Consider the following 115,343-nt stretch of genomic DNA (forward strand, 5'->3'; position numbering starts at 1 on the left):
GGTTCTGGATGCGCACCCGCAGGCCGATGGGCTGCTCCTCCGCCACCACCAGCGCGGAAAGGTCGGCGCTGGCGATGCTTAGGTTCTCAGTCAGATCACTGGTTAGGCGGTAAAAGGTCACTTGCGGTTTCGGCTCCTGCTTCATCAGGGCATCCAGCGCGGGCAGGGCTGCCCCATCGGCGGCGCTTTTCCAGTCACTGGACTGAAAGTCGGAAACGATGGCCAGCTCTCGTGCTCCATTGGGCGCGCTGGAGAGGGAGGCCGCCGCCGTTTGCAGCGCCTCATTCACCTTCACAGGCCCGGCTTGGTTGGTCGTCTCAGCGAGTTGCTGCGGGATCACTTCCAGCGTGCTGGTGCTCTGGTCCAGCAGCCTCCGGGCATTGCCGCCTGCCAGCACCACTTGTGCATCGGATCCCTTTGGCTGTGCCTGTAGCACCTGGCCCACATCCTGCCGTGCCCGCTCCGCCGGGGATCCGCCGGGAGCTGGAGCCCGCATGGAAAAGGAATCGTCTAGAAGCATCACGAGCGAGGTCTTGCCCAGGCCAAAGGAACGCAGCGCCGTTAGCACGGGCCGCGCCAGGCATAGTGCCAGAACGATCGGGATCGCAATGCGCACCGCCAGCAGCAGCCACTGCTCGATGTTCAGCTTCCGCTTCTTTTGCCACATCACTTCCTGCAGCAAGTGCATGGCCCCCCAACGCACCGTCTGCACCCGTCGCTTATTCAGCAGGTGAATCAGCAACGGCACCAGAAAAGCAGCCGCACCGGCTAGGAGGAAGACATTGAGAAAGGTCATCGGATGGGCCTAACAATAAATGAGTAAAGTTGACTTATCATGGCATGACCGTCTAAAAAACGTTGCACACATGGATGAAATCTGGTTCGGCATTATCATCGCATTCTCAGCGCTAAATAGCTCCGCAGGGCCGCCGCGTGTGATTCATCCGTGGGCAGGCTCAGGTAGTCCACTTGATGTTTGCGAAAGCCTTCCTTGAGCTGTCCTTGGAAGGTCTTCAGCACTTCCAGGTAGCGTTGCCGGACGGCCGCAGGATCTAGCAGCAACGAGTCTTCAGCATTCTCTAGATTCTCAAAGCGCGACCACTGGCCAAACGGGAACTCCAGTTCATCTCGGTCCCAGAGCTGCATCGCGATCACTTCATGGCCCTTTTTCCGCAACACACCTATAGCCTTCAAAATGGAGGCGGCATCGTCGAAGAAATCGCTGATGAGGATCACCAGACCCCGGCGCTTCAGCCGCTGGGCCAGCGACTCCAAAACGGGGGCCAGCGTTGTGTCTTTGCCCGGCTCCGTTTTGATCATCGTCTCCAGCATGTGATGCAGGTGCGTGATGCGCGTCTGGTTCGGGATGAAGTCGCGGATCTTCGTGTCGAAGGTCACTAGCCCCACCGCATCCTGTTGTGACATCAGCAGGTAGGCCATCGCGGCAGCCAGCTTGCGGGCATAGTCAAATTTCAGCACGCCCTTCTGCCCGCGATAGTTCATGGAGCCACTGGCATCTAGCACCAGCGTGGCGCGCAGGTTCGTCTCTTCATCAAATTCACGGATGTAAAAGCGGTCCGCCCGGCCAAAGATCTTCCAGTCCAGACGCCGAATGTCATCGCCCTGCACATAGGGCCGATGTTGGCGGAACTCCACACTGAAGCCCTTGTGCGGCGAGGCATGCTGGCCGGTGGTAAAGCCCTCCACCACCGTCCGCGCAAAGAGCTGCAAGCTCTGCAGACTGGTGATGTCTTCCGCTTCGAGAATGGAGGAAAGGGTGGCCATGGGGTTGAGGGGTCAAACAGTCAAAGGTCAGGAAGTCAAAGGTCAAGGATGTATGAACGGCACGTCCTTGACGGTTGACTCATTGACCCACCTTCAGAGCACCTTCGCACCGGGCTTCTTGATCTTGTGGATCAGCTCCTTCACGATCATGTCCACCGTCACACCTTCAGCTTCAGCATGAAAGGTGGGCACGATGCGGTGACGCAGGGCAGGCAGGGCCAGCGCCTCGATGTCGTCAGTGGTCACATGGGTGCGACCTTGCAGCAGGGCGCGTACTTTGCCTGCCAGCACCAGCATCTGGCTGGCGCGCGGTCCAGCCCCCCAGCCGACCATCTCTTTCACATAGGGTAGAGCATCAGACTCGTTGGGGCGGGTAGCACGCACCAGATCCAGAACAAAGTCCGTCACATGGTCCGGCACCGGCACCTGCCGCGCCAAGGCCTGCGCAGCTTGCAATTCCTCAGAGGTGACGACCGCCTCGATCTCTTCCTGCACCCCGCCCGTAGTCCGGGCGATGACTTCGCGCTCCTCCTCACGGCTCGGGTAGTCCACTTTGATCAGGAACAGGAATCGGTCCTTTTGCGCCTCGGGCAGGGGATAGGTGCCTTCCTGCTCGATTGGGTTTTGCGTGGCCAGCACAAAGAAGGGCTTGGGCAAAATGTAGGTCTCCTGGCCTACTGTCACACTTTTTTCTTGCATCGCCTCCAGCAGGGCCGCCTGCGTCTTCGGCGGGGTTCGATTGATCTCATCCGCCAGGATGATCTGCGAGAAGATGGGGCCGCGCTGGAACACCAACTTCCGCCGCCCGGTCTCCGAATCTTCCTGAATGATCTCCGTGCCCGTAATATCCGCAGGCATCAGGTCTGGGGTAAACTGGATACGGCGGAAGCCCAGGTGCATGGCATCTGCCAGGGACTTCACCAGCAGCGTCTTAGCTAAGCCTGGGGCCCCTTCAAGAAGGCTGTGTCCGCCAGCAGCAATGGCAATAAATACCTGTTCAATCACCGCCTCCTGCCCAACGATGCGTCGGCTGAGCGCTTTTTTGAGTTTTTGGTAACCTGAGACAAAAGCGGCGGCGGCAGCGGTATCGGACATGGGAAAATGGACTGTGGGCAGAAAGTGGATCGTGGAGACACGAAGCCATAGCAGGGTTTCTTTCCGAGTCTTGCACGATGTCTTTCCTGAATCTTGTGCTAACCCTCAAAGTCGGTCAGACAGGCCACTTTTAAAAGTTCGATTCTGGGCTCGAAGAGAAGATTTTGAGTTTAAATCTGTAACAGGTGTCTGATTTCAGGGTGTTAATGACCAGGGTGCTTGTCATTAATGTTCCAGTTTTTTTGAAAAATATTCTCAACATCTGTCGGGCAATGTCATAGATTAGTTCATTGGATATTCTGGAAACGCCCTTCTCCCAACTCAGTCTCAGACCATGAAACGACTTTTTTGTATAGCCGCCTCCTGTTTGCTGGCCGTCGCCGCCACGGCTCAGACCTTGGTGACCACGCCGATCATGGGTTTCTTGACCCTGAACCTTCAGGCGGGGACAAATTTCATGGGTTTCGCCCTGCTGCCTTCCATGGAACTGCAAGCGGTGGTGAATATCTCGCCTGGAGATCGGACTCACGTTTTTGTCCAAGGTGCCCCTCAAGTGGCTTTGACGGACAATCAGTTCAACCCGGGTGCTCTGCCTTCACACACGATTGAAATCGTCAGTGCAGGGACTGGGTTGGGGTTCACCAGCGCCATCGTGGATACTCTGGCAACAGGCAATGAAATCGTCCTTGCCGATGCCATTCCCGCCGGCGTGCTGGATGGCGCGACCATCAAGATTTGGAAACTATGGACACTAGCGGATGCTTTTGGCGCAGACAATTCAGCTGGTTTAACAGGTGGCCAGACCCCCGAGACGGCGGACCTGATTCAGTTGCCGAATGGTTCCGGTTTCGACGAATTCTTCTACTCCACAGGCGGGGCTCAGGGCATTGGCTGGCGTCAAGTGGGGCAGGGAACGGCGAATCAGGCGTCGGTGCCTCTGGAATTTAGTGGTGGCATTGCCATCCGTGCTCGATCACCGAAGTCCATTGTCATTGTCGGGCAGATCAAACCCGGCAAGACCATGATCACTCTTCAGACAGGAAACAACTTCGTGGCTAACCTCTGCCCGGTGAATGCCTCTGGCGATACTCCTTCTACGGAAGGTCGCACTTTGGGTAACTCGGGTCTTCAGGCTGGCCTGACGGGAGGCATCGCCTCCACACAGGCGGACTTGGTTCTGATTTGGAATGGCCAAGGCTATTCGCAGTATTACTATTCCACGGGAGGCCTGCCCGGCCAAGGCTGGAGGCGTATCGGTGGCGGTGTGACAGATCAATCCGGTGTCGCCCTTCCAGATGGAGCCTACATCATTTTCCGTCGCGGTGCGCCCGTGCAGATTCAGGTGAACCAGGGCAACTTTTAGTCACGCCCCGATTTCTTTTTTGTTTTTCCTTTCCCTTATGAAGAAGTTTTTTTCACTCCTTGGAACCTGCCTGCTGCTGATCGGTAGCAGCCAAGGTGCGTCGCTGACGATCTCTAACTACAATCCGGCTGGTAACGGCAACCATGGGATTGCTGACTTGGCAGGTACCCGCTTGGCTGGAAATGCAGGCCGTGGCGTGATCGGGAGAATGAATGGACTTTCTGAGATTGAAGTCGCCAACAAAGCGACCGCTGGAGATATCGCAGGGCTCAATGCCGCATTCCAACCTTTTGGCGGAGATTTTGCTCTCGATAGCTTGGGAGTGGCTGGAGCTTTTGAAGCGGAGTTGAATTTCGATACCCGGAACTCTGTGCGCCCAGGTTATGGCGGCAGTCCGATCTATTTTTGGTCCTACAAAGGCACCTCCCGTATCAATGCCACCGAATATCTCCTGATTCGGTTAGGTTCGCTATTCCCGGTAGATTCAGAAACGCTACCGCCTACGGTTTTGGAAGTGGCGGTGAATCCCGTCGGCGTTTCCACCATTCTCGCGGGTACCGCAGGTCCTGGTTCTTATGATTATGGCCAGGGCAGCGGCCCTCTGGCGCTGTATCAGATGATTTCTACCTCCACGTCTTCCAACGTGGCCCCCATCGCCAACAATGGCGTGCTTGCTGCCTATTCCGGCGTGCCGAAAAACGGCCTCCTCACCGCCTCCGATGCCAATAATGACGTGCTGACCTTTACCAAGGTTACCGATCCGACCAAGGGCGTCGTCGAGGTCCTCGGTAACGGCAACTTCACCTACACTGCCAATGTCGGTCAGCTAGGTGCAGACAGCTTTACTTTCGTGGCCAATGACGGCACAGCGAACTCCGCCCCGGCTACCATCAACATCACGATTACCGAGCCACCGCCAAACGAGGCCCCTATTGCTATCCCGACGGAGATCTACGGCCGCGCAGGCGAGATCATCGCCGGAGTGCTTGAAGGGACCGATGGCGACGATGACACGCTCACTTTTTCTGTGGTGGATCAGCCCGCCTCCGGGGTCATCACTGCTTTCACAAGTGATGGCCGCTTCACCTATCGTCCAAATGTAGGCTTCATCGGCACTGATTCTTTCACCTTCAAGGTCAACGATGGGACCGTTGATTCAGCTACTGCCACCGTGCAGATCGTGATTGAGCAAGACATTCCGGCTTGGGTTTGGCTGGATGGTGACAACCTGCCTAAACAGCGCGGTATATACGGCTCCGTGGGTGTAGCTGCGGCTGCCAACAAACCCGGTGCCAGAACCGAAGCTGCCAGCGTCAGCAGTTCCGGCGGCATTTCCTATCACTTCGGTGGCCTGGGTTACGGTGAAGGCACCAAGACCGGCGTCCTCAATGATCTCTGGAAGTACGACTCTGCCTCGGGCGAGTGGACTTGGATAAGTGGTAGTAAAGACGTCAATGCCCTGGGCACCTACGGCAACAAAGGCGAAGCATCTGAAACCAATGCCCCCCCAGCCCGCAGCGGTGCCCTCATGTGGCAGGACAATGACGGCTTTCTCTGGGTCTTCGGTGGTACCAATGCCACCAAGGGCCTCCTCAATGATCTCTGGAAGTATGACCTGAATGAAAACGAGTGGACTTGGGTCGGCGGAGCCAATACTGCCAACGCCACCGGCACCTACGGCAGCCTCGGTCAGCCAGATGCTTTGAATACTCCCGGGGCACGTGTAAACGCTGTCTCCTGGAAGGATGCCTCTGGCCGCCTCTTCCTTTTCGGCGGTCGTGGACTTCCCGCCACTGGCACCAAAGCGGGGCTCCTTAATGACCTTTGGGTCTTTGACATTGCTCTCGGCCAGTGGACTTGGCTGAGCGGCAGCAATGGCCTCGATGCCATCGGCGTGTATGGTTCTTCAGGCATTGCATCTGTAGGCAATGTTCCCGGGGGCCGCTCCGGCGCAGTCGCCTGGGTAGGCAACAGTGGTAACCTTTGGCTCTTCGGGGGCAATGGCCGTGGCAATGCCGCCAAGCTGGGCAATCTGAACGACCTCTGGCAGTTCGACTTTATCTCCAATGAATGGACCTGGATCTCAGGTTCCCAGGCTGTCAATGCCATCGGTGTTTACGGCACCCTCGGTGATCACGCCTTTAATACTGTCCCAGGTGCCCGTGCGGGTGCCACCTCATGGCTTGCTTCCGATGGTTCCCTCGTCCTCTTTGGCGGCCAGGGCTCTGGTCACTTCAATGACGTTTGGGTCTTCGATACAGAAAAGTACCAGTGGACTTGGCTGAAGGGGGCCTCCGCGCTCAATGGCCTCGCTTCGTATGGTCAGCTCGGCGTGCCTTCACCCTCCTCCACACCCGGCGCACGCCGTGGCTCCTCCGCCTTCACCGATGCCGAAGGCAATCTCGTAATCTTTGCCGGCACCAACGGGGCCAACAGCAACAACGACGTCTGGGTGCTCGACATCCCCGAGTTCCCCATCGTCGAGCTTCAGTCCATCGCCAGCATCACGGAAGACTCCGCCACGGTCACCGTGAAGATCAATCCCAATGGCAACTCCACCACTGCGGTCCTCAAGCTTATCAAGCTCACCGGTGGCGAAGATGAAGCTGAGATTGACCTCGGTGTCATCGGCAGCGGCAGCACCCCCATCACCGTGGTGGAAGAGCTGACCGATCTAGACCTCGGCTCCCGCTACGCCGTCATCGTCGAGGCCCAAAATATCCTCGGTTCCGGCCAGAGCCCCGTTTGCATCTTCACCACCCTCGGCACGGCACCCGCCGTCATTGCCAGTTTTGACGAAACCGAAAGTTTCCATCCGGAAGCCTCCGGTACCGTGGCTGTTCAAGTCGCCCTCACCTCTCCAGCGACTGAGGCTTTCACCCTCCCATTCACCGTCAGCGGCACGGCTTCTGAAGGGGCCACCGGAGACTTTATCACCGCTCCGGCCTCCGGTTCAGTCAGCTTCTTCATCGGCCAGAGCCGTGCCACAATCAATGTCGCGATCCGCGACGATCTCACCCTGGATCCTGACGAAACTGTCATTCTCACCCTCGGAACTCCTTCCGCCGCCAGCGTCACCACGGGTGAGGACGACGTCCACACCTTGACCATCCAGGACAACGATGGTCCACCTGTTTTTGTTCAGGCCCCGGGTTCGCAGCTCGCCCGTCTTGGTAGCAAGGTGATCTTCGATGGCACCGCCACAGGCACCCCCGTCCTGGCTTACCAATGGCGCAAAGGCGCGACTAACATCGCCAAGGCCACTCTGCCGACTTACACCTTCGCCAGCGTAAAGCTCACAGATGCAGGCACCTACGGCGTCGATGTCCGCAACAGCATTGATACCCTCATTGCCAATTTCGACCTCGCCGTTGTGGATACCTCCGCTCGCAGCATCGTCCAGGCCGAGGGCACCACCGTCAGTGTCAAAGTGCTGAATGCAGGCACTGGCCTCACTTTTGCCTGGTTGAAAGAGGGCGACCCCATCGGCCAAACCACGGATACCCTCACCATCCCAGATGCCACCGCCCTTGATTCCGGGGATTATGTCTGTGTCATTTCGAAAGACGGCAGCGCCCCGCTCACCACTGGCATCATCCGTGTTAACATCTTTGCCGAAGTCGTCGCTCCGCCCGCCTTCCTTGCTGGCAACTACGTCGGTCTGGTCAGCCCAGATGAAAGCGCAGGCGCACCGCTCGGTGGCCGTTTTGACGTCGCCGTCACCACCAAAGGGGCCTATTCCGCCAAGCTCATCCTCGGCACCACTACCCTGACCGGTAAAGGCCAGCTCTACATCTCTGGCGATGCCACTGAGGCCGAAGGCCAGGCCACTGTCAGCTTTGTCCGCAAAGGCCTGCCCAATCTCACCGTCCAGTTCTTCCTCAGCGGCAATGCCGAAGAGCCCGTCGCCCAGGCTCTGGAAGGCCGTCTGGATGATCCTTTCAATGGTGGCAGCACCGGAATCGAAGGTTACCGCAACCCTTGGGTCGCCAAGCCCAAGGTCGGCAGCACCGATCTTCCTGCCACCAGCTACGCAGGCAGCTACACCTTCGGTCTGGACATTCCTGCCGATCTCGTCGGCATGCTCGACATCCCGCAGGGCAATGGCTTCGGTGCCGCCACCGTCACCACCGCAGGCACAGTGGCCTTCGTCGGTCGCACAGCTGATGGTGGCAAGTTCACCTTCTCCTCCATCGTGGGACCTGAGGGGGACGTTCCCTTCTACTCCGCCTTCAGCCTCACTCAGGGGTATCTCGCTGGCTTCACCGCCATCACTCCTGCTGGCACAGATTTCGACAGCAACAGCTACGATGGCAACCTTGCCTGGAAGAAAGTGGCCGCCGATGCCAAGTCCAAGGAACTCGCCTATCGCGCCGGGTTTGATGAAATTGAACTCACACTCTTCGGTGGCAAATGGCAGCCGCCTGCCAGCGGCGGTGTCATCGCAGACCTAAACGATGTTGACAACAATGCTGTCCTTTTCCTCAACGAGGGCGGCTCTGCGCAGGCCGGGATCGAGCCCTTCACCTTCAGCATCCGCAACCTGAAGGACACCGGTGTCGTCCAGACCGTCATTGTTGATAAGACCCTGGCCGTCAATCCGAACAGCGTCACCTTTAAGCTCATCGCGAATCCCGTGGGTCACTACTCGGGCACCTTCACCGTTCCAAATCCGGTGAAGACACTTGTCCGCACCGCCACCTATCAAGGCACGTTCATTCGCCTAACGACGGGCGAATTCGAAAGCGCTGGTTTCTTCCTCTTGGCCCAGCCACCGGAGCCTGGCCAGACGGTGAAAACCGCGCCTCAGCTCAGTGGCGAGGCCCAGGTCCGCCAGCCGCGCTGATCGCCATCTAAAATCCTCGTTTCAAAAAACATCCGGTCACCACGACCGGATGTTTTTTGGAAAGTGTTTGACCGTTGGTCAAAATATTGAATACTCCGCTCATGTCAGGGATCCAGTCCACCCCCACCCGCAAGGAACGCGAGTTCCAGGCGCGTGAGGAGTTGATCCTCACCCACGCCCGCCGCCTCCTCCTTGAGAAAGGCTTCCAGGCTTGGAACATGGAGCAGCTTGCCGAATCGGTTGAGTATTCCAAAGGCACTCTCTACCAGCATTTCATCTCCAAGGAGGATCTCGTCCTGGCTGTCGCCACTGCCTCTCTTCGCCAGCGGGCAGATCTATTTGAAAAGTCTTCTCACTTCAAAGGTCTCACCCGCGAGCGTTGCCGTGTTATCGGCTTTGCCTGCTGCGAGTTTGCCGTCAGTTGTCCAGAATACTTCCATGTCGAGATGATGCTGAAGTCCGCTTCCTTCTGGGAGAAGGCCAGTGAGGCCCGCCGCCAGGCTCATGCATTCCAAGGGGCCCGCTGCTGGCGCGTACTCAATCACATCATTGTCGAGGCCATGGCCCTCGGCGAAATGCCCCGCACCCACTTCACACCGGAGCAGGCCACCTTCGCCCTTGTCTCCGTCACTGTTGGCAGTCACCTCATGGGGCAGGAGCCCCAGCTCAAGGTCCAGGCCGGCATCACCAGCCCGATGCTTTCCGTACGGTTCAATCAAGACATCATCTGTGACGGCCTTGGCTGGAAGCCTCTCCTGCATGAGCACGACTACGCCGCTACCGACCGCCGCATCGTCGAGGAAGTTTTCCCCAATGCCGCATCCTGGCTCTACACGGAAAGTTGACTTTTTTTTGCCTGAAAAATGACCATTAGTCAATAAACGACCTTTATTCATGAGCGCTCCCTCCACTGTATCTCCAACCCCGACCGATTCCGGCCTTTGCTTCCAGCACCTGAATTGGGGCAGTCTCAATTCGATCTCCCAGCAAGAGGTTGGCGGTGTTTCCGGAAAGCTTTTCCTCAAGGACCTGCTTGGCCTCACCGGCATGGAGGTTTCGGCCAATGTCATGGCCCCAGGGCAGGGCATGCCGTTCTGCCACAGCCATCGGCTGAATGAGGAACTCTACATTTTCCTCTCTGGCAGCGGCCAGTTCATGGTGGGGGATTCCGTCTTCATCGTCGGCCCCGGTTCCTGCGTGCGTGTCGCCCCTCAGGGTATCCGTTGCTGGCGCAATACGGGGGATGAACCTCTGCACTTCCTCTGCATCCAGGCACCTGCCGGGGGCCTCTCTAGCAACACTACCCAAGATGGCATTGGCGCGGGCCGCCCGCATTGGAACTGCCGTCCTCAGGAGGTCGCACCATGAACTTCATCGCCCTGCGCATGCTCATGTCGGATCGGGCCAAATACTTCGGCCTCATTTTCGCTTTCGCCTTTTCCACCTTTCTCCTGCAAAACCAGGTCAGCATCTTTTGCGGCATCATGAAGCGCACCGGTAGCCAGATCCTCGATGTCACCGATGCCGACGTCTGGGTCATGGACCGCTACACGGAGTACTTCGAGCAGACCAAACCGCTGAAGGAAACCGACCTCACCCGCGTGCGCAGCGTCTCGGGGGTGGACTATGCGGTGCGTCTCTTCAAAGGCAACCCCACTGCCCGCACCCTGGCGGGAAAGTTCGCCTCCACCTTCACCCTCGGTGTGGATGATAGCACGCTCGTGGGCACTCCACGCCAGATGCTCCTGGGCCGCTGGGAAAGCCTGCGTGAGGCCAACAGCATCATCATGGACCGCGCCGGATACGCTCTCCTCTTTCCGGGGGAAGCCCTGGAACTCGGCCGCGTACTGGAGCTCAATGACCACAAGGTTACCCTCGTCGGTATCTCGGATTGCAGCGCCCCTTTCGTCAGCTTTCCCGTCATCCACGCCCGCTACAGTGAGGCCATCAACTTTCAGGGCCGCGAGCGAAACCAGCTCAGCTTTGTCCTCGCTCGTCCCAGGCCTGGAATGAGTCCTGAAGCCCTCGCTCGCCAGATTGAACGCGAGACCGGTCTCAAGGCCCGCACCACTGCCGAGTTCGCCTGGGATTGCGTCATCTACTACATGAAGAACACCGGTATCCCGGTCAATTTCGGCATCACCATCGCTGTTGCACTTATTGTTGGGCTGGCCGTCAGCGGGCAGACTTTCTACATGTTCACGGTGGAAAACCTTCGCCAATTCGGCGCGCTCAAGGCCATCGGCGTCACCAATAGCCGCCTTGTCGCCATGGTTCTTCTTCAGGCCCTCGTCGCTGGGGCCATCGGTTACGCCATCGGTACCGGCATGGCGGCAGCGTTCTTTGAGGCCACCGCCTCCAATCTCGCCACCCGGGGCATTGTTCTCATGTGGCAGGCCGTAGCCGGAGTGGGCGTCCTCATGGCCGTTGTCGTCGCTGCTGTCAGCTTCCTCAGCGTCCGCAAAGTGCTCGTGCTAGAGCCCGCCTCTGTCTTCCGTTAATTTTATGAATGCTCCTCTTTCTCTTCAGGCCGTTCAGTGTAAGGGCCTGCGAAAGCACTTTGGTGAGGGCGATGCCCGTGTCGAAGTCCTACGTGGCGTGGACTTCCAGGCCCGCCTTGGCGAGATGACCTTTCTGGTCGGCCCCAGCGGCTGCGGCAAGACCACCCTCATCTCCGTCATCGCCGGTCTGCTGGACCCCAGCGACGGAGACTTACAAGTGCTCGACTCCCGCCATGCCGAAATGAAGGCGCAGGAACGCATTCTTTTTCGTCGTAGGAACCTCGGCTTCGTCTTCCAGCAATACAATCTATTGCCCTCGCTGACAGCCGCAGAAAATGCTGCCGTCCCGCTCATTGCCGATGGAATGAAACGCAACCTTGCCGTCAAAAAGGCCACCGACTTGCTGGATCGTCTTGGGCTCGGTCACAAAGCCGCTGCCATGCCAAGAGTCCTCTCCGGCGGCCAGCAGCAGCGTGTGGCCCTCGCCCGCGCCCTCGTCCATGAACCCCGCCTCATCATCTGCGATGAGCCCACTGCCGCTCTCGACCATAAAACGGGTGAGTCCGTCATGGAACTCCTCGCCACCGCCGCTCTCGCCCCTCAGCGCGCCGTCATCGTCGTCACTCATGACAACCGCGTCTTCCACTACGCCCACACCATCGCCCATATGGATGATGGCGTCGTCGTCCGGTCCGAATCCCGCCATTGAGCCTCTTTTTAGCTACCCCGTTTTCAACCTCGCCTTCCATGAAAATTCCTGTTCTCCCCCTGGTCGCCCTCGGCTGCTTTGCCTGGGCCGTCTCCTCCGTCCTCAGCAGCCAGCCCCGGAGGGTGGTCACTGAGCCGCCCGTCATGCCTCCTCGCACCACCTTTGCCCAAACAATCGCCGCTACTGGCCTGGTGGAGCCTAGCAGCGAAACCATCTCCGTGGGCACTCATCGAAGTGGTGTGGTGGAGAAAGTCTTCGTCAAACTCGGCGATGAAGTCCGCCAGGGCCAGCCCCTGCTGAAGCTGGATACTCGCGACCTCGATGCTGAACTCGCCGTCACCCAGGCCCAACTCGCCGAAGCTCAAGCCCAGGTCGCGGTGGCCGAGGCCGAGCGCATCCAGGCCCGGCGCAATCTCGACTACGCTGAAAAGCTGGACGATGCCCGCGCCATCTCGGCGGAAGAGCGCACTCAGCGTGAAACCTCTCTCGCCACAGTCAGCGCCCGACTCGAGGCCTCGCAGGCTGCGGTGCGCCTGGCTCAGGCCCGGGTGGAGGTCACCCGCACGGCAATTCAGCGTAGCATCGTCAACGCGCCGCTGGATGCCACTGTCCTCCAGCTCAAGGTCAGGGCAGGGGAGTTCATCTCGGCCTCGCCTGCCAGTAGCCCCTGGATGACCCTCGGCCAGACCCACCCCCTCCATCTCCGTGCGGATGTGGATGAGCATGAAGCCTGGCGCATCCAGGCCCAGGCCTCAGCCGTCGCTCATGTGCGTGGAAACCCGGATTTGAAAGCTAATTTGGAGTTCGTCTGCTTCGAGCCTATGGTCATTCCCAAGAAATCTCTTACCGGGGATGCGACCGAAAGAGTGGACACACGCGTACTTCAGGTCATCTACCGTTTGCAGAAACCTGCGTCTGCCGCTCTGTTCGTCGGTCAGCAGATGGATGTCTTTATTGTGGATGCGAGCCGCAAAAAAATAAACGAATAAATTGCCCGCGACGATCTCTAACAACCTCCCCATGTTTTTCCGCTCCTCCCTCAAGATCGCCTCACTCCGTCCTCGCGGTACGTTCGTCTTTGCCCTGGGCACCGCATGCCTCGTCAGTTCTTGTGTCGTCGGCCCGGATTACCAATCTCCTGAGGCTAAGGTCTCCAAGCGCTGGAAGCAGCGGGCTGATGTCTCGGATCTTCCCGTCCCGGACCAGTGGTGGACCCTTTTCCGGGACAACTCGCTGAATGGCCTGGTGGACCGTGCTCTCGCTAATAACCAGGACCTTCGTGCCGGCCTCGCCCGTGTGGATGCCGCCCGTGCCCTCACCGGAGTGCAGCAGGCCAACTGGTTCCCCCAGCTCAATCTGCAGAACAATGCCACCTATGAGCATTCCTCCGCCAACAGCATCGGGGCCAATCTCCCTTCCGGCGCCGGATTGCCTAACCTTGAGCGTGACCGCCATCGTGCAGCTTTGGGCCTGAACTATGAAGTGGACCTCTGGGGGCGCGTGCGCCGCAGTGTCGAAGGGGCCAAGGCCCGCGAAGACGCCTCGGTGGATACCCTCGCGGCCCAGCGCCTCGTCATCGCCGCCGAAGTCGCCCGTAGTTACTTCCTTGCCGCCTCCTTGGACAATCAGGAGCAGATCCTGCGCGAAACCATCTCCCTCCGCGAAGAGGCCCGCAAGCTACAGCAATCCCGTTTTGAAGGCGGCCTCGCCAATGAGATGGACGTCGCCCGCGCCCGCACCGAACTCGAACTCGCCAAGAACGACTTCGCTGCGATCGAGCGCCAGCGCGGCGCTGTGGAAAACTCGCTCGCCGTCCTCTGTGGCGATGCACCCGCCGACTTTGGCTTGTCGAAAAACCGTCGCCTGCCTGCACCTCCCCGCGTCCCTGCTGGCATGCCCAGCACCCTGCTTCAGCGCCGCCCAGACATCCGCTCGGCCGAACAGACTCTGCGTGCTGCCAATGCCGACATAGGCGTGGCCAAGGCCAACTTCTATCCCGTCTTCAGCCTCACCGGTTCCGGTGGCCTGGAGTCCGTCGGGGCCGAAGACTTCTTCGAATGGAAAAGCCGCACCGCCAGCATCGGGCCACAGCTTACTGTTCCCATCTTTCAGGGAGGCCGTCTACGTGGCAACCTGCGTGCCGCTCAGGCTCGGTATGATGAAAGCCTAGCCACCTACCGCCAGACCATCCTCACTTCCCTTCGTGAAGTCGAAGACGCCATGCTGGACCTGAGAGCGTTTCAAAAACAACGCGCTGCCGTTGCCGCCGCCGTGGCTTCTGCTCAGGACACCAGCCGCCTCTCCCGCCTGCGGTATGACAAAGGTCTCGCCAGCTACTTCGAAGTCGTGGATGCCGACCGCGTCGTCCTCACCACCCGACTCACCCTCGCCCAGCTCGATGGCCAGCGCCTCACCTCCACCGTCCAGCTCCTCCGCGCCCTCGGCGGCGGCTGGAAAGGCAGCAGCAAATAACCTCCCGCAGCCGCGAAGCGTCCTGGATTGCGCAAGTCCTCTGGCGTTTTCGAAAGCTCACCAGTCTCCGAGCATTCTTACGCCCCCAAGGAGCGGGACTTGCCAAGTCCCGTCTCTTTGAACCAGCGACCATCTCCAGCCCTTCCCGAGAGGAGCGTGGAGATTCGCTTCGCAGCGTCCCACTTCCTCTCCTTTGGTCTAACAAAAAGTCTGTTAATCACACCTGCCTACCTTTTCCGGCTCAGCATGATCTCATTGCCTTCCGGGTCGGTGCACATCGCCAGATGCGGAGGTTCATCACCTTCTGGCTGTGGTTCCTTTGTCAGCGATCCCCCCGCCGCCACGATTTCTGCCGCCCCGGCCACTACGTCCGGCACCTGAAAGGTCAGTCCCGTCCACGTGCGTTCACCTTCGCCGCCGCCATGGATGGCCAGGATGCCTTGGCAGATTTCCACCTCGCTCACGTAGTCGTTTTGTTTGATGACCTTGGCCGCAAAGACGCCTGTGTAAAACTTCAGCGCACGCGCCATGTCAGCCGCCCAGATGGTGTATTTGAATCGTTCAACTAGCATGGCTGCCGATAGCCTCACCCTCTCACGGATGCCACCACATTCGTGCCACGAACTAAAGGTGACGAGTTACCACATCGTGCCAAGATCTGGACGACCCTGAACGGATCTTAAGTAGCGATAGCCTTCGACTCGCAGTTCTTCATGCGGCGGCAGCAGCGGGATCACCTCGCGCACATATTCTCCACCTTCGATGTCTTCCAGTTCATCCAGCCGCGCCAGCCCTTCGGCATCTACCTCCCAGATCTCGCCCGTGATGCTCAGTCCATCCTCGGCACTGACCATTCCCGGATAACCGCCCATATCATGGAGCCGGTAATGAGCGGCGGTGCTGGCTTCCGCCACAAACCGCTGCCCGCGCATGTAAGCATGGTTAGACCTGCCGCGCTTCAGCGTGCCATAGAGGAAGAGAAGCCTGGTTTTCATGATATCAATTCAGATTCTGGGCAGGTGGTCATCGCGATCGGCCAGCCATTCCGGCAGGGCGTAGCGTCTTCGTTCCAGTTCGGTCGCGCGGGCCAGGACGGGCTCGGGGGCTGTTTCCACGGTGAGCACTTCCTTGGCCAGCCGCGTGGCCCATTGAGTCCAAAACTCGGGCTTCAGGATCACCTGCTGCACGCTGCCCTGATGCAGCAGCCCCAGCTTGCCCCGCCGTTGTCCTGCTCCCGCCACCTTCACGGGTCCCCGGATCACATCATGCACCGCCGGGGCAACAAAGCAGAAAGGGGCCTCGATGACATCTTCTTGTAACGCCAGCCGACAACCTGGATGTCCATTTTGACTCAAGGCCTCTGCGAGGGAGCCATGGATGCGCCGGTAACTTTCCAGGGCCGTCGTTTCCGACCAAGGATCCGCCGATGGCACGATGACGGAGTAGGTGTAGTCCTCCTGGTGCAGCACCACACCGCCGCCCGTCCACCTGCGCACCACGGGCCAGCCGGGCAGGGCATCCTGCAGCTTGGGCAAACTCTGCGCATAACCCAGGGTCACCGTGGGCTGGTCCCAGGTGTAAATACGCAGCACCGGAATCGTGCTGTGCTCCAGCCAGGCCTGGTCCACCGCCATGTTCATCGGCCCTGCATGGGTGCCGTCGAGATGCAGGATGAGTCGGTCAAAAAAAGGTTCTCCAAAGGACACGGTGATCAGGGGATGAGATAAGTGAAGGACATCCGATTCAAGAATCGAGTCAGAGAGGCTTCTCCCACCAAGGAAAATTCATTGAGGGTGCCGATGGGAAGGGCTGCGAAGTGCAGCATCGGAAGTCCTCCTTTTTAAGGTTCAGCATCAGGCAGAGGAAATTGACGGTTCGTGGTTCTAATGTGCGCAGGGTGGTCACCACCTGCTTTAACTTTTCGTCACCGTAGTGGCTCCGCAATTTGTGCCACCCTTCCAAGCCTCCGCGTTCGACGACACGGCCAATGATCTGCCGGGCGTGCCTGTCCAGGTCCAGCGATTCGGGGCGTGCATCCCAGAACAGGGCACGCGGCAACCCCAGGGGAGTCTTTGGCTTTTCCGTGGGGCTGATCATCGGCAGAACCTACATCCCTCTGGGTAGGACCTCAACCACATCTGCCAGCACGCGGCCGCTGCCGTGGCGGAGTTCGTTACAGCGGCCAAAGAGGATCTGGCCGCTGGTGGCACCCAGGAGTTCGGCGAGGCGGGCATCCACGGCGATGCGGAAGAAACCTCGCGGGTGGCTGCTGTGGGGGACTTGGTAACGTTCTAGAATGGCACCGAAGGGGACGCGGCCTTCGATGACGAGGGTTTGGGCCTCTTCAGGCAGCAGGTCAAGGTGAATGCCGATGGCGCCAAACTCCACGGGCTTGCCATCGCTGCGGCGGTTGAGCACGCTGGCGCGTACGAGGTAGTTGCCGATGCGGGCCTTGGCATGCACGTCGAGGTCAATGTCGCAGCCATGGCCGTCCCGCAGGCGCGGGGTCATGTCAATGTCATGGACCAGCAGCCAGCGCTCATGCTCTGGAAGTTCGTCGGGTGGCACAAAGGTCACACGCGGACGGGCGCTGCCGATGCCATAAAAGAACACCAGCGGAGCCAGATCATCCTCACGGACGGCATCGGTGCGCGGGGCAGCATCAAGTGTAGCGGGCATACTGGCGGTGCTGGGGCAGGAAGAATTCGTGCAACAGACGGTCCACTTGCAGCAGGCCGTCGCGAGTCAGCGTGATGTCCTTGTCGGTGAGTTTGGCAAAGCCCTCGTTTTGCAGGTAGTTGAGCTGGGGGGCAAAGAAGGCCAGAGGGTCCTGGCCGAACTTGTTTTGGTAATAGGCAAATTCACTGTGGCCTAACTTCAACTTCAGAATGAATTCGCGTACGAAGCGCTCTTCGTGGGTGGTCTCATAGGCGCGGAAGATGGGGAGCTGCCCGGCATCCACGGCCTGCATGTAGGGGCCCACTTCAGCCTGGTTCTGGTAATGCACGCCGCCTAAGTGACCAAAGGAAGCCACGCCGCAGCTCAGGAGGTCTGCGCCTTCCCAAAGGGCATCGCGATAGACGAACTTGATGCGCTGCGGGTCTTTTACCACGGTGTAGGCACTGGTGACGGTATAACCATTTTTGACGAATTCATCAAAAGCGTAGCTCACCCAGTCGCGTTTGGTCTGCCAGTCGGCCACGGGGGCCGTCACTTTGCCCTCTTCCTTCATCTGTTTGTACATGGTGGTGTTGTAGGGCACCTCCATCTGGTAGATGGTGACGGCATCGGGCCCGAGGGCGATACCTTTGGCTACGGTGTCCTTCCAGTTTTCCCAGGTCTCGTTCATCATACCAGCGATGAGGTCAATGTTAATGTGTTCGAAGCCGAGGGTGCGGGCAAAGCGGTAGGCCTTTTCGATTTCGCCGCTGCGGTGGGCGCGGCCATTGGTTTCCAAAATGTGGTCGTCGAAGTTTTCCACGCCGAGGCTGAGGCGGGTAACGCCGACTTCACGGATGCCAGTGAGTTTTTTCTCGTTGAGGGTGCCAGGCTCAGCTTCAAAAGCGACTTCGGCTGCGCCATCCCAACTGACGAGGTCTTTCATTCGGTTGGTCAGATCCGTAAGCTGTGGGATGCTGAGGTAGCTGGGTGTGCCACCCCCGAAATAGACGAAGTGGGCTTTGCGGCCGTTGATGTAGGGTTGCTGTGCAAAGCGCTCCATCTCGCGCATGCCAGCATCAATGTAGGCCTTGATCTCTGAGGCATTCTTATCGGTATAGACCTTGAAATAGCAGAAGTGGCAGCGCTTCCGGCAAAAGGGAATGTGAAAATAAACGCCCAGCGGCGTGTTTGCAGGAGCGGGCTTAGCCAGCACATTTTCGATCACTGGCACCTGATCTGGCTTCCAGAATGAGAAGGGCGGGTAATTGCTAACAAAATAATTTCCCGCTTCAGTCTGTTCGACCTTTTTCTCGGCGGAGTGCGGGGGGGATTCCAGGGTGGTGGACATGATAGATGTGTGAACAGGGAACGCAGGATATCGTTCACTTCTAAGCGTTAAACGTGCCGGAGACCAGTCTCCACGCGAAGCTAGGACGCATCAGGGGCAAATTTATTGCGTCCTCAGTTCAGTAAATCAGGCGGCTGCCCGCAGTTCCTTACCTTGTCACGCCATGTGCAGTTCGGCTTTCCGAGATCCAGGCGGTGGTGGTGTGGGCACGTCTTGAGGCAGCCGTTGGGCTATTTCTTCGCTAAATCCCATTTCTTCGACAAGAAAAGCGGTGCGTTCCCCATGGGTGACGGGCCTACTTGTTACGCGACCGTCTTCGTGCAATGTCACGGCGTTACCAAAAGCAAAACTGATGACCTCATTACCACGATTGAGTCGGGCACTGAGTTGATAATTAAAGGGACTCCAGCCACGTGTTTGATCGTAACGGCGTTCAAAGTCCAGGTACTCATCACCGAACGGTTCATAGCGGCAGACAAAGCCTGCTGTCATGTGCAAGGGGCGCCAATGGATATGCCAGCGCTCTTGCTGACGGGTGGCCTGGATGCCCCAGGCAGGGTGGGCGATGGCTGTAATCCCCCCGGAGTGCAGTCGCAGCGGCAGATGATGGAGGATGGATGTATCCACCAAGTAATTTTCGTCAGGGTCAAAATGGACGACGACCGTCCCGTGATTGGGCGAAAGGTCGGGCGCTGCCAGCATGGTGCCGATCTGGCGCTGCGCGGAAAAGCCCAGGCTGGTGAGTAAGGCCGCCAGCGCATTGGAGCCTGACCAGCAAGTGCCGCCTGTGCCGTGATCCAGCCAGTTGTTGAAGAAATCCTGCGCCGTGCTGCCTGGTAGGGCGGTATTATGACCTCCTCTCACATGAATGAGTTTCTGGACATTATCGAAGGGTACTCGTTGGCACCAAGCCATGTAGATCTGGTTGAGGACTTCCAAGGATGGCGTGGTGGAAATGGATAAACCAAGCTTGCAGAGAATGCGTGTGAGAAGATCTGTGGGCAGGACGGCTGTAGGCATATAGAGACTGAGAAAGTTGATTCTCCTTTTTGTTGCACCTGTTACGCATAATTTAATGAAATTTGCCTCGCAGGGTGGGGATCCCTGCCTCTGGGAGATGATAAAATCAGTTGCCAGCGGCCCTGTCTCCATTACCCGATGAGACTGACTATGATCGTAGCACCCAAGATCCGAGGTTTTATTTGTACCACCGCTCACCCTGAGGGCTGCGCGAAACACGTGGCGGAGCAAATCGCTGTTGTGAAAAAAGGCGGTCTCATTGAAAACGGCCCTAAAAAGGTTCTGGTGATCGGCTCTTCGACTGGTTACGGCCTGTCCTCCCGCATCGCAGCAGCTTTTGGCGCTCAGGCCTCCACCATCGGCGTGTTTTTCGAGCGCCCCGGTGAAGATGACCGCACGGCCACGGCGGGATGGTATAACTCAGCAGCTTTTGAAAATGAGGCGAAGGCCGCAGGTCTGTATGCACGTTCTTTTAATGGCGATGCATACTCTGACACTATCAAAACGGAGGTTATTGACGCCATCAAGACCGATCTCGGTCAGGTGGATTGCGTGATTTATAGCTTGGCTTCTCCTCGCCGCACGCATCCTAAGACAGCGGAGGTTTTTAAGTCGGTCTTGAAACCCATCGGTGAAGTTTACACGAATAAAAACCTGAACACCACCACGGGTGTTGTGAATGAAATCTCCATTGAGCCTGCTCAGGGCGATGACGTAGCGCAGACGGTGGCTGTGATGGGCGGGGAAGACTGGGAAATGTGGATGGATGCCTTGATCGCGGCAGACGTCTTGGCTCCTGGCGTGCAGACCGTTTCCTATTCCTACATTGGGCCTGAAGTGACTTGGCCGATTTACAAAAATGGCACCATTGGCAAGGCTAAAGAAGATTTGGAAAAGGTGCAGCAGGCCCTGGATGCCAAGCTGGCACCTCTGAATGGTAAAGCCTGGGTTTCGGTGAACAAAGCCCTGGTCACACAGGCCAGTTCTGCCATCCCTGTGGTGCCTCTCTACATTTCCTTGCTCTATAAAGTGATGAAAGCAGAAGGCACTCATGAAGATACCATCGAGCAGATGGATCGTCTCTTCCGCGATCGTCTCTACAGTGGTAACCCACAGCCAGATGAAGCGGGGCGTATCCGTGTGGATGACTGGGAAATGAAGCCAGAAGTGCAGGCCCTGGTCGGCCAGCGCTGGACCGAAGTGAATACCGAAAATCTCAGCGAATACGGAGACTTTGCCGGTTATCAGGCGAGCTTCCTGCGTCTCTTTGGCTTCGGCCTGGAAGGTGTGGACTATACAGCTGAGACGAATCCAAACGTCCCGGTGCCATCCATCGCTTCATAAAAAGCAATTTAGCAAGAGGCGAGTTCTTTCACCTCGGCGCAGTCCTTCGGGGCTGCGCTTTTTTTGTATTACACCGGGGTCGCTTTCACGGGTCTCGTAACGCGCAGCCAGAATAGAGCCGCGAGAAGGCCGAGCAAGCCGCCCAGGTAACTGGCATTGTGAATGTAACCCACACGGATAAAGGCCAGCGGGTCCTGTATGTTGTAGGAAATCAGCATGTCTTCCCAGGCCGGGAGGCGGGGATCTGCTAAAGATTTTGGAGCCCACTGCGCAGCCATCAGGGCCAGCGTGGCTGCGGCAATCATCATGCCCCCCACGCCCGAGGCACAACGACGGGCCGCCTGCGGCACCGACTCATGCGGCAGTGTGAGCCGAGCCATAAACCAAGCGGCGAAAAACCCCACCCACCAAGTGGCCAGAAAACCGATCTTCATCGCAGTGATGTGGATCGGGGCAGAGGGATCGAGGTAATAAAACTGCAGGAGCTTGAACTTCGTGAAATATTCCACCCCCAGTCGCAGCGTGATCTGATCGTGCACGATTCCGTAAAGGCCTGCGATGATGGAGCCGATGAGGCCAAAGACCAGCATCCAGCCAAATTGGCGTAACGTGAAGCGTGGATACAAAAGGTTCATTTAGTGGGCAGGGGCATCGCTCAGCCTCGGGCATCCCCAGCACGGCTAGGAGGTGCGTAGATCGGGCGTGGAATCGGGCCCATGCCCGCATCACCGTCGCGCGATTGATCGCGGATGGCACGGGCGATGGCTTCGGCTAACTTTTCACGGTAGGCAGAGGAAGCTGCAAGCTTGGCCTCACCGCTGTGGGTGAGGTAGCCGCATTCCACCAAAATGCAGGGGATGGTGGGATTGCGTGTCAGGCGCAGACGACGGCGAACGAGGCCTGCATTGCCGGATTCATACGGTGCCACAGCCGAAAGATTCCTCTGCACGCGCTTTGCCAGCGCGTAGCTGTCGCTTCGCCAGTAATAGGTCTCAGGCCCAGCGCGGCGGCGGTTGCCATAATTAAAGTGAATGCTGACCAGAACTGCATTCGGGTAGCGATTGGCGATCGAGACACGATTATCCAATTCCACGAAGCGATCTGACTCACGCATGAGCACTACCTTGTAGCTGGGCCATAGTTCAGAGCGCACTCGTTTAGCCACGTCTAAAGCCAGTTGTTTTTCTACAAGCCCACGGGCCTTAGCCCCTGAGTCTTTCCCGCCATGCCCAGCATCTACAATCACCGTGTTGAAACCTTGGGGGCCAGGGCGGTCACCGTAGGTGCTAGATCTCCCTTTTCCAGGTTGGCTTTGGCAGGAAGCCAGTAGGAGCAATAAACCGAAGGCGAACCTGGAAACGAAACGAGGCATGAGTGTGATGACGCAAAGGGCGTGCCAAGGTTAAGCTCCGCCTTGTGCAGAGAAGACGGGCAGTGACTGTGGTGCAGTGACTTCTTCGATTTCGGGATATTCACCCTCGCTGGGAGGTCCGGGGAAATTTTCATCCACAAAGCGGCGCCAGGTATCGCGTGTCTTTACTGAAATGAGTTCCTGGATCCCATCTCCACACTGCCCACAGACCATGATGCTGTGCAGAAGACTTGCTCCCTCACAGATGCCTGTGATGACGAAGTCATCCACCCCCTCTTCATTACGTGGCACTCCGCAAACAGAGCAGTGGTAGAGCCCACGATGCAGATCCACGTGCTCGTGTTGGTAGTCCGACAGACGCTTTTTGGATTCCTGGGAAAACTCTTCCATCATGGAGACTCGGCAATGGTCGCACAGCGCATACTCCATCACGCACTCGCCTTTTTTATAGGCCTTGGAGATTTGAAATCCGCCCTGGTCATCTTCTAGTGTTTCACCACAACGTGTGCAGTGGCGAAAGGCACGCTCCTCGTATTCGCAATGCAGGTCCCGGGGAATAGGCGGGGGAATCTCGTCAGCCATGAACCCATCATGCGCTCAAAGTCAGCGTTTGCCAAGACCTATGACCGTTCAGTTGGTTTCCACAGGGACTTCATCATCCATGTCAGAGCGGCTGTTAAAGCGGTCGCTGTGAGTCAGGTACTCTGCCAAGATGTCGTCCAGTTCCATCATGCTAGCGATTTGGCCGAAGCGCCCTCGCAAAAATTTACCTCCTGGAATGCAGCGTGTGTAGCTCATCAATCGAGAGCGCATGGAGCGTACAATTTCAAACTCTCCTCCGCGTGTGCTGCGGGCCACGGCCAGTTCACAATGACGTCGCATGAGGGCAAAGCGCTGCTGCACCGTGGCTGGGGTGGCATGGGTGCCCGTAGAGAGATAATGCTTGGCCTCTTGGAAAACCCAGGGATTCGCCATCGCTGCACGGCCGATCATGATGCCCTTCACATTGGTCTGGGCTCGCCGCACTTCCACATCCATACCGCTGGTAATGTCTCCATTGCCAATGACGGGAATTTTGACTGCATCTGCCACTTGGCCGATGACGTCCCAGTCTGCCACACCTGTATAACCCTGGGCGCGGGTGCGACCATGGACGGTGATGGCCTGGATGCCGTTGTCCTCTAAAATGCGTGCGACTTCCACAGCGTTGATATTTTCCGCATCCCAGCCGATGCGCATCTTGGCAGTAACCGGGATAGGCACTGCCTTGGCCACTTCGCGCGCGACTTCGGCCAGCAGCGGACAGTTTTTCAGCAACGACGAACCGCCATTTTTAGACACCACTTTGTTCACGGGGCAACCAAAGTTGATGTCAATGAAGTCCGGCTGCTTCCAGTCAATGACCTTCCGGGCAGCCTCGCCCATTCTCACGCCATCGGCGCCGAAAAGCTGGACCCCTAACGGCCGCTGGCCATCATCAAAGTCCGTGTAATGACGGGTGCGATCATCCCGCTGTAAAATGCCCTCGGCACTCACAAATTCAGTGACCATGACATCGGCACCCATCTCCTTACACATGCCACGGAAGGTCACGTCTGTGACTCCTGCCATGGGGGCTAAGTAGAGGGGAAATTGATCGCTATGCAGCCAAGGGAGCATCGCGTAGAATAACCGAAGGAATGTCCGGGAGCAAGGTTCGTGCTTGATAACCCGCTGGCTCTGGCATGAAAGTGATCTTTGAAAATGGAATCCAACTCGAAATCTAGCCCTGAAAACGCATCCACAGCGCTGGGGGATTTGTCTCTAGAGCCAGGGGCTTTAGATTTCGCGGTCGAAAAACCGACGGGATCTCCGTTTTCTCCACCGCCGGGAAACACCTCACTGCCAGATCCCGAAGTGGTGAAAACAGGAGCTGAGTTTGGCATGACTCGTTTTTGTGAGCAGTCATTTATCAACCCTGACTCTGCCCGGCAAGGGAGCCAAGCGCTCCTGCGGGCTTTTGATGACAGTGGTCTTTGGCTGGCCAGTCTGGTGCAGCCTGCGCATTTGGTTGCGGAGTTGCGCCAGCAATGCTGTTTGCTCACCCGCGTAGTCGTCACTCAATGGACGCGCCAGGGAGAAACCCATAAATTGGTACGGCTAGCGGAGGCTTTGCTCGAAGCTCAGCCGCCTGTTCTTTCCCATGAAGCCGGGCAAATCATGGCACTGATGGCCAGTTTACTAGGCGTGTTGCGTCCTGGGCAGGCCCCTCGTTGGCTGGAGTCCAGCCGCCCACTCTTGCGGGATTCGGTGGATCCTCATTTACTGAAGGAAGCCGCTCAGTGGGTCAGTGTAGGTCAATTGTTAGCATCCGTTCCTCAAGAAGATCGGCATTTTTGGAACCGTCGTTTACGGGAGCCTGAAGATGATTGGGAATGGGACAGTCACGAAGCTTTGGAGGCGCTGCAGAGGTTGATTCCGCTGCTCCCTGCCCAACATGAAACATTGCCTCTTTTCCAGGCCGTGATTCCACGCTGCTGGTGGGCACTTTGGCGTTCTCAGCAGACTGTAACTGTGCCAGTCTCCGCCCCGCAAAAGGTTGTCGGGGCACGGTCTTTATCCACCTTTGGTCTGGGGTTGGTCTCTGGCGTCGGCTGCATGATGTTGGCTGGCTGGTGGATCCTCTACCGGTTACCGCTACCTGAATGGGTTTATTTTGCGGAGTCTCAGCAGGCAGTGGCCGAAATTTCCACCAAACCAGCTCTGCCACCGGCTGTATCTTCCCCACCTGTGTTTTCTTTTCATGCCGTGGAACCGCAGGTTAAACCCCTGATAACCTCAAGTGAGGAGGCTGTAGGGAAGGAGTCGAATCCCGTCAAAATCGCGAGTGTTAAAAGACCTGAAGCACCTGCCACTTCCACCATTGTCCATAAGGCGATGTCTTCTGCCATGCAGTCACGCCTCGCCGTAGCGGCAAAAATCGCCAGTGCCATGCCTGATCTTTCCCGTCTGCATAGCCTAGTGAAAAGTGGCAGTCTGCGGGAGGCGACCCCTCATGTCCAAGGCCGCACCATGGTGGCTTCTCAGGGGAGTCGCCAGCATCGGGCTTTGCTTCGCTGGTTGATGCTAGATCCACCACTAAATTCTGAAGTTCGTGAACTGGTCGGGAAAACCGCTGTCCGAACTTTGGATTCTAAGGAGATGTATGAGACTCTGCGGCTCTGCCTGCATGAAGACTCCCCTAACCTACTCGAGGCCCGCGAATGTGCCTCTTTGCTGCTGGCTTTACGGGCTGAAGGACTCAACGAAACGGAGCGTCAAATGCTCACGGCTGCTTCTTTGGAAAAGTAGTCAGGTGGAATAAGGTGACTTGTCCCCCCATAAAAAAGGTGCCTGCTCTCACAGGCACCTTGGGAAATTTCACGAAATGGATCTTAAAACTGGAAAGACCCACCCACGTAAAAATTACGGCCGTACCCGGGATCAATCCCGTCGTTGCGAACTCGTGAGTAGTAGCTTTCGTCGAAGACATTGTTCAGGCCTGCCATGGCGGTGAAGTTTTTGGTCACTTTCACTTCGGCGGTCAAATCCCATGTCATGTAGCCTGGGATGAAGCGATTGGCTGTCTGGGCATCATCGGCGAAATGGTCATCCACAAAGGTTCCCAGAAAGGAAATTTTAACCTTGTTCTTCAAGTTGTAGATCAAGCCAGTGCGAATGATGTATTCGGGGGCATATTGAGGGGTAGCCCCGTCATTTGGACCACCGTAAAGCTTGGCCTGTAGGAGGGTGGCATTGGCATACACATTCAGGGAACCGATACGCTCGACGTTATTCGTTCCGTTGAGTTGATCTGCCAGACCGATAACGTCCACCTGCATGGCTCCATCCCACCCGTAGTTGATGCTGCGTCCGACACTGCGCAGAACATTGCCATTGAGCCCAAATCGGTTATCCAAATCCACCAGGAAAAGGCTAGTGTCATAGGTGATCCAGGTGCGGGGAGTGCCGCGGTATCCTATTTCGTAGTTCCAGCCTACGCTCGGGCCTGCATCAGTGGTGGTCACGCCTGTTTCTGCCACGATCGCCTCACTGAAAACGGTGGTGCGGTAGCTCTGAGATACGTTGGCATACAATTCCGTGTCACTGCCTAGATCATAGGAAATTCCCAAGCCGAACAAAGGCTGGGCTTCGAAATCCGCACGGGCTGCTTCACTGGTCAGCGCACCTGTTGCCGGATTGTAGTTCTGCACATTGACGGACTGATTGATCATCTCCATGCGGAAGCCTGGAGTGATGGATAATTTGCCAAAGGTGAATTTGTTTTCGACAAACAGAGAGCCATAAACGGTCTCACGCAGGGAATCTTGAGTGGTGATGCCATTGTCAGCATCTGGCTCAAAGCCGCGCTGATCTTGGCGCGGAGACGTCAGGTAATAAAACTGCATGCCAGCCGCCAGGGTGTGGGTATTTCCCCAGGCTTCCCAGTCGTGGCGGACGCGAGGCTCAAAGCCGAAGGTGTAAAATTCCTGGTTTTCGATCGAGTTGGTCGAGGCATTGGCGCCAGTCGGCAAGGTGCCAAAACCGCCCCCGCGCTGGCGTTTGCTCCAGCGTTGATAATAGCCCGCCCAGGACTTCACACTCAGCTCCGTACCTGGTTGGAAGGTGTGCTGGAGCTCCAGAGTGCCTGCGTAACGCTTCAGACGGAATTGATCGTTAAATCGGGTCGTTTTGTCCGGGTTCTTGGCGAAATCAGAAGCTGTCAGCCCTCCTGGTTCGCCATGTTCTTCCTCATAACCATCGAAACCAAAAATGAGGCGCGTATCGGCATCAATGTCCCATGCTAGTTTAAAGTGCCCTCCGTCCAGTCGGTAGTCACTGTTGGCCTCCCGGAAGCCGTTCGATTCCCGGTGATTGAAGTAGCCGTAGTAGCCTAGGCTCCCCAAGGTGCCATCCACTGCCGTATAGCTGGAGAACAGATCATCCGAACCCACAATGTTTTGAGTCCGGAAAGAAAACGGGGACTCTCGATTGGGCATGTACGTGATGTAATTGAGGGCACCCCCAGGTTGCGGACCATACATGAGGGAACCTCCTCCACGGATGAATTCGATGCGGTCCACTGTATCCAAGGGCGGTGTGTAGTATGCTTCAGGATAACCAAAAGGATCCGCATGAATCGGGATGCCGTCTTTTAACACCTGCATGAACTGCATGCGGTGAGGCTCTCCGATCCCGCGATAGCCCAGGCTGACGAGAGGCGTGGTTTCCTCTGAGAAGAGCAGGCCCGGCGTCAAGGCCAGCGCTTGGCGGTAGTTATTGGCCTGCACTTTCGGCAGCGCATCCAGATCAATCACCGTCGCTCTTTTACCTGCAAAAACTTTGGTTCCCTCTACTGGGGCCAAGAAGGGATTTTGAATGACCGAATCACCCTCGGCCTCGCCATAAACCGTGATTTCTTCCAGCACGGGTGCATCTGAGGTAGATTGCCCTTGTGGGCTAACGGTCTGGGAAAAAGCGCTTGTGCTCCCGACGAGAAGTAAGGCGGATAGTCGATAAAGTCGTTTCATTTGGGGATGGTCGGCATCTCATGCGACTGAGAAGCGGTCGCATTTTGTTCGTGCGGATGGTGGCAATGGATTAAAAACGCGCAAGTGAATTGTGCGAATGCGTCGCAATAACTAAAACGGGGCACCTGATGCCAGGTGCCCCGTTGAGGTGTTAACGCGGTTACTTCAAAGCTTTCAACACGGCCGCCACGAGGCCTGGAATGGTATTCGTTTCAGCCTCCACATTCACCGTCAGCCCACGTTTGCGGGCAGCTTCAGAGGTGATCGGGCCGATGCTTGCCACCTGAATATCAGCGGGCAGGGGAATATTTAGGTCCAGGAAGCACTCCACGGTGCTCGCGCTCGTGAAGGTGATCATATCTGCGCCTTCGGCCACAAGCCGTGCGATGGCTTCCAGGTTGTCATCCTTCTCCGGAACGGTGCGGTAGGCGATGGCTTCATCCACGATCGCACCTAAGCCTGTCAGTTCATTGGCAATCACCTCACGTGTTTCTTCACCACGGACCCACAGAACATTGACATTTTCCATGTTCTGAAAGTCTTTGAAGGCAGCGACCAAGCCTTCTGCCACAAAATTCTTTTCTGGCATCAAGTCCACCGCCAGATGGTGCTCCTTCACTTTCTCTGCCGTGCCAGGGCCTACCACAGCAATGCGCACACCACCAATGCTGCGAGCATCATTGTAGATTTTGTAAAACATCTTAAAGAAAGCCTCCACAGCATTTGGACTGGTGAAAACCAGCCACTCATAAGTGTGGCAATCCTGGACGAGCTCCCCAAAGGCCATCAAATTATGCGGTTCTTCGATGCGAATGGTGGGTAGTTCGATCACATCGGCACCCAATATCCGCAGTTTTTTACTCAATGCGCCGATCTGTTGTCTTGTGCGGGTGACCACCACGCGCTTGCCAAACAAAGGCCGATTTTCAAACCAATTGATGTTCTTCCGCTCCTTCACCACATCGCCTACGACGGCCACCGCCGGAGCTTTGAATCCAGCCTCCTTTACCTTGGCTGCCATGGTGCCCAATGTGGCGATCAGCGTTTGCTGTCGGCCATGAGTGGCCCAGCGAACCAAAGCCATAGGCGTTTCTGGATTCGCTCCATTTTCGATGAATTTCCCCGTGATTTCTTCCATGCGCTCCACGCCCATGAGGAAAACTTTGGTGCCATCTGCCTTCGCCAGCTTCGCATAGTCCAGGCTCGTTTCTTCTTTGGTGGGGTCTTCGTGGCCTGTGAAAATCGTCAGTTGGCTGCAATGGTCTCGGTGCGTCACGGGAATGCCCGCGTAAGCAGGCCCTGCGATAGCGCTAGTAATCCCAGGCACGATCTCAAAAGCCACACCCGCTTCAGCCAGCTCAGCCGCTTCTTCCGCTCCACGTCCAAATAAAACTGGGTCTCCACCTTTCAATCGCGTCACCACTTTCCCCTCACGGGTGAGTTTGACGATCAATTCATTGATTTGGTCTTGAGTCAGCGTGTGATCTTTGGCCTTTTTGCCCACATAGATCCGCTCCGTTCCAGGGCGCGCATACCGCAGGAACTCTGGATTGCACAGGTAATCATAGACGAGAACGTCAGCGACCTCGATGCACTCTTTACCTTTGATCGTCAGCAGGCCGGGATCTCCCGGGCCAGCGCCAACGAGGTAACAGATGCCTGGGGAAGAAGGTGCAGATGATTTTGACATGATGAGAAAGGGGCTACGACTGTGGCGAGCCTGCCGCACATGGCAACTCCCGCTCAATCGTGGAGCAAAGGAGTGTCAGGGAACCGCAGCATGGACAGGCATGCTGCCGTTGCTTCCGTCAGGACCTGGCGGGATTCACAAGCTGGACATCCGCGGCCCCTGACACTTTTGGATTAGTGCAAAGAAAGCACTTCGACAAGCAGCAAAAGAGATCTTTCTCAGATAAAAATCACATGAAATGCCCAGATGTGAAAAATGGTGTTGTCGAAAAAGCACAGATTCGGTAGAAGACGGGACTTAATTCACATTTCCCAACAACAATATCATGGTCTGGAAGATTCTATCTGCACTCACAGCTGCCTGCCTCGCAGGTGCCGCCTACTTCGCATGGTCCAATCAAGCGGACTTGAAAAATGAGCGTACACGCCTCGCTGCCGCGAATGATAACCTCAAGGCTGCGCAAGAGCGCAAAACAGCCGGCGATACTGCCTTGAAAGAGAAACAGCAGATTCTCGCAGATGCTCAAAAAGAGCGCGATGCCGCCCGTGAAGAAGTGCTAAAACAAACGGCTGAGGCCCAGGAAAAAGAAGCCGCTCTTGCCGTCATCAAAGGCAACCTGGATCAAGTTTCTTCCCAGGTCACTTCAGTTGAAAAGCAAATCGAAGACGCTGGTGATATCGAAAAGCTGGTCGCTCAGATCGAAAAGCTCAAACAAGAGCAGCAAGATGCTGAAGGCGCTGTGGCTAATCAAAGCCAGCGTGTGGCTGCTGCCAAAGAGCAGTATGATTATGTGGTGAACCAAACCAATAAGCTCCGTGACACGGAGGCCCAAGGCCGTCGTGGTGTGGTTGCGGCTGATTTCACCGCTCGTGTGGCGCAATACTTCCCTGAGTGGGATTTCGCTATCCTGACCAAAGGCAATTCCCAAGGTGTTTTCGCCAACGCAGACCTGGAAGTGAAGCGCGGACGTCAGGTCATCGCAAAGCTGAAGGTTCGTAATGTTGAGCAGAATGGTTCCATCGCGGATTTGATCCCTGGAACGCTGGCAAAAGGAGATGCCATTCGCACGGGCGACGTCGTCGTGGCGGCTGCTAAGCAGAGCGCCGAAGATGAGAAGAAGACGACCCCAAATCAGACTGCTGCTCCTAATGCTGAGGCTCCTGCGCCTGTGACGCCTCCTGCCGGTGCTCCAGCGATGAGTGATCCCTTTGGTGCCCCTGCTGGAACTCCAGCGCCAGCCGCTCCGATGAACTCTGATCCCTTTGGTGCTCCAGCGGCTCCCGCTCCGGCTCCTGCTGCCCCAGCTAACTCCGATCCTTTCGGCGCAGCCCCCGCTCCAGCAGCTCCTGCTGGCGGCGCTCCTATGAATTCTGATCCCTTCGGTGCAGCCCCTGCTCCTGCCCCTGCCAACTAAGAGAACCCGGTTCTCTGTTGTTCTTCATTTCTCAGGCCACTTTATTTTCCCTCCCCAATGACCAAAGTCCTCTTCATCCTCAGCGCGGTCGTCATGCTCGTCGCCACTTTCTTCGCTTACCAAAATGGTCGAGCTTTTGTGGACGTGCGCCAGAGCGTCGCTACCACCAACGTTAAAGTTCAAAGTGAACTGACAGCTGCGACCGCCATCGTGAAACAGGTCACTGACGTCGCAAACAACGTGGATGCAGTTAAACAAGAACTGGATGTTGAATCTGAGAAGATCAAATCTCAGAAACTGAAAATCACCCAGGCAGACAACGACACCAAGCGCACTCAGGAAGACCTTGATGGTCGCAAAAAGAAGCTGGATGAACTGAAGCTCAAGCTCGCCAAACTTCCCCAGGGTGTGAAGCCTGAGACTCTTGAAGAAGACAAAAACACCATCAAGAAGGCTGTTGCTGAACTTCAAGTCGCCGCAGAATTGAAAAAGAAAGAAGTGGCTGCTGAAGAAATCAAAGTGGTCGAAGCTCGCAAGGGATTGGATGATCTCGTCCGCAAGATTGAAGATCGTAAAAAATCCTTCGAGCGCAACGGCCTTACCGCTCAGGTGGTGGCTGTAAATAACGACTGGGGATTTGTGGTCGTAAATGCTGGCCAGAGCAAAGGTATCACGGAAGCGACCAAGCTACTGGTGACTCGTGGCACCCAGACTGTCGGTAAACTCAGCATCGTTTCTATCCAGGGAAATCGCACCATTGCCAACATTTTGCCTGATACCTTGGGTGAAGGCATGACGATCGCCCCCGGAGATCGTGTCATTTTGGAAAATCTGTATCAGTAATTCCTAAACGTGCGTAGTTTGAGATCATGAATCCTCGCTTCATCCTTCAGACTCTTTTGGCCTTGGCCATGGTTCAGATGTTTTCCGCTTGTTCTTCATCGGACAATCGGAAGCGTCGCGAGCGTGTTCCTCCGCCAGCCGTCGGTGACAGCAGCCTGCCATGGAATCGTCCCCCTAAATGGGAAGGTAACGCTCGTTATGGCTCCATGATGCCACAGAGCCGATAAATCTTTTTCGAACTTCATCTTTTCAAAAGGCAGCCTTTTTTGGCTGCCTTTTGTTTTTTTGCGCTAGCTGGGATTAGATGTTCGTTTCAATATTTGTGAAGACGGCCCTAATTAGCCGCGCATTCGTGAGATGAGCGATTTCTTACCTTCGTTATTCATTCTCTTTATTTTTTGCCCGTCCTTTTGCTCAGATGATTTTTTCTCTCACCTCTCGCATGTTGCGCACCGTGGACCCAAAGTGTCTCACGAAAATCGCCTGGAACTTCGGTTACAAAGGCGCACGCTCTGTGTTGCTCTTTAAAAAACGAATGGAGCAGGGGACTTATTTTCCTCCCTTTCTCTACATTTCCATTCTGAATTCCTGCAACCTCCGTTGCCAGGGCTGCTGGGTAGATGTAGATAAACCGCGTGAGGCCATCAATTTGGATGAGCTGAATAAGATCGTGAACGATGCCAAAAAACACGGCAACGCATTCTTTGGATTGCTAGGGGGAGAGCCCTTCATGCATCCTGAATTGCTGGATCTGCTAGCCATGCATCCAGATTGTTACTTCCAGATTTTTACCAATGGCCAGTTGATCACAGCGAAGACGGCCGAGGCCCTTCGCAAGCTGGGCAATGCTACACCTCTCGTCAGTGTCGAGGGCAACAGCACCGTCAGTGACGAGCGTCGAGGTAAGAAAGATGTTCTGAACAAGACTCTTCGCGGCCTGCAAAACTGCCTGGATGCCAAGCTTTTGACGGGCGTAGCCACCAGTCTTTGCCAAACCAATATCCATGACCTGCTGACCCGTGAGTGGCTGCAAAAGCTCATTGATAAGGGCGTCCACTACACCTGGTACCACACTTACCGTCCGGTCGGGCCCAAGATTAACGATCAGCTAGCCCTCACGCCGGATCAGATCACTCAAGTGCGCCGCTTTGTCACCAGCATGCGTGCAGAGATGCCCATCGCCATCGTGGATGCCTATTACGATCACAATGGCAAGGCGCTCTGTCCCATGGCCACAGGGATCAGTCACCACATTGGCCCGACGGGTGGTCTTGAGCCCTGTCCCATCATCCAGTTTGCGACCGAAAACATTCGCACTGACCGTGATATCTTCGATGTTTTTAATGAGTCAGGTTTCCTCAAAGATTTCCGTGAAACAGCCGCTCAGCATACCCGTGGGTGCATTGTCCTAGAACGCCCAGATTTGGTGAAAAACTTGGCGCTCAAACATGGAGCGAAAGACACCACTATCCGGCAGACTGCCATGGCGGAATTAGAGGCGATGAAACCTCGCACGAGCCAGTGGCGGGAAGAGGAAGAGATTCCGGAAAAGCATTGGATGTACAAGATTGCCAAACGTTACTTTTACCACGACTTCGGCGTCTATAAGCAGCTAGATCCCAAGGCGCACTCACCCAGCATCTAAATCCAACTGGTCAGAGAGCCGGCCCACGGCAACTTCTCCTTTGACCTCACTTGGCTAGCAGGACAGACCTCCACACCTCATGAGCACTCCTTCCGATATCCTTTCTGCATTGAACTGGCGCTACGCCTGCAAAGTCTTCGACCCGACTAAAAAAATCCCAGTCGAAATCTGGACCGCTCTGGAAGAATCTATGGTTCTCACACCTTCCAGCTTTGGCCTGCAACCTTGGAAATTCATCGTCGTTCAAGACGTGGAACTTCGTGAAAAATTGGTCGCTCATGCCTGGAATCAAAGACAGGTGGCCGATGCCTCGCACTTGGTCATCATGGCTGTTCCCAAGGTGATGCCAGAATCTCACATTGATGCAAACTTAATGCGAATGGCTGAAGTTCGTGGGGGCACTCCAGATGCTCTCCTGGGTTTTCGCAAGATGCTCACAGGATTTCGCGACGGCATGGAGGTTAAAGGTGGGCTGGAGCAGTGGGCCAAACTGCAATCCTACATCGCTCTGGGACAGTTCATGATGACTGCGGCTTTGTTAGGCGTGGATACTTGTCCCATGGAGGGATTTGTTCCCGCGAAGTTCGATGAGATTTTGGGGCTTGATACCCAGGGCTGGACTACCGCCGTGCTGTGTCCTGCAGGTTATCGTCATCCAGATGATCGTTACGCTAGCCTGCCGAAGGTGCGTTTTGATCCAGCCTTTGTCATAGAGCATCGTTAAGGCCTACGTTGGCTTCTGAAAAGGTGAAACCAAGGTCACTTGCCAAACGCACTTTCCCCAGATGTTGCGTCTTACCCTGGCTTCATTTGGCCTGCTCCTTTCTCTACCACTGCTGGTCACCCTCCATACCTTATGGTTTTGGAAAGTGACGCTCCTGGTGGGTGAATATGGTCATCGTCTGGCCCTCTTGACTGCACTGCTGGCTTGGTGGTGCTGGCGCGGGAAGGAAGTGACCGCAAGTTTGATAGCCCTCACGGCAACCGGCATTCTACTCACTCCATTTTTATCTGCTGCGTGGCTAGCTCAAAAACTTCCCTCTCAGATGGAAGCTGCTTTTGGAGAATCCGCCTCCGGTGAATCGCTGTCCTGGAAAGATCTTTGGTTAGGCTGGACCACCGCTAAAGTCGCGCCGCGTGAATACCAAATGGAGGCGACTCCTTCATGCCTTGTCGTAAGGCGTCTTTTACTCTATCCCGCAGCATCATCCCAGCCTGCTCCTGTCATTTTGGTGATTCATGGCGGTGGCTGGCAAAACGGCTCGGCGGAGGAGTTTCCTGGCTGGAGCAGTCAGTGGGCTACCGAAGGATATGCGGTCGTGTCTTTAGACTATCGTTTGGCACCTAAGTGGACTTGGCCTGCTCCCTTGGATGATGTCCGCGATGCCTTGGCTTATTTGCGAATTCATGCTGCTGAAATGAACGTGGACGCCAGTCGTGTGGTTTTATTTGGTCGCAGTGCGGGTGGCCAGATTGCTACCGCAGCGGCTGTGCAGTTGCGAGATCCTTCCATTCGCGGCGTGGTCAGCCTTTACGCGCCGGCAGACATGGTGTTTGCCCATCGTTTTGCCGACCCTGAAGATGTGTTGGATTCATTCAAACTCATTGGGCAGTACATGGGGGGAGACCCTGATAAGCGGCCAGATCTCTTTCAATCAGCCTCAGCCACTCTCACAGCAGATTCTTCCTGCCCCCCCATGCTGTTGGTTCATGGGCAGCGCGATATTTTAGTCTGGCATCTGCAGAGTAGCCGGCTGGCTGAGCATTTGCGGAAACAAGGGGTTCCTCATCATTTTATGGATCTGCCTTGGGCCACGCATGCCTTTGACTACCCACAGCACGGCCCTGGTTCACAGTTGCTACGCTACGCTTTGCGTGGTTTTCTAACGGCTAGGTTAGGCCAACGAGAATAACGCGGCGTTGCTGGATCCGACACATATTTTGCCGTGGGTTTTCGTGAAAGATAACGTTTCAAATAACGCAACCACGCACATTCATTGTGCGCCTACCCACCATGAAATTGACTCTACTATTGACCCTCGTTTTAGGGGCTATGGGACTCTCTGCAGTCCAGGCCCAAGACGGATTTCGCCCGTTGTTCAACGGCAAAGACCTTACCGGCTGGGATGGTAACCCCGAGCTGTGGAGCGTGGAAGACGGCTGCATCACGGGTAAAACCACAGGGCCAGAGCAACTAAGCTACAATCAATTCCTCATTTGGCGTGGAGGAGAAGTTAAGAACTTCGAACTCCGCATCAAGGCCAAGGTCACAGGCAACAACACCGGCATTCAGTACCGCAGTAAAGAACTGCCGCATGTAGGCAAGTGGTCCATCGGTGGTTACCAGTGTGACATCCATCCCGCAGCGCCCAACAATGCCATGGTTTATGAGGAGCGTGGGCGCGGCATCATCTGCCAGAACGGCCAGAGCGTCGTTATTGATCCCCAGGCTAGCCAATGGATTGTCGCCGAGCGCGACCCTGTAGCCGCAGACGTGGCCCAGTGGAATGAATACACCGTCATCGCTCAGGGAAATCATCTCATTCATAAATTGAATGGCAAGGTGACCATTGACCTGGTGGATCATGAGGAAAAAGCCTTGTCGCTTTCAGGCCTGTTGGCCTTCCAGATCCATCGGGGACCTGCCATGCAGGTTCAGATTAAAGAGGTCATGTTCAAGGAATTGCCTGAAGGCGGTCGCATCTCTTTTGCCAAAACCGAAATCCCGAACGACGCACAAAAGGTCGAAAAACCGGCTCCAGGTGCGAAGAAGGCTCAGGCAGCTAAAGCTAAAGTTGCAGCTAAAGCGCCAGCACCCGCTCCAGCGAAAGCTCGCCGCCCAGACGCCGTTGGTCCTGCCATTGGCGAGAACAAAGCCACACCCGTGGCTCGTATCAAGGCAGCCAAAGATTTCAAAGTGGAACTGCTCTACTCCGTTCCTGGCGGCGAGCAGGGCTCATGGGTGGCTCTTTGCCTGGATGATAAAGGTCGCCTCTACGCCAGTGATCAGTATGGCGATCTCTACCGTTTTGCTCCACCTGCTGCCGGGCAGGTCTTGAAGGCTGAAGAAGTGCAAAAAGTTCCCGTCAACATCCGGGCCATCAACGGCATGGTGTTTGCCTTCGGCGCTCTGTATGCAGGCGTGAATGATTACGAGCAGAAGACCCAGAGTGGCCTATATCGCATCTCCGATAGCGATAGCGATGACCAGCTCGATAAAGTGGAACTGCTGCGTGGGTTTGATTCCAAAAGCGATCACGGTGTTCATGCCGTGATGCCCACCCCAGATGGTAAAGCACTTTACCTGATCACGGGAAACAATGCCGTCCTGAACGAGGGCCCCATCGCAGGCACTCCGGCGAGCTCTCCTGTCGCAAAGCTGTGGGGCGATGACCATCTGCTGCCACGCATGCCGGATGGCCGTGGTCATAACCGACACGTCCTTGCTCCTGGTGGCATCATTTATCGCGTGTCGCCCGATGGCAAACAGTTCGAAATCTTCGCTTCTGGTTTCCGCAATATCTATGACGCTGGCCTCAACAGCGATGGTGAACTCTTCACTTACGATGCTGACATGGAATATGACTTCAATACGCCCTGGTATCGCCCAACTCGCGTCAATCACGTCGTCAGTGGCGGCGAGTATGGCTGGCGGAATGGGGCAGGGAAGTACCCGGAATTTTACTCTGACAACTTGCCTGCTACGCTGAATATTGGCCCAGGCTCACCCACCGGTACCACTTTTGGTTATGGAGCTAAATTTCCAGCGAAATACCAAAAGGCTTACTACATCATGGATTGGAGTTGGGGAAAACTCTATGCCGTGCATCTGAAGGAGGAGGGATCCACCTACAGCGCAGTCAAAGAAGACTTCATCACCGGCTCCCCTCTGCCGCTGACAGACGCTGTTGTTAATCCGAAAGATGGAGCCATGTATTTTGCCATCGGCGGTCGTCGCGTGCAGTCCGGTCTCTATCGCGTCACCTACGTCGGCAGTGAAGACACTTCACCTGTAGATATGACGGCAAAAACCACACCTGACCGCGCACTGCGTCATCAGCTTGAGGCTTTTCATGGCAAACAAGATCCTAAAGCCATAGCTGCTGCCTGGCCACATCTGAACAACAAAGATCGCTTCATCCGCAGCGCAGCACGGGTGGTGCTGGAGCATCAGCCTGTGGCTGAGTGGCAAGCCAAGGCCCTCGCAGAGCCCGATGCTGGTCGTCAGCTTGAGGCCTTGTTAGCTCTTGCTCGCGTCACCGGTAGCAGTGTGGGTCATCGCCCTGCTGATGCCGTGGTGAATACGGCCAGCCGCGATCAAATGTTGGCCGCCTTGCTGAAGCTCGATTGGTCTGCCCTCTCGGCAGAGCAGCGCCTCGGCTATGTGCGTCTGACTCAGATCATCCTGCATCGTTTCGGCAACCCTGATCAAACCACCATCGAGGCCCTCATTGCCAAGCTGGATCCGGCTTTCCCAGCCGAGAGCTTTGAGCTGAATTGGCTGCTTTGCGAAACACTGGCTTACCTTCAGGCACCCAATACAGCCGCTAAGGGCATGGCCCTGATCGCCGCCGCAGACAGCCAGGAGCCGCAGATGGAGTTTGCTCGCAGTCTGCGCATGCTGAAAGCCGGGTGGACTCCGGAGCTTCGCACCGCCCAGCTTGAGTGGTTTCTGAAAGCCGCGAACTACAAGGGGGGCGCCAGCTTCGACAAGTTCATTGAGTTCATCCGCAATGACAGTCTCGCCACTTTCACCGAAGCCGAGAAAACACAGCTCGCAGCGCTCATCGCCAAAAAGCCAGAGCGCAAATCGGCCATCGAAAACGTCGGTGCCATGCTCGTCGGTCGCACACCCACGATGTGGACTTTGGAGGAGCTCAGCGCCGCTACCAAGACCGGCATGAAAGATCGAAACTTTGACAACGGTCGCAAAATGTTTGGCGCCGCAGCTTGTTACGCATGCCATCGTTTTGGCAACGCTGGCGGGATGAACGGTCCTGATCTCACGGGTGCTGGTGGCCGTTACAGCCCGCATGATCTGCTGGATCAAATCATCAATCCGAGCAAGGAGATCAATGAGCAATTCGCTCCGATCGTCGTCACCAAAAACAATGGTGAAGTACTCAGTGGTGTGGTGGTGAATCTCAGCGGTGACAGCGTTACTTTGAATACCGACCTCAGCGATCCTAACCAGCGTACCAATGTAGATCGCAAAGAGGTGAAAAGCATCGAGCCCAGCAAGGTCTCACCGATGCCTCCTATGCTTCTGGCCATGCTGAAGAAAGAAGAAATTCTCGATCTTCTGGCCTATGTCCTCAGTGGTGGGGATAAGACCAACGCCATGTTCAAGTAACGTCCTTGAGTGAAGAGGCTGCCCCTTCAGCTTAGCTGTCGGGGCAGCTTTTTTGTTTTGTGTCATTCGCCTTGCCGTTCAGCCCAGATGGGGTTTTCTCAGCTCTGATGAAAACCCTTTTGTTTCTCTTGCTGGGCCTAGCTTGGCCAACGGTAGCCGCAGAGACTCTGCACGTCTATACCTGGGCAGATTATGTTTCACCTGAGGTTGTGGAGAAGTTCGAAGAAAAGCATGGCTGCCAAGTGGTGGTGGATACCTTCGATTCGAACGAAGCGATGTTTGCTAAACTGAAGGCCGGTGCATCAGGATACGATGTGATTTTCCCCACCAGCTACATGATCCAGGTGATGGAGGCGGAGAACATGCTGCTAGACCTCGATCGTTCTCTGCTGCCTAACATCAAGCATGTAGATCCCTCCGTCTTAGAAAAGATCCACGACCACAGCATGAAACGCAGCGTGCCCTACACCGTGGGGTATGCCATTTTAGCGTGCCGAAAAGACAAGTTACCTGCTGATCCAGATACTTGGAAAGTTTTTGAACACCAGTCTTTAGCTGGCCGGATGACCTTGCTGGATGACATGCGTGAAACCATCGGTGCAGCCCTCAAGAGTCTCGGTTACAGCATCAATACTCGAGATGAAAAGCAATTGAACGAAGCCCAACAGGTGTTGCTGAAATGGAAGGCCAACATCGCGAAATTTGACAATGAAGGGTATAAGGCGGGACTGGATTCCGGTGAGTTTCTGCTCGTCCATGGTTACAGCGGAGACCTGTTCCAGGTGGCTCAGGAAAATAGCAAAGTTCAGCTTCTGATCCCGCAGCAAGGAGTGACCATGAGTTGCGATGAAATGGTCATTCCTAAAACGACCAAGCAAAGAGCATTGGCCCATGCCTTCATCAACTTCCTTCTCGATCCACCCATGGCCGCAGAGAACATGGAGTGGATGGGCTACCTTTGCCCTAACCTTGAGGCCCTGAAAAAAGTCAGCCCTGAATTTCTCCAAAACCCAGCCATAACGATCCCCGTGGAGATCAAGGCTAAGTGCGAAGTGATCCAAGATCTAGGAGCTGATTTGGCTAAATACACCCGGGTTTGGGACGCTGTGAAAAAATGAGCTCTGTGGCCAGGTCAGGGCTCACTAGCTTTTCATATTTCCATCCACTCCACTTCACTGTACCGCTCGCACAGAGCTTGAATCTCATCGGGCGTCATGATCATGAACGCGGTCGAAAGCGCGTCTGAGAGCGCGGCGGTGGGGGCGATGGCATAGCTGCGTTTTCCTTGCACGGGCACGGGCTTCAGAGTGCGAGGATTCATGATGTGAGCCCCCTTCACCATGAAGCCACTGCCACTGAGGGCTTGGTGAAGAAGTTTTTTTTCTTGGGTGCCATCGGCCAAAGTCACGGCCCAGGTTTCTTCGCCTGATGGGCTATCCAGGGCGACCAAGGTGCTGTCTCCAGCATTTAAAAAAGCCCGTGTGATGCTCCAGTCCTGCAGCACCTGCACCGCCTGATCTAAGGCATAGCCTTTGCCAACAGCCCCCAGATCGAAGACCATATGATCTGCCAAGACACGCACCAAACATCCCTCTTCGCGTAATTCAAAAAGCTGGCTGCCGATGCTATGACGCGCCAACTCCAGACGCTCTTCATCAGGTTGGATCAAGTTGCCCTCTGCATCTCGCCAGAGGTGCATCAATGGGCCGACGGTGATGTCAAAAGCGCCCGCCGTTTCTTCGTGCACTGTTTTTGCTAAATTCAGGCAATCCCAGGCTGCTAGGGAGATGGCGAGGCATTCTCCTGCGCCTAACTGATTGAGTCTGAAAATGTCGCTGCCTGGACGGAAGCGGCTCAGTTCATCTTCAAGACGATCAATCTCGGCAAACACCGCTTGTGCAGCCTGTGCCGCATACATCTCATCCACATCATCTTGAGCGATGATGACCTCAAAAGAGGTGGCCATCGCATCATGAGAGAAACGATGGTAATCGGTCATGGCTGTGGCGTGAGCCCCCCAGGGAAAGCTGGCAGGGTGGGGGAAAATATGGGCTGTTTGGAAATGGTGCCCTCTGGCGGCACCATGGAGGGCGGGGGATTGCTCAGTGGCGTGGGGTCATTGACGGCACTCGCTGGCGCGGCATCCAGCTTTTCAGGAACAGTCGTGGGTGTCGGCTGAATTTTACGCAGGAACAGCGTCAAAATGATGCCAGGGCGCAGGCCATAGGGGTAGTGCTCCGAGTAGCTGTCCGCAGGGATCTTGGCTTTGATCTGATCGTAAAACTCAGTGTCCGCCACGATGACTTCGCCATCTAAAGTGGCTGGCAGCTTGTCCAGGTATTCCACATTTTTCCAGGTGCGCCAGTACCAGGGCAGGGGCCAACCTACATCGCGGGTGATGACTTGAATTTTAGGGGCTTTGGCTTGTGCCTTCACGAACGTCTTCACCTCATCCACCAATTTCAGCAGGCTCTTTTGAGTGTGCGAATAGACATACGGATTGCGGGCATCCGCCGAGTATTCGAACTGGGGATTCCGGTGTGTCCCCGTCAGGCGGATGGACTGGTCACACAGGTGATAAAGCCCCACGGCCAAAGCTGCGTTGAAAATCCAGCGAATCGTGCGCCCAGGCATGGCCGACCACACCGCATTCGCCCCTACCCCGGCCAGCAAGGTCAGTGCGTGCTGCGCGCTGAGGATGGACCAGGGCGTCTTGTAGCTCAGAAATGAATAGCCGCTAAGCAGCACGACGCAGTAAACGGAGAGAAAAACCAAAAAGGCCTGTCGCCCCGTGTTTTTGAATTCAGCAACGACAGAATAGCCCATTCCGATCACGGCCAAGCCCACAATGAGTGCCTCTGACCACACTAGGGTATCTTTATGCCAGACCAGCAGCATCAAATAATAGTGCCAAGGTTTTTCATGCCCACTGCCACCGCTGCGCTCCAAGTAGCTAATATAAGTGGTGAAGCTGTCTGCCACACCCTGCCAGTCGCGGAACCCGTTTGAGAAAGCCGCGACGGAAACCAAAACGGCTGGTACCGCCACCCATAACCATGGGCGCGTAGGGCGGCCTTTGGCTCGGGACGGGCCTAGGCTCATGCTGTTGCCTTTGCGTGGCACAAATTCACCCACCAGGGCACGTGCCACTAGCCAGCCAGCAAAAGCAGCACCCACGTTCAGGACAAAAGTTTCCTTGGTCGCATGCTGAAAGCCCAGCGCACAACCACCTAAAATGAGCCATAGCCGCGTTCCACCCTGTGAATAGCGCCAGAAGCAGCCCAAAGTTAGGGAGATCAGCAGGACTAGTTGCATCTCCATGATGAAATATCGGCTGTAGTAAACCATCATGGGCGAAACCGCTGTCAGCAGCATGGCTATCGCTGTGCCGTAACGACCCAGGGCATCGGCAAAAAGTAAAGTCGTCAACAGCACTCCCAGACCGCATAAGGCCACGACCAGCCGCAGATCTGTCTCGGTCCACGTTTCAGGCGTGCCCCAGCCAGCTAGTTTTGCCCACAATAGGCTTGTTTGATGAAGCGCTGGGCCGTGAAAATCCTTGGGGTCGTACTGAAAATGTCCTGTTTGCCAAAACTCCCCCAATTTGATCCCTAAAATCGCTTCATCCGTGTGCATGGGGCGTGTCCCCAGACTAGGCAGTCTGTAAAAAGAGGCCAATCCCAGGGAAAGAGCCGCTAGGAGGATAAGCGTAAACAGAGATAGGGTGACTTCTTTGCGCGGGGCCATGTGCTTCTAAGATGGCGGCTCTCGGCCTCCGTGCCAGTGAGAATATTCGTGGGAGGCGACCGAGTTTGCCCTTCAAAACCTGGAACAGGGTGAAATTGAGGTTCCCAACATCTGAAAAAAGCCTCGAAGATCCCAAAACAGCTCAAAAAGTCCCTCAAGTGCCCCCAAAACACGAAAAAAATGCAAAAACATGCATTTATGTCTTGCACGCTTCAGGAAATGCTCCATACTAACGGCCCAGCAAAAAGCGGGTGTAGCTCAGTGGTAGAGCACTTCCTTGCCAAGGAAGATGTCGCGCGTTCGAATCGCGTCACCCGCTCCAGTTCTAAAAAACAAAGAACTGGAGGGCACCTTCAGCCAATTACCTAATTTATTCATGTTTGTCTGGTCCAAGCTGTCTTCTGAAAAGTGGAGCGACGCCTGGGAGGAACGTTTCACAGGCAATCCAGCTCTTAATCTGGTTATTACTACCGTCCCTGGTCGCACGACCATCCGCGTCGAAGTTTATGCGGAGAAACGCAAAGACGTAATCGCTATTCAAAAAATGTTCGGAGGCAGTGTCCGAGAAATTAAAAACCGAAATTGGGCTGCTCTTTCAGCCGGGGCCATGCCGCCCATCCAAGTGCGCGGTCAATTGGTGGTGTGCAGTGCACGAACAGCCGCTGAACTTAAACAGGCCCGCAGTGAGCATGAGGGCAAAGAAATCATCGCCATTCCTGCGGACATGGCTTTTGGCACCGGTCACCATGCGACCACGGCCACTGTTTTGCGGATGCTGGTAGATGCTGCCTTGCCTTTACGGGGGCGTTCTTGGAAAATGGCAGATCTCGGTTGTGGCAGTGGCATTCTCGCCATCGCCGCCGCTAAGCTAGGAGCCACAAAAATCTGGGGTTGCGATTTCGACCCCAAAGCAGTGGAGGTCTCTGAAGACAATGCACGCCGCAACGGTACTCCGGAGATCAAATTTACCGAAACGGACATCCTCAAATGGAAAGCCCGTGAGCAATATGACATCGTCATAGCCAATATCTTCTATGATATCTTAGAAGCTGGCTTTCCCCAGATTGTCCGGTCAGTACGTCCGGGAGGAACCCTCATGGTATCTGGTATTTTGAAAACACAGGCCACCGCCTGTTTAGCGGTAGCGACCTCACTAGGTGTCCATTGGGACCGCGTCGTGACACGTGGCAAATGGGTGTCGGCTTCCGGAACGGCGCCGAAATAAAGGCCAATGGCCTGATTTTACCATTCAACCCATCAAGGGGCCCCAAAACGGGCCTCTTTTAGTTTTCAAAAGGCGAAACGATCTGTGGGTAATCCGTTAGTTGCACGAGCTGAATGCCGTAACGATGCGCGATGGCCGCCGCTTCAGATTCTGGGTATTCGTCTCTATAATAGACTTCTTTGATCCCATAAGCACAGAGCATCTGCATGCAGCTTGTGCACGGCTGGGTCGTACAGGCCACGAGTTTGACGTTTCCACGGGTGAATAGGCTGCAGAGATTCACCTCAGCGTGCAGCATGTATTTGCGGCGATCATCCCGATCAATCCAGAACTCCGGTGCTGCGTCATAGCCAGGTGCTAGCCCATTGTAGGCGGTGCCGATGACCCGATTGTCAAAATCAATCGCCACGGCTCCTACTTTTCGAAAGGGATCCTCAGAGCGCAAACTAGCTACATGTGCTAGCGCCATTGCATATTCAGGAATCGTCAGTCGGGTTTTCGAACTTGGCATGCTCATGAAAAAGCCTTAGCGCCAAAAATCGTCAACGAAGAAGGCTAAAATTGGAATAATTGTGACAACTGTTCAAATGAGTTATTGCAAGACTGTTCAAAAGAACTAATCTCATGATAATTCATCTTTATGAACCAACAGCGCCACAATAAAATCTCTCGTCTCATTCGTCACCTGAAACACGTGATCCATACAGACAATGGATCCTTGGTCCGCCGTCGGGATTTGCTCTCAAGCCGTCAGGGCGACATACAACTGGAATTGGACTTTGGGGATACCCGCAGTGCCCTAGCCCGGCAGCGGTGGTTAGCGGTCAGCGAGGCTGAGGCCTCCATCCTGCATTAAACCCGATCTCGAATTAAAAAGTGCGAAATGTCTTTGAGGTTCAATGCGTTTGAATGGGGCTCTAAGTGATAAAAAAATGACAATTGAGGCAGTCTGTTCACCTCAAAGGTTGTTTTTAGGATAGACAAGCGGCATCACAGTTGCTTTTATCACTTTTTAGCGAATCGGAATTTATCCCCCCAATCTCCGTACTTCCCCTTACGTATGACAGCCCGCTCACCCCATCCTCGTCGCTCTTTGTTGATCGCCATCGCATTAGGCGGCGTGCAGTTGATGGGACTCTCTTCTGCTCTTGCTCAATATGGGGCCTCTCCCACGCAGACAGGATTGTTCTTCGATGATCTCCGTGCCCGTCAAAAAGCTGAACGCGCGGCAACCAACTCGGGCACCCGTGATGGGGATGTCACGTATGATTACAAGAGCGGTGTGTATCGCACCAACGAAGACGCTGAAATGGGCCAGCGTTCCACAGACTATCAGGCGGCTCGTGAGATTGCCCGTCCATCCGTTCGCAGTGGTGGTGCCGCCTACTCTGCGCGCACAGTCGGGGACTACACCAACTACGCGGGGCAATACACTTCGCCGACAGGCTTCTTCGCTCCCACCTACGTCTCCGATCCATTCCTGAACGGTCGTCGGAACGTTCGTGTTGGTCCTATCAACGTCGGTTTTGGTTTCTACCAGGGTTTTGAATACAACGACAACATTAACCGCTCCGGGACTAATCCCCAGTCGGATGTCATCAGCACCTCTTTGCTGAACATTGATGCGAATTATCAAATCACTCAAAACAATCGCCTGTCCATCTCGACTGCCATTGGTTTTGACCACTACTTTAACAATCCTGATCTGGCTCCCTACGGAAACGGTGATTTTGTGCTGAACGTCCTCCCCGGCAGCACCATCGCGTTCGATATCAAGGCAGGTCCGGTCTTTATCACGGTTTATAACCGCACCTCCGTTCGTCCAGCTGTGCGTAACGACTTCGCGTTGACTCAAAATCAGGTCTTCGGCGTGTTGCAAAATGACACAGGTGTTGCTGCCAACTGGCGCATCAATTCCGACTGGACTCTAGCCATGAACTACATGCATTCGTTCGCCGACCCGCTGGAAGAGGCCGATAATCCAAATGTGGCTCGTGTGGACAACTCTCAGAACTTTGGTCGCACGACGGATTCAATTCACGGCTCCCTTAGCTACAGCCCAACGAATACTTGGGTGGCAGGGATCGAAGGCGGCATCACCAGCCTCGAATATGAAGGTGGTTTCAACAACGCAGGCACGCTCAGCAACCTGGGTGCTTTCTTCGTTCTGCCGGTCGGGAATACAACCTACATTCGTCTAGCCGCTGGTTACCAAGACTTCAGCTTTGATGATATTGATCTGACTGGCGATCCGACTCGTCCGTTTCCTCGTCGTGGGGGAGTATATGCCTCTGCCTCTCCTCTCACGAACGAAGACAATTCTGATCTGAGTGACTTCTATTACGGTGTCACCATTAGCAATCAGTTGAATTCACGGATCAGTCAGTCTCTGTCTTTTGGACGTGAATCCTCGCTGAACGTGACTTCCAACTTCATTACCTCTGACTACATCAACTATGGTCTATCTGTGATCGCCTGGAAGGGCAGTCGCATCTCCGTCAGTGGCTTTTATGAAGATGCTTCGGCTTCAGGAGGTGTATATGCTCAGGATGTTAATCAATACGGGATTGATTTCCATGTGTCTCATCGCCTTTCTTCAAAGGTCAATCTCGGTACCGGTTACCATTTCGGACGTAACAGCACCGACGCTATCGGAGATTTCGCCACCCAGGGCGACTTTGATCAGCACGCCTTCAATTTAGACGTCACTTATGTGCTGTCGCCTAAGTGCAATATTTCCCTCGGATATCGCTTTTATGTGACCGATGTTACAGATGGTGCAGGCAATTTTGACGATCAAGATTTTGAACAAAATCGCGTTATCCTGGGTATCAATTATAACTTTTGATGCTGTTAAGTTGGGCCTGAAGCGCCCTGTATGTTTTCCTTCCTGACCGCCATGTCTGTTTTCCGTTCGAGCTTTCTCGCCTTCGTTTCTTTTGTCAGTCTTACCATAGCTCAGGATCCTGGGTTTCGTGAAATTGATGAGCGCCGTGCAGCGACTCCTGCTACGACACCGACTGGGGATGTGGCTCGTTCCGCAGCAGTTTTGAATTCCATGGAAGTTCTGGACGATACCCAGATCATTGAGCCAGGGGACCTCATTAGTATGCGTGTGGTTGAAGATCGCCGTGAGCCTCAGCAGATGCGCGTCGGTGCCACAGGGGAAGTTACAGCACCCCACATCGGCTTGGTCAAAGCCGCTGGGCGGACCTGTCGTCAACTCGCCAATGAGGTGAAGCGCCGTCTGGAGCAGAATTACTACAATTCTGCGACCGTCGTGGTATCCATCGACCTCAAAAGACAGGATGACCCGAATGCACGCATGCGTTATGGCAGTTCTGAGATCGATTTCTTCACCGTCTATGGCCAGGTGCTTCGCCAGGGTAAATACGAGTTGCCACAGGACGAAGACATTACCATCAGCCAAGCCATTCTTCGTGCCGGAGGTTTCGCTCAGTTCGCCAATCCCCAAAAAGTGAAGCTGGTTCGCAAAACGGCCCAGGGGAACAAAACCATTCTCGTGAATTTGGATAGCATCATGCGCCAGGGAAATCTTGATTATGATGTCTATCTCCGCAAAAACGATGTCATCATCGTGGACGAGAAGAAAGTGAATTTCTGAGTCCCTGGTCAGGATAGGTGGGTTGTGTTTTTTGAACTTATACCTGCCTTGAACTTTCCAATGCGGAGACTGTTTTTGCGTGGCATAATGCCAAACTGTGCGTTTTTCGTCACAGACGATCCTTTCTCTTTGCCGTGAACAACCCACCACCGAATCCCCTGGATGCCAGCCTGTCTCTACCTGGGCAGAACCCATCCACGAACCTCAACCGGATTCATGAGACTTCGGCGAAATTTCAGCGCTATCGGCTTTTGCTGGCTCGTCGTTGGTGGTTTCTGCTCTTGACTGCTAGCATCGGGGTTTGTGTGGCTGCCTTGCATCTGATGAACCAACCCGTGAATTACACGTCGTTGGCGAAGCTGGTGGCAGGTGGGCGTATGGTGGCTCAGGGAGATTTGAATTGGCAGGAGACCATGCAGGATTTCTACGGCACGATCATTGAAACCTTGGAAAGTGCCGATCTCAAAAAGCGCACGCTGACGCGCGTGCAGGCTTTGCACCCCGATTTAAAAGACTCCGAGGTGGAAATCAAAGTCAGTCAGACTCGTGGCTCGGCTATCTTCAATGTCTTTGCTATCGGTGCTGAGCAAAAATACACGCAGATTTTCCTGGAGGCTTTACTGGATGAGTTCGTTTCTTTCCGCCAACAGATCCGTGAGCAGGGATTGGAACGTGCTCTCAATACCTTCACTGAAACTGTGGTGAAAAAGAGCAAAGAGTTGGAAGATCGTGGAGCCAAACTCGAAGCTTTTCGCAAAGGCAATAACATTGTGACGCTGACGAATGGCAACAATGAAGCTGCCGCTTTTCTGATCAGTCTAAAGATCAAAAAGAAGTCTCTGGAGACTGAGCTCAATGACATCACCCTGGCACTGCAAGATGTTGACCAAGCGATGATCAATCGTGAGCGCTCTTTGACATCTGCCCCTGCGAGTGCAGCTCCTACGAGTGCCGCTTCTTCCACAGAAAATGCGACACCGAACGTTGAAACCGCTCAGAATAGCTTGGGGCTCACCTCGGTAGAGCGTGACTATTTGGAAACTCGCAAAGGCATTTTGAGGCTGGAGAATGAGCGTTTGAAACTCCTGAAATCCTTCAAACCGCAGCATCCCATGGTGGTGGATGTAGATGAAAAAATCGAGTTTGAGAAAGGCTTATTGGCCAATTTTCAGGAGGAGATCATCAAAGAGCTTCGTGGTCAGCAGGCAGACCTTGAGCGGCGTGTGCGTGGCATGGAGCAGCAAATCATTGCTCAGGAAAAAGAAGCTATCGAACTGGGGTCCAAGTTAGCTCAGCATGAACGTTTGGAAGAAGAGTTTAAGGCCACCAAGCTGGCTCACGATCGCATGTTTGAGCGCGTGCAGGAGTTTCAACAGTTGCAGAATGTGCAGACAGACTATGTGGCAGTTCAGGAGCATGCTTCCTTGGCGATTAAGGCCAATCCAAAGTGGATTCCACCCCTTAGCATCGGTTTGGTCGTCGGCCTTGTTGCGGGCATTTTGATTCTTCTGATCTTCGACCACCTGGATGATCGAATGAATTCCTTCAGTGAATTCCAAGCGCTCTTTCCTGCCGAGGCAGTTTTGGGGCAGGTCCCTGATCAGCGTCAGCGTGGTGATGTGCAGTTGCTGAAACCCAATGATGAGCGCCATCTCTATGCAGAGGCTTTCCGCAATATCCGTTCTTCCATTCTGTTTAAAAATTGGCAGGGTAAAATGCCAAAGACGATTTTGGTGACCAGTGCAGTGCCGAATGAGGGGAAAACGACGGTGACTTCTAACTTGGCTGTTACCTTGGCTCTAGGTGGTGCCCGTGTGCTATTGGCAGACTGTGACTTGCGTCGTGGGGGTGTCAGTGAGCTGTTTAAACTGCCGACCAGCCCTGGCCTCAGTGAGGTGCTGCGTGGCAATCTTCATTGGCGCGATGCTGTGCAAGAGACTTCCACTCGGAATCTTCATTTGCTAGCACGTGGGGAGGTTTTTGACCAAACTTCTGAAATGCTTCTCTCCAAGAAAGCTGAGGAAGTGCTTCACGAAATGGGTGCTGAGTACGATTACGTGGTTTTTGATAGCGCCCCGGTTTTGGTGGCTGATGACACTGGAAGCTTTGCTCCCAAGGTGGACACCGTGCTATTCGTTGTTCGCATGTCTTCCACCATGGCACGCCTCAGCGGCAAGGCTCTCGACTCACTTTATGAGCGTCAGGTCAATGTGGGCGGGGTCATTTTGAATCGAGCCTCTACAAGCCTGAAAGAGTACACTTATTACAACTACGCCAGTTACTATTACACCCCGGCGGCTAAGAAAGAGGTTCCCCAGGCTCCAGCCAAGGCTTGATTGAATATCGAAGAATAAAGCCCCCAAAGTTCGAATGAACTTGGGGGTTATTTGTTTTTAGAAAGGAGGGGTGGTTGCTCATGACCCTCGCGAACTCATTGAGTCCTGTTTGCGATCTCTGTGAAAGGGTTAAGAAGCCCTTCTTTGAAGACAATGAGTGCGGATGATCTCAGCGCTTCATGAAGGCTGGACCCAAGGATGGGGGAATGGATTTTAGGCGAAGATTACGTGACCTTTAGTATCGCGTGATGGTCTCGTGGAGATTCAAGACCACGCGACAAAGGCTCGTCCAAGCAGCCAATTCTGCCTGATGAGACGTTGGGATAGGGCGAAGACCCGTAGCGAGGAGTTTCTGCGCATCTTCAGGGGAGGCTTTGAAGACATCTCGTTGGCTTTGCAAAAAGCCTAACAAGCTATGCGTTTCCGCAGGTTTGGGGGAACGAGCTAAGGTTCTCAAGAAAATAGTTTCGAGCCGCTCTGAATCACTGCCTTGAGTTAAACTTTCTGCCAGCGTCCGAGCGGCTTCAACGAAAGTTGGATCATTAAGTAGGGTCAAAGCCTGCTGCGGAGTGTTGGAGACATTGCGTGTGGCAGTGCATTCATCGCGGGCAGGCGCGTCAAAATTGGCAAGCATGGGATGTAGAAAGGTTCGCTGCCAATGCATGTAAACACCACGCCGCCACTGCTGATCATCTGTACTGGCCACGTAATCACGGCTGGGAAACTGAAGGTTTTCATAATAACCGCTTGGCTGGTAGGGTTTCACACTGGGCCCCCCGATGTCTAGATTGAGCAATCCCGCAGCAAAGAGGGCATTGTCACGTACGAACTCGGCTTCGAGTCGCCGTGGATTTTGGAAGGCTAGAAGGCGGTTGCTCGGATCTAGGTCTTTCAGTTCTGGCCGGGTGCGGCTATCCTGTAGGTAAGTGTGGCTGGAGACGATGAGACGCATGAGGTGCTGAATGTCCCAGCCGCTGTCTCGAAACTCTGCCGCCAGCCAGTCGAGCAGTTCTGGGTGGCTTGGTGTTTCGCCTTGTGCGCCAAGGTCGTCCACAGCCAGGGAGAGACCATTGCCAAAGAATTGCTTCCAGAGACGATTTACAAAGGTGCGGGCGGTGAGGGGATTCTCAGCCGAGGTCAGCCATTTGGCTAAATCCACACGCGACTGGCGGGTGCTTTTAGGGCGGTTTCCAGTCAGAAACTGGGGCGGGGCAGGTGGGCAGATTTCGCCCGTTTCGTCCATCCAGTTTCCGCGTGGAAGTCGGCGGATGGTGAGCGGTTCTTTGACGGGGACAGTCACCTGAGTCCAGGCTTTGCCCTGATTGCATTCCAAGGTTTGCGTATGAATGTTTTTCCAAACGGCTTTGACCTTGGGGTTTTGCCCTGACTGTAGAAGCCAAGTTTGCGCTAGCAGGGCGTCATTGAAGTCGTTCTTTTCTAAAGCAGACAGTAGAGCCTGACTCCAACTTTCCGCTAAAGGACTCGGGGGCGCGATGCTAGCGATGGAGATGCGCAGACAGCCCGCTGTGTGGTTAGGCAGGTGGATGATGAAGGCTTCTCCCTTCTTGAGATCCACGGGTTCATCCAGGATCCACACGGATGTCTGCTGAGTTCGGGCTTTTTTCGCGGCAGTCTTCCAACCTGTGGTTACACCAGCTTTTTCGACCGTGCCTGCATAGACGGCTTCCTTGTGATCAGCATCTGCAAAGAAGACGGGCAGGCTTTTATCTTTGTCCGTGCCTAAGGCGCGATGGCTAAATGCTGGGACGAGCAGCATGCCCTTGGCCGCTCCGGCTAGCTCAATGCTGTCTTGATGCGCTGAGTTCGGGAGGAGTTCAATCTTCACGGCCGCTATTCGGCCACCTTCAGGTTTTAATGTGATCGTGGTGTTTTGCGCCACATTAGCCGTGATGAGAAGGGTGCCTTCTGGAGTTTGAGCGATGCTGGACGAATCTACTGGGGGCGCATTCTTTTTCGCTTTTTGAGCCTTGGCTCCTTTTGAGGCAGGAGGCGATGTCACGGTAGTTGCTGTCAGAGAAGGGATAAACCAGATGTCTTTCTTCCTCGTCAAGGCCGCTAGTGTTTGCTGCACCCATGGCTTCAATTGCTCTTGAGGGGCGTCGTGGATGGCTTGACGTGCTAGGGCAGCCATCTGTCTTTGGAGTTTGCCCAAACGGCTTTTGAGGTAAGGGCTATCCACCAAAATTTCAGGCGGGAAGGGGTGTTCATTGCTCCAACCTTTGAGTTCTTCGACTGGGGTATAGCCATAGCTGGCATAGACCCCAAATTGCTTTACATCGGCAAAGAAGGCCGACATCGAATAAAAATCCCTTGCTGTGTAGGGATCGAATTTGTGGTCATGGCATTCTGCGCAGCCCAGGGTGGCCCCCATCCAAGTACCTCCGACCGTCCTCACGCGATCAGCCTGGTATTTGGCTAAGTACTCTTTGGGTTGAGCGCCGCCCTCACGCGTCATCATATTCAGCCGATTAAAGCCTGTGGCCACGAGTTGTTCGGTCGTGGGATTTGAGAGCAGATCCCCGGCCAGCTGTTCGAGGGTGAATTGATCAAACCTTTTGTTAGAATTAAAGGAGTTAATGACGTAGTCGCGGTACGGGAAAATGCGCTGATTTTGATCGCCGTGAAAGCCGACGGTGTCTGCAAAGCGGGCCACATCCAGCCACCAGGCGGCCCAGCGTTCACCGAAGTGGGGCGATTTCATCAAGCGTGTCGTCCATGTTCTCACAGCAGCTTGAGGATCCGCCTTGAAGGCTTGCTCAAAGGCAGTCGCTTCTTCCGGTGTAGGGGGGAGGCCGATGAGATCCAGGCTTAGCCTGCGCAAAAGGGTGCGCGCGGAAGCGATGGGGGAAGGGGAGATGTTTCTTTTAGTCAGAGCATCTTGGATGAATGCATCCACGGGGTGGGCCGTGCCTGTTTCTTGGCGGGCCGCAGGTAGATTAGGCCTAACAAGAGGTGTGTAAGACCAGTGTGGCTCGTATTCGGCCCCTTGGCGGATCCATTCCGTTAATAATGCTTTTTGGGCTTCAGTCAGCGTTTTCTTAGACTCTGGTGGTGGCATCACGTCATCTTCATCATGACTGTGGATGCGCTCCAGAATGCTACTTCCTTCTGGTTTTCCCGGCAGGATGGCCTTCATCTCGATCGCGGCCTCTCGTACATCCAGCCGCAGATCAGCCTCGCGGTGATTTTTATCTGGCCCATGGCAGGCGAAGCAGTAGTCCGACAAGATGGGGCGAATATCTCGATTGTACCGCAGTTTTCCCCCGGACGCAGCTTGGGCAGCGGTGGTAAGAACTAAGAATAAGAGCAACGGGGACTTCATGGGCAGGGGCAAATCACAGTATGCAGGAACATACGTGTCTTTGTCTGCATGGATTTCGCGCTGGCATGGTGATCACTGCTTAAAGGCATGGGTAATTAGCGGATGTGTTCCTTTGCTGGTTGTCATGCAAAGTTCATGAAATAACGGATTTTTAACAAAGGGTGAATACTTCCAGGCCGAGAGAGGTCTATGCAGAAGTAACCAACCCCTTTCCCCCCCATGAAAAATTTCACTTCTTCTTCCGTTCTGGAAACCTTGGAGTCCCGACTGGCTCCTGCTGGTCTAGTGACGCTCAACCTCACGGCGGCGGGTGCCTTGACTGTAACGGGGGATGTGGATCACAATGATTTTGTCATTACGGAATCCGGTGATCAATGGACCATCTCAGCTTTGACGGATGGCGCCACGGCGACTCGATTCAGTCTCAATGGAGGGGCTGAGGCCACTTCGCTGACCTTTGATGCTCCGCTTTCCGTCAAAGCTGTTTTAGGAGCTGGCGATGATGAAATGATCCTCGATGGTGTTTTGCTTCCTGGCACACTGAATGTGAATACCGGAGATGGAGACGACATCCTCGATCTGACCTCTACGACACTTGGCGGCACGGTAACGGTGCTCATGGGCAATGGGGGGGATTATTTCACCGCAGGTGGGGATCTTTTTTTTGGAAAGGGGCTGAGTGTGAACCTGGGCAATGGAGCAAATACTTTTGAGGTGAACGCAACTGCGCTGACCTCCAATGGTAACATTTCAGCCCTGGCGGGTGGCACAGCTTTTGAAGGGCAAGAATTTTTGTTCAAAACGGGTATCGGCCAAGTGAATGGGGCTCTGACCCTGCGGACGACGACCAACAGCTTCACTGATTTTGAAATTGGTGATTCGCTGACAGATTCTTTGACTGTGACCAAGGCCATGACATTGCAGTCCCTGGCGGGGACTGACAATGTCACCCTGCGGGGAGATTTGAATGTGGGCGGGTTGCTGGCCCTGCGGGTGGGGAATGGCACAAACACCGTCATCACGACGAATCTAGATGAACTTGCCTCCCGGGGCTTCACCTACACGGGGGGGACTGGCACGGACGACTTTTTGCTGGAAGCGCGAGAAGTGATCATTGAGGGGAATTTTGCTTTCAGCGCTGGCGCAGGCACCAATAAGCTGGACATCTTTACTTCGGAATACTTCGGTGCCTCAGGTGCTCTGACTTACACGGGGGGCATCGGCCAAGACGACCTGATCCTCGACGGTCCTGAAGTTTACGTAGGCGGCATCGTCACCATGAATGCCTCCAGCGGGACCAACTCTTTTGGCCTGAATGCTTTGGCGGCCAGTGTGGGGGGCGTCCGTTACACCGGTGGCACGGGTGAGGATATCGTGGACATCGGCCAGTTCGAGGGCGACTCCAATCTCATCACTGTGCGTGGATCTGTGAGCATCAGCACTGGGGCGGGGGATTCAGAGGTGATGGTGCGCAATGGTGACATCTATGGCAACCTCAGTGTGATCACCACCGCTGGACTCGGTTTTGTGGATACCGTCCAGTTTCTGGAAAGTGATTTCCGTGGGAATGTCTCCGTCAGTCTGCGTGGTAATGCGGACAGTGATGTGTTCGTTCGCGACAGCATCTTTGATCGCAATGTGACCGTGGCGACGGGCAATGGGGTGGACTACGTGCAGTTTGATACGGATACGGAAGTGTCCTCCATTTACAGCGTGTTTGACGGTTACGTCCGGGTGCTCTTGGGAAATGGCGATGACGTTTTCCTCGCCGGAGCCAATCCTTCCGTTGAGACTGTGGGGAACGACTTCAATAGCTACATTGATGTGGATGGAGGTGCCGGTTATGACATTGCCTACTTCATGGACAGTGTGGCTTACAACAATGCCTTCAATGGCCCGCTTCCTTGGACCTACCGGGTAGAAGACTATGCGTGATCGGGTAACAAGTGAGCTGATTCTACACTTAGCCTGAATTGCCTAACAAAAAAGTCTTCGGCATCACTGCCGAAGACTTTTTATTTTGAACTTGGTTAGACCGTTCGATCAAAGGTCTCAGGGCTCCTTGGCATAATCCGCGTAGGCTTCAGCGATCTTTGCGGCTTTCTCATCCCCTAGGTGGAAGATGAAGCGATGACGCAGAGTGAGCTTTTCACCTTTCTTCAAGGTCAAAGCTCCGCTTTCAGACTTCGGGTCCAGGGACTGAAGGCCGAAGGGATTGGCGGTGAAAAGACCGTAGGTGCGGACGTGCCATGGGGTGGGGTGGCGAAAGCTTTTGGGGTGATTCAGCATGGCGACGCCCACGTGCTTGCCGTCCACGATGCCGTGGTAGTCGCACCAGGTGGCACGCTTCGCCCAGGCGTCAGCGTCGGTCTGGCCTTCGCTGTTGATGATCTTGCCGGTGCCACGCTCTTTCTTTTCCTTTTCCACGGCCATGTTAGTCGGCACGCGAATGCTGAGGCCAGAGTCCTTTTTGTCATCCACCAGGGTGTCGCCTTCAGTGGCGATGAGATCAATGTCCACATCAATCAGACGGGTGTCATTGACGACTTTGAAGGTGTGGCGGCGCACTTCTTCGAGGGTCTTTTTGCCGGAGGCATCAACATAGTCGGCCACGGTCGTGAAGGCTGCTGTCTCGCCTGCCTGGATGTCTTTGAGCTCGCGATGTTTGATAGCACCCAGGTGCTTCACGCGCTCTTCGGACTTCGCGTTGGGTTTGTCGCCAAAGGTCGCGCGTTCAGCCCAGGTATCGTATCCGCCGATGTTTTCATGGCCAAAGCACAGGCCGCGATGGTGAGGGTGGTCATGCTGCTCACCTTCCACCGTCTTCATAGGGTAGGCGCGGGTCATGGTCTGGCCGCCTGGGCCAATGATGGGCCAGAGGTAGGGTTTATTCGCCTGATCCACGACGTATTCGGTGAAAAATTCACCGTCAATTTTCACCACAGCCCCGCCAGTGGCGGTTTTTTCCACCGTGAAGGTGGCGGCTGCAGCAGTGAATGAAAAGGTGCCAAGAAGGATGGCGGAAAGCAAGGGCGTGAACTTCATGATGGAGGGTGAAACAAGGGCATACAACAACGCCGCTGCAACGTGTATTCTTCCGGTCGGCATTCATCATTCCGTGATGGCATCCTCGCTAAAATGGAGTAAGCAGACGGCCCCTTTTCCTCTCTTACTTCCCATTATGGCCGGATTCTTTAAATCTCTCCTTCAGCGCTTCACCAAACCCGACATTGACTGGGATGAACTGGAGGCGGCCCTCATCACTGGAGATCTCGGGCCGAAGTTATCCATGCAGATCGTGGATGACCTGAAGGCTCAAAGCCGTAAATTGCATGGCGCAGACATTGTGCAGGTAGCGCGCGAGCACATCCGCAAAATCTTGCCTGAAAAGGCTGAGACACTGACGCCTCTGGACGGTAAACCCAAGGTGGTCCTGGTGATCGGGGTGAATGGCACTGGAAAGACCACCTCCACGGCCAAACTGGCCCATCTTCTCCATAAAGGCGGAAAAAAGGTGGTGCTAGCCGCAGCAGATACTTTCCGCGCAGCCGCCGTGGAGCAGCTGGAAGTCTGGTCTCAGCGCCTAAACATCCCCATGGTGAAAGGGCCGCCAAATGGTGATCCCGCCTCTGTTTGTTTTGAGGCGTATGACCTCGCCAGTCGCACTCAGGCGGACTTCCTGCTATGTGACACGGCGGGCCGCTTACACAACAAGCACAACCTCATGGAAGAGCTGAAAAAGATCCACCGCATCCTGGGGCGTAAAGACAGCACCTCTCCCCACGAAGTTCTTTTGGTGGTGGATGCCACCACGGGGGCCAATGCCCTCCAGCAGGCACGCGAGTTTCACAAGATCATCCCACTGACGGGCGTCATCGTCACCAAGCTGGATGGCAGTGGTAAAGGCGGCATTTTAGTGACCATCCAGCAGGAGCTGGGGGTGCCCACCCGCTACATCGGCCTGGGTGAAAAAGTGGAGGAATTTCAGCCCTTCAACAGTCAACGTTTCGTCGAGGAACTGCTATGAGCCTGGAACTTCCCCAAACCATTGATCTCGTCTCGGATGAGCACTTCATGCGCGAGGCTCTACGTCTGGCCAAAAAAGCAGCCCGTCAGGATGAGGTGCCCATTGGCGCGGTCATCGTTCACAAAGGGCAGATCATCGGTCGTGCCTGGAATCAGGTGGAAACGCTGAAAGATGCCACCGCTCATGCCGAAATGCTGGCTCTGACTCAGGCGGAGAGTGCGATGGAAGACTGGCGTTTAGCGGAGTGTGATCTCTACGTTACCAAAGAGCCTTGTCCCATGTGTGCCGGGGCGATTGTCCACTGCCGGATTCGGCGGGTCATCTTCGGTTGTGTGGATGTCAAAGGTGGGGCGGCAGGGGGATTTTGGAATCTGCTGCAAGCTCCCAATCTCAACCATCGCAGCGAGATCACGCCCGGTGTTTTGGCGGATGACAGCATCGCTTTGCTAAAGGCTTTTTTTGCCGATGCGCGCAAGCGGAAAGCTCTGGGCCTAGCCCATACGAAGGGGATTGGCACGCCTCCTCAGATATCGGACTCGACGATCTTTGATGGCCCTTAAACGGGAGTCCTTTGTCCCAGGTTAGCATGCGTTCTGCCCGGTCATCGGTTTTCTCATTTTTTTCTTCCGGTGGCTGGGGGGCATTCGCTAACATCTGAGACATGAGCGATACGACCTGGCATCTCATCAAAGCGGCTGACAATCAAGAATACGGCCCCATCACCACCGAGACCCTTTTGGGCTGGGCTAGCGAGGCTAAAATTTCGCCCATGGATAAGTTATCCAATGACGGGCGACAGACCTGGCAGCGGGCACCCATGATCCAGGAATTGCAGATGGATTGGCTGATCCAAATGCCGGATCAGTATCTTTATGGGCCGACCAATGTCGCCACCATTCAGGAGTTTTTAGCCACAGGAGAAATTGATGAAAATGTCGTTCTGATCAATTGCGTGGATGCCACGGAATCCCGGCTTTCAGATCAGGCCTTCTTTGGTTTTAGCCCGCATCACACGCGCAGCGCCGAAACTACCTTGGTGGGTGCCCAGTGGCCAGATCTGCAGAAGGGGAGTGGGGACGCGCTTTTGCAGCAGCGTGTCGGCCTTTTAGAAAAGCAAATCGTGGAATATCAGCGCTCACTGGATCAATGGGAAACCAGCTACCAGAGCCTGCGTCAGCAATTCATAGAGGCCACTGGGCGCGAGCCGCTTTAACAGGGAGATTTCACTTTTTGGGTCGTGTCTGGAAAGTGGGTAATCGCAGTTTCCAGCGCATGGCGGCGAGCCGCAGAATTAAGATCACCGACATAGCTATATAGCGATGGCTTTCTGAAGGTGGAAGCCATCGTTCCAGCAACACAAAAATGGTGGCCCCTATGCCCACTGCGGTCGCATAAAGTTCAACCTCCGCTCTCAGGACCCAAGGAATTTCACTTCGCAAAACATCCCGGAGGATACCTCCCGCGACTCCCGTGACGATGCCCAGGAGGACTGCTACGATGGCAGGTGAGCCTAGGAGAAGGGCTTTCTCCGTACCGACAATGCCAAAGAGGGCCAGCCCAAAGGCATCTGCCAAGGTCAATGCTCGATTGGGTATTTCGATGAACCCCGCCAGCACAAACGTGCTCACCGCAGCTACAAGAGACCACGTGATGTGGTCAGGAGCCTGAATCCAGAAAACGGGGCGTACACCCAGGCACAGATCGCGTATCGTTCCGCCACCCACCGCTGCCACGAGAGCTAAAACTACCGCTCCAAAGAGGTCCATGCGTTTTCCCTCGGCTGCAAGCACGCCGGAAATGGCGCATACAGCACAGGCAGAATACTCAATCCAGGGTGGCATCTGGTCATTTTGAACCAAAAAACGCAGAAATCGAAGACCAAGTCTGCTCCTTTCTAAAGACATCCATGGGTGATGGATGTCTCGCAGCATGGTTTTCCCCGTCCGGCAACCTCTCAATTTGGTAAAAAAAGGGTCAAAAGAGGGGGCTTAGGGCCCACAAAAGTGTGAGCTTGTGAAATTTTTCACAAATTCGGGTTGCCCGTCGTAAAGCCTTCCTGATAATGCACACGCCCCCATGGCAGCACTTCTCGCCAGCTTCGACTTTGCCTTCCTCATCACTTCGGTGGTGAAGATCGTTTTCCTGACCTTTTTGGTCATCTTGCCCATGGTCGCTTACTCCGTTTATGCGGAGAGGCGATTTTCGGCCATCATCCAGGACCGTGTCGGCCCCAACCGAACCGGGATCCCCTTGACGCTTTTTGGCTTCAAGAAGGATATCCAGATCTTTGGGATCGGGGGCCTGGTGCAGCCCATGGCAGATGGTTTGAAGTTTCTTCTCAAAGAAGATTTCACCCCGAAGTCCGTCAATACTTTCTACTATTGGTTGGCTCCAGCGCTGACAATGGTCCCGGCACTGATGACTTGTGCCGTGTTGCCTTTTGGGAGCGAATTGGATTTTTCATTCCTCAATCCAATGATTGAAAAATTGGGTGGAACAGGCTTTTCCGCACCTGTGAAGTCTGTGATTGCTGACCTGAATGTCGGGCCGCTTTTCACCTTCGCTATCGCGTCCTTGGGGGTTTACGGGATCGTCCTAGCAGGATGGTCCTCGAACTCGAAGTATCCCTTCCTCGGAGGGGTTCGCTCCTCGGCGCAGATGATCTCCTATGAACTGTCCCTGGGGCTTTCGATCATTCCTGTTTTGATGGTGTTCGGTGAGCTGAATCTCTCTAAGATGTCAGCGTTCCAAGACGCGAACGGTTGGCTCCTGCTGCCTTTCTGGGGTGAAGGTTTGACGGCTGAACGCTGGGTGCTGCTGGTGCCCATGGTCATTTCCTTCTGCATTTTCACGGTGGCGATGTTTGCTGAGACCAATCGCTTGCCTTTTGACCTGGCGGAGTGCGAAACGGAACTCGTTGCAGGTTACCATACGGAATACAGCTCCATGAAATTTGCCCTCTTCTTCTTGGGCGAATATGCAGCCATGATCATTGGATCGGGTTTGGCCGTTACCTTGTTCCTGGGCGGCTGGAGCATTCCTTTCTGGCCCTTCTTTGAATACGTCGGGAACATGATCGGGTTGGATACTGCCTTTGGCTGGCTCGGGAGCAGCTTTCAGCTTCATTACTCCGCAGGTTCCACGCCTTTTTGGCTTGGACTTCTACACATTGGCGTCTTCTTTTTGAAGGTCATCGTCTTCATTCTTTTCTTCATCCTCATTCGCTGGTCACTGCCGCGGTTCCGCTTTGACCAACTTATGAAATTGGGCTGGCTGTTCATGTTTGAACTGGCTCTGGCCAATGTCATCCTGACTGCCGTGATCATGGCCTGCTTCACGAAGTAATTTCCCCCTCCGATGGCAACAATTATCGTCCAACGCCCCAAGCTCGCCTGGCATGAGAGATGGTTCATCTCCACGCTCGTCAAAGGTTTGAAAATTACGCTCGGGCACGCCCTTAAAACATTCCGCGAGATCGTAGGCGGCAAGGAAAAGGTGACCATGGAATACCCTGAGCAAAAATGGGATGCCAATCTGCCTTCCTACTACCGGGGTGCTCCCGCTTTGGTGACCGATGAACAGGAACGTGAGCGCTGCGTGAGCTGCCAACTTTGCGAGTTCATTTGCCCTCCAAAGGCCATCCGTATCACTCCCGGTGAAATCCCCAGCGATGATCCATGGGCCAAAGTGGAAAAGCGGCCGAAGGAGTTCGATATTGATATGACTCGCTGCATCTACTGCGGCATGTGTGAAGAAGTTTGTCCTGAACAGGCCATCTATTTGCGTAAAGATTACGCCATCACAGGTGAATCCCGTGCTGAATTGATGCACAACAAGAAGAAGCTCTATGAGATCGGCGGCAAGCGCGTTGGCCTCGTCAACAAGTGGAATGAATTGAAGTAGAGCCATGCCTTCTATCCTCTTTTATCTTTTCAGCGCGATGACCTTAGGCTTTGGCCTGTTGGTCGTCACGGCGCGAAATCCCGTTACCAGTGCTCTGTCTTTAGCGGGTAGCTTCGTTGGTCTTGCGGCTCTTTTCTTGAGCTTGGATGCTTACTTCATCGGAACCATCCAGATCCTTGTTTACGCAGGTGCCGTGATGGTGCTTTTCCTCTTCATCATTATGTTGTTGGATATCAAGGCGGAGGAAGGCAAGAAGCCCAACCTCCCCGCTGTCATCGGAGGTATTGTTTTGGCCGTTATTTTGGCGCTTCAGATCGCGACAGTTTGCAGCAGTTTTAGCAACGGAGCTGTTAAAATTAAAGACGCTCCTCTCGTGCTTCAGAAAGCAGGCGAGTTGGCCAAGATTCCAACCATTGCTAATGACCTAAAGGCAGGAGTGCTTCCTGATGCCAAACTGATGGGCCTCACTTTGTTTCAGAAATACGGCTTTCACCTCCAGGTGGTCGGTTTGTTGCTCCTTGTGGGCACGATTGGCGTGGTGGTGCTGAGCAAGCGTGAGAAAGGAGTCAAGGACGCCTGATGATCACACTCAATCATTACCTTATTATCAGCGGGATGCTGTTTGCGCTTGGCCTCGCTGGGGTCATCGCGCGGCGTAACATCATCATCATCTACATGTGTCTCGAGATGATGTTGAGTGCTGCCAACCTCACTCTCGTGGCTTTTTCTCGTTTCCGTGTGACGGAGGGGCTGCCTGACTATGCCGCTCAGTCTCTAGTGTTTTTCACCATCACGGTGGCCGCTGCCGAAGTGGCCGTTGGTCTTGCCATCATCGTTGCGCTCTACCGTTCGAAGCAGAGTGTCGAAACTGAATCCGTCACTAAGCTGCAAGGCTAAGCGCAACCGAGAATCTCCCGCTCCATGCCCGCCCCGGACGCCGCCCCCACACTCCCCTCTCTGCTGTTGCTGTTGCCGTTTTTTACGGCACTGACCATTTTGCTTGGACACAAGCTGCTGAAAAACGCCAGCGTGTTTCTGTCGGTCGCTTCGGCCACTGTTTGCTTTGTGATCAGTGTGCTTTTGCTGCACTCTCAGGATTCCAATCCCGTTCTTTTGCCGTTCGTCAGCATTGGGAAGTTTAAGATCGCCATTGATGCGCTGATTGATCAGCAGAGTCGTGGAATGATGTTGATCGTCACCTCGATTGGTTTGCTGGTGCATATTTTCTCACTCGGCTACATGAAGGAAGATGCGGGCAAGATCCGCTTTTTCGGGGCTCTCTCACTCTTCATGTTCTCCATGACTGGAATTGTGCTGGCCGGTAACTTGGTGATGATGTTCATCTTCTGGGAGTTGGTCGGTCTTAGCTCTTACTTGTTGATTGGACATTGGTTCGAAAAAGCTTCTGCTGCTGACGCTTCTAAGAAAGCTTTTCTCACCAATCGAATCGGGGACTTTGGTTTCATGATCGGTATCCTGATGTTGTTTGCGGCCAACCATGGCAATGTCGATTTCGCAGGTGCGGATGGTCTTCGTGAAGGTTTTGCGACAGGGAATTTGCACCATTTTGCTGAGACGCAGCCTTGGTTCATGTTTGCTGCTGCACTTTGCTTATTCATGGGGGCGGTGGGTAAGTCTGCGCAGGTTCCTCTGCATGTGTGGTTGCCAGATGCCATGGAAGGCCCAACCCCAGTATCTGCACTTATTCATGCGGCGACGATGGTGGCTGCGGGTGTGTTCATGCTCGTGCGTTGTTCTTTTGTGATCGAAGCATCGCCAGATGCAGCTCAGGTCATCGCCTGGATCGGCGGCATCACTGCTATCTTTGCAGCCCTGATGGCCACGCAGCAGAACGATATCAAACGCGTGCTGGCCTATTCTACTTTGTCCCAACTCGGTTACATGGTCATGGCAGTCGGTCTTCTCGCCATGCAGGTTGGTGGACATCATCATGAGGCTGGACCAGGCCACCCGGCGATGTTCCATCTTTACACTCATGCTTTCTTCAAAGCTATGTTGTTCCTCGGTTCAGGTGCTATCATCTATGCTTGCCATCATGAGCAAGACATGTGGAAAATGGGCGGACTGAGAAAGCACATGCCAGTGACCTTCGTCACCTTTACCATTGGAACCGCTTCGCTAATGGGGATTCCTGTCATTACCAGTGGGTTCTGGAGTAAGGAAGCCATTCTTGGAGTCGCATTTGAGGTTGAAGGTGGAAGACCTCTGTTTTGGATCGGTATCGTTACGGCCATGCTGACGGCCTTCTATATGACCCGCATGTTTGTGGTAACGTTCTTTGGCAAACCACGGACAGACTCCGCCCACCACGCCGTGGAAGCGCCTGTCATCATGGTGCTACCGCTGATTGCTTTGGCGCTGCTAACGATTCTAAGTCTGTTCGACAAAGTGGGAGGATGGTTGGAGGCTATGCTTCCACAGCACGCGCAAGATCACCCGACCGTATTCATCGCTTCTATTTGTGCCTTGCTTATCGGCATGGGAGTTGCTTTTTGGCTCTACCGAGGCAAAGACAAAGATCCGCTGAACATAAAATTGTTCGCCAATAAGTTTTACGTGGACGAGGTTTATGCGGTCATCGTTAAAGTGTTTCAGGATGCGGTGGCGTGGATTGTAGCAGGGCTTGAGCGTCTGATCGTGGACGGTGTCATGGCTCGCCTTCCTGCTTATCTTGCTGCGCGTGTCGGTTCTGCCGCGCGGATTCTTCAGGGCGGTCACTTGCAGGGTTATACATTCCTGCTGGGTCTCGGCGTCCTGCTTGTTGTTTATGTTGTCGTGTTTGTCCTGCCCTCTGTGGGCCATTGATGGAGGAATGGAATGAGCGTTCTCGAAATCGTCATCCTGCTGCCAATTATCGCCGCTCTAGCCATTTGGCTTGGGGCACCAGCTCGTGCCACCTCGGTGGGTGCGGCTATTCTCAACCTGCTTATCGTCCTGGGACTTCTGTTTCAGTTCAAATCAGCCTCGGCTGGAGGTTCCGGCATGGCTTTTGAAAGTGCCCGAGTGGTGTTGGACAATCCAGCGATTACCTTCGGAGTCGGTGCTGACGGCGTCTCTCTCATTCTGGCTTTACTGACTGCACTCGTCACCTTCGCGGCAGTCTGGCAGATCGCTGCGGATAAACCGGCCATTTATCACATTGCATCTTTGTTGATTGCAGGTGGCGGTTTGGGAGCCTTCCTTTCGACGGATGTGTTCTTTATCTACGCTTTCCACGAGTTGGCCTTGATTCCCACCTTCCTCATGATCGGTCTTTATGGTCACGGTGAGGATTCTCATCGCAAAGCGGTTGCCTGGAAAACCACGATCTACTTGGGGGCTGGTAGCCTTGTCTTATTGGCAGGTCTCGCCTGGTTGGTGTTGGAATACAGCGGGGGTCAGAAACTGACTTTTGATCTCAATGCGCTTCGTGCACAGGCTGCATTGACCCCGTTGCCCGTGGAAAAACAGGGCCTTATTTTCTTTGTCTTGCTGCTAGGCTTCGGCACCTTGGTCAGCTTGTTCCCATTGCATAGCTGGGCGGCTCCTGCGTATGCGACGGCTCCTACACCTGTAGCGATGCTGCACGCTGGAGTACTCAAGAAGTTTGGATTGTATGGCTTGATTCGTATTGCTCTGCCTCTGTTGCCTCAAGGGGCACAAGTCGAATGGGTCCAGCAAGCACTGTTGTTCATGCTTTTGGGCAATATTTTGATCATGGGCTTCGTCACGATCGCTCAGCGCTCCTTGGATCAAGTCCTGGGAAATTCTTCGGTGATGCACATGGGCTATATTTTCCTCGGCATTGCCGCAGGTACCGAGATTGCTTTACAGGGCGCTGTTTTGCTCATGTTCGCCCACGGAATCTCGATTGCTCTCTTGTTCGCACTAGCGGGGCGCATGAGGAACCAGTTGGGAACCTTGGAATTGTCGAAATTGGGCGGCCTTGCTTCCCATGCTCCGATTTTCACCCTGTTGTTTGCTTTCGGCGCTTTCGCTTCTTTAGGTCTCCCTGGCTTGGCCAACTTTGCTGGTGAAGTAATGGTCTTTCTTGGTGCTTTTGGTAGCAATGGCAGCACAGAATTTGGGCCTATGCAGTGGGCCGTCGTCGTGGCTCTATGGGGAGTGGTGATGTCCGCCGTCTATATGCTGAGAGCTTTTCGTGATATTTTCCAGGGTACAGCGAATGCTGGACTGTTCATGAATGACCCTGTGCTAAGCCAGCGCATTCCTTTGATTCTCCTCGCCGCTGCGCTTCTGATTGTCGGTTGCTGCCCTTGGCTTCTGCTGGACCTGCTGAAGTCTTTATCTGCCGCTAAAGTGGCTGCGATGTAGAAACTGATTCTCTCCTGATCCATGTCCGTTTTCTCCGTCGAAATCTTCTTGGTTGTTTTTGGTCTCGCACTTTTGTGCCTTGAGGCCTTCGTTCCTACTTTGAATCGCCGCACGCTCGCGGGGATCAGCATCGGTGGCGTAGCGTTGGCTTTCATATTGTTCGTTTTCGCTTCGAAATCGGCCACAGATCTCCCTGCATTTGTTCAGCCTTACCACCAATTGGATACCTTGGCCGTGTTTTATAAGGGCTTTGCCTTAGTCATCACACTTTTGGTGCTTTGGCTGACGGTTGAAAGCTCTGCTTATCTCACAAAGTTTACCCCCGGTGGTAACTACAGCGAGTTGTTCAGTTTACCTATTTTTGTCTGTGTGGGCATGATGTGGATGGCATCTGCTAAAGATTTGATCACCGTTTTCGTTTCTCTGGAACTGGTGACCGTTTCGTTTTACGTCCTGGTCGCCTTTGCTCGCAAGAGCAACTTGGCTCTTGAAGCCGGCGTAAAGTATCTGATTTTGGGCGCTCTAAGCACTGGTGTCTTGGTTTACGGTATCGCTTGGATTTATGGCGTTACGGGTGCTCTTAGTTTTGAAGGTATTGGCGCAGCATTGGCTCTCCCAGCGACTTCCAAATCTGCGGCCCTGTTAGCTGCTGCATTTTTGCTTTCGGGTCTGGCTTTTAAAGTGGCTGCTGCACCTTTCCAAATGTGGGTGCCTGATGTTTACCAAGGGGCGCCGATTCCTGTAACGGCGTTTCTTTCTGTCGGCTCTAAAGCCGCTGGTTTTGTCGTTCTCACACGCACCGTGGAAGCCTTTGTTGTTAAGGGTTCAATCATTGCTTCCGAAGTGCAGGGACTGCTGATTGTGGGGGGGGCGTTGACGATTTTACTCGGTAGCTTGCCTGCTATTTTTCAGACCAGCGTAAAACGTTTGTTGGCTTACTCCAGCATCAGTCATGCGGGTTATTTGCTGCTCGCTCTGGGAGCAGGCTCTGCTCGTTTTGACCTAAATCCAGGGGGTGTCGTTGCTTTTTATCTGGCGACTTATTTGCCTATGACCGTTTTAGGTTTCCTCGTGTTGGCTGTTCTGCGTGCACATGGTGGTGGTGAAGATTTGCAGGATTTCCGAGGTTTGTCCAAACGCAGCCCGTTGCTGGCTCTGGCCATGACTCTGGCTCTCGCCTCGTTGGCGGGTTTGCCATTGACAGCTGGTTTCATGGGGAAACTCTTTGTGTTTACCGGGCTTGTGGATCAAGCCGCTTGGGGGGCTCTCGTCTGTGCTGTGATCGGCGCGGCTACAGGGTTCTACTACTACTTCCGGGCTATCTTGGTAATGTATACAAGCGATTCTCAGAAAGCTGATCTCTTAAAGCTTTCCGTTGGTACAAAAATTGGTGCTGCTGCCCTCGCGGTGGTGATTGTGGTGATCGGGGTTTACCCGAAGCCTCTCCAGCATCTCCTGATGCCGGCAACGGTTTCGGTGGTTGCTCACTGAGTTTTTGGAAGAATTGAGAGATTGTGAATGCAACAAGCGTCGTTGAGAGACGTTTGTTCACGCTCTTTATGAAGTTCTCCGTCGCTTGTCTGTTTCTTGCTCTCAGTTTTAGTCTCCACGCTGCCCCCCAGGATGACCAATATGTCTTGGGGCCAGACTCCCAAGTACAATCGGGAGTGCCGCAAGGGAAGGTGACCCAAATGCCGGCTTGGACTGAGTCTAAGATCTTTCCGGGGACCTCCCGAGATTGGTGGGTGTATGTGCCTGCCCAGTATTCCAAAGAGAAGCCAGCCTCGGTCATGGTCTTTTGTGATGGAGCGGGTTTCGTAAAACCTGACGGCCAGTTTCGCGCTCCAGTGGTCTTTGATAACCTGATTGCCAAAGGTGAGATGCCAGTCACGATCGGCATTTTCATTCAGCCCGGCTCCTTCCCGAATAAGGATCCGAAGGTGAAGGCCCGCAGCAATCGCAGCTTTGAATATGATTCTTTGGGTGATCTTTACGCCCGTTTTCTACTGGAAGAAATTTTGCCTGCTGTGGCGAAAGACTATAATCTGAGCAGCAACCCTGACGACCGAGCTATCTGTGGAAATAGCAGTGGTGGGATCTGTGCCTTCACGGTGGCGTGGGAAAAACCAGATTCATTTCGCAAGGTGGTGAGTCACATTGGGTCTTTTACCAATATTCGTGGTGGCCATGTTTACCCTGCTTTGATTCGGAAGACGGATAAGAAGCCTCTCAAAGTCTTTTTACAGGATGGAAAAAACGATCTGGATAACCAATTCGGTAATTGGCCTTTGGCGAATCAAGACATGGCTGCGGCATTAAAATTTGCCGGCTATGATTACCAATTTGTGCTGGGTGAAGGAACTCATAACGGCAAACATGGGGCTGCCATGTTGCCTGACACCCTGCGCTGGCTTTGGAAAAAATAGGTGGGTTATTTTGACTCAACATTTGGTTATTCACTTTATGAAATATCTCGCTTTTTTGTCTTTAGCTTTCTTCCCCTTGCTGTCCTTTGGTCAGGACACCTCGTTGCATGAATACCTCAGCGATGACCAGCCCTGGAAGGAAGCAGTCTCGGGTTATACCTTTACAGATGGCCTTTGCACTGATGCTGCAGGCAATTTGTTTTTTACCGATGTAAAAGCAGGCAAGGGCATCTACAAGCTGGATGTCGTGACGGGCAAAACGGATTTATTCCTGGATAATCTACCTGGTATCAGTGGTCTCCAAATCGGCCCTGATGGGCGTTTTTATGCCTGTCATAATCGGGAACAACGTATCATCGCCATCACGATGAAAGGTGAAGTGGAGGTGCTCTTAACAGGCGTGAAGTGCAATGATCTTGTGGTCAGCAAAAAGGGGCATTTGTATTTCTCGGAAACCCCGACACAGCGCATCCATCTCATCACCCAAGATAAGAAGCATCTCATCGCAGATGAAGGCCATGTGGCGAAGCCGAATGGCATCACTATATCTCCGGATGAAGCGACATTGGCTGTTTCGGAGCATGGAGGTAAGCATGTGTGGACTTGGCGGATCGAAGAAGACGGCACCCTTACTGGAGGCGCTCCATTCATGACCATGTGGTTGCCAGTGGGAAAGGAAACGGCTGCTGGAGATGGAGCAACCACGGAATCTAAGGGCCGCTATTTCGTCACGACGGACTTGGGCATTCAGATCTTTGATCCGGCGGGTCGTCTAGCGGGTATCATTGCTAAGCCTGTGATGGATGGCAAAATCGTCAGTGCGGAGTTTGCAGGTAAAGACCACGATCTTTTGTATGTCGCGTCAGGGGATAAGATCTTCAGCCGCAAGCTTAAGGTGAGCGGTTACTTTCGTTAAAAGGGACACTTCCGTTTGAGAAGACCTTACCGGTGGCTCCACGAAGGAACGGGTGTTTGGGTAGCGTATCTTGAAAATGCGTTACCTCTTTCTTCTGATTGCTTGCAGCCTTGGTTCTATTTTAGCGCAAGAGCCAGCCAAAAAATTGCTAGCTGGAGCGGCTATCAGTAATATCACTCCTTCTATTGGTGGAGCTATTGTGGGAGGCTTCTCCCCTTTTCCGTCCACGCACATTCATGACGATTTGCATGCACGTTGCCTCGTACTCGATAATGGTGAAAAACGCTTGGCCATTGTGGTTTGTGATCTTCTGGGTGGAGCTAGGCAGATGTTTGATGAAGCTGCAAGATTGATCCAAGTCAAAACGGGTATTCCCCGTGAGTGTGTTCTGATGTCTGCCACCCACACGCACTCTGCCAGCAGTGCTTTGAGCGAAAATCGCTATTCGCTGGATGAGCCTCTGAGTGAATACCAGACCTTTGTTGCTGGACGCATCGCTGATGGAGTAACTCGTGCTCTCAATAACCTTACTACTGCACAAATCGGTTGGGCTGTTGGGCAAGAGCCGGATCAGGTCTTCAATCGCCGCTGGTTTATGAAGGAAGGGACGGTGCCGCCCAATCCTTTTGGCGGGATTGACAAGGTGAAAATGAACCCACCTCGAGGCGCGAATTTGGTCAAACCTGCCGGGCCCACAGATCCAGACGTATCTGTAATATCTCTCCAAACTCTTGAGGGTAAACCTTTGGCTGTCCTGGCGAATTATTCCCTTCATTATGTGGGGGATGTAGGCCCTGGGCATATCTCAGCTGATTACTTCGCAGTCTTTTGTGATCGTTTGCAACAGTTGTTAGGCGCAGATCGGCAGGAAGTGCCTTTCGTGGCTATGTTAAGCAATGGCACCAGTGGTAACATCAATAACAACGATTATTCGAAACCTGCGGACAAAGCCGGCCCCCCTTATAGTAAGATCCGGGCGGTGGCGGATGATGTGGCCAAGGTTGCCTTTGAGGCAATCAAGGGAATCAAATATCAGACCTGGGTGCCTTTGGATTCACGCTTCAGCGAACTGAAGTTGGAAGCTCGCCGTCCCACAGCCGAGCAATTGGCGCGTGCAGAGGCGATCTTGGCTAAACCACGTGTGCTGGGGGGCAAGAATTTATTGGAGGTGGTGTATGCGGAGAGGACGCTGAAGCTGCGTGATGTAGCGCCTCATATTGATCTACCGTTGCAGACTCTACGCATCGGTGAGGCGGGCATCTGCGCGATTCCCTGTGAGACTTTTGTTGAAACTGGGCTTGAGATCAAATTGAAAAGTCCGTTTCGACCTTCGTTTACCCACAGCATTGCTGGGGGTTATTATGGTTATTTGCCGACGCCTGAGCATCATCAACTGGGCGGGTATGAGACTTGGCTGGGAACGAATCGGCTCGAGGTCCAAGCCAGCACGAAGATCACACTTAGGCTTCTTGAAATGCTACAGAGCATGAAAGGCTTCGGTCCTCCTTGAATGTTTAGAAAGACCTGTGAGATCTTGTGAAGGAGCCTTCATTGTCCTGACTATTTCTTGATGGTTGCTGGTTTCTCAGTCCGTATTGCCATCCTCATCATGCGTGCCTTTTTATTCTCTTGTTTGTGTCTTTGTCTGCTGCCTTTGCATGCTGCTTTGCCGGAGGCACAACGAATTCTTTTTCTGGGGGATAGCATCACCTATGCTGGCACTTATGTGCAGATCATTGAGGCGGCGCTGGTGGCCCAGCATCCGGAGGAGCGTTATCAGATTCTGAATCTTGGATTGTCGAGCGAGACTGTTTCAGGATTGTCGGAAGACGGGCATGCTGGGGGTAAGTTTCCTCGACCTGATCTGCATGAGCGACTGGATCGTGTGTTGGCTAAGATCAAACCTCAGCTCGTCGTCGCCTGTTACGGAATGAATGATGGCATCTACTATCCGTTAAGCCCAGAGCGATTGAAAGCCTACCAAGAGGGCATGAAAAAGCTGCGGGAAAAAGTCATGGCCATTGGAGCTTCGATCATTCACCTTACTCCTCCTGTTTTTGACCCGATGCCGATTCAAGCGCGTGTTTTGCCAGCAGGATTGAAAGATTATCCTCAGCCATATTCAGGTTATGATGAAGTGTTGGCCGCATATGCCCAGTGGCTGCTGGACCAGCGTGGTGCAGGGTGGCAGGTCCTGGATGTGCATGGGGCGATGACCAAGGCGCTAGCTGTCGCCCGCCGTAGTCAGGCGGACTTTAGTTATTCTAAAGATGGTATTCACCCCAATGCTGCGGGGCATTTGGTGATGGCTGGCCCTCTTCTGGATCAGTGGGGTTTAATGGTGACGGCGGATGGCCAACCTGCACACGTGAATGGAGCGGCTATTTTTGAAGCAATTCAGAAAAAGCAAAATTTGTTACGCGATGCCTGGTTAACGGAAACGGGGCATAAACGCCCTGGCGTGAAGGTGGGGCTGCCTCTGGCGGAAGCGGAAGAACAAGCCGCTGTACTGGATAAAAAAGCTCGTGAGCTGGCCCATGTTTCCACCGCGCAGGTGCTTCCTGGAACGACTTCGAACTGGAATGGCTACACTAAGAACGAATTCACCGTGGATGGGAAAATGGTCTCTGTTGTCGTGCCTAAAGTGGTTGCACCGGGCAAGCCCTGGGTATGGCATGGCGAATTTTTTGGCCATAAGCCTGCGCCTGACATTGCTCTGCTGGGGAAGGGCTATCACATCGTGTACATGAAAGTGCCGGACATGCTGGGCTCTCCACCAGCGGTGAAGCACTGGAATGCGTTGTATCAAGAGCTCACGACTCAGCATGGCTTCAGCGCCAAACCTTCTTTGGTGGGGCTAAGTCGTGGAGGTTTGTATTGCTACAATTGGGCGGCTGCAAATCCTGATAAAGTTTCCTGTATCTATGCGGATGCACCGGTGTGTGATTTTAAAAGTTGGCCTGGAGGTAAAGGGAAGGGGAAGGGGGACCCTAAAAACTGGGCGCTAATCCTGAAACTGTGGAGGTTTAAAGATGAGGCGGAAGCTTTGGCCGCCAAGGTGAATCCGGTAGATCAACTGGAACCGCTGGCTAAAAACGGAGTGGCGCTTTTGCATGTGTATGGCGATGCCGATGATGTAGTGCCGTGGGAAGAAAATACAGGTGTCATTGCCCAGCGCTACAGGGCTCTCGGCGGCAGCATTACGCTTATTGCCAAACCAGGGGTGGGGCATCACCCGCATGGATTGGATGACAGCCAGCCCATTGTGGATTTCATTTTGAAGCACACACGTTGAGTCTGGTTTTTGTGCTGGAGCATGGGGACCTTCGGCCCTATCAGAGTCTATCATGACGGATGAATCCCTTCACGAGCGCGAACTTGGCGGCCAGTTGTTGGCTTCTGTATCACGCTCCTTTTACCTGACGCTGAAAGCTCTACCCCGGGAATTGCGTGAGCCGATCTCTCTCGCCTATCTCTTGGCCAGAACCGCAGACACCATTGCTGATACGGCGGCGGTGCCTGCTGAAGTGCGTTTAAACTGCCTGCGGGATTATGAGAGGCTGGTGCAAGGACAGGGAAACGCGGTGAATCCCTTGGCGGAGACAATCCAGACACGGTTTGTTTCCCTTCAAGAAGATGAGGCTGAAAGGCGCCTCATGGAGCGTTTTGCTGATGGGGTGGCGTGGTTGGGAACTATCGGCGAGGTTCCGTTGAAGGCCATTCGAGAAGTCTTGCACCATATCATTCAAGGGCAGATTTTGGATATCCAGCGATTCCCTGATGATGGTGAGGTTCGGGCGCTGAACAATGAGGCTGAGCTGGATGAATACACTTGGCTTGTCGCTGGGTGTGTGGGGGAGTTTTGGACAGAAATGTGTGCGGCTGAAAAGCCCGATTCGCTTGATTCGCGGGTTTCAATTGAGCAAATGAAAAGCTGGGGAGCCGATTTTGGCAAGGGGCTTCAACTCATCAATATCCTGCGGGATGTGGGGGAAGATGGGCGTGACGGCCGCTGTTATCTTCCGGGTGGATTGCAAGGTGAGGCGCAGCTGAAGGCTGCGTGGTCTCACTGGCTAGTCATTTGCCGCCAGCGCTTGCAGTGTGGGCTCCTGTATGTGCAACATGTCAGCGATGGAAAGCTGCGTTATGCCACTGCCTTGCCTTTATTGTTAGGTGCAAAAACGGTGCGACGCATGGAGGCTGCTAGTTGGGAGCAGGTGCAGCAAGGGATTAAAATCAGCCGATTGGACGTGGCTATGATTCTAGCGGAAGCGGCAGTTGCCTGCCGGAAGCCTGAGAATTTGGAAAAGCTGTTCGTTAAATTGGCGGGATGATCACATGGCTTTCTCTCAAAAGGTAGATATGCGTCAAGGTTGCATTTTCGTTCTGACGTATGTAGCTCTGGGCATGCGATATTTCGCGCTTACACTTTCCCTCATAGGTTTATTAGGAATCACGGCCTGCAAACGGATCGAATCCAAATTGGATCGTCTTGCGAGGGCTGCGGGCATCACGCAAGATCCACCACCTCCCCCTAAGGTAGCGGAACCAGTGCTCACTCCAGAACAGGAAGCGATGGAGAAACGTTTGCAAGAAAGCTCTGTGTTTGAGGCTGCAAAAGCGGAGGATCTTGTGCCCAAGGCTGTAGCTTTCGAGTTAAATAAATCTGCGGTGGTTTCTATTTTGGGGTATCATGATTTTAAAGAACGTGGCGGTAGCCCGATGATCATTGCTGCCTCAAAGTTTCGAGAGCAGATGAAGGCCATTAAGGATTCTGGTATTCCGGTGGTTCCTCTCAGTGATGTTTTAGCTTGGCGTAAGGGATTGAAGAATATCCCGGAAGAGTGTCTTGTAATCACGATGGATGATGGGTGGGAGGGGGTATATACCTATGCTTACCCGGTGCTTAAAGAGTACGGTTTCCCCTTCACTGTATATGTCTATAAAAAGTATGTTAACATAGGTGGGCGCAGTTTGAGTTGGGAGCAAATTAAGGAGATGATGAAATATGGCTGTGAGATCGGTAGCCACAGTGTTTCTCATGAAAGTCTGCGTGCGAAAAAAGGACGCAGCGAGGCAGAGCATCTTCAGTGGGTCTTGGCTGAACTGAAAGATTCGAAAGAATTCCTTGAGAAGAATCTCGGCAGGCCCTGCACCAGCTTTGCCTATCCTTTCGGGATCTTTGATGACGCAATGGCGGAAACGGGGCTGCAAGTGGGCTATGAAACTCTGGTGACGGTCAATAGCCAAAAAGTAAATTGGGATACTCCGATGGGTAAAATCGGGCGCTTCATCATCCACGGGGAAAGCGATACGAACTTCAAGCTAGCCACCAGTTTCCGAGGTCGTGGGGATGTCACATCGAATCATTTCATCAAAGCGGATGCTAAAGATGCCGAAGGTCATCAACTCATCACCTTGAGCCCCGCACCGGAGGAAGTCATCACGGAGCGCAGACCTACAATCAAGGCTAGTTTGACTCGTGTCGGCACGGTGGTTCCGGAGAGTGTGCGGCTGCGGATCGCCGGTTTAGGGCCTGTGCCTGCTGTGTATGATCCAGCCAGCATGACTGTCAGTTATCGTTTGCCTTACCGCCTGCGCCGGCAGGACTGCGCGGTTACTTTGAGCTTTAAGAGAGCGGAGGGAATGCCAGATGAAGTGGTGACTTGGCGGTTCAAACTGGACCTTGAGGCCAGTTACCTCCCCCAGTCCTAAACGAGAGTTAAAGAGCGAAAATCTCCGAGATTAAGTTTAACCTACGATGTGTAAAAAGGTTTAACCTTTGATTGACACGGGTTTAGTTTCCTTAAACTGTAACTAGCTTAGTTCTATTCATCCAACATAACTTATGGCCAGTTCATCCCTTCCTTCTGTTGATCAACTCACCCGCGCTCTGGAAATCACCAAGCAAATTGAAAGATTGCAGGCTGAATTGGCCTCAATCCTCGGTGGCGATAGCAAAGCCGCCAAGAGACTGGCTAAGGCTGATAAAGTGGATGGTCGCAAAACGCGTATCATGTCTCCTGAAGCCAAGGAAAAAATCGCTGCCGCCCAGCGCCTCCGCTGGGCTAAGCAGAAGAAGGCTGACAAAAAAGTCTAATTGAAAGAGGGCCAGACTCCCTCCCATTTTCTTGCCTCACGAAGGCTCCAAGCGTAATGCCGTAGATCATGGATCTGCGGCATTTACGTTATTTTCAAGCTGTGGCGGAGGAGTTAAGCTTCTCTCAGGCTTCCCGTCGTCTGCACATTGCCCAGCCAGCCCTTTCGCGGGCTGTGCAAGATTTGGAGAGCGAATTGGGGACTCGGCTTATTGAACGTGATCGCCGCACTGTGGCCCTCACCCCCGCTGGAGCGGTCTTATTGCATGAAACGGCCCTTCTTTTAGAGCGCTTTGAGGAGTCCATGCGTCGCGTGCGGCGGACGGCATCAGGTGAGGAAGGCGAGTTACGCCTGGGCTACATTGGCCCACCTACGCAGTGCTTTCTGGGGCGCTTATTGCATGACTACCGGTCGCGTTATCCTCAGGTGTCTGTGCACTTGGAAGAAAGGACGCCGGAGCGTGTCTGGGAAATGGTGGCGAAAGGTCGGCTTTCGGTGGCGATTACCCGGCCTCTCCCTGGGCAGGGGGAACGCTCTTTGGAAACATTGCTTTTACGCAAGGAGCCGTTAGGCATCGTGGTGCCTTTAGATCATCCTCTGGCAGCTCGCGAATCCGTGACTTGGAAGATGCTGGCTCAGGAGTCTTTGATTGTCCTGGCTCGTCGGGAAGGGGTGGGGTTGCATGACGAGATCCTAGCGGCTTGCCGTGCGGCAGGTTTTACCCCACGCATCGCTTATAGCCCTAGCTTAATGGGGACAGTGCTCAGTTATGTGGAAGCGGGCGCTGGAGTCGGGATCGCGACGGATAGTGTGGCCGCAGTCTCCATGTCGCCCTCGTTGCGGTACTTAAGTGTTACACCAGAGCGCACGGTGCCGTTGGTGCTGGTCTGGAATCCAGAAGAAGATCCACCGCCTGTCATCGCTTTTCGGGAATTGGTGGGGGAGTGGTTAGCTGCTGGGCGGTTGTGGGAGTGAAAGCCAGAGCTTCAGGCTCACCGTGGGGGATCAATACCTAACGAAGGCAAAACTGGAGGATCCGAAGACAATTCACACTCTGGGAAATCTCCTGGCCGGACGGTGCGTATTGGTTATGAGTGTCGTTTGATGCTACGGTTCTTCCCCCAGACCCTTTCCATGCAATTTCCCCGTCTTTTTACTCTTCTGTTGGTTCTTCCTGTCGCAGCTCCTGCGGCTGAGGCGTTGGCTACACGTGGCCAGGCAACCTATGAGCAGAAAATCAAACCGATGCTGGAAAAGTTCTGCTTTGACTGTCACGCCGATGGCATGGACAAAGGCAGCTTCACCTGGGACAAGCATACTGACTACACCTCTCTGCGTGGGGACATGAAGTTTTGGGATCATGTGCGGCAGCAGATTGTCACGCATGTGATGCCGCCCGAGAAAAAGGACAAGCCCAGTCTCCAAGAGCGGGATGAAATGGTGGCCTGGATAGATGATGCCATCTTTTGGTTTGATCCCACGAAGCCGGATCCTGGCCACATCACCTATCGCCGCCTGAACCGCACGGAGTATAACAACACGGTGCGTGATCTACTTTACGTGGATAGCCGTCCTGCTCGCGAATTTCCGCCTGATGACACCGGTTACGGTTACGACAATATTGGCGATGTCCTCAGCCTTTCTCCCATGCTGATGGAGAAGTACCTGCGTGCCTCCCGTGAGGTGGCTGAAGATGCTATGGATACCCAAACTCCTGGCCATGCCGACCTGGAGATTCAAGGGCGCAAATTCTACAAACAAAAAGGGGAAACACGTGAGGATGGCACTCGTCGTTGGTTTTTCGCGAATGCTGAAGTGTCTCAGAAATTTGGGGCACCCGCAGATGGCAATTACACGGTGACCCTGCATGTCGCAGCGACTGAGGCGGGAGGAGAGCCCGGGAAAATCGGGATGAAACTGAATGGCAAGGATGTATCCACCTTTGATGTCACCAAGCGCTGGAAGGCGGAGCAGCCTGAGTTCCAGGAGATCACCTACACCCTGGCTCTGAAAGCAGGAGAGTCTAAGCTTTCCATCGCCTTTTTGAATGATTTCAGTGACGACAAAAACCCGGATCCCGCCAAGCGCGATCGCAATGTGGTGCTGGACAAGGTGGAGATCAAAGGGCCTCACAGCCTGCTGGCTCCCCGTGGCAGCCGTTTCCTGCGCTGGCTGCTGGACGGCAAACCAGTCGGACTGCCTGCAATCCAGCTCACAGGTGAAGACCTGGAAAGCGGTCAGGGCAACGCCAATCGAGACACGGGGGGCATCGCCCTGGCCAGCAGTGGTTACGTCAAACATCCGCTGCAACTGACTAAGGCGGGCAAGTATCGCATCACGGTGAAAGCAGGTGCACAACAGGCTGGGGATGAGCCTGCGAAATTTGATGTGCGCATCGCTGGTAAAACTGTCGGGGCTTTCTCTGTCACGGCCAAGAATCAGGCCCCGCAATGGTTCAGCCTGGATACAGATTTGCCAGAAGGTAGCCATGAGATCCAGATCTGGTTCCTCAATGATTTTTATGATGAAGCTACCAAAGCGGACCGCAATCTGTGGGTGCATCAGGTAAAGCTGGAGGGGCCTGTGGATCAAGGTGGGGCCTTGGCGGCAGATGCCGTCCCTGCATTGGTGGAGAAGATGGGGACGCGACTTTTCCGCCGCCCCATGAATGCCGATGAGAAGACGAAGTGGCAGACGTTTGCCGAGCTCGCCATCAAGGAGGGTGAAAAACCCCTCGGTGCCTTGAGTTATGTTCTGGAAGGGATGCTGGTATCGCCTTCGTTTCTTTTCCGTGGTGATCCACAACCAACCGGGACTGTGGCTGATGGCTCGGCCTTGATCGATGAGTATAGTCTGGCTGCACGCCTGTCTTACTTTCTCTGGTCGGCCCCCCCCGATGACGCTTTGCTGCAACTGGCGGCGAAAGGAGAGCTGCGTAAAAACCTCCCAGCTCAGTTGACCCGCATGATTGCAGACTGGAAAGCGGCTGCATTGACGGAGGACTTCGCAGGTCAGTGGCTCCAGCTTCGGGATATGGACATCGTCTCTCCTGACACACGGGCTTTTCCTGAATGGAAGGGCGGCATCGCCTTCAGCATGAAACGGGAAAGTCAGATGTTTTTCGACCACATTCTGAGGCAGAACCGCAGCGTGATCGATTTCCTCAATGCTGACTACACCTTTGCCGATAAGAAGCTGGCGGAATGGTATGGCATCAAAGATTTCAAAGGCGAAAAATTTCAACAGGTTTCACTTCAAGGGACCCCACGCGGAGGTATCCTGACTCAGGGCAGTGTGTTGACACTGACCTCTGGCCAGACCCGCACCTCTCCAGTCAAGCGAGGCAAGTATCTGCTGGAAAACATTCTGGGTACCCCACCACCGCCGGCTCCGGGTGGGATTCCACCTCTGGATGAAACCAAGGTTCGCAAATCGAAGATGACCTTGCGTGAGCAGTTCGCCGAACATCGTGCCAATACTTCCTGCGCGGGCTGTCATGCCTTTCTGGATCCTATGGGTTTTGCGTTTGAGCATTACGATGCCATCGGTCGTTATCGTGAAAAAGAAAAGGATCTGCCCATTGATGCCGCTGGCACCCTGGTGCGTGGCCAGTCTTTCCAAAACATGACGGAACTGCGCACGATTCTGGCCCGTGACATGGCCGATGATTTCACCCGGAATCTGGCAGAGAACATCCTCACCTTCGCCCTGGGCCGCGGCCTGGAGCACAGCGACAAACCTGCGGTGAAGGAAATCGTGCGCCGCACCAAGGAGGGGGAGTACAAGTTCCATTCGCTGATCCTTGCTGTCGTGGAAAGTGTGCCTTTCCAAAAGATGCGTGTGGGTGCCGAGGCGGAGTGACCGTTGCGCTGCCGCCTCATCCTCGCTATGCATGCTGTTCAGGAGGCTGTCTCTCCTGAGCAAACTTCCTTTCATGTCTGATACCCCCGCTTCCACCACTCAGGGCCGCGTCATTCGCGCTGCTCTCATCATCTTCCCCTTTGGCACGGTCATTCTGGGCATTGCCTCCTTTGGCATCTGGTGGACGAAAAAGGTGAAGGTGGAGGAGCGCGGCTACAAGTATGCCCTGGCTCTGCGACGTGATCTGACTGAGGCCGGCCTGCAGCGGCATGTGGACATCCTCAAGGATGTCATGGCTCAGCCGGACTCTCAGAAGATCCCTGCGGTGGCAGCTTATCTGGAGTCCAGCATGGGGGCCGAGAACATGGGCTATCAGGTGCGAAGGGTGCGTTTCCAGAAAGAGTCTCTTGAACTTGCCAATGTGGATGTGGAACTGACGGGCAAGACGCGCTTCCGCGAGGTGGTGCTTTTGCTGGTGCCGTATGGCGATCCGGCCCGTCTCAACGCCGAAGTCCATTCCATCGCTTTGCTGATGTCACTGGCCCATGCCATCACGGGTGAGGCTGGTTCGCAGACTCTGCGTCTGGCTGTGGTGCCGGTGGGGGCTGAGAAGGGTGCCATCGAACGTTTTGTCTCTGCTGCCCGTGGTAAGGATGAGCGCTTCATGCAGGTGCTAGTGGCGGGTGCTCCTTCTGAGGAAACAATCAAGGCCCTCAACGAAGCCTTTCGTGTGCAGGAAACAGGCACCGTCATCACGGCCCTGCCTGAAACGGTGGACACACCTACTACACTGGCCGCCGCGCAGGCTCTGAAGGCCCGGTTGCTGAAAGCGGTGGAGTAGGGTGGCGGGGTCTCGCTGATCGAAGACTGGAAGCGTCGTTTGGGGAAAAGGGCCGCCTTTGCGGACGGGCCTTTTGCGTGCTGCGACCACCCCCTCACCTTGGCCTCGTCCCCCAATTCTTGGGGGAGAGGGAATGCGCTTTTGGAAGCTCTGGATGAGAGATCAAATGAGGTGTGAAACGCCCTGAAGTTCATCCTGCATAGACAGGCTTCATTTTTTTTAGACTGCTGTAGCGTTTACAGCTTGGGCGGCGCTGGTTTGATGGGGGCCTGCTGACCACTGACGACACCGTGGACTTTCGTCGGGCGTTTGTAGATCGTGTCGCCGCAGGCAATGAAGAGCTCGCTCAAATCCTTGCCGCCAAAACAGACATCGTGGGCGGGTTTTGGTGTGGGGATGATGAAGTTCACCCGACCCGCCTGATCGCAGACCTGGATGCCGAGGGAGGTCGCGACGTAGAGACGGCCTTCGGTGTCCACGCAGAGGCCTTTTTCAGTATCTGGGGTGTCTCCAAATTCATCCAACATCACAAACCCATCGGTGTGCCTGACTTGCTGGTCTTTTTGAATTTGTCCCATAGCAACTCGATTGGATTTTGAGCCAGAAATATAAAGCATGGTTTGGTCTGGGCTTAGTGCGATCCTGCCTTTGCCAAAATTTTCTTGTTCTGTGAATGGATCTACCTGCCACTCAGTGCCTCGATATGTGCAGACGTAGCCTGCTGATCCCAAATTTCCCCAAGCAAAAAGGCGGTCATCCGATGTGATGGCTAAGCTTTGAATGTTATCCATGAAGTAGTGAGGCATGGCCTCAAATATGCCTTTCTCGTTGATGCTGATCATCTGAGTCTTTGCACATACCATGTCGTTCAAGACAGCAATTAGATGACCATGATGGTTAATGGTCATTGCAGGGAAGCCCCCCAATCCCGTTTCTACTTCGTATCGTGGAGAAATGTGCTCTCCTATCTTAAGCTGCATGAGGTTTCCTTGATTTGTAAAAAGGACCGTGCCATCAGCCATCGAAATTAATGGCGGATAGAAATCTATAAACATAGTTTTTTTCAAGTCAGTCACTACGGGGTGCCAGGAACTTTCATTGACCACCTCATACCCCTTCCACTTCGATTCTGCCTTGGGGTTTGCTTTCACTTCGATGTCGGTTTGCCAGTCGCGCCAGAGCCAGCGGAGGACGTCGGGAAAGATCTGGGTGGCATGCTTTTGGTTATGCCCGCCTTCACCCCAGGCGTGGTTGACGTCATAACCGGCCCAGGTGAGGCTGCGTTCCATCATCTGATTGGCCATCCACCAGTCGCCGCAGTAGAGGTTGTTGTCGCCAGTGCCGCTTTGCAGGTAGATGCGCAGGGGTTTGGGTTCGATTTTGCGGACGAGCACGGGGAGTTGATCCGCCCCATGGATGCCGACGTAGGTGCCGACTCCAGTGAAGACGCGGCGGAAGCGGTCGGGCCGATGCCAGGCAACCATGAAGGCGCAGATGCCGCCGCTGCTGTTGCCTGAAATGGCGGCGTGATTGGGATCTTGGCTCAGAGAAATGGAGTGCTTTTTCTCGAGGGCGGGGAGGAATTCTTCGATGAGGAATTTCGAATACGTGGGGGTGATGCTGTCATATTCGTAGCTGCGGTTGAATCGGGGCAGGGCATTGTCATTCGCAGCCGGGACGACGCCGGGTTTGATGAAGATGCCGACGAGGGAGGGGATGTCCTTTTTGGCGATGAGGTTATCAAACACCACTGGGGCTTGGTAGATGACACCATCCTGAAAGACCATGAAGTGGACGGGCTTGGCCTTATCAAAACCCGCCGGCAGGTAGATCTGATATTCGCGGACAGTGCCTGGGAAGACGCTGCTTTCAGGAGCGGTGTAGCTGTCCTTGATCAGCGTGCCTTTGGCCACGGCAGCCTGCGGTTTTGAATCTGCCGTAAGGGGAAATTCTGGCTCGGCAGCCAGAATGTGCAGGCTGAAAAAGAGAAGCAGCAGGGAGTGTTTCATAAACGAGGGTGACCTTTAAAGCTGAACGGTAACGGGACAAACTTTCTCCAGAGGTTTTAGCCGTGATGCCGTTTGGGCATGAAGATGATGCTAGAATGGGATTATATTATCAATGGGGATGATGGATAAACAGGGGATGAAACTTCTCACCGCAACCTTTCTCTTTGGAAGCCTATGGCTGGCTCTCATCACGGGGATGCACGGCAAGCTCAATTTGAAGTGGTTTGCCATTCGTGCCCCCGGGGTGTCAACCACTGAGAAATACAAGATCGGTTTCCTGCCCGTGACCTGTCACCTGACCTGCCCGGTGACGGATTTCATCAACAAAGAGACGACGGGGGATGGCATCTTTGAACCCGTGCGCTTCAACGGCTGGCCGGAGCTGAAGGAGGCCTATCTTTCCGGCTATACGCCTGCGACTTTCATCCTCGCACCCATGGCGATCGCTCTTCGTGAGCAGGGTGTGCCGATCAAGATCGTGTATCTGGGGCACCGAGATGGCAGCGCGGTGATGGTGCACAAGGATTCGAAGATCTACCGGATGGAGGATCTGCGGGGGAAGAAGGTGGCGGTGCCGAATCGTTATTCCAACCAGCGGCTGCTGATCTTCCGCGCGCTCAAGCAGGCGGGAATGACGGTGAAAGACATCGAGCTGGTGGAGATGCCTCCTCCCGACATGCCTGCTGCTTTGTATTCAAAAGCGGTGGATGCCATCTCTAGCGGCGAGCCTTTCATGGCCCAGACTGAACTGGATGGTTATGGGCGAGTGCTTTGGCTAACCAAGGATGTGTGGCCAAATTTTATTTCCTGTGTGCTGGCCGTGCATGAGGACATGATCAAGAATGACCGCGCCGCAGTGCAAAAGCTGGTGGATGGCATCGCCAGCAGCGGCAAATGGCTGGATGAAAAAATGGACCACCGCATGGATGCTGCACAGTTCGTTTCAAAAAATTACTACAACCAGCATCCGCGCTTGCTGACCTTTGTGCTGAGCAAGCCGCCAGACCGCGTGAAATACACCAACCTGGCCCTGAGGAAGGCTGATTTTGAAGAGATTGAAGAACTCGGAAAAGATGCAGGCATTGTGACGGGCAGCGCCCGCTTTGAGGACTACACCGATGTGTCCTTTGTACCGGATGAGTCCCTCGTGAAGCCTTATGTCTTTGAGGGTGTGGGTAAGCCATGAGGCCGCTGACACAACGCTCTTTTATTTTATCGCATGAATAAGTCTCTCCGTGGCACGCTGTTGCCCGTCCTCACTGCTTTCTTCTTCTTGGCGCTCTGGCATGTGCTGGTGAAGCTGTCTGGAAGCGATCTTTTCCCCACGCCGTTGGATGTTGCCAAAGGCATCCAAGAGCTCTTCGAAAAAGGTCTATTGCTGAAATACATTGTGGCCTCGCTGTTCCGCGTGAGCTGGGGATTCATGCTGGCGGTGGTCGTGGGGGTGCCTCTCGGTCTGGCTCTGGGCTGGTTCCGCCCGGCTTATGAGGCACTGAATCCGATGATTCAAATCATGCGCCCCATCTCGCCCATCGCCTGGATCCCCGTGGCGATTCTTTGGTTCGGCATTGATGACACTGCACCAGTCTTTCTCATCTTTTTGGCCAGTGTCTTCCCTATCACGGTCTCCTCCATGGCAGCCGTGCAGAACATGCAGCTCGTGTATCTGCGTGCGGCACAGAACTTTGGCGTGCAGGGGTCACAACTGTTCCGCCGGGTCATTCTTCCCGCAGCCCTGCCTCAGATCATCACCGGCATCCGCATTGCCCTGGGCATCGCTTGGCTGGTGGTGGTAGCGGCGGAGATGATCGCTGTGAATAGCGGTCTGGGTTATTTGATCATTGATGCGCGCAATGCTGGCAAACGCTACGACCTGGTGGTCGCTGGCATGGTGATGATCGGCCTGATCGGGCTGGTGCTGGACCTGCTGGTGCGGCAGTTGGAGAAATTCGATGAAGTTCGCTGGGGTTATGGACAACGCTAAAACACTTATTCAAGTCCGAGATTGCTGGAAGTCTTTTCCAGGGAAGTCCGGGGAGATGATCCACGTGCTGGAGCGCGTGAATCTGGACGTCTATGAGGGGGAGTTTCTGTGCATTGTCGGGCCCTCCGGCTGTGGCAAATCCACTCTGCTAAACATCATCGGTGGATTTATCAAAGAGACTCAGGGGGAGGTACGCGTGGATGGCGGACCTGTGCTCGGGCCTGATCCCAAGCGCATTTTTGTCTTCCAGGAAAATGGCGTCTTCCCCTGGCTGACGGTGGAGGAGAACGTAGGCTTTGGTCTCATGTCCCGCCCTGCGGCTGAAAGGGAGGAGCGGGTGCAGCACTACATCGAGATGGTGGGCCTGAAAGGCTTTGAGAAAGCGTATCCGCGTGAGCTTTCCGGCGGCATGCGCCAGCGTGTGGAAATCGCCCGTGCGCTGGCGGCAAATGCGGACGTGCTTTACATGGATGAGCCTTTTGGTGCTCTGGACTTTTTGACGCGTCTGAAAATGCGCGCGGATCTGATCCGCATCTGGCAGACGGAAAAAAAGACCGTCCTGTTTGTCACGCATGACATCGAAGAAGCGGTGCAGCTAGCCGACCGTGTGGTGGTGATGAGCCGCCGTCCGGCGACGGTAGCGGAGACGGTGACTGTCGATCTGCCGCGTCCCCGCGATCTGGATGCGCCCGGGTATCTGGCCACGCGCGACCGGATCTTTGCCATCATGGGCATGGATGTGCATAGTGGCGGCGACTTATCGCATTAAAGCATCACGATGATGCGTTAATGGAATCATAGTTGCATGATTTGCAGTCGTAATGATTGATGAACCTCAACTAAAAGCAGTCCTTTTTCATGAATTCCCAATACGACGTCTTGATCATCGGTGGTGGCCCCGCTGGAGCCAGCGTGGCCACGATTTTGGCTGAGCATGGCCACCGGGCTTTGGTGATAGAGCGCGCTAAATTCCCCCGCTACCACGTGGGTGAGTCCTTGATCCCCTTTACCTTTGGCCCATTAGAGCGGCTGGGCATGATCCCGAAAATGAAGAAGAGCCACTTCATGAAGAAGTACAGCGTTAGCTTCGTGCAGCCAGATGGCCGTCGCTCGCAGCCCTTTTATTTTCACACTCGTTATGACAAGGAGACCGTTGCGCAAACCTGGCAGGTGCTGCGTTCTGAGTTCGATGAAATGCTGCTGAATAACGCCCGCGACAAGGGTGCCCATGTGAGGGAAGAAACGACGGTGGTTCAGCTTCTGAAAAACGACAGCGGTCATGTCATCGGTGTGGAGGTCAAAAACAAAGATGGCAGTCTGGAACAGTTGTATGCCAAGTTGGTCATCGATGCCTCAGGCAAGGAGGCTTTTGCCTCCAGTCGCCAAGGCTGGCGAGTGGGTGATCCTTACCTGAACAAGGTGGCCATTTGGACCTATTACAAGGGATCCAAACGCGCGGAGGATTTGGATGAAGGTGCCACCACCATTGCCTTTGTGCCTGACAAGGGTTGGTTCTGGCATATCCCGCAGCACAATGACATGGTGAGTGTGGGCATCGTGGCTGAGGGCAAGTATCTAACGCGCGATGGCTTCCGCGATCCGGAGGCGATGTTCCAGCGTGAGATCGAGCAAAACCTGTGGATTAAAGAGCATCTTTCCACAGGGGAATGCACGGGGGAATATTGGCTGACGAGCGAGTATTCGCGTCATTCTAAATATGGCTCTTCGCCAGGACTGCTTTTGGTTGGAGATGCTTTTGCTTTCCTGGATCCTGTCTTCAGCAGCGGAGTCATGCTGGCGCTGAAGAGTGGGGTGCTGGCGGGAGATGCTGTTCATGAAGCCCTGGTGGCCAATGACCTGTCACCGGAACGTTTTGCTGACTATGGCCGGCAGATCCGTGAGGGCGTGGAAAACATGCGCAAGCTGGTCTATGCCTTTTACGATCCTAACTTTTCTTTTAAGGATGTGGTGATGAAGTATCCAGAGGCGGGCGCCGAGCTGACTGATTGTCTTTCGGGGGACTTAAACAAGGACTACACCCTTCTTTGGAACCGCATCCGCGAGTTTGTAAAGCTGCCTGACGACCTGCCTTACGGGCTGCCTTTGGCGGCCTGAGCTTGAGTTTGTTTGACCGTGTAAACGAGGGCCAAAAAAATCACAATGGCTGTTAGGCCGATCAGATTTTCTCGCCAAGACGGTGGGAAAATTAGAACGTAACCTGCGTCCTTCACCAAGGCCGCGAAACTGCTGACGCAGAAGGGCATGAGGAAGAGACGAAAGGTCACCCAGGGATCCATGCGGTTTTTTTGACCACCCGCTGGCCGTGTGCTGATGATGAGGGCCGCACCGATGATGCCACTGAGGCCTAGGGAGGTGAGCCAAATGCGCGGGCGTGAATCAAAGTGGCCTATGACATTGACTGTGTACCAAATGGCATAACACCATAGGATGACTCGCCCGCTGGTGAGGTCTCGCAAATAATGAAGTAGCCTGTGCATGATTAAGAGTGCAGCATGACAAAGGCCATGCCGTCAAACCACATCTGAAAACTAGACTTGCAGATCAAGGGCGAGTGCGCCCGGCTTCGCGAGCTTTGCGTAGAAAATCGCCGAATTCCTGGACCTTCTCAGGCAGCTTTTCAGCGAGGTTGTTTTGTTCGGCAGGATCCTGGCTCAGATCATAGAGTTGGACTCGATTGCCGCCGCTGTCTTTTTTGGCGGCTGCTTTGCCATAGCCACCTTTGCCTGCCTCCATGAATTTCCAGTTTCCGTGGCGCAGGGTGAGCGGTGTTTTGGTGCCTCCGACGTGGAAGATGGCATGCTCACGGGCAGTCTGGCTTTCACCCAGTAGGGCAGGGAGGACATTGAAGCTGTCCGGGGCGGCGTCAGCAGGCAGGTTGATGCCTGTTAGGCTGGCCAGCGTGGCGGGCATGTCCACATGGGCGATGAGGGCTTTGTTCTCACTGCCAGCCTTGATTTTACCCGGCCAGCGGGCAATGAAGGGCACGCGATGGCCGCCCTCAAAGAGGGTGCCTTTGGTGCCGCGCAGGGCTCCGTTCATGGCATGGACATCGGCGGGGCCATGATCCTCATAACCGTCATCCCAGACACCGCCATTGTCGCTGGTGAAGATGACGAGGGTATTGTCGGCGATGCCGCGTTTTTCCAAAGCGGCCAAGACCTGGGAAACGGTGTCGTCCAATTCGTGAATGGCATCACCACGGGCACCCAGAGTGCTGCTGCCAACGAATCGTTCGTTAGGCACACGCGGCACGTGAATGCCATGAGTGGCGAAGAAAAGGAAGAACGGCTCTTGGGTGCTTTCCTCGATGAATTTGACGGCTTGTTTGGCGAAGGTATCGGCCATGTCCTCATCGCGCCAGCGTGCGGCCTTGCCTCCAGTCATCCAGCCGATGCGACCCACCCCATTCACGATGGTCATGTCGTGCCCGTGAGTATGTTTCAGCTTCAGCAGGTCCGGGTTCTCCTGGCCTGTTGGCTCGGTGCCGACTTTGGCTTTGTAGCTGACGCTGATGGGATCGGCAGGGTCCAGGCCTACGATGCGGCGTTGGTCCACATACACGGTGGGCACACGGTCGCCGGTGGCGGCCATGATGAAGGAGGAGTCAAAACCCAGGTCGAGAGGGCTGGGTTTGATGTCGCCATTCCAGTCCGGCCCGCCTTCACCGCCCAGTCCCAGATGCCATTTGCCGACGATGCCGGTGCGGTAGCCCGCCTGCTTCAGCAAGGAGGCCACGGTGACGGTGCCAGGCTCAATGGTGATCGCGGCGTCGCCAGGGGCGATGCTGGATCCTGGTTGCTGCCGCCAGGAGTAGGTGCCCGTCAGAAAAGCACGACGTGTGGGGGTGCAGGTGGCAGCGGGGGAGTGGGCATCGGTAAAGCGGCAGCCCTGCGCGGCCAGTTTGTCCAGCGTCGGTGTCTTCACCAGCTTGGCTCCATAACAGCCGAGGTCCCCATAACCGACGTCATCGGCCATGATGAATAGGATGTTAGGCTTGCTGGTTTCAGCCGCTGCTGCACTCAGGCAGGCCAGGGCAAAGATGGGAAGAATTCGGCGAATCATGGAGCGTGATAAACGCAGGGATGCGCCCGAAATATCGCGGGAGAAAAGATTTAGTCTTTGGGAAATCAGGGCTCGATTGGGAGCGGTGCGGAGATTCTCAAGTGATCGTAGATCAGCGGGACGATCGCTGTCTGCGGCACTGGCGTATTGAGTAGCTTGTCTTTGGGCAGTTCCTTCCCGTGGGCGATGAGCCAGATCTTTCGTTCTTCATCGGTGTCTCCGCCATGCTTGGTGCCCGTGCCGCCATGATCGGTGGTGATGATCACCAGCCAATCTTCTTCGTTAAAATTTGGCCTCGCACTCATGGCTGCAATGAGACTGCCGATGTGGGCATCCACAGTCGAAATGGCCTTCAGATACCATTCATTCTCTGGCGAGAAGCTTCCACGTTTGTCACTGGCGGCATGGCCCACTTCATCCACCTGGCCAAAGTACACAAACATCACGTCGGGGTTCTGGGTGCGCAGCGTTTGCACTGCCTGATCGCGCATGGATTCATCATGGGCCACGTACTGTTCGGCATGGGATTCGAGGGTGAACTTGACGTCCAAAAACTCTTGCCCATTCACCCGGGAGCCATCGGCGATCATGTCATGGATGGGTTTCCAGTCAGCAAAGGAGGCGCACCAGGAGGTGGGTTTCACCTTCTTGATGTGGCGCATGAAATGCCCGTGAGCCTGAAAGCGTGCACCGAAGAAACGGTTGTCTTTGACGCGGTGCTTGTCCATCCACACACCGCTCAGCAGGCTGGACCAGCCTGGACCGCTGACGGTGGGCTGGTGGGTGACCTGTCCTAATTCGCCGCCTGCATAAACCTGCCTGCTGTGCAGACCTTGAGGATCGGTGGCCAGAGATTTAAGGTGAGGTGCGAGACCTTTTTCCATGGCTGCTGCGATGGCATCCGCCCGGCAGCCGTCCATGCCAATGAACAGGACCCTGCGGCCTTCAAAGTCGCTGTCCTTACCAGGTCCATGGGCCTGTAGCTGCGAGCCTAACGAAAAGAGAGTTAGGAAACAAAGGAGTGAGCGAACAGGCTGCATATTCATGCCAGGTAGGTGGCTGAGAAATCGTCAGACAAACGATGTTTGATACAAACAAACGTCGGAAAACCCAAAGGAGGATGGCTTTCACAGACCCAGTTCTTTTTTCACTTCGACAAAGGCTTGTACGGCCCAGTCCAGTTCGTCCCTCGTGTGGGCTGCACTGATCTGGGTGCGGATGCGCGCTTTTCCTTGCGGCACAACCGGGTAGCTGAAGCCGATGACATAGACACCCCGAACGAGCATGGCTTCGGCGAATTTGGCAGCCAGCGAAGCATCCCCGAGCATGATGGGGACGATAGGATGTTCCCCGGGCAGGAGATTGAATCCGGCTGCCGTCATTTCCTGCCGGAAAAAGCGGGTGTTGGCTTCCAGTGTGTCGCGAAGCTGGGTGGACTTGTTGAGCAAGTCCAGCGCAGCAATGGAAGCCCCGGCGATGGTGGGGGCGAGGGTATTGGAAAAGAGGTAGGGGCGTGATCGCTGGCGCAGCCATTCGATGATCTCTTTGCGACCACTGGTGTAGCCTCCGCTGGCACCTCCCAGGGCCTTGCCCAGGGTGCCTGTCAGAATGTCCACCCGGCCCATGACATCGCAGTGTTCATGGGTGCCGCGTCCCTGCTTGCCCATGAAGCCAACGGCGTGGGAATCATCCACCATGACGAGGGCTCCGTATTGGTCGGCCAGGTCGCAGATGGCCTTCAGATTGGCAATGTATCCATCCATGGAAAACACACCATCTGTGGCGATTAGCTTGAAACGTGCACCTTTGGCACTGGCTTCTTGGAGCTGGGTTTCCAGATCGGCCATGTCATTGTTCCGGTAACGGTAGCGCTGTGCCTTGCAGAGGCGGATGCCATCAATGATGGAAGCGTGGTTCAGTTCATCGCTGATGATGGCGTCCTCAGGGCCTAACAAGGTTTCAAATAAACCTCCATTTGCATCAAAGCAGGAGCTGTAGAGGATGGTGTCCTCCGTTCCCAGGAAATCGCTCAGGCTGGATTCCAACTCCTTGTGTACGCTTTGCGTGCCGCAGATGAAGCGCACGCTGGCCAGGCCGTAACCCCAATGTTCCAGGGCTTCATGGGCGGCTTGACGCACCTTGCTATGCTGGGCTAGGCCAAGGTAGTTGTTGGCACAGAGATTGATGACGGGTTTGCCACCATTGGCGCGGACAAGCGTGCCTTGGGGCGTCGTCAGGGTGCGTTCACGCTTGTAGGTGCCAGCTTCGCTGACGGCTTCCAACTGGCTGGCGAGATGAGCTTGGAAAGGGGAATAGGCTTTCATAAAAGCAGGGGAAGGGGGGATCGAGTTAGGTGGTCCAGTCGAGGACTACCTTGCCACAGTGGCCGGACTCCATGGCGGCAAAGCCTTGTTCAAAGTCCGTGTAGTGGAAACGGTGAGTGATGACAGGTTTCAAATTCAGTCCACACTCCAGCATGACACTCATCTGATACCAGGTCTCATACATCTCACGTCCATAGATGCCTTTGAGGGTCAGCATGTTGAAGATGACCTTGTTCCAGTCAATGGCCATGGGCCCGGAGGGAATGCCCAGCATGGCGATCTTGCCGCCGTGGCACATATTATCAATCATGCTGTGAAAGGCGGAGGCATTGCCACTCATCTCCAGCCCGACATCGAAGCCTTCCTTCATCCCAAGCTGTTTTTGTACATCGGTCAGGTTTTGCGTCTGCACATTCACGGCCAGGGTCGCGCCCATCTGGCGTGCGAGGTCCAGGCGGTACTCGTTGACATCGGTGATGACGACGTGGCGTGCGCCTGCATGCTTGACCACAGGGATGGCCATGATGCCGATAGGCCCCGCGCCAGTGATCAGCACGTCTTCACCGAGGCACTCAAAGGCCAGTGCTGTGTGTACCGCATTGCCAAAGGGATCGAAGATGGAGGCTACCTCCTCATCCACACCTTCGCGATGATGCCACACATTCGTCATCGGCACGCTGATGAATTCGGCAAAAGCCCCTGTGCGATTAACGCCGATGCCCACGGTGTCCTTGCATAGATGGCGGCGGCCTGCGAGGCAGTTGCGACAGCGGCCACAAACCACATGACCTTCAGCGCTAACGATTTCTCCTGGATGAAAGTCGCTGACGTTCGCTCCCACACTTACCACTTCGCCCACAAATTCGTGCCCCACCACCATCGGCACCGGGATGGTTTTCTGGGCCCAGGCATCCCATTTATAAATGTGCAGATCCGTACCGCAGATGCCCGTTTTGCGGACTTTGATCAGGACATCGTTGATGCCGACTTCGGGTTCCGGGACATCCTGCAGCCAGAGGCCGCGTTCCGCGTGAGCTTTGACGAGCGCTTTCATGGGTGGCGGTATATTGGAAGTAAATCCGGTAAAATGGCAAGGGGAATTATTCCATGATGAAGGATTGGATTCCTTTATATTGTCATTTAGGGCGCGAATGCAACAGGGGCTTATACGGCCTGATTACTCCGTTTCCGCCCGTGGATCGCGGGAAAGGAGTGCGCGCATGGCTTCTTTGGCCGGTTTGGCCTCATAGAGCATGGAGTAGATCTCATCCAGCAGGGGGGTGCGCACGCCTTTGGCTTTAGCGGCTCCATGCAGACTGGCGGTATTGGGCACACCCTCGGCCACCATGCGGGTGCTGGACATGATTTCCTGGAGGGGCATACCTTCACCGATGAGACGGCCCACCCGGTGATTGCGGCTGTGCTGGGAATAGCAAGTGGCCATCAGGTCGCCCACGCCGCCAAGCCCCATGAAGGATTCGGGCCGGCCTCCCATGGCTACGCCCATGCGCACCATTTCTGCCAGGGCCCGAGTGACCAGGGCGGCGATGGCATTATCTCCCAGCTTCAATCCGAGCGCGATGCCTGCGGCGATGGCATAGGGGTTTTTCATGGCTCCGGCCCATTCCACTCCCGCTACGTCATCGCTGGTGTAGGTGCGAAACCAGGGCAGGGTGAAACAAGTCTGAACCTCGCGTGCGATGTTTTCTTTTTCACACGCAACGACTGCAGCGGTGGCCATGCGTTGAGAAACTTCCTCGGCATGGTTGGGCCCTGTCAGAACCGCCAGGGCAGTGTGGGGGAAAGATTCTGACAGAATCTGGGTGAGCCGTTTACCGCTGTTGAGCTCAATGCCCTTGGCACACGAAATGATAACCTTTGCAGTCTGGAGCTCTGACAGGGCAGCCATGCTATGAGCAGTTTCGCGCACGGCTTTGGAGGGAACTACAAAGACGACGAGATCCGCAGGGCGTAGCTCTTCCAACTTGGCAGTGGCCTGAATGCTGGCTGGCAGGACCAAACCCGGTAAATAACGGGAATTTCTCCGGGTGTTCTGGATCTCATCCATGAGACCATGATCACGTCCCCAGAACTGCACCTGCATCCCACGTTCTGCCAGGACGGCGGTGAGCGCCGTCCCCCAGCTTCCGGCTCCAATGACGAGGGCATTTGAATATGGCAGGGCAGAGGACATGAGAAATAAATCGAATGCATCAAAGAGCAATCCTGGCCAGACCGCTAGTCACATCTGTAACGATGTTCTCAGATAAGACAGCCGCTTTCTCGGAAGGAATTCTGGAATGCTGTGCTTATTTTCCCGCTTCTCATGAATCCACTCATCCATCCAGAAGGCCGCCGTGCATTGGCCGCTTTCTATCAAGACACGCTGCTCAAAGATGTGATGCCATTCTGGTTAACGCATGCCATGGATGCAGAGCATGACGGCATCATGACAGCGCTGGATCGCGATGGCAGCCTGCTGGATACGGACAAAAGCATCTGGTTTCAGGGGCGTGCAGGCTGGATGTTTGCTACGCTTTTTAATACGATCCGGCCTGATCGAGCCTACTTCGATGCAGCGGGATCCTGCTTAGCTTTTTTGGAGAAGCATGGTTATGCCACGGATGGGAAGCTTTTCTTCACCGTCACGCGCGAGGGCAAACCACTACGGATGCGTCGTTACGCTTACAGTGAAGCTTTTGCCAGCATCGCACACGCGGCGTATTTTAAGGCCAGTGGTGATGCTCATTATGCCGAAGCGGCTCTGAGGGACTTTTCTTTCTACCTCCGTCACTCTTTTGAACCGGGGTATATGATGCCCAAAGTGGACTCGAATACTCGTACCATGGTCGGCATTGGAGCTCTCATGATCGGAATTGTCACGGCTCAAGAATTGAGATTAAACTTGGGCCATAAGGAAGTAGGTGGGCGCAGTTTGACGGAGTGGATTGACCTCTTCATCCTGGATATTCAACGTTTGTTTTACAAGCCGGAGCTAGAGGTGTTGTTGGAGACAGTTGCTCCAGATGGCAGCATTTTAGATCACCTGGATGGACGCATTCTCAACCCCGGCCATGCCATTGAGTGTGCGTGGTTCATCCTGCATGAAGGAAAAATGCGTGGGGAAAAAAGTTACATTCAGTTAGGTCTGAGGATTCTGGATTGCATGTGGAAGCGCGGGTGGGATGAAGGCATGGGGGGACTGTTTTACTACCGGGATGTCTATGACAAGCCTGTGCAAGAATATTGGCATGACATGAAATTCTGGTGGCCGCATAACGAGGCCATCATCGCCACTTTGTTAGCCTACGAGGTGACGGGAGATGCGAAGTACGCTGCCATGCACCAGCAGGTGCACGACTGGAGCTTTGCCCATTTTGCGGATGCTGAATATGGCGAATGGTATGGTTATCTGCACCGTGACGGCAGTGTTTCTCAACGAGCTAAAGGCAATATGTTCAAAGGGCCCTTTCACCTGCCTCGGATGCTGGCGTACTGTGTCCAGCTCCTGCAGGAGCCAAAGGCTGTTTAACCCATTCTAAAAAAGAACAGGTGATCAGCTGACTCATTGGGACCGAATTTGGCGTTATATCCAACGCCATGCTTTCACATCCCATCACAGGTCTTGTTGCTGCCACCCACACCCCGTTTCATGCTGACGGCTCTTTGAACCTTTCTGCGGTGGAAAAGCAGGCAGCTCATCTTTTGCACACGGGAGTGGGGCGGGCATTCATTGGGGGCACTACGGGTGAGAGCCATTCTTTGAGTCTAGCAGAACGTCAGGCCTTGGCTGAGCGCTGGATGGAGGTGACCAAAGGCACAGCTTTAAAAGTGGTGGTGCATGTGGGGGCAAACTGCCTGGGAGACGTCGCCACACTAGCGGCTCAGGCGCAAGATTTAGGTGCGGATGCTATCAGCGCACTGGCGCCCAGTTATTTCAAGCCACGCTCGGTTTCATCCTTGGTGGATTGCTGTGCGCAGATCACGACAGCCGCTCCTGAGCTGCCCTTTTTCCTTTATGATATTCCTTCATTTACAGGCATTTCTCTCTCCATGCCTGAGTTCTTATCTCAAGGTGTGGAGCGTCTGCCCACGCTTGCTGGGATTAAGTTTACCAATCCTGACGGCATGATGTTTCAACAGTGCCTTTACCATACTGAAGGTGCATTCTCCATCCTTTGGGGCACTGATGAGTGCTTGTTGGCGGGGTTGGCTCTTGGGGCTACGGGGGCGGTGGGGAGTACCTACAATTTTGCCGCCCCTCTTTATTTGCACATCCTTCGTGCGTTTGCAGAAAACGATTTCGAGTCGGCTCGGCGGGAGCAGCGGCGCTCTGTTGAATTGGTCGCTCGATTAGCTTCTGTCGGTTACATGGGGGCGGCGAAAGCGGTGATGAAGATTTTAGGGGTGGATGTGGGGCCTGCACGTTTGCCTCATACCAATCTGGATGCCGCGCAAGAGAAAGCGCTGGCGGCTGATCTGGATGCAATGGGGCTTCTGAGCACTGAATTCCGACTTTGAGCATTTTAATCCGAATCGTTTCGCCGTTGGTTACTGAAATTTAAACCTAACAAACAATGCATAAAATCATTTCATTTTTATCGTTCATCGCACTAGCGAATGCCCAGGAAATATCCTTTCCCGTTCCTGCCCTGGATTTATCTCAGGAGACCGCCCGCCAAGTACAGGTGGACCGAGAGGCTGGCCAATACTTGGGGCACCCAACGACGGTGCTGTTAGAGGATGGTAAGACGATGCTCTGTGTGTATCCCAAAGGTCATGGAAAAGGCGGCATTGTTTACAAGCGCAGCCTAGATGGTGGCCTGACTTGGAGTGACCGCCTGCCGACGCCTGAAAACTGGGCTACTTCTCGGGAGGTGCCTACGCTGCATCGGGTAGTGAATGCTGCGGGAAAAAAACGTCTCATCATGTGGAGCGGGCTGTACCCGGCGCGTCTCGCCGTGAGTGAAGACGACGGTGCAAACTGGAGTTCGCTCAAACCCGCGGGGGACTGGGGCGGCATTGTGGTCATGGGCTTTACAGAACCGCTTAAGACGCCCGGCCATTACATGGCGATGTTTCATGATGATGGGCGCTATTTCAGTACCACAAACACCCACTCAAAGCCGCCATTGTTTATTCTCTACAAAGTCTTGTCCGAAGATGGTGGCCTGAGCTGGGGCAAGCCGGAGCCGGTTTTCCAGAGCAGTGAGGTCAATCTGTGTGAACCGGGGTTCATTCGTTCCCCTGATGGCCAGGAGATTGCCGTACTGTTGCGGGAAAACGCCCGGAAGAAGAACTCTCACATCATCTTTAGCCGTGATGAGGGGCAGACATGGACAGCACCTCGTGAACTTCCAGATTCGCTGAATGGAGATCGTCATACGGCCAAATACACTGCGGATGGCCGCCTATTCATTTCCTTTCGCAGCGTAGCCCCCAAGGGTAAAACGACGCCATTTTTGGGCGATTGGGTCGCCTGGGTGGGGCGCTATGAAGATCTCGCCCAAGGTAAGCCGGGGCAATATCACGTCCGTTTGATGGACAATACCAAAGGCTATGACTGCGCTTACCCGGGGGTGGAGGTCTTACCTGATGATACCGTCGTTACCACCACCTACGGACATTGGACGGAAGGGGAAATGCCCTACATCATGAGTGTGAGACTGCAACTGAGTGAGTTGGACGCCTTGAAAAAGTAGCCGCAGGTCTAGAAAAGCAAATTTCCGCAGGGCATCACCTCCAGGGGGATGCCCTGTTTTTTAGCCTGGATTTGTGCTTAGCTGCGCTGGAAAGTACCATCAATGTTCAATTTCCACAAACTTCATGCTTTCCTAAATGGCGCACTGAACTAATCTCGCCGCCGTGATTTCTCAACGCATGTACCTCAGTATCTGGCTAGGCATCCTCATGGGCAGCGCAGGCTGCAGTTCTACCGACAAAAAGCCGGAAGACCTTGCCGAAGTTCGTAAAGCCGCCATTGCTGCTCCGGATCCGATCCTTCTGGACAATCCACTGGCGAAGCGGATGAACAACCCTTCCACCATGCCGACGGTGCCGCCTGCGGGGGCCAAAATCGGCTATTCCCAGGTGAACATCACGGAGAAGGTCGTAGCTATGACCTTCGACGATGGTCCACACCCCACTCTGACGCCGAAGCTTCTGGACATTCTGAAGGCTCGCAACATCAAGTGCACTTTCTTCGTCATCGGTCGCAGTGCCAAGACCTATCCAAACATCATTCGCCGCATGATCGCCGAAGGGCATGAGGTGGCGAACCACACCTGGACTCACGCCAGCCTCACTAGCCGCTCCGATGCCCAAATCCGCACGGAACTACAGCAGAGTGAAGATGCCCTGGTCGCGGCAGCGAATTATCGCCCTCACCTCATCCGTCCTCCTTACGGGGCGATCAATACCCGCATCAAGCAGTTGATGTTCTCAGAATTTGGATACTCCACGATCATGTGGTCCGTGGATCCCCAAGACTGGCGCCGCCCGGGCGTTTCAGTGGTCACCAGCCGTCTCGTTAATGGTGCCCATCCAGGCGCAATCATGCTGGCTCATGACATCCACCCTCCGACCATCGAAGCTATGCCAGCGATGTTTGACCAGCTTCTGGCCAAGGGCTATCAATTCGTCACAGTCAGCCAGTTGCTGAACATGGAGAAGGCAAATATGCCCGTGGGTGTCGTCATCCGTCCTGCCATGGCCGTGGATGATAAAGATCCAGCGCCATTGCCGCAGTGAGTTAAGGGTTTTAGTTTGAGGGTTCAGAACTAGAGTGGCTGCACCCTTGCAGGTGCCAGCCACTTTTTGTTTTCCCTTTGTTCCCAGATTCTGAATTCCCCAACCATGATAGGTGATGAATACTTCCATTTGCGCACTCGCCTGAGCGGGCATTTGCATGCGCTTGCAGAAGTCATCCGTGACCTCGGCGGGGATACGGAGTCCATCGCCATTGCTGAGAATCTCATTGCAAGTCTCAAGGAGCCTTTTGTCTTCGTGGTGGTGGGAGAGGTCAATGTGGGCAAGTCCACCTTCCTGAATGCGCTTTTCGGTCAGGACTTCTCCCGCACGGGGGTGATGCCAACGACGGATAAAATTCTATTTTTCAAACATGGGCCCCAGCAACAGATCGTGCCCATCACGCCCACGCTGGATGAGGTCCATGTGCCCAATGATATCCTGCGGGATTTTCACATCGTAGATACTCCCGGGACCAATTCTATCGAGAATGAGCATCAAGAGATCACCGAGCGTTTCGTGCCGATCGCAGACCTCGTGATCTTTGTTTTCAGTGCGATGAACCCTTGGGGAGCTTCTGCCTGGCAATTTCTTGACAAGGTGCACAAGCACTGGATGCGGCACGTTGTCTTCATTCTACAGCAGTGTGATCTCCGCAGCCCTGAGGAAATCCAGGTCATCACCGACTACATGGGGCAGCTTTCCCGCCAGCGTTATGGTCAGGATTTTCCACTCTTTCCAGTCTCAGCTAAAAAGGCCTATCTGGCACGAAGCTCAGGTGTGGATCGTGAGCGTCTCATGGCAGAAAGTGGATTTCAGGGGTTGGAAGATCACATCTCCAATCTGGTCGGGCGCAATGCTTCCCGGCTCAACAAGCTTTCCAGCACCGTTCGTTTAGCGCGTCAGCTTTTGACAAATTTGCGAGATCACGTCACTCAGCAGGCTCAGCACGCACAGCATTCTGCGGCACTGATCCAGGAGTTTCTCACGGAGCGGGAAATGCAGGTGGATCGTACCTTGAAAAAAATCCTGCCTGCTCTGGATGCAACCGAGAGGGATTATCATGAATCCTGTGTGCGGGTGGCAGGCTTAGCGGATGATGCGCTGGCCACGCGGCAAGCTTTCAAAAAAGACCCGTCGGAGGAGAAGGAAGAGATCAAACAAGAAAGTCTGGATCATCGATTGTTTCAAGATTTGCAGCATCGAACGGGGGATCGTTGGCGTCAGGTCGGCATCATTCTGGAAGAGGATTGCCTGCAGTATGATCGCTTTCTGCATTCCCAAGGGCGTGGTACGCTTTTCCCTGCGGATGCGGTTTTACCCACGGAGGCAGATCCTGAACTTAGACGGCTGTTCGCTGCTCACATTGACAGCACCATCCGTCGCTTTGTTCTAAGTCTCAAGCTGGATGAAGCCATCGAGCCCGGACTGAATAAAGCCCGTAAACGGGCGCGCTGGGTTCCCTGGTTGATCCTGCCAGTGCTGGCTGCGGTTGGGACTGCTTGGTATTTCGACGGGCCCATCGGTGCGGCTATTTCAGCGGGTGGTGGGATGCTACTGGTAGGGTTTGCTCTGCTCATTACTCAGTCCGCATTGAACCATACCCGGGGACAATTGGTGGACAGATTGGAAACTTCCACCATGAAGCTTCGGGAGATGCTGTTGACTCAGGTGCAGAGCGATGTGGAGGCCCTTTTTGCCCGCTTCCTGCCACTGCTGCAGCCCGCACAATCAGAGGCCAATGGACGCGAACAACTCCTCCTTGGCCACACGGATCGCCTACAAACTTTGTCGGATTCCCTGCATGCTTTTCAGCGGGAAATGATGCATTAGCCTTCGGTCGTAAGGCAGCTCCTCCAGGGCTCAAAAACAGAGGTGTGACTAAAACGTCACTCACCATTCTTTGCATCGTACCCTACTTTGCATCCAGCAACGCATGTGACTGAACTGCTCCTCATTGACACCATTGGCCCGTTTTTTCGTGGGTATGATCGTCGTGTCATCAATTGGTCAAAAATCCCTTGGGATCATGCTGGACGTCAAGGGGCGGCGTGGTGGGAGACGGTGTGCCGTGAATTGAATGTCATCGCGCGCCAAGCGGCTAGTTGGGGATTCAACGCGGCATCCATGGATGATGTGGCGCATCTGGCAGATCACGCCTGGATTGAGCCCGAGATTCGCCGCCGCATCGCGCGGTATCGTTTGGAGATGCGAGATTGTTTTCAGGTACTTTCATGCGCCGGACTCTCCGTTTACGTGACCATGGACGTATTCTCAGCCACTCCAGGTTTGCTTCAGCGATTGGAGCATGAACGGATGACCGTGAACGAATATCTGTGCGGCTTGCTGGATCAATTCTTCACAGACTTCCCAGAAGTCGCCGGCGTTATCGTTCGCATCGGCGAGGCGGACGGTAAAGATGTGCATGATGATTTTCGAAGCCAACTCGTCATCAAAACCCCGGCAGATGCACGTGCGTTTCTCCAGCAGATCTTGCCCATTTTTGAGAAACATCAGCGCCGTTTGATTTTCCGTACTTGGACTGTGGGTGCCTATCCCATCGGTGATCTTATGTGGCATCGGGGGACCTTTGCGGAGACTTTTCAAGACATCACCAGCCATGCTCTGGTGGTGTCTATGAAGTACGGTGAGACGGATTTTTTCCGCTACCTCCCTTTGAATCGAAATTTCTTTCGAACGCCTTTGGCTAAAATCGTGGAGCTACAGACGCGGCGAGAATACGAAGGGTGTGGAGAATATCCGAGCTTCACGGGTTGGTTGTATGAGCGTTATGCACGTGAGCTTAAGCAGGCCCAAAATGTTATCGGTTGCATGGTCTGGTGTCAGACTGGGGGCTGGGTGCCGTTTCGAAGATTGGCCTTTATAGATCGTGAGGCTATCTGGAATGACCTGAATACCTATGTCACTATTCGGGTGATCAAGGACGGAGCTCTGGTAGAAGATGCCGTTCGCGATTTTGCCAGAGAACGTTACTTGGGGGATTCGGATGCTTTGTTGGAGCTTCTTCGTCTTTCCGATGAATGCGTCCGAGAGCTTCTTTATGTCGAGGAGTTTGCCCAGCAAAAGCTGTTCTTCCGTCGTGTGCGCATCCCTCCGATGCTGACGGTTTATTGGGGGAACTTGTTCGTCAGCCACAGCTTGCGCAAGCTGCTACGCTACTTCGTTCGTGATGCAGATGGGGCCTTGCGCAGCGCCCAGCGCTGCATGGATAACCTGGATCACATGATCCCTCTGGCGAAACGCGCCGGTGTGCCTGTAGCCGATATCGAATACATGCGTGACACTTTTGCCCTTTTGGCGTTGGCCAGAGAATACTACTTTGCTGAGGATGTCACTGACATTGAAGAGCGTATTCTAGCCGCTAAAGCGGATTACAAAGCTAAATATAGCAAACGCGGGTTGCGTGCGCGCTACCGAGTCAAAACGGACTTTAAGCCGTTATTGCTCAATCCACGCCATCTTGGATGGGCCATCCAGTTTTTAATGCGTCGTCAGCGTGGGTATCGGATGGTGGATCGTCTCGTCGTTCTCAGTGCGCTATCTCTCATCTACCGTTTCATTGCGGCCCGTCGTCCTCATTGGATTCCTGGATTTGCCTCTAAAAGTGCCATGGGGGTGGATGTGGTTTTCCGCTAAAGAACTGCTCAAGCGGACATTGAGACCCAAGGTTTGCGAGAGCTGAACGTTTGTTTGGCATCCATTCATTATGTTCCGCCTTCTCTTTGTTTTTATTCTTCCCGCCTTCTTCCTTCAGGCTGCTAGTGTGGATGAAGCGTTGCTCGCTGCAAAGAAATGGGATAACCAATTATTTCGAAATCAAGTCAAGGCGGTCTGGTTGGATGAAAATACTTTCTGGTATAGGCTTCAAACTGGCGCCAAAAGTAGTGAGTATGTCCGCATAGATGCAAGGACCGGCGAGCGTAGAACGGCAGCCACACTTCAAGGCATCGGTTTGCCTGAATTTGAAACACTTAAAACCTCTCAAAGTCAGGAAAAAATCCATCCATCAGGGAATGGCCTTGAGACAAAAATCGTCTTTTCCAATCGCCTCTCAAAGCCTGTTCGGATGACCTGGATTGATGCCCGTGGAAAGCATCACTCCTACAAAGCATTGCCTCCGGGGGAAACTTTCCGTCAAAATACTTTTGTGGATCACGTCTGGTTAGTGAGTGACCTTGATGGTCGGCAGATCGCAGTTGTCAGTGCCAAAATAGTGCCTCTAGAAGTGGAGATTGATGCCATTCCATCAGCCGCTCATGAAGGTGTGACCTCCAATTTGAAAGCAGGCGAGATACTAGCTCCGAATGGCCAGTGGTCGGCATGGGTGGAAAATGGGCAGCTCATGCTGAAGGACCAGCGTGTGAATAAGACCATGCAAATAAAGAGAAATTTTGAGCCAGCGCTTCCTTTTCAGGGGGGCATTACCTGGGCTCCAGATTCCTCTTGTTTCGTTGTCTCGTGTGCAGCGGATGTGACGAAGCGTCACATCACTCTGATTGAATCCTCGCCCCCAGATCAGGTAGAACCCAAACGAAAGGAAATCACTTATTCCAAGGCGGGAGATGACTTATTTAAACCCATGCCTGTCATTGTTAGACTGACCCCAGAGGGGCATGCATGCAAGGCTGTCCAAACGGAGTTGTTTTCGAATCCTTTTATTCAGACTGATCATTTCGACATCCGTTGGGCTCCCGACAGCCGTGAATTTTATTTCGACTACAACCAGCGTGGACACCAGCTTTACAGAATCATCGGGGTAGATGCATTCTCAGCAAATGCTCGAACCGTGGTGGAGGAAAGTAGTAAAACTTTCGTGGATCATACCCAGAAAACTTGGCGCCAGTGGTTGGATAAAAGCCATGAACTGCTTTGGATGAGTGAGCGGGATGGGTGGTGTCACCTCTGGTTGTATGACAGTCAACTTGGCCAAGTGAAGCAACAGGTCACTCGGGGGGAATGGGTGGTAAGAAAGGTTCTGGAGGTGAATGAGGCGACCCAGCAGGTATGGTTCATGGCTTCGGGTTTGAGAAAGGAAGAGGATCCCTACCACCAGCACCTCTACCGCATCCATTTGGATGGCACAGGATTCAAGCAGTTGACGGAAGGAGATGGTCAGCATGAGATTGAGTGGTCGCCTAACAAGAGGTATTTTATTGATACATGGTCGCGCGTCGATTTGCCTCAAGTGATCGAGCTTCGGCGGAGCGAGGATGGGAGCCGAGTTTGTCTTTTAGAAAAGGCTACCGCTCAGACATTGCTGGCTACCGGTTGGCAGATGCCGGAGCGTTTTGTCGCCAAAGGGCGGGATGGTCACACCGATATACATGGCATCATCATCAAGCCTTCATTTTTTGACCCCACAAAAAAGTATCCTGTAGTGGAGCAAATCTACGCTGGCCCTCACAGCGCTTTTGTGCCCAAAACGTTTGGAGTGCTCTCCAAACAACATCGGATCGCGGAACTTGGATTCATCGTCGTGCAAGCCGATGGCTTGGGGACCAATCATCGAGGGAAAAAATTTCATGAAGTCTGTTGGAAAAATCTGAAGGACGCAGGTTTTCCGGACCGCATTGCCTGGATTAAAATGGCTGGTGCTTCCAGGCCCTGGATGGATCTCACTCGCGTGGGTATTTACGGCGGTAGTGCAGGAGGACAGAGTGCCATGCGGGCATTGTTAGACCATCATGACTTCTATCATGTGGCCATGGCAGACTGTGGATGTCATGACAATCGCATGGATAAAATCTGGTGGAATGAGCAATGGATGGGCTGGCCGCTGGATGAAAGCTACAAACGTAGTTCCAATGTCGAAGATGCCGCTAAGCTTCAGGGAAAGCTGCTTTTGGTAGTAGGAGAGTTAGATGACAATGTGGATCCTTCCAGCACTCTCCAGGTGGTTCATGCTTTGCAGAAAGCTGGAAAATCCTTCGAGTTTATGCCGATCATAGGGGCAGGTCATGGAGCTGCGGAGACACCCTTTGGATCGCGCTTACTGATGGATTTTTTGGTCAAACATCTTCATCCTTGAGCTTCGCAAATTCATGCGGGCATGGTATTCGGCGAAATGTGAGGAGGCGTGGTTCGTTCATGGTGAATTCATCATGGTCATGAAACATTTTCTCCTCATTCTGCTCAGCTCGGGGCTGTTTGGTGGGTCGATCTATGCTCAGCCGGATCGCCCTAACTTTATCCTTATTCTCGCGGATGATCTGGGCTGGGCAGATCTGGGTTGTTATGGGAACAATTACAACGAAACGCCGAACATTGACCGCTTAGCGAAAGAGGGCATGCGGTTTACCCAGTTTTATGCTGGTCCTGTCTGTTCGCCGACTCGGGCCAATTTACAAAGTGGCCAAGATCAGGCTCGTTTTGGCATCACCCAGCACATTCCAGGACATCGGCGTCCGTTTGCTAAATTGACGGATCCTGTCGTTGCGTCACACTTGCCCCTGGCGGTCGAGACCTATGCAGAGCGTCTCCGTAGCGTTGGTTATACCACGGGATACTTTGGTAAGTGGCATTTAGGCAAGGCTGGGTATGGACCTCAGGATCAGGGGTGGCAAACTGTCGTGGAATGTCAGGGGCACACCCAACCACCTCAGATCACCGGCACCTCGCAGCCGCAGCGAACGGCCGATTTTTTGACGAGTAGAGCTGAGGCCTTTATTCGTGACCATCGTGAGCGCCCCTTCGTTTTGCAGTTATCTCACTACGCTGTTCATATCCCTCTCTCCACCACACCAGAGTTACTGCAGAAGTATCAGGTCAAAAAACCAACAACTGGTTATCCCTGCAATCCAATGTATGCGGGGCTACTGGAGGAATTGGATCAAAGTGTGGGGCGTATCGTTCAGGCTGTGGATCAGGCGGGATTGGCTGAAAAGACACTCATCCTTTTTCTGTCTGACAATGGGGGGATCGAGCATGAACAAAGCGGACGAGTCGTGACATCCAATCGACCGTTGCGAGGAGAGAAGGGGACTCTATATGAAGGAGGCATTCGCATACCCGCCCTAGCTCGCTGGCCAGGCCGTATTCCAGTAGGCAGTGAATGCCTGACACCTGCCACTACCATGGATATCCACCCGACATTGATTGAGCTAGGAAAAGTTCAGTCATTGAACTCACAACCTCAAGATGGCGTGAGTCTAGCCGCTGTCCTGCGTGATTCGCAGGCAATCCTCGCACGTGATACCTTTTACTGGCATCTCCCACATTATCATCATAGCAGCCCTGCCAGTGCGATTCGTCAAGGAGACTGGAAGCTCATCGAATTTTACGAAACGGAGACGACTCAACTCTATCGTTTAGACACGGATCCAGCCGAAGCGAAAGACCTGAGTGCAAGTGAACCTACCAAGACTGCCAAGCTGCGTTCTGACCTAGCTGAATGGAGAAAAAAAGTGGGAGCGCAGATGCCGACTCAAAACCCTCAGTATGATCCAGCAAAGGCGACTCAACTAGCCAAGGGCAAGAAGGAGGCGGATAATTGAGCTGGCGATCAACCTGCACCTCTAGTTAATCCCAGGCACTTTTAGAGGAAATAAGGCATTCTCAGACATCTCACTTTTCAGCACCCTTTCAGCCTGCTGAATCAACTCAGAATGCTGGGCGGCGATGTCGGTCGTTTCGCCTGGATCTTGGGCAAGATCATAAATTTCCCACGGTCCTGGAGACTTCGTTTTGAGCCTTTGCCGCACTCCTTTGAATTCACCCAGACGCACCGCGACTTGCCCTTCATACTCGGGGAAGACCCAGAGCATGGGGCGGTTACGAGTTTGTTTATTCCCCCTCGTGAGTGCAGACCACAAGCTCTGCCCATCCAGTCCTGTGGGTGTTTCCAGACCAGTGGCTTCACACAGAGTGGGAAACCAATCGGCAAAGTAGCTCGGCGTGGCATTCACACCGCCTGGAGAGATCCGTCCAGGAAGCCGGGCAATCATCGGCACTCGGATGCCGCCCTCATACACGCTGCCTTTGTAGCCACGCAGACCTGCCGTGCTATTGAAAAACCCTGCATCCACTCCACCTACATGGAAATGGGTTTTGGTGGAGCGCGGGTGAGTGGTGCCATTGTCACTGGTGAAAATGATCAGCGTGTTTTCTGTGACTCCCGCTTGATCCAAGGCCGTCATAACCCGCCCCACATAGCTGTCGAGGTCTGAAATCATGGCTGCATATGCTGCTCGCGGCCGTGGATGAGGAACATAACCGCTCTCTCCACGATACGGCTCGGCGTCCCATTCAGCAGGGAAACGCTCTACCGATTCACGCGGTGGGTGCATGGAGACATGAGGCTCGATAAAAGCGAGATAGAGGAAAAACGGTTTGGCGGATTGAGTCTGGATGAATTTTTCCGCTTCTTGGATCATCAGCTTGGGCGCGTAGATTTCGCCGATCCAGTCTGCCATTTTGACTTCACCTTCGGGCTGTTTACCATGACCTGGAATGGGTTTGGCATTGAGCGGTACTTTCTCTGCGTTGCGCCAGAGGTATTCAGGATAAAAACTGTGTGCAAGCGATTGGCAATTATACCCGAAAAATAAATCAAAACCCTTTTTGTTAGGCTCACCCGTACTACCGACTGGGCCCAGCCCCCACTTGCCCATGGCACCGGTGGCGTAGCCCGCTTTTTGAAAAAGCTGGGCAATGGTCACTGCTTGATCAGAAAGCGGATACTGACCTTCCGTGAACTGAGGCAGGTGCTTTTGAACTGGCAAGTTGCCTCGGATTTCAGCATGGCCCAGGTGCTTCCCTGTCATGAGCACACATCGGGATGGGGCACAGACGGGAGCTCCTGAGTAATGTTGGGTGAAGCGTGTGCCTTCTTTAGCTAAACGATCTAAATGAGGCGTGGGAATTTTCTTCTGGCCATAGCTGCCTAGCTCGCCCCAGCCCAGATCATCTGCCAGGATGAAAACGACGTTCAGGCGCTGGGGGCTGGGGGCTCCCTGGAGGTTGATAGCTCCCAGGGAGAACGCTGCTATAACATGCAGGAAAGAGCGAAAAATTTTCATTTCCACCTCAACGCTGCGTCAACGTGCGATCACACGTAAAGTTGATGATAGGCCTCCGTGATTTTCTTCAGCCATTCGTCTTGATCCATGGCCCAGTAACGGTTGGAAAATATTTCGACCTCACGCGTTCCCTTATATCCCGTAGCATCCACCCAGTCCGAAATTTGGCGGATGGGAATGCAGCCTTCGCCCATGAGACCACGGTCATTGAGGAAATCCATCGTGGGTGTTTTCCAGTCGCAGATATGGAAGGCAAAAAGGCGCTTCTGTGCGGCAGTGAATTCGATCTGGTGCTTCAATTCAGGGTCCCACCAGATGTGATACACATCTGCGGCGATGCCTAGCATCTCAGGTGAGCCCAGGGCATCGCAGATGTCATTGGCCTGGCGCATTGTGTTCACGGCACTGCGATCATCGGCATACATGGGATGCAGCGGTTCAATACCCAGTTTGACCCCTGCTGCCTCGGCATCAGGCAAGATCGCCTCAATGCCATCCGCAATCTGTTTCCTGGATTCTTCCAATGACTGACCTGGAACGGCCCCACACACCAGAACGATCAGGGGTGCCCCAAGCGCTTGGGCTTCCTCGATGCAGCGGCGATTGTCATCAATGGCTTTTCGGCGACCCTCTGCAGAAGCCGATGGAAAGAAACCTCCTCGGCAAAGGCTGACGATGTCCAGCCCTGCTTCACGCGCCTGTCGGCCCACTTCGGCAGGATTCCGACCCTCCAAATTGTAGCGCCAAAAGGTGATCCCCCCCACACCTGCCGCGGCATAGCGGGAGATGCACTCTTCGGTGGTCCAGGGCTTGGTGGTGATGGTGTGGATGCAAAGTCGGCGCATGGGCTTCCTCAGGATTGAATGGACCCTGTCGCCGTGCCAGCGATTTTTGCGCGCATGTCGGTATCCGCAGCGATGTTTTTGTAACGCGCAAAGTCCATGATCCCGAGGTTACCATTGCGAAAAGCTTCGGCCATGGCCATGGGAATTTGAGCCTCAGCCTCCACGACTCGCGCGCGCATTTCTTGAGTGCGGGCGGCCATTTCTTGTTCCACCGCCACGGCAGCAGCTCGTCGCACTTCAGCATTCGCCTGCGCGATCTTTTTGTCCGTTTCAGCCTGTTCCGCTTGCAGCTTCGCACCCACGTTTTCACCCACATCAATATCAGCGATATCAATGGAAAGAATCTCAAAGGCGGTGCCTGCATCCACGCCTTTATGCAAAACCAGTTTGGAGATGCTATCTGGGTTTTCGAGCACATCCTTGTAGGAGGCGGAGGAGCCGATGCATGTCACGATGCCTTCACCCACACGGGCGACCACCGTCTCTTCCGTAGCACCACCGATGAAACGATCCAGGTTGGTGCGCACGGTGACACGGGCACGCACACGCAGAGAAATACCATCCTTCGCGACAGCATCGATTTTGCCACCGCGCCCCATGTCTGGATGAGGGCAGTCAATCACCTTGGGATTGATGCTGGTCCGCACAGCTTCCAGCACGGTTTTGGAGGTGCCTTTGCAGGCCAGGTCAATGGCACAAGCACGGCGGAAGTCCAAGGGGATACCCGCCTTATCCGCTGCGATGAGGGAAAGCACCACGTGGGTGACGTCACCGCCCGCCAAGTAGTGAGCCTCCAGTTGATCCGTATTGATGGGAATGCCGGCTTTAGCCGAAGTGATGCGAGTATCCACAATCAAGGCATTTGGCACTCCCCGCAGATACATGGCTAATAAATTGACGATGCTCACCGGCGCATTGGAAATACGTGCCCGAAGCCACAAGTTGAAAAACTTGGCCACGATAAGGAAGAGGACGAGTGCAACGATGATGGCACCGCCGACGAGTAGGATTTCAAGGTTGCTCATATAAATAAAGTCTAACTAGGAGTGGAGAGAAATAGCGCGGACAAGAAGGTTACCAGGTTCTGCGCCAGTGACGCACAAACGTGAACCCGCAGGAATAAAACCATCCTCACTGCGCACTTCACGACGGCTGCCGCTAAAGTCGGCACGCCCTAAGGGCCTGAGCTCTGTCAGCGCCACCCCTTCAGTTCCGCAGGCGAGAGTTTGTGGGTTCTCAGCCGAAGGGATTTCCGCCTGGAGCGTAAACGTGCGACTCCAAAACTGGACTGCAAAAAAGCGCAGCCAAATCAGCTGTAAAATCGCTGAACCGACGATGATGAAACAAGCCACTGCGCCGCGTCCCCAAGCTGGCCAGTGGGAAAATTCCTCTGCCATCATGACCAAAAGTACACCCGTCAGCACGCACAGCACCCCTAAGATCCCAGCGATCATGCCTGGGATAAAGGTCTCCAAGATCATGAGGAGAACCCCAAGGATCACGATGATAGCAACAGTGGTGATCATGTGTGATAAGATCATGGCGGTTATCCCGCGCACCGTCAAGACGGAGTCCCGGTAGGATTACTCCCAGAGAATCAGACTACGGGCTACTTCTCCACGTTCGAGGGATTCATAAGCTTCATTGATCTGTTCGAGCGGATAGGTACGTGTTAGCAACTCATCCAGCAGCAAATGCCCTTGACGATGCATTGCGATCAAATGGATGAGATCAATCCGGGGTCTTGCGCTGCCATAGAGAGTACCCTTGAGGGTCTTTTCTGCGTAAACGAGTTGGTTCACATTGATCGCCGCTCGTGCATCGGCCCGGCAGATCCCTGAGACCACACAGGTTCCTCCTTTGCGCACGCTGTCGTAAGCCTGCTCGATTGGTTGAGGCAGACCCACGGCCTCAAAGGCATAATCCACACCGCGTCCTTTCGTCAGATCCCTTACCGCCTGGACAGGATCGCCCTGGCTGGCATCTACAAAGTGGGTGGCACCCATCTGCCGTGCCCAGGTTTCTTTATTCGCTTTTGTATCCACCGCAATGATCTGACTGGCGCTAACCAACTTTGCTCCTTGAATAATGTTCAGCCCGATGCCCCCGCACCCATAGACGGCGACGGTGGTCCCGGGCATCACCCTGGCAGCATAAGTCACGGCTCCCACCCCAGTGATCACCCCGCAGCCGATAAGGGCGGCTTTCCATAAAGGGAAATCTGCATCGATCTTCACCACCGCAGCCTCTGGCATCGTGGATAAACTGCTAAACGTGGAGACCCCGGCATAGTGGCGGATACTGTCCCCTAGACCGTTCCTGAAACGCGTCTGTCCATCAGGCATGGTGCCTGTGAATCGCATGGCGGTACCCATATCACACAGGGCGGGTCTGCCATTCAGACAGTATTCACAGCGGCCACAAGATGCACGCCAGATGGGGATGACGTGATCTCCCGGCTGCACGCTTGTGACACCGGCCCCTACTTCTTCGACAATACCTGCCCCCTCATGACCGAGGATGATCGGGCAGGTCATCGGTAAATCACCTTTGATCACATGCAGGTCGCTGTGGCAGACCCCGGCGGCCTTCATTCTCACGGTGACTTCTCCCGCCTGTGGCGGCAGCACAGTGACCTCTTCGATCACCATCGGTTTTCCTGATTCGTAAAGAACGGCAGCGAGAGCGGTGCGCATGGTATTTCCATGACGATACGACCATTCCTCCTAAAAATTCCAGCCTGAAGTCCCATGAAAGCAAATCTTCCAGCCAACGTTCCAAAACACATGCGCCTGCCACTCTTTGTTTCGCTGTGGATCTCCCTGTCTGCCTGTCTCACAGCAGCGGAGCCCATCACTCATATCTATAAAGAGGTGGAAGGGCGAAAGCTGAAGCTGACCGCCGTCAATCCCCCCGATTGGAAAGCGGTAGATAAACGCCCGGCCATGGTCTTTTTCCATGGTGGTGGTTGGGTCGGAGGCGGCCCCACGCAGTTCAGCCAGCACAGTGATTATCTCGCCACTCGCGGTCTGGTGTGTATCCAGGTCGAGTACCGTTTACTCAAAGGCACAGCACAGGACACACCTCCTCTAGTCTGCGTGCAAGATGCTAAATCTGCGATGCGCTGGGTGCGAGCTCATGCGACTGAACTGGGCATTGACCCTCAGCGTATCGGCGCGGGTGGAGGCTCCGCAGGCGGGCATCTTGCCGCTTTTGTCGGCATGGTGGAAGGCCTGGACGATCCCCAAGATGACCTTTCCATTTCACCCAAGGCAAATGCGTTGGTTCTTTTCAATCCAGTCTTTGATAATGGTCCAGACCAAGGCTGGGGAACGGCACGTGTCAGAGATCGTTACAAGGAGTTTTCACCAGCGCACAACATTACCTCGGATGATCCTCCCGCCATTGTCTTTCTCGGCACACAGGATAAGCTAATCCCAGTCACCGTGGTGGAGCGGTTTAAAACCAACCTGCAAAAAGCTGGAGTGAAATGTGAAGCCCGGTTCTATGAAGGGCAGGGGCACGGCTTCTTCAATGCGGGGAAGGGTAACAACAAGTATTACCACGAAACCCTGCTGGCCACAGATCGCTTCCTGGTCTCCTTGGGATGGATCAAAGGAGAGCCCACTTTAGTCTTACCTCAGTAAATTTGATTCCAGGATTACACCCTAAGCTCGCGAAAGGTGACCTGCAGAGCTTTTTCTAGCTGGGGCAATTTCCATTTTTCCTTCGGGTGGATCAGGCATAGGGAAGTACCTTTTTTGCCTGCTCGGGCCGTTCGGCCACTGCGGTGGGTGTAGTATTCGAGTTGGTCGGGCAACTGATGGTGGATGACAAAAGCAAGGTCGGCCACGTCAATGCCACGAGCTGCCACATCGGTAGCCACCACAAACTGGACACGTTCTTTTTTGAAGGCTCGCATGACCTTGTCGCGCTCTTTTTGCATGAGGTCGCCTTGCAGCACATCCACGGGAAGGCCCAGGGCTATGAGTTCACGACAGAGAGTATTGGCATCAGCTTTGGTCCTGCAAAAGATCAAACCTCGTCCCTCCTTTTGGCGTTTGAGGAAGTCACTGATGAACTCAGTTTTTTCCTCTGGCTTAAGGATGACAAACCGATGATCAATATCCCGGTTCACCACGTGCCCTTGATCAATCTGGATGGTGTGCGGATGCGGCGCCATGCAGCCCTTAATCAGGGTATTGATCGCTTCTGGAAAAGTGGCGGAAAATAGCCAGGTGCTTTGCCTCTGAAGTGTGAGTTTCAGGATCTCCTGCAGCGCTTTCTTGAAGCCCATGCTTAGCATTTCATCGGCCTCGTCTAAGACCACATGCTTGACCGTTTCGAGCGAGAGTGATCGACGTTCGATCAGGTCCATGATGCGGCCTGGTGTACCGACTACAATGTGTGTGGGGCGGCGCAGAGCCTCTTCCTGGCGGTCCATATGGTCCCCCCCCGTGATCACTTCCACGAAAATTTTCGTCTCCACATGCTTCGTGAATCGGAAAAGCTGTTTGCCGATTTGTTTGGCCAACTCCCGTGTAGGAGCGACGACCAATCCCTGGATATGCCTCACTTTCGGGTCCACCTTCATCAGCAAAGGCAGTCCAAAGGCCGCCGTCTTCCCCGTTCCCGTTTGGGCCTGGGCCACGAGGTCGCTGCCATCTTTAAGCAGAAAGGAAATAGCTTTTTGCTGCACTTGGGTGGGCGTGAGGATACCCAGCTCCTCCAGCCCACGAATCAAGTCCTCACGGATGCCTAGCTCTCTAAATGTTTGCGACATATCCTTGCCTTCCATCAAGATGAGCCAGAATGCCAGCGGAATGCGATGTGGAGGTAATTCGGCTGTTAAGCGTGTGGATGGCTAACAAGGTCCTCCGCCAAGCGATCAAGCATGGATAACCAGCTAGGATAGGCCCCCGTGCGACGAGCGAGAGATTCCTTCACGTTCTGGTGGAGTGTCAGCCGGGTCGTGTTGTCGACGTTCGAAGTCAAAGTGATCGTGACGGTAGTTTCCGCAGGCCACTCAGGGTCATGACCTGCAAGGATAGGTAAAACCAAATTTCCCTGAGCATCGGCAATCGCCATTGTGTAAACAAGACGCTCATGCGGCACGATCTCCAAATAAGTGCCAAGACACCAGCAATCACCAAAGCTGGGATTACGGATGCGAGAGTGAAAACCCCCGCCAACCCTAAAATCAAACTTCGCAAAGTGAATTTCACATCCCTCTGGCGCATGCCAACGAGTGAGATGATCGCGATTGGTCCAGGCTTCCCAAACAAGTTCACGAGGTGCTTGGAAATGACGTGAAATGAAGATTTCACCCTGGGTAGGGTTGGATTGTGGTGCGTTCATTGAAGTAAAAAGTCCATTGAGTGATTAGGTTGGGGGCGTCTGAAGTTGGATGAGGAAGTCGTCTAAACGATCAAAGCTAACCTCCCAATGGCGGCGGTAGCTTTCCATCCAAGCCTGGGCTTCTTGTAGCGGACCCGCTTTCAGACTGATGGAATGAATTCGACCCTGACGATGGCGACAAATGAGCCCTGCATCCTCAAGCACACGAAGATGTTTGGACACTGCTGGCAGTGACATAGCATAAGGTTTGGCCAGATCCGTCACGCAGCATTCACCCCGGGAGAGGTGGTCTAGAATGTTGCGGCGCGTCGGATCGGCGAGCGCCGAAAAGGTAAGATTTAAAGCTCCAGTCTTACATTTAACCATTTGGTTAAATAAATCATAACAATAAAAAGACAAGTTTATATCCATTCTTTTTTACCAGCCCAATTTAGCCTTCTCAATCGCTGAACGAATCCTTACGCTGCTGCACATGAACCGCCAGACTGCCGCAGACTTTGATCAAGATCTCCTCAATCTTTATGATGATTACGCCCACGGTCGCTTAGACCGCCGTAGCTTTCTTGACCACGCCTCTCGTTTTGCCATCGGCGGAATCACAGCCGCGATGCTACTGGAGATGTTAAGCCCTAATTACGCGCTGGCCGAGCAGGTATCCAAAGATGACCCCAGAATCCAAACCAGCTATGTCGAATATGACTCACCCTTGGGTGCTGGCAGGATGCAAGGCTTGTGGGTAAAGCCAGTAAAAAGCAAAGCTAAACTCCCTGGAGTGCTGGTTATTCATGAAAACCGTGGACTCAATCCTTACATTGAGGATGTCGCTCGTCGTGTGGCCGTCGCCGGTTACGTCGCCTTTGCGCCAGATGCCCTGTTTCCTCTAGGCGGTTATCCCGGCAGCGATGACAAAGGCCGTGAAATGCAGGCACAACGAGATCCTGCCCAGATGACAGAAGACTTTATTGCTGCAGCCAAATGGCTAGCCAATCATCCTGACTGCAATGGCAAGATCGGAGTCGTTGGCTTTTGCTACGGTGGGGGTATGGCAAACACACTTGCCGTTAGGCTGCCTGAAGTGATCCGTGCTGCCGTACCCTTCTATGGCCGCCAACCTGCGGCTGAAGACGTGCCAAAAATCAAAGCCGCCCTACTGATCCACAACGCTGAAAAAGATCAAAAAGTCAATGAAGGCTGGCCAGCTTACGAAGTAGCGCTCCAAAAGTCGGGCGTTCATTACACCGCCCATTTATATCCGGGGGCCAATCACGGCTTCCACAATGACACAACTCCTCGTTATGATGAAAGCGCCGCCAAACTGGCTTGGGAGCGAACTCTTGCGTTTTTTAAAGAAACCCTCAAGGCCGAATGATGCGCCATCCGGCCCATGTTTCTCATTTCTTCTCAGCGAGGATTTTGGAAGCCTCCGCTGGGGTGATCTGGCGGAGAAAAATATTTCTCCAGCGTATCTCCCCGCCATGAGTTTGTAGCATGATGGGGCCACTGGCAGGAAACGGCAGCGTCTTATCCCAAAAGTTTTCCATCTTAGCCCGATCCACCACCAGCTTATCATTTAACCATACCCAGGTAAGATCGCCAATCTGGCGTATGCGAAAGCTATTCCACTCACCAAACGGTTTATCCGCAAGAACCAGAGGATCTCGACCTGGAGTTTTGGGCGTATTGTTAAAAAGGCCTCCTGAGCCGAGTCTGGGATGACGATCCGGCTTCTTCACATCATCAGGTTGATGGATATCCCAAATCTGGATTTGAGGGTTCCCTCGCAGGTAGATACCGCTATCCGCCTTAGCTACAGTTTTGTATTCGATGAGCAATTCCACATCACCAAAAGAAGCATCGGTCGTGGCATAAGGCCCCGTGCCAATGTTCACTAGCTCGCCATTCTCCACACGCCAATGCTGCGCAAATTCAGCACGCATTTTTTGAAGAGCAGTCTCCTTTTTCTCCCCTGTAAGTTTAGTCACAACATGGGGATTAAGCCCATGCCAGCCCTCAAGATCGCGACCATTGAAGATCGCCTGAAAACCAGGCGGAGGAGTCGGTTCTGCAGCAAGCGCGGCCATGGAGATGGAAAAAACAATCAATAGCAAAGATGTGCAAAACAACATTTTCATTACACCAGAATAAACGCAACTTTGCCAGCTTCCATGCATGCAACAGTCGCTGAGACACCGCTTTTTATGTCGTGGAAAGGAATAGCAACTGGGGCATGTACCCAGACCCACGTCACGCTTCAACGGAGCCACGATTTTTATGTCGTGGAGAGTCACTCCATAGAAGTGATCTAAAACTTTTCTCGCTAGCTTCAACGGAGCCACGATTTTTATGTCGTGGAGAGCACCCACATCCACGGCAGTTACACGATCCCCCACGACAGCTTCAACGGAGCCACGATTTTTATGTCGTGGAGAGCTACCCCGAAACTATCCCCTCAGCCTACGCTGAAAACGCTTCAACGGAGCCACGATTTTTATGTCGTGGAGAGCCTCGATGCCGTTGACCGCGTTGTTCGCGTTCGGGTTGCTTCAACGGAGCCACGATTTTTATGTCGTGGAGAGGTGAGGTAGTGCAGGGTGCGCTTCCCCTCCTGGTCGAGCTTCAACGGAGCCACGATTTTTATGTCGTGGAGAGGCGCGGTGTCGTCTCCTGCAAGTTCTGCGGGTGGCTGGCGGCTTCAACGGAGCCACGATTTTTATGTCGTGGAGAGCTGCACAAGCCGGAAGTAGCGCAGCCATTGCAAACTCATGCTTCAACGGAGCCACGATTTTTATGTCGTGGAGAGCCGAACTCCGCGCCGCTCAGCGCAAGCTGGACGAGGCGCTTCAACGGAGCCACGATTTTTATGTCGTGGAGAGGCGGTGCAGTTTTGGCCAAATGCGCAAGCAGGTGTAGGGCTTCAACGGAGCCACGATTTTTATGTCGTGGAGAGGGGAAGCTGATTGATAATCGAGTGAAGCCATGAAAACAGCTTCAACGGAGCCACGATTTTTATGTCGTGGAGAGCACTGGCACAGCATTGGATATTGAGGCTGACACTTGGGCTGCTTCAACGGAGCCACGATTTTTATGTCGTGGAGAGATTGCTCCGCGCTCGCCGGTGGTGCCGTGGTTGGAGCTTCAACGGAGCCACGATTTTTATGTCGTGGAGAGTGGATGTGAGTGACAACACCTGGAAGCTCACGGATGCGCTTCAACGGAGCCACGATTTTTATGTCGTGGAGAGTGCCCCTGGTTCTGAATTTG

General features: G+C 54.3%; 96 protein-coding genes, 1 tRNA gene, 1 other RNA gene and 1 CRISPR repeat array (2 of these 99 running past the window's edge). Of the genes, 59 read left to right on the forward strand and 39 right to left on the reverse strand.

Features of this window, described 5'->3' with window-relative positions; all coding sequences use genetic code 11:
• The 3 genes from HNQ64_RS11220 to HNQ64_RS11230 all read right to left on the reverse strand — a co-directional run.
• Positions 1-796, reverse strand: the beginning of a protein-coding gene (locus tag HNQ64_RS11220) for a BatA domain-containing protein (protein ID WP_184208542.1). It extends 1,340 nt beyond the left edge of the window; 796 of the gene's 2,136 nt are visible here — the first part of the coding sequence; it begins with the start codon at positions 794-796; the stop codon falls past the left edge of the window.
• A 95-nt stretch (positions 797-891) separates the two neighbouring features.
• Positions 892-1,785, reverse strand: coding sequence for a DUF58 domain-containing protein (locus HNQ64_RS11225; protein ID WP_184208544.1), 894 nt, complete (start codon positions 1,783-1,785; stop codon positions 892-894).
• Positions 1,786-1,878: 93 nt separating this feature from the next.
• Positions 1,879-2,880, reverse strand: coding sequence for an AAA family ATPase (locus tag HNQ64_RS11230; protein WP_184208546.1), 1,002 nt, complete (start codon positions 2,878-2,880; stop codon positions 1,879-1,881).
• 334 nt (positions 2,881-3,214) lie between these two features.
• Here HNQ64_RS11230 and HNQ64_RS11235 point away from each other — a divergent pair, with 334 nt between their 5' ends.
• The 8 genes from HNQ64_RS11235 to HNQ64_RS11270 all read left to right on the forward strand — a co-directional run bounded on the left by HNQ64_RS11235 (position 3,215) and on the right by HNQ64_RS11270 (position 14,771).
• Positions 3,215-4,243 (forward strand): hypothetical protein, encoded by a 1,029-nt coding sequence (locus tag HNQ64_RS11235; protein ID WP_184208548.1) that lies wholly within the window; start codon positions 3,215-3,217, stop codon positions 4,241-4,243.
• 37 nt (positions 4,244-4,280) lie between these two features.
• Positions 4,281-9,089: a Kelch repeat-containing protein gene (locus tag HNQ64_RS11240; protein WP_184208549.1), complete on the forward strand. Its 4,809-nt coding sequence runs from the start codon at positions 4,281-4,283 to the stop codon at positions 9,087-9,089.
• 101 nt (positions 9,090-9,190) lie between these two features.
• On the forward strand, positions 9,191-9,934 hold the full coding sequence (locus tag HNQ64_RS11245; protein WP_184208551.1) for a TetR/AcrR family transcriptional regulator: 744 nt from the start codon (positions 9,191-9,193) through the stop codon (positions 9,932-9,934).
• Between the two features lie 49 nt (positions 9,935-9,983).
• On the forward strand, positions 9,984-10,457 hold the full coding sequence (locus HNQ64_RS11250; RefSeq protein WP_184208553.1) for a cupin domain-containing protein: 474 nt from the start codon (positions 9,984-9,986) through the stop codon (positions 10,455-10,457).
• On the forward strand, positions 10,454-11,590 hold the full coding sequence (locus HNQ64_RS11255; RefSeq protein ID WP_184208555.1) for an ABC transporter permease: 1,137 nt from the start codon (positions 10,454-10,456) through the stop codon (positions 11,588-11,590). The genes HNQ64_RS11250 and HNQ64_RS11255 overlap by 4 nt, the downstream gene beginning before the upstream one ends.
• 4 nt (positions 11,591-11,594) lie before the next feature.
• Positions 11,595-12,299 carry an ABC transporter ATP-binding protein gene (locus HNQ64_RS11260; protein ID WP_184208557.1) on the forward strand — a complete coding sequence of 235 codons (705 nt, stop codon included), beginning with the start codon at positions 11,595-11,597 and terminating at the stop codon, positions 12,297-12,299.
• Positions 12,300-12,337: 38 nt separating this feature from the next.
• Positions 12,338-13,288, forward strand: a complete 951-nt coding sequence (locus HNQ64_RS11265) for an efflux RND transporter periplasmic adaptor subunit (RefSeq protein ID WP_184208559.1) — start codon at positions 12,338-12,340, stop codon at positions 13,286-13,288.
• A gap of 31 nt (positions 13,289-13,319) precedes the next feature.
• Positions 13,320-14,771, forward strand: a complete 1,452-nt coding sequence (locus HNQ64_RS11270; protein ID WP_184208561.1) for an efflux transporter outer membrane subunit — start codon at positions 13,320-13,322, stop codon at positions 14,769-14,771.
• 227 nt (positions 14,772-14,998) lie between these two features.
• Here HNQ64_RS11270 and HNQ64_RS11275 read toward each other — a convergent pair whose 3' ends face one another.
• The 7 genes from HNQ64_RS11275 to HNQ64_RS11300 all read right to left on the reverse strand — a co-directional run bounded on the left by HNQ64_RS11275 (position 14,999) and on the right by HNQ64_RS11300 (position 19,800).
• Entirely contained in the window at positions 14,999-15,343 is a 345-nt protein-coding gene (locus HNQ64_RS11275; protein ID WP_184208563.1) for a VOC family protein, read from the reverse strand.
• A gap of 66 nt (positions 15,344-15,409) precedes the next feature.
• Positions 15,410-15,766: a gamma-glutamylcyclotransferase family protein gene (locus HNQ64_RS11280; RefSeq protein WP_184208565.1), complete on the reverse strand. Its 357-nt coding sequence runs from the start codon at positions 15,764-15,766 to the stop codon at positions 15,410-15,412.
• Positions 15,767-15,775: 9 nt separating this feature from the next.
• Positions 15,776-16,477: a lipoyl protein ligase domain-containing protein gene (locus HNQ64_RS11285; protein WP_184208567.1), complete on the reverse strand. Its 702-nt coding sequence runs from the start codon at positions 16,475-16,477 to the stop codon at positions 15,776-15,778.
• Between the two features lie 49 nt (positions 16,478-16,526).
• Complete coding sequence (locus tag HNQ64_RS24470; protein WP_408004361.1) at positions 16,527-16,868, reverse strand: DUF6922 domain-containing protein; 342 nt, start codon at positions 16,866-16,868, stop codon at positions 16,527-16,529.
• A 9-nt stretch (positions 16,869-16,877) separates the two neighbouring features.
• Positions 16,878-17,450, reverse strand: coding sequence for a hypothetical protein (locus tag HNQ64_RS11290; RefSeq protein ID WP_184208569.1), 573 nt, complete (start codon positions 17,448-17,450; stop codon positions 16,878-16,880).
• Positions 17,434-18,780 (reverse strand): coproporphyrinogen-III oxidase family protein, encoded by a 1,347-nt coding sequence (locus HNQ64_RS11295; RefSeq protein ID WP_184208570.1) that lies wholly within the window; start codon positions 18,778-18,780, stop codon positions 17,434-17,436. The genes HNQ64_RS11290 and HNQ64_RS11295 overlap by 17 nt, the downstream gene beginning before the upstream one ends.
• Positions 18,781-18,936: 156 nt before the next feature.
• On the reverse strand, positions 18,937-19,800 hold the full coding sequence (locus tag HNQ64_RS11300; protein ID WP_184208572.1) for an arylamine N-acetyltransferase: 864 nt from the start codon (positions 19,798-19,800) through the stop codon (positions 18,937-18,939).
• 150 nt (positions 19,801-19,950) lie between these two features.
• Between HNQ64_RS11300 and fabV the strand changes: the two genes are divergently transcribed.
• A complete protein-coding gene (gene fabV, locus HNQ64_RS11305; protein WP_184208574.1) occupies positions 19,951-21,144 on the forward strand; it encodes an enoyl-ACP reductase FabV in 1,194 nt (397 codons plus the stop codon).
• 68 nt (positions 21,145-21,212) lie between these two features.
• Here the strand turns inward: fabV and HNQ64_RS11310 are convergent, their stop codons facing one another.
• The 4 genes from HNQ64_RS11310 to dusB are packed head-to-tail and all read right to left on the reverse strand — an operon-like array spanning position 21,213 to position 24,175.
• On the reverse strand, positions 21,213-21,779 hold the full coding sequence (locus HNQ64_RS11310) for a hypothetical protein (protein ID WP_184208576.1): 567 nt from the start codon (positions 21,777-21,779) through the stop codon (positions 21,213-21,215).
• 20 nt (positions 21,780-21,799) lie between these two features.
• A complete protein-coding gene (locus HNQ64_RS11315; protein ID WP_184208578.1) occupies positions 21,800-22,516 on the reverse strand; it encodes an N-acetylmuramoyl-L-alanine amidase in 717 nt (238 codons plus the stop codon).
• A gap of 30 nt (positions 22,517-22,546) precedes the next feature.
• Entirely contained in the window at positions 22,547-23,098 is a 552-nt protein-coding gene (locus HNQ64_RS11320) for a hypothetical protein (protein ID WP_184208580.1), read from the reverse strand.
• Between the two features lie 48 nt (positions 23,099-23,146).
• Positions 23,147-24,175 carry a tRNA dihydrouridine synthase DusB gene (dusB, locus tag HNQ64_RS11325; RefSeq protein ID WP_184208582.1) on the reverse strand — a complete coding sequence of 343 codons (1,029 nt, stop codon included), beginning with the start codon at positions 24,173-24,175 and terminating at the stop codon, positions 23,147-23,149.
• Between the two features lie 84 nt (positions 24,176-24,259).
• Here dusB and HNQ64_RS11330 point away from each other — a divergent pair, with 84 nt between their 5' ends.
• Entirely contained in the window at positions 24,260-25,846 is a 1,587-nt protein-coding gene (locus tag HNQ64_RS11330) for a hypothetical protein (protein WP_184208584.1), read from the forward strand.
• An 83-nt stretch (positions 25,847-25,929) separates the two neighbouring features.
• Here the strand turns inward: HNQ64_RS11330 and HNQ64_RS11335 are convergent, their stop codons facing one another.
• The 3 genes from HNQ64_RS11335 to ffs all read right to left on the reverse strand — a co-directional run bounded on the left by HNQ64_RS11335 (position 25,930) and on the right by ffs (position 29,920).
• Positions 25,930-28,065 carry a TonB-dependent receptor family protein gene (locus tag HNQ64_RS11335; RefSeq protein ID WP_184208586.1) on the reverse strand — a complete coding sequence of 712 codons (2,136 nt, stop codon included), beginning with the start codon at positions 28,063-28,065 and terminating at the stop codon, positions 25,930-25,932.
• Positions 28,066-28,225: 160 nt separating this feature from the next.
• Positions 28,226-29,755 (reverse strand): uroporphyrinogen-III C-methyltransferase, encoded by a 1,530-nt coding sequence (gene cobA, locus HNQ64_RS11340; protein WP_184208588.1) that lies wholly within the window; start codon positions 29,753-29,755, stop codon positions 28,226-28,228.
• A 70-nt stretch (positions 29,756-29,825) separates the two neighbouring features.
• Positions 29,826-29,920, reverse strand: an RNA gene (ffs, locus tag HNQ64_RS11345) — signal recognition particle sRNA small type.
• A 160-nt stretch (positions 29,921-30,080) separates the two neighbouring features.
• On the opposite strand from ffs, the gene HNQ64_RS11350 reads away from it, so the two are divergent.
• The 8 genes from HNQ64_RS11350 (at position 30,081) to HNQ64_RS11385 (ending at position 40,128) form a co-directional block, all read left to right on the forward strand.
• Positions 30,081-31,169 (forward strand): hypothetical protein, encoded by a 1,089-nt coding sequence (locus HNQ64_RS11350; RefSeq protein ID WP_184208590.1) that lies wholly within the window; start codon positions 30,081-30,083, stop codon positions 31,167-31,169.
• A gap of 57 nt (positions 31,170-31,226) precedes the next feature.
• On the forward strand, positions 31,227-32,012 hold the full coding sequence (locus tag HNQ64_RS11355; RefSeq protein ID WP_184208592.1) for a hypothetical protein: 786 nt from the start codon (positions 31,227-31,229) through the stop codon (positions 32,010-32,012).
• A 26-nt stretch (positions 32,013-32,038) separates the two neighbouring features.
• Positions 32,039-32,239 carry a hypothetical protein gene (locus tag HNQ64_RS11360; protein ID WP_184208594.1) on the forward strand — a complete coding sequence of 67 codons (201 nt, stop codon included), beginning with the start codon at positions 32,039-32,041 and terminating at the stop codon, positions 32,237-32,239.
• A 191-nt stretch (positions 32,240-32,430) separates the two neighbouring features.
• Entirely contained in the window at positions 32,431-33,657 is a 1,227-nt protein-coding gene (locus HNQ64_RS11365) for a radical SAM/SPASM domain-containing protein (protein WP_184208596.1), read from the forward strand.
• A gap of 79 nt (positions 33,658-33,736) precedes the next feature.
• Positions 33,737-34,381, forward strand: coding sequence for an NAD(P)H-dependent oxidoreductase (locus tag HNQ64_RS11370; RefSeq protein WP_184208598.1), 645 nt, complete (start codon positions 33,737-33,739; stop codon positions 34,379-34,381).
• A 61-nt stretch (positions 34,382-34,442) separates the two neighbouring features.
• Entirely contained in the window at positions 34,443-35,570 is a 1,128-nt protein-coding gene (locus HNQ64_RS11375) for an alpha/beta hydrolase (protein WP_184208599.1), read from the forward strand.
• 101 nt (positions 35,571-35,671) lie between these two features.
• A complete protein-coding gene (locus HNQ64_RS11380) occupies positions 35,672-39,010 on the forward strand; it encodes a family 16 glycoside hydrolase (protein ID WP_221305420.1) in 3,339 nt (1,112 codons plus the stop codon).
• A gap of 107 nt (positions 39,011-39,117) precedes the next feature.
• Positions 39,118-40,128: a polyamine ABC transporter substrate-binding protein gene (locus HNQ64_RS11385; protein WP_184208603.1), complete on the forward strand. Its 1,011-nt coding sequence runs from the start codon at positions 39,118-39,120 to the stop codon at positions 40,126-40,128.
• 32 nt (positions 40,129-40,160) lie between these two features.
• On the opposite strand, the gene HNQ64_RS11390 is transcribed toward HNQ64_RS11385, so the two are convergent.
• Entirely contained in the window at positions 40,161-41,009 is an 849-nt protein-coding gene (locus HNQ64_RS11390) for an FAD:protein FMN transferase (protein ID WP_184208605.1), read from the reverse strand.
• Positions 41,006-42,757 carry a flippase activity-associated protein Agl23 gene (locus tag HNQ64_RS11395; RefSeq protein ID WP_184208607.1) on the reverse strand — a complete coding sequence of 584 codons (1,752 nt, stop codon included), beginning with the start codon at positions 42,755-42,757 and terminating at the stop codon, positions 41,006-41,008. The genes HNQ64_RS11390 and HNQ64_RS11395 overlap by 4 nt, the downstream gene beginning before the upstream one ends.
• Before the next feature lie 247 nt (positions 42,758-43,004).
• Between HNQ64_RS11395 and HNQ64_RS11400 the strand changes: the two genes are divergently transcribed.
• Both HNQ64_RS11400 and HNQ64_RS11405 read left to right on the forward strand, forming a co-directional pair.
• Positions 43,005-43,079, forward strand: a tRNA-Gly gene (locus HNQ64_RS11400).
• Positions 43,047-43,982 (forward strand): 50S ribosomal protein L11 methyltransferase, encoded by a 936-nt coding sequence (locus tag HNQ64_RS11405; protein WP_246431026.1) that lies wholly within the window; start codon positions 43,047-43,049, stop codon positions 43,980-43,982. Before HNQ64_RS11400 ends, HNQ64_RS11405 begins: the two co-directional genes overlap by 33 nt.
• Before the next feature lie 58 nt (positions 43,983-44,040).
• On the opposite strand, the gene HNQ64_RS11410 is transcribed toward HNQ64_RS11405, so the two are convergent.
• The gene (locus HNQ64_RS11410; protein WP_246431027.1) at positions 44,041-44,493 is read right to left on the reverse strand and encodes a deoxycytidylate deaminase; all 453 of its coding nucleotides are present in this window, start codon (positions 44,491-44,493) and stop codon (positions 44,041-44,043) included.
• Positions 44,494-44,622: 129 nt separating this feature from the next.
• On the opposite strand from HNQ64_RS11410, the gene HNQ64_RS11415 reads away from it, so the two are divergent.
• The 4 genes from HNQ64_RS11415 (at position 44,623) to HNQ64_RS24325 (ending at position 49,943) form a co-directional block, all read left to right on the forward strand.
• The gene (locus HNQ64_RS11415) at positions 44,623-44,838 is read left to right on the forward strand and encodes a hypothetical protein (protein WP_184208609.1); all 216 of its coding nucleotides are present in this window, start codon (positions 44,623-44,625) and stop codon (positions 44,836-44,838) included.
• Positions 44,839-45,042: 204 nt separating this feature from the next.
• Complete coding sequence (locus HNQ64_RS11420; RefSeq protein WP_184208611.1) at positions 45,043-46,830, forward strand: porin family protein; 1,788 nt, start codon at positions 45,043-45,045, stop codon at positions 46,828-46,830.
• Between the two features lie 30 nt (positions 46,831-46,860).
• A complete protein-coding gene (locus tag HNQ64_RS11425; protein ID WP_184208613.1) occupies positions 46,861-47,607 on the forward strand; it encodes a polysaccharide biosynthesis/export family protein in 747 nt (248 codons plus the stop codon).
• 134 nt (positions 47,608-47,741) lie between these two features.
• Positions 47,742-49,943: a polysaccharide biosynthesis tyrosine autokinase gene (locus HNQ64_RS24325; protein WP_184208615.1), complete on the forward strand. Its 2,202-nt coding sequence runs from the start codon at positions 47,742-47,744 to the stop codon at positions 49,941-49,943.
• A gap of 235 nt (positions 49,944-50,178) precedes the next feature.
• On the opposite strand, the gene HNQ64_RS11435 is transcribed toward HNQ64_RS24325, so the two are convergent.
• Positions 50,179-53,286: a PSD1 and planctomycete cytochrome C domain-containing protein gene (locus HNQ64_RS11435; protein WP_184208616.1), complete on the reverse strand. Its 3,108-nt coding sequence runs from the start codon at positions 53,284-53,286 to the stop codon at positions 50,179-50,181.
• Positions 53,287-53,505: 219 nt separating this feature from the next.
• Here HNQ64_RS11435 and HNQ64_RS11440 point away from each other — a divergent pair, with 219 nt between their 5' ends.
• A complete protein-coding gene (locus HNQ64_RS11440; protein ID WP_184208618.1) occupies positions 53,506-55,221 on the forward strand; it encodes a hypothetical protein in 1,716 nt (571 codons plus the stop codon).
• 117 nt (positions 55,222-55,338) lie between these two features.
• Here the strand turns inward: HNQ64_RS11440 and HNQ64_RS11445 are convergent, their stop codons facing one another.
• Positions 55,339-56,331: a DUF6807 domain-containing protein gene (locus HNQ64_RS11445; RefSeq protein WP_184208620.1), complete on the reverse strand. Its 993-nt coding sequence runs from the start codon at positions 56,329-56,331 to the stop codon at positions 55,339-55,341.
• 136 nt (positions 56,332-56,467) lie between these two features.
• Here HNQ64_RS11445 and ftsY point away from each other — a divergent pair, with 136 nt between their 5' ends.
• From ftsY to HNQ64_RS11460, 3 genes are all read left to right on the forward strand, one after another.
• Positions 56,468-57,313, forward strand: coding sequence for a signal recognition particle-docking protein FtsY (gene ftsY / locus HNQ64_RS11450; protein ID WP_184208622.1), 846 nt, complete (start codon positions 56,468-56,470; stop codon positions 57,311-57,313).
• Entirely contained in the window at positions 57,310-57,873 is a 564-nt protein-coding gene (gene tadA, locus HNQ64_RS11455) for a tRNA adenosine(34) deaminase TadA (protein ID WP_184208624.1), read from the forward strand. The genes ftsY and tadA overlap by 4 nt, the downstream gene beginning before the upstream one ends.
• A gap of 101 nt (positions 57,874-57,974) precedes the next feature.
• The gene (locus tag HNQ64_RS11460; protein WP_184208626.1) at positions 57,975-58,526 is read left to right on the forward strand and encodes a hypothetical protein; all 552 of its coding nucleotides are present in this window, start codon (positions 57,975-57,977) and stop codon (positions 58,524-58,526) included.
• 10 nt (positions 58,527-58,536) lie between these two features.
• Here HNQ64_RS11460 and HNQ64_RS11465 read toward each other — a convergent pair whose 3' ends face one another.
• Entirely contained in the window at positions 58,537-59,154 is a 618-nt protein-coding gene (locus tag HNQ64_RS11465) for a trimeric intracellular cation channel family protein (RefSeq protein ID WP_184208628.1), read from the reverse strand.
• A 235-nt stretch (positions 59,155-59,389) separates the two neighbouring features.
• On the opposite strand from HNQ64_RS11465, the gene HNQ64_RS11470 reads away from it, so the two are divergent.
• The 17 genes from HNQ64_RS11470 (at position 59,390) to HNQ64_RS11550 (ending at position 79,694) form a co-directional block, all read left to right on the forward strand.
• Positions 59,390-60,658, forward strand: coding sequence for a complex I subunit 1/NuoH family protein (locus HNQ64_RS11470; protein WP_184208630.1), 1,269 nt, complete (start codon positions 59,390-59,392; stop codon positions 60,656-60,658).
• 12 nt (positions 60,659-60,670) lie between these two features.
• Positions 60,671-61,216, forward strand: a complete 546-nt coding sequence (locus HNQ64_RS11475; RefSeq protein ID WP_184208632.1) for a NuoI/complex I 23 kDa subunit family protein — start codon at positions 60,671-60,673, stop codon at positions 61,214-61,216.
• 4 nt (positions 61,217-61,220) lie between these two features.
• Entirely contained in the window at positions 61,221-61,796 is a 576-nt protein-coding gene (locus tag HNQ64_RS11480; RefSeq protein WP_184208634.1) for an NADH-quinone oxidoreductase subunit J family protein, read from the forward strand.
• A complete protein-coding gene (gene nuoK, locus HNQ64_RS11485) occupies positions 61,796-62,113 on the forward strand; it encodes an NADH-quinone oxidoreductase subunit NuoK (RefSeq protein WP_184208636.1) in 318 nt (105 codons plus the stop codon). Before HNQ64_RS11480 ends, nuoK begins: the two co-directional genes overlap by 1 nt.
• Positions 62,114-62,137: 24 nt before the next feature.
• Entirely contained in the window at positions 62,138-64,042 is a 1,905-nt protein-coding gene (gene nuoL, locus HNQ64_RS11490) for an NADH-quinone oxidoreductase subunit L (protein WP_184208638.1), read from the forward strand.
• A 12-nt stretch (positions 64,043-64,054) separates the two neighbouring features.
• Positions 64,055-65,551 carry a complex I subunit 4 family protein gene (locus HNQ64_RS11495; protein WP_184208640.1) on the forward strand — a complete coding sequence of 499 codons (1,497 nt, stop codon included), beginning with the start codon at positions 64,055-64,057 and terminating at the stop codon, positions 65,549-65,551.
• 21 nt (positions 65,552-65,572) lie between these two features.
• The gene (locus HNQ64_RS11500; protein ID WP_184208642.1) at positions 65,573-67,042 is read left to right on the forward strand and encodes an NADH-quinone oxidoreductase subunit N; all 1,470 of its coding nucleotides are present in this window, start codon (positions 65,573-65,575) and stop codon (positions 67,040-67,042) included.
• A gap of 68 nt (positions 67,043-67,110) precedes the next feature.
• Positions 67,111-67,977: an alpha/beta hydrolase gene (locus tag HNQ64_RS11505; protein ID WP_184208644.1), complete on the forward strand. Its 867-nt coding sequence runs from the start codon at positions 67,111-67,113 to the stop codon at positions 67,975-67,977.
• A 37-nt stretch (positions 67,978-68,014) separates the two neighbouring features.
• A complete protein-coding gene (locus tag HNQ64_RS11510; RefSeq protein WP_184208646.1) occupies positions 68,015-68,893 on the forward strand; it encodes an SMP-30/gluconolactonase/LRE family protein in 879 nt (292 codons plus the stop codon).
• Positions 68,894-69,284: 391 nt separating this feature from the next.
• Entirely contained in the window at positions 69,285-70,403 is a 1,119-nt protein-coding gene (locus HNQ64_RS11515; protein WP_221305422.1) for a hypothetical protein, read from the forward strand.
• Between the two features lie 60 nt (positions 70,404-70,463).
• Positions 70,464-72,188 carry an SGNH/GDSL hydrolase family protein gene (locus HNQ64_RS11520; RefSeq protein ID WP_221305423.1) on the forward strand — a complete coding sequence of 575 codons (1,725 nt, stop codon included), beginning with the start codon at positions 70,464-70,466 and terminating at the stop codon, positions 72,186-72,188.
• A gap of 52 nt (positions 72,189-72,240) precedes the next feature.
• Positions 72,241-73,227 carry a phytoene/squalene synthase family protein gene (locus HNQ64_RS11525; RefSeq protein WP_184208649.1) on the forward strand — a complete coding sequence of 329 codons (987 nt, stop codon included), beginning with the start codon at positions 72,241-72,243 and terminating at the stop codon, positions 73,225-73,227.
• A gap of 4 nt (positions 73,228-73,231) precedes the next feature.
• Complete coding sequence (locus HNQ64_RS11530) at positions 73,232-74,608, forward strand: polysaccharide deacetylase family protein (RefSeq protein WP_184208651.1); 1,377 nt, start codon at positions 73,232-73,234, stop codon at positions 74,606-74,608.
• Between the two features lie 133 nt (positions 74,609-74,741).
• Entirely contained in the window at positions 74,742-74,993 is a 252-nt protein-coding gene (locus HNQ64_RS11535; RefSeq protein WP_184208653.1) for a hypothetical protein, read from the forward strand.
• 68 nt (positions 74,994-75,061) lie between these two features.
• A complete protein-coding gene (locus tag HNQ64_RS11540) occupies positions 75,062-75,967 on the forward strand; it encodes a LysR substrate-binding domain-containing protein (RefSeq protein WP_184208655.1) in 906 nt (301 codons plus the stop codon).
• Positions 75,968-76,126: 159 nt separating this feature from the next.
• Positions 76,127-78,853 (forward strand): DUF1592 domain-containing protein, encoded by a 2,727-nt coding sequence (locus HNQ64_RS11545; RefSeq protein WP_184208657.1) that lies wholly within the window; start codon positions 76,127-76,129, stop codon positions 78,851-78,853.
• Positions 78,854-78,926: 73 nt separating this feature from the next.
• Positions 78,927-79,694 carry a hypothetical protein gene (locus HNQ64_RS11550; RefSeq protein WP_184208659.1) on the forward strand — a complete coding sequence of 256 codons (768 nt, stop codon included), beginning with the start codon at positions 78,927-78,929 and terminating at the stop codon, positions 79,692-79,694.
• Positions 79,695-79,930: 236 nt separating this feature from the next.
• On the opposite strand, the gene HNQ64_RS11555 is transcribed toward HNQ64_RS11550, so the two are convergent.
• Positions 79,931-81,703, reverse strand: a complete 1,773-nt coding sequence (locus HNQ64_RS11555; protein WP_184208661.1) for an alpha/beta hydrolase-fold protein — start codon at positions 81,701-81,703, stop codon at positions 79,931-79,933.
• A 136-nt stretch (positions 81,704-81,839) separates the two neighbouring features.
• On the opposite strand from HNQ64_RS11555, the gene HNQ64_RS11560 reads away from it, so the two are divergent.
• From HNQ64_RS11560 to HNQ64_RS11575, 4 genes are all read left to right on the forward strand, one after another.
• Positions 81,840-82,889, forward strand: a complete 1,050-nt coding sequence (locus HNQ64_RS11560) for an ABC transporter substrate-binding protein (protein ID WP_184208663.1) — start codon at positions 81,840-81,842, stop codon at positions 82,887-82,889.
• 33 nt (positions 82,890-82,922) lie between these two features.
• Positions 82,923-83,687 (forward strand): ABC transporter permease, encoded by a 765-nt coding sequence (locus HNQ64_RS11565; RefSeq protein WP_184208665.1) that lies wholly within the window; start codon positions 82,923-82,925, stop codon positions 83,685-83,687.
• Complete coding sequence (locus HNQ64_RS11570) at positions 83,674-84,456, forward strand: ABC transporter ATP-binding protein (RefSeq protein WP_184208667.1); 783 nt, start codon at positions 83,674-83,676, stop codon at positions 84,454-84,456. Before HNQ64_RS11565 ends, HNQ64_RS11570 begins: the two co-directional genes overlap by 14 nt.
• Positions 84,457-84,545: 89 nt before the next feature.
• Positions 84,546-85,802, forward strand: a complete 1,257-nt coding sequence (locus tag HNQ64_RS11575; protein WP_184208669.1) for an NAD(P)/FAD-dependent oxidoreductase — start codon at positions 84,546-84,548, stop codon at positions 85,800-85,802.
• Here the strand turns inward: HNQ64_RS11575 and HNQ64_RS11580 are convergent.
• From HNQ64_RS11580 to HNQ64_RS11605, 6 genes are all read right to left on the reverse strand, one after another.
• Complete coding sequence (locus HNQ64_RS11580; RefSeq protein WP_184208671.1) at positions 85,778-86,185, reverse strand: hypothetical protein; 408 nt, start codon at positions 86,183-86,185, stop codon at positions 85,778-85,780. The genes HNQ64_RS11575 and HNQ64_RS11580 overlap by 25 nt on opposite strands.
• Positions 86,186-86,249: 64 nt before the next feature.
• Entirely contained in the window at positions 86,250-87,770 is a 1,521-nt protein-coding gene (locus tag HNQ64_RS11585) for a sulfatase family protein (protein ID WP_184208673.1), read from the reverse strand.
• Between the two features lie 65 nt (positions 87,771-87,835).
• Positions 87,836-88,816, reverse strand: a complete 981-nt coding sequence (locus tag HNQ64_RS11590) for an alkaline phosphatase family protein (RefSeq protein WP_184208675.1) — start codon at positions 88,814-88,816, stop codon at positions 87,836-87,838.
• A gap of 81 nt (positions 88,817-88,897) precedes the next feature.
• Complete coding sequence (locus tag HNQ64_RS11595) at positions 88,898-90,094, reverse strand: glycine C-acetyltransferase (protein ID WP_184208677.1); 1,197 nt, start codon at positions 90,092-90,094, stop codon at positions 88,898-88,900.
• A 25-nt stretch (positions 90,095-90,119) separates the two neighbouring features.
• Entirely contained in the window at positions 90,120-91,148 is a 1,029-nt protein-coding gene (gene tdh / locus HNQ64_RS11600) for an L-threonine 3-dehydrogenase (protein ID WP_184208679.1), read from the reverse strand.
• 123 nt (positions 91,149-91,271) lie between these two features.
• Complete coding sequence (locus tag HNQ64_RS11605) at positions 91,272-92,288, reverse strand: NAD(P)H-dependent glycerol-3-phosphate dehydrogenase (RefSeq protein WP_184208681.1); 1,017 nt, start codon at positions 92,286-92,288, stop codon at positions 91,272-91,274.
• A 132-nt stretch (positions 92,289-92,420) separates the two neighbouring features.
• Between HNQ64_RS11605 and HNQ64_RS11610 the strand changes: the two genes are divergently transcribed.
• The 8 genes from HNQ64_RS11610 (at position 92,421) to HNQ64_RS11645 (ending at position 104,355) form a co-directional block, all read left to right on the forward strand.
• Entirely contained in the window at positions 92,421-93,626 is a 1,206-nt protein-coding gene (locus HNQ64_RS11610) for an AGE family epimerase/isomerase (protein ID WP_184208683.1), read from the forward strand.
• A gap of 68 nt (positions 93,627-93,694) precedes the next feature.
• Positions 93,695-94,615, forward strand: a complete 921-nt coding sequence (locus HNQ64_RS11615; protein WP_184208685.1) for a dihydrodipicolinate synthase family protein — start codon at positions 93,695-93,697, stop codon at positions 94,613-94,615.
• Between the two features lie 56 nt (positions 94,616-94,671).
• Positions 94,672-95,796 (forward strand): sialidase family protein, encoded by a 1,125-nt coding sequence (locus tag HNQ64_RS11620; protein ID WP_184208687.1) that lies wholly within the window; start codon positions 94,672-94,674, stop codon positions 95,794-95,796.
• 163 nt (positions 95,797-95,959) lie between these two features.
• Entirely contained in the window at positions 95,960-96,844 is an 885-nt protein-coding gene (locus HNQ64_RS11625) for a polysaccharide deacetylase family protein (RefSeq protein ID WP_221305424.1), read from the forward strand.
• 105 nt (positions 96,845-96,949) lie between these two features.
• Complete coding sequence (locus tag HNQ64_RS11630; protein WP_184208691.1) at positions 96,950-98,674, forward strand: dynamin family protein; 1,725 nt, start codon at positions 96,950-96,952, stop codon at positions 98,672-98,674.
• Positions 98,675-98,779: 105 nt separating this feature from the next.
• Positions 98,780-100,498 carry a hypothetical protein gene (locus HNQ64_RS11635; RefSeq protein ID WP_184208693.1) on the forward strand — a complete coding sequence of 573 codons (1,719 nt, stop codon included), beginning with the start codon at positions 98,780-98,782 and terminating at the stop codon, positions 100,496-100,498.
• Positions 100,499-100,568: 70 nt separating this feature from the next.
• Entirely contained in the window at positions 100,569-102,890 is a 2,322-nt protein-coding gene (locus tag HNQ64_RS11640) for a prolyl oligopeptidase family serine peptidase (protein ID WP_184208695.1), read from the forward strand.
• Between the two features lie 79 nt (positions 102,891-102,969).
• Entirely contained in the window at positions 102,970-104,355 is a 1,386-nt protein-coding gene (locus HNQ64_RS11645) for a sulfatase (protein WP_184208697.1), read from the forward strand.
• Between the two features lie 21 nt (positions 104,356-104,376).
• Here HNQ64_RS11645 and HNQ64_RS11650 read toward each other — a convergent pair whose 3' ends face one another.
• The 5 genes from HNQ64_RS11650 to HNQ64_RS11670 are packed head-to-tail and all read right to left on the reverse strand — an operon-like array spanning position 104,377 to position 109,420.
• A complete protein-coding gene (locus HNQ64_RS11650) occupies positions 104,377-105,879 on the reverse strand; it encodes an arylsulfatase (protein ID WP_184208699.1) in 1,503 nt (500 codons plus the stop codon).
• Positions 105,880-105,908: 29 nt separating this feature from the next.
• Positions 105,909-106,724 carry a sugar phosphate isomerase/epimerase family protein gene (locus HNQ64_RS11655; RefSeq protein WP_184208701.1) on the reverse strand — a complete coding sequence of 272 codons (816 nt, stop codon included), beginning with the start codon at positions 106,722-106,724 and terminating at the stop codon, positions 105,909-105,911.
• A gap of 8 nt (positions 106,725-106,732) precedes the next feature.
• Positions 106,733-107,749 carry a flotillin-like protein FloA gene (floA, locus tag HNQ64_RS11660; RefSeq protein ID WP_221305426.1) on the reverse strand — a complete coding sequence of 339 codons (1,017 nt, stop codon included), beginning with the start codon at positions 107,747-107,749 and terminating at the stop codon, positions 106,733-106,735.
• A gap of 15 nt (positions 107,750-107,764) precedes the next feature.
• The gene (locus HNQ64_RS11665; protein WP_184208702.1) at positions 107,765-108,250 is read right to left on the reverse strand and encodes an NfeD family protein; all 486 of its coding nucleotides are present in this window, start codon (positions 108,248-108,250) and stop codon (positions 107,765-107,767) included.
• 57 nt (positions 108,251-108,307) lie between these two features.
• Positions 108,308-109,420 carry a zinc-binding dehydrogenase gene (locus HNQ64_RS11670; RefSeq protein ID WP_184208704.1) on the reverse strand — a complete coding sequence of 371 codons (1,113 nt, stop codon included), beginning with the start codon at positions 109,418-109,420 and terminating at the stop codon, positions 108,308-108,310.
• 54 nt (positions 109,421-109,474) lie between these two features.
• On the opposite strand from HNQ64_RS11670, the gene HNQ64_RS11675 reads away from it, so the two are divergent.
• Positions 109,475-110,371, forward strand: coding sequence for an alpha/beta hydrolase (locus HNQ64_RS11675; RefSeq protein ID WP_221305427.1), 897 nt, complete (start codon positions 109,475-109,477; stop codon positions 110,369-110,371).
• 14 nt (positions 110,372-110,385) lie between these two features.
• On the opposite strand, the gene HNQ64_RS11680 is transcribed toward HNQ64_RS11675, so the two are convergent.
• From HNQ64_RS11680 to HNQ64_RS11690, 3 genes are all read right to left on the reverse strand, one after another.
• On the reverse strand, positions 110,386-111,507 hold the full coding sequence (locus HNQ64_RS11680; protein WP_184208706.1) for a DEAD/DEAH box helicase: 1,122 nt from the start codon (positions 111,505-111,507) through the stop codon (positions 110,386-110,388).
• A 65-nt stretch (positions 111,508-111,572) separates the two neighbouring features.
• Entirely contained in the window at positions 111,573-112,082 is a 510-nt protein-coding gene (locus HNQ64_RS11685; RefSeq protein WP_184208708.1) for an SRPBCC family protein, read from the reverse strand.
• A 24-nt stretch (positions 112,083-112,106) separates the two neighbouring features.
• Positions 112,107-112,493: an ArsR/SmtB family transcription factor gene (locus HNQ64_RS11690; protein ID WP_343075891.1), complete on the reverse strand. Its 387-nt coding sequence runs from the start codon at positions 112,491-112,493 to the stop codon at positions 112,107-112,109.
• A gap of 61 nt (positions 112,494-112,554) precedes the next feature.
• Here HNQ64_RS11690 and yghX point away from each other — a divergent pair, with 61 nt between their 5' ends.
• A complete protein-coding gene (gene yghX, locus HNQ64_RS11695; protein WP_184208712.1) occupies positions 112,555-113,451 on the forward strand; it encodes a YghX family hydrolase in 897 nt (298 codons plus the stop codon).
• Positions 113,452-113,473: 22 nt separating this feature from the next.
• Here the strand turns inward: yghX and HNQ64_RS11700 are convergent, their stop codons facing one another.
• Positions 113,474-114,163 carry a 3-keto-disaccharide hydrolase gene (locus HNQ64_RS11700; RefSeq protein ID WP_221305428.1) on the reverse strand — a complete coding sequence of 230 codons (690 nt, stop codon included), beginning with the start codon at positions 114,161-114,163 and terminating at the stop codon, positions 113,474-113,476.
• A gap of 167 nt (positions 114,164-114,330) precedes the next feature.
• A CRISPR array of direct repeats spans positions 114,331-115,343; the repeat unit is 36 nt; unit sequence GCTTCAACGGAGCCACGATTTTTATGTCGTGGAGAG (it continues 5,125 nt past the right edge of the window).

The organism is Prosthecobacter dejongeii (genome assembly GCF_014203045.1).
Lineage (GTDB): Bacteria > Verrucomicrobiota > Verrucomicrobiia > Verrucomicrobiales > Verrucomicrobiaceae > Prosthecobacter > Prosthecobacter dejongeii.

Excerpts from the sequence above, each read along its gene's own strand:
- HNQ64_RS11225 (WP_184208544.1), bottom strand. The coding sequence starts at position 1,785 with ATGGCCACCCTTTCCTCCATTCTCGAAGCGGAAGACATCACCAGTCTG.
- HNQ64_RS11230 (WP_184208546.1), bottom strand. The coding sequence starts at position 2,880 with ATGTCCGATACCGCTGCCGCCGCCGCTTTTGTCTCAGGTTACCAAAAA.
- HNQ64_RS11235 (WP_184208548.1), top strand. The coding sequence starts at position 3,215 with ATGAAACGACTTTTTTGTATAGCCGCCTCCTGTTTGCTGGCCGTCGCC.
- HNQ64_RS11240 (WP_184208549.1), top strand. The coding sequence starts at position 4,281 with ATGAAGAAGTTTTTTTCACTCCTTGGAACCTGCCTGCTGCTGATCGGT.
- HNQ64_RS11245 (WP_184208551.1), top strand. The coding sequence starts at position 9,191 with ATGTCAGGGATCCAGTCCACCCCCACCCGCAAGGAACGCGAGTTCCAG.
- HNQ64_RS11250 (WP_184208553.1), top strand. The coding sequence starts at position 9,984 with ATGAGCGCTCCCTCCACTGTATCTCCAACCCCGACCGATTCCGGCCTT.
- HNQ64_RS11255 (WP_184208555.1), top strand. The coding sequence starts at position 10,454 with ATGAACTTCATCGCCCTGCGCATGCTCATGTCGGATCGGGCCAAATAC.
- HNQ64_RS11260 (WP_184208557.1), top strand. The coding sequence starts at position 11,595 with ATGAATGCTCCTCTTTCTCTTCAGGCCGTTCAGTGTAAGGGCCTGCGA.
- HNQ64_RS11265 (WP_184208559.1), top strand. The coding sequence starts at position 12,338 with ATGAAAATTCCTGTTCTCCCCCTGGTCGCCCTCGGCTGCTTTGCCTGG.
- HNQ64_RS11270 (WP_184208561.1), top strand. The coding sequence starts at position 13,320 with ATGTTTTTCCGCTCCTCCCTCAAGATCGCCTCACTCCGTCCTCGCGGT.
- HNQ64_RS11275 (WP_184208563.1), bottom strand. The coding sequence starts at position 15,343 with ATGCTAGTTGAACGATTCAAATACACCATCTGGGCGGCTGACATGGCG.
- HNQ64_RS11280 (WP_184208565.1), bottom strand. The coding sequence starts at position 15,766 with ATGAAAACCAGGCTTCTCTTCCTCTATGGCACGCTGAAGCGCGGCAGG.
- HNQ64_RS24470 (WP_408004361.1), bottom strand. The coding sequence starts at position 16,868 with ATGATCAGCCCCACGGAAAAGCCAAAGACTCCCCTGGGGTTGCCGCGT.
- HNQ64_RS11290 (WP_184208569.1), bottom strand. The coding sequence starts at position 17,450 with ATGCCCGCTACACTTGATGCTGCCCCGCGCACCGATGCCGTCCGTGAG.
- HNQ64_RS11295 (WP_184208570.1), bottom strand. The coding sequence starts at position 18,780 with ATGTCCACCACCCTGGAATCCCCCCCGCACTCCGCCGAGAAAAAGGTC.
- HNQ64_RS11300 (WP_184208572.1), bottom strand. The coding sequence starts at position 19,800 with ATGCCTACAGCCGTCCTGCCCACAGATCTTCTCACACGCATTCTCTGC.
- fabV (WP_184208574.1), top strand. The coding sequence starts at position 19,951 with ATGATCGTAGCACCCAAGATCCGAGGTTTTATTTGTACCACCGCTCAC.
- HNQ64_RS11310 (WP_184208576.1), bottom strand. The coding sequence starts at position 21,779 with ATGAACCTTTTGTATCCACGCTTCACGTTACGCCAATTTGGCTGGATG.
- HNQ64_RS11315 (WP_184208578.1), bottom strand. The coding sequence starts at position 22,516 with ATGCCTCGTTTCGTTTCCAGGTTCGCCTTCGGTTTATTGCTCCTACTG.
- HNQ64_RS11320 (WP_184208580.1), bottom strand. The coding sequence starts at position 23,098 with ATGGCTGACGAGATTCCCCCGCCTATTCCCCGGGACCTGCATTGCGAA.
- dusB (WP_184208582.1), bottom strand. The coding sequence starts at position 24,175 with ATGCTCCCTTGGCTGCATAGCGATCAATTTCCCCTCTACTTAGCCCCC.
- HNQ64_RS11330 (WP_184208584.1), top strand. The coding sequence starts at position 24,260 with ATGGAATCCAACTCGAAATCTAGCCCTGAAAACGCATCCACAGCGCTG.
- HNQ64_RS11335 (WP_184208586.1), bottom strand. The coding sequence starts at position 28,065 with ATGAAACGACTTTATCGACTATCCGCCTTACTTCTCGTCGGGAGCACA.
- cobA (WP_184208588.1), bottom strand. The coding sequence starts at position 29,755 with ATGTCAAAATCATCTGCACCTTCTTCCCCAGGCATCTGTTACCTCGTT.
- HNQ64_RS11350 (WP_184208590.1), top strand. The coding sequence starts at position 30,081 with ATGGTCTGGAAGATTCTATCTGCACTCACAGCTGCCTGCCTCGCAGGT.
- HNQ64_RS11355 (WP_184208592.1), top strand. The coding sequence starts at position 31,227 with ATGACCAAAGTCCTCTTCATCCTCAGCGCGGTCGTCATGCTCGTCGCC.
- HNQ64_RS11360 (WP_184208594.1), top strand. The coding sequence starts at position 32,039 with ATGAATCCTCGCTTCATCCTTCAGACTCTTTTGGCCTTGGCCATGGTT.
- HNQ64_RS11365 (WP_184208596.1), top strand. The coding sequence starts at position 32,431 with ATGATTTTTTCTCTCACCTCTCGCATGTTGCGCACCGTGGACCCAAAG.
- HNQ64_RS11370 (WP_184208598.1), top strand. The coding sequence starts at position 33,737 with ATGAGCACTCCTTCCGATATCCTTTCTGCATTGAACTGGCGCTACGCC.
- HNQ64_RS11375 (WP_184208599.1), top strand. The coding sequence starts at position 34,443 with ATGTTGCGTCTTACCCTGGCTTCATTTGGCCTGCTCCTTTCTCTACCA.
- HNQ64_RS11380 (WP_221305420.1), top strand. The coding sequence starts at position 35,672 with ATGAAATTGACTCTACTATTGACCCTCGTTTTAGGGGCTATGGGACTC.
- HNQ64_RS11385 (WP_184208603.1), top strand. The coding sequence starts at position 39,118 with ATGAAAACCCTTTTGTTTCTCTTGCTGGGCCTAGCTTGGCCAACGGTA.
- HNQ64_RS11390 (WP_184208605.1), bottom strand. The coding sequence starts at position 41,009 with ATGACCGATTACCATCGTTTCTCTCATGATGCGATGGCCACCTCTTTT.
- HNQ64_RS11395 (WP_184208607.1), bottom strand. The coding sequence starts at position 42,757 with ATGGCCCCGCGCAAAGAAGTCACCCTATCTCTGTTTACGCTTATCCTC.
- HNQ64_RS11405 (WP_246431026.1), top strand. The coding sequence starts at position 43,047 with ATGTCGCGCGTTCGAATCGCGTCACCCGCTCCAGTTCTAAAAAACAAA.
- HNQ64_RS11410 (WP_246431027.1), bottom strand. The coding sequence starts at position 44,493 with ATGCCAAGTTCGAAAACCCGACTGACGATTCCTGAATATGCAATGGCG.
- HNQ64_RS11415 (WP_184208609.1), top strand. The coding sequence starts at position 44,623 with ATGAACCAACAGCGCCACAATAAAATCTCTCGTCTCATTCGTCACCTG.
- HNQ64_RS11420 (WP_184208611.1), top strand. The coding sequence starts at position 45,043 with ATGACAGCCCGCTCACCCCATCCTCGTCGCTCTTTGTTGATCGCCATC.
- HNQ64_RS11425 (WP_184208613.1), top strand. The coding sequence starts at position 46,861 with ATGTTTTCCTTCCTGACCGCCATGTCTGTTTTCCGTTCGAGCTTTCTC.
- HNQ64_RS11435 (WP_184208616.1), bottom strand. The coding sequence starts at position 53,286 with ATGAAGTCCCCGTTGCTCTTATTCTTAGTTCTTACCACCGCTGCCCAA.
- HNQ64_RS11440 (WP_184208618.1), top strand. The coding sequence starts at position 53,506 with ATGAAAAATTTCACTTCTTCTTCCGTTCTGGAAACCTTGGAGTCCCGA.
- HNQ64_RS11445 (WP_184208620.1), bottom strand. The coding sequence starts at position 56,331 with ATGAAGTTCACGCCCTTGCTTTCCGCCATCCTTCTTGGCACCTTTTCA.
- ftsY (WP_184208622.1), top strand. The coding sequence starts at position 56,468 with ATGGCCGGATTCTTTAAATCTCTCCTTCAGCGCTTCACCAAACCCGAC.
- tadA (WP_184208624.1), top strand. The coding sequence starts at position 57,310 with ATGAGCCTGGAACTTCCCCAAACCATTGATCTCGTCTCGGATGAGCAC.
- HNQ64_RS11460 (WP_184208626.1), top strand. The coding sequence starts at position 57,975 with ATGAGCGATACGACCTGGCATCTCATCAAAGCGGCTGACAATCAAGAA.
- HNQ64_RS11465 (WP_184208628.1), bottom strand. The coding sequence starts at position 59,154 with ATGCCACCCTGGATTGAGTATTCTGCCTGTGCTGTATGCGCCATTTCC.
- HNQ64_RS11470 (WP_184208630.1), top strand. The coding sequence starts at position 59,390 with ATGGCAGCACTTCTCGCCAGCTTCGACTTTGCCTTCCTCATCACTTCG.
- HNQ64_RS11475 (WP_184208632.1), top strand. The coding sequence starts at position 60,671 with ATGGCAACAATTATCGTCCAACGCCCCAAGCTCGCCTGGCATGAGAGA.
- HNQ64_RS11480 (WP_184208634.1), top strand. The coding sequence starts at position 61,221 with ATGCCTTCTATCCTCTTTTATCTTTTCAGCGCGATGACCTTAGGCTTT.
- nuoK (WP_184208636.1), top strand. The coding sequence starts at position 61,796 with ATGATCACACTCAATCATTACCTTATTATCAGCGGGATGCTGTTTGCG.
- nuoL (WP_184208638.1), top strand. The coding sequence starts at position 62,138 with ATGCCCGCCCCGGACGCCGCCCCCACACTCCCCTCTCTGCTGTTGCTG.
- HNQ64_RS11495 (WP_184208640.1), top strand. The coding sequence starts at position 64,055 with ATGAGCGTTCTCGAAATCGTCATCCTGCTGCCAATTATCGCCGCTCTA.
- HNQ64_RS11500 (WP_184208642.1), top strand. The coding sequence starts at position 65,573 with ATGTCCGTTTTCTCCGTCGAAATCTTCTTGGTTGTTTTTGGTCTCGCA.
- HNQ64_RS11505 (WP_184208644.1), top strand. The coding sequence starts at position 67,111 with ATGAAGTTCTCCGTCGCTTGTCTGTTTCTTGCTCTCAGTTTTAGTCTC.
- HNQ64_RS11510 (WP_184208646.1), top strand. The coding sequence starts at position 68,015 with ATGAAATATCTCGCTTTTTTGTCTTTAGCTTTCTTCCCCTTGCTGTCC.
- HNQ64_RS11515 (WP_221305422.1), top strand. The coding sequence starts at position 69,285 with ATGTCTGCCACCCACACGCACTCTGCCAGCAGTGCTTTGAGCGAAAAT.
- HNQ64_RS11520 (WP_221305423.1), top strand. The coding sequence starts at position 70,464 with ATGGTTGCTGGTTTCTCAGTCCGTATTGCCATCCTCATCATGCGTGCC.
- HNQ64_RS11525 (WP_184208649.1), top strand. The coding sequence starts at position 72,241 with ATGACGGATGAATCCCTTCACGAGCGCGAACTTGGCGGCCAGTTGTTG.
- HNQ64_RS11530 (WP_184208651.1), top strand. The coding sequence starts at position 73,232 with ATGGCTTTCTCTCAAAAGGTAGATATGCGTCAAGGTTGCATTTTCGTT.
- HNQ64_RS11535 (WP_184208653.1), top strand. The coding sequence starts at position 74,742 with ATGGCCAGTTCATCCCTTCCTTCTGTTGATCAACTCACCCGCGCTCTG.
- HNQ64_RS11540 (WP_184208655.1), top strand. The coding sequence starts at position 75,062 with ATGGATCTGCGGCATTTACGTTATTTTCAAGCTGTGGCGGAGGAGTTA.
- HNQ64_RS11545 (WP_184208657.1), top strand. The coding sequence starts at position 76,127 with ATGCAATTTCCCCGTCTTTTTACTCTTCTGTTGGTTCTTCCTGTCGCA.
- HNQ64_RS11550 (WP_184208659.1), top strand. The coding sequence starts at position 78,927 with ATGTCTGATACCCCCGCTTCCACCACTCAGGGCCGCGTCATTCGCGCT.
- HNQ64_RS11555 (WP_184208661.1), bottom strand. The coding sequence starts at position 81,703 with ATGAAACACTCCCTGCTGCTTCTCTTTTTCAGCCTGCACATTCTGGCT.
- HNQ64_RS11560 (WP_184208663.1), top strand. The coding sequence starts at position 81,840 with ATGAAACTTCTCACCGCAACCTTTCTCTTTGGAAGCCTATGGCTGGCT.
- HNQ64_RS11565 (WP_184208665.1), top strand. The coding sequence starts at position 82,923 with ATGAATAAGTCTCTCCGTGGCACGCTGTTGCCCGTCCTCACTGCTTTC.
- HNQ64_RS11570 (WP_184208667.1), top strand. The coding sequence starts at position 83,674 with ATGGACAACGCTAAAACACTTATTCAAGTCCGAGATTGCTGGAAGTCT.
- HNQ64_RS11575 (WP_184208669.1), top strand. The coding sequence starts at position 84,546 with ATGAATTCCCAATACGACGTCTTGATCATCGGTGGTGGCCCCGCTGGA.
- HNQ64_RS11580 (WP_184208671.1), bottom strand. The coding sequence starts at position 86,185 with ATGCACAGGCTACTTCATTATTTGCGAGACCTCACCAGCGGGCGAGTC.
- HNQ64_RS11585 (WP_184208673.1), bottom strand. The coding sequence starts at position 87,770 with ATGATTCGCCGAATTCTTCCCATCTTTGCCCTGGCCTGCCTGAGTGCA.
- HNQ64_RS11590 (WP_184208675.1), bottom strand. The coding sequence starts at position 88,816 with ATGAATATGCAGCCTGTTCGCTCACTCCTTTGTTTCCTAACTCTCTTT.
- HNQ64_RS11595 (WP_184208677.1), bottom strand. The coding sequence starts at position 90,094 with ATGAAAGCCTATTCCCCTTTCCAAGCTCATCTCGCCAGCCAGTTGGAA.
- tdh (WP_184208679.1), bottom strand. The coding sequence starts at position 91,148 with ATGAAAGCGCTCGTCAAAGCTCACGCGGAACGCGGCCTCTGGCTGCAG.
- HNQ64_RS11605 (WP_184208681.1), bottom strand. The coding sequence starts at position 92,288 with ATGTCCTCTGCCCTGCCATATTCAAATGCCCTCGTCATTGGAGCCGGA.
- HNQ64_RS11610 (WP_184208683.1), top strand. The coding sequence starts at position 92,421 with ATGAATCCACTCATCCATCCAGAAGGCCGCCGTGCATTGGCCGCTTTC.
- HNQ64_RS11615 (WP_184208685.1), top strand. The coding sequence starts at position 93,695 with ATGCTTTCACATCCCATCACAGGTCTTGTTGCTGCCACCCACACCCCG.
- HNQ64_RS11620 (WP_184208687.1), top strand. The coding sequence starts at position 94,672 with ATGCATAAAATCATTTCATTTTTATCGTTCATCGCACTAGCGAATGCC.
- HNQ64_RS11630 (WP_184208691.1), top strand. The coding sequence starts at position 96,950 with ATGATAGGTGATGAATACTTCCATTTGCGCACTCGCCTGAGCGGGCAT.
- HNQ64_RS11640 (WP_184208695.1), top strand. The coding sequence starts at position 100,569 with ATGTTCCGCCTTCTCTTTGTTTTTATTCTTCCCGCCTTCTTCCTTCAG.
- HNQ64_RS11645 (WP_184208697.1), top strand. The coding sequence starts at position 102,970 with ATGAAACATTTTCTCCTCATTCTGCTCAGCTCGGGGCTGTTTGGTGGG.
- HNQ64_RS11650 (WP_184208699.1), bottom strand. The coding sequence starts at position 105,879 with ATGAAAATTTTTCGCTCTTTCCTGCATGTTATAGCAGCGTTCTCCCTG.
- HNQ64_RS11655 (WP_184208701.1), bottom strand. The coding sequence starts at position 106,724 with ATGCGCCGACTTTGCATCCACACCATCACCACCAAGCCCTGGACCACC.
- floA (WP_221305426.1), bottom strand. The coding sequence starts at position 107,749 with ATGAGCAACCTTGAAATCCTACTCGTCGGCGGTGCCATCATCGTTGCA.
- HNQ64_RS11665 (WP_184208702.1), bottom strand. The coding sequence starts at position 108,250 with ATGATCACCACTGTTGCTATCATCGTGATCCTTGGGGTTCTCCTCATG.
- HNQ64_RS11670 (WP_184208704.1), bottom strand. The coding sequence starts at position 109,420 with ATGCGCACCGCTCTCGCTGCCGTTCTTTACGAATCAGGAAAACCGATG.
- HNQ64_RS11675 (WP_221305427.1), top strand. The coding sequence starts at position 109,475 with ATGAAAGCAAATCTTCCAGCCAACGTTCCAAAACACATGCGCCTGCCA.
- HNQ64_RS11680 (WP_184208706.1), bottom strand. The coding sequence starts at position 111,507 with ATGTCGCAAACATTTAGAGAGCTAGGCATCCGTGAGGACTTGATTCGT.
- HNQ64_RS11685 (WP_184208708.1), bottom strand. The coding sequence starts at position 112,082 with ATGAACGCACCACAATCCAACCCTACCCAGGGTGAAATCTTCATTTCA.
- HNQ64_RS11690 (WP_343075891.1), bottom strand. The coding sequence starts at position 112,493 with ATGGATATAAACTTGTCTTTTTATTGTTATGATTTATTTAACCAAATG.
- yghX (WP_184208712.1), top strand. The coding sequence starts at position 112,555 with ATGAACCGCCAGACTGCCGCAGACTTTGATCAAGATCTCCTCAATCTT.
- HNQ64_RS11700 (WP_221305428.1), bottom strand. The coding sequence starts at position 114,163 with ATGGCCGCGCTTGCTGCAGAACCGACTCCTCCGCCTGGTTTTCAGGCG.